This is a genomic window from Puniceibacterium antarcticum (assembly GCF_002760615.1).
In the GTDB taxonomy this organism is placed as follows: domain Bacteria; phylum Pseudomonadota; class Alphaproteobacteria; order Rhodobacterales; family Rhodobacteraceae; genus Puniceibacterium; species Puniceibacterium antarcticum.
On record NZ_AWWI01000060.1, the window covers coordinates 110,111 to 224,191 of the forward strand.

Here is a 114,081-nt window from a genome sequence, read left to right on the forward strand (position 1 = left end):
GGTGCCGCCCGCGCAGGTGCGCCAGTTCGAGCGGCTGGCCCAGAACATGTTCATCTGCGCGCCCCACGCGGCGCAGGTGGCGGCGCTGGCGGCGATGGATGCGGGGGAGGAACTGACCGGCAATATGGTCGTCTATGCCGAGAACCGCCGTCTGATGCTGGAAGGTCTGCCAAAGGCCGGGTTTGACCGGATCGCACCACCCGATGGCGCGTTTTACGTCTATGCGGATGTGAGCCATATCTCCGATGACAGCCGCGCCTTTGCCGCCGAAATTCTGGACAAGGCCGGGGTCGCGGTGACGCCGGGGCTGGATTTCGATCCGGTGCGTGGGGGTGGGACCTTGCGATTTTCCTATGCGCGCAGCACTGCGGATATTGTCGAGGGATTGGAGCGTCTTGCGGCCTTCATGGTGGCGCGGGGCTGATCGCTCAAGAAAGGGTTATTGGCAGCAAGGTCGGAATTTTGCTTATTCGGAAAGAGAGGCAGCATGTGGACGGCAGATCACGCACGACCGCCTGAAGGGGTGCCGATCAGATTTCTGGCTGTCCGGTGTTTGCTTGGCATGGTTGCTCTCTGGATCGGGCTTTGCGCTGGCAGCTTGCAAGCGCAGGATCAGGCGGGGGCGACAAAATTTCTGGGCGGTTCGGTGCGCGATACCTGGGGCGGCGCCGAGCTGCGGCTGGAGTTGAGCCACGGCGTGCCTTGGCGGGTTTTTACCCTGACCGCGCCGGACCGGATTGTGGTGGATTTCGGCGCGGTGGATTGGCAGGGTGCCGATCCAGAGAGCCTGCGCCGGGGTGACAGGATCAGCGCCCTGCGGTTTGGTGGCTTTCGCCTGGGCATGTCGCGACTGGTGGCCGTGCTGGACAGGCCGATGGCGGTAGAGAAGGCCGGGCTGAGCGTGAACACGGACAACGTGAACGGGGGCGGCGCGGCTGAGCTTGTCCTGAGTCTGGGCAACGTGGATCGCGCCGCCTTTGATGCAAGTGCCGGTGCACCGCAGGATCCGCGCTGGGATTTGCCCCCTGCCGCCGCAGTACGCGCCGCCCCGAAGGGGCCGGGGCCGGTCGTGGTGATGATCGATCCGGGCCATGGCGGGATTGATCCGGGCGCCGAGGCGGATGGTGTCAACGAAGCCGGACTTGTTCTGGCCTTTGCGCAAGAGTTGCGCGAGGTGCTGCTGCGCGCCGGTGGCTTTGAGGTGGTGATGACGCGTGATGCCGATACCTTCGTCTCACTCGAAGGGCGGGTGGCGCTGGCGCATGCGGCGGGTGCGGATGTCTTTATCTCGCTGCATGCGGATTCCATTGACGAAGGGATTGCGCGGGGAGCGGCGATTTACACGCTGGCGGAAAAGGCATCGGATGCGGCTTCTGCCGCTTTGGCCGAACGGCATGACCGCGATGATTTGCTCGCTGGGATCGATCTGAATGGGTCGGATGACCGGGTTGCGCGGGTGCTGATGGATCTTGCCCGTCTGGACAATGCGCCGCGCAGTCGGGCCCTGGCAGCGGATCTGCTGGCCGGGATTCGCAGTAATCTGGGCGAGGTGCATAAGCGCCCGCTGCGGCAGGCCGGGTTTTCCGTGCTCAAGGCGGCGGATATCCCGTCTGTGCTGATTGAACTGGGATTTTTGTCGACCGCGGGCGAATTGCGAAACCTTCAGGATTCGGCCTGGAGGGAGAGAATGTCGGCGGGGATCCGGGATGGTTTGCAGAGCTGGGTGCAGGAAGATGCGGCACTGGCGGGGTTGCGCAGACAATAGGACCGCCTGACAGAGAGTAGTGTGTGCGACACGCAGGGTCTGTAACGGGCAGATTCACACCAGCGCTCTGCCGCGCACACGCGAGGATGTGTTTTGACGGCGCCCCCCATGCGGTATAGTGGAACGCGCAAAGCCTAGGGGGGCCGCGTCATGACCCGATTCATCCTGTCGTTCTTTGGAACGATTTTCAGCCTGATCACCTTGGGCGCCCTGATGATTGCGCTGACCATCGGCGCGGTCTTCTGGATGTATGGCCGCGACCTTCCCAGCCATGAAAGTCTGGCGCAGTATACCCCGCCCACGATCAGCCGGATCTACTCGACTGAAGGCAAGATCATCGACGAATTTGCCAAGGAACGCCGCCTTTTTACCCCGGCTAATGAGATTCCGGATCTGGTCAAGCAAGCTTTTATAAGTGCTGAGGACAAGAACTTCTATCAGCATTCGGGTTATGACGTGCGTGGCATCGCCGCTGCAGCCTTTGAAGCCGTGCGCACACGGGGCCGCGATGTGCGCGGTGCATCGACGATCACTCAGCAGGTGATGAAGAACTTCCTGTTGGGCGGTGACCGGCGGGCCGAACGCAAGATCAAGGAAATCATCCTTGCCTCGCGGATCGAAGAAACGATGAGCAAGGAAAAGATCCTTGAACTTTATCTGAACGAGATCTTTCTGGGCCAGAATTCCTATGGTGTTTCGGCTGCCGCTCAGACGTACTTCAACAAATCGCTGATGGAACTTGCCCCGCACGAGGCGGCCTTTCTCGCCTCTCTTCCCAAGGCGCCGTCGGATTATCATCCCGTGCGCCGCAAGGAACGTCTGCTGGAACGCCGCAACTTTGTTCTGCGCGAGATGCATGAAAATGGCTATCTGACAGATGACGTGTTTGAGAGTGAGGTCGCCCAGCCGTTGCGGTCGGTGCAGAACGGCGATTTTGCGCCGTTCCAGGAAAGCCTGCCGCCGCGCGACTACTTTACCGATGAAATCCGCCGCGAGTTGAGCCGTGAGCGCGGCGAGGAAGATTTCTTTACCGGCGGATATTCCGTGCGCGCCACGCTCGACCCCGAGATGCAGGTCGAGGCTGCAAAGGCGCTGCGCGCTGCGCTTGAGGAATATGACCGCTCGCAAGGCGTCTGGCGCGGGTCGGGCAAGACCATTCCGCAGGATCAGCTGGGATCAGAGGCCTCCTGGCGCGAGGCGCTGGCCAATGTCCGGATTTCCCGCGATGTTGACCTGCAGGGCACCTGGTATCCCGCCGTTGTGCTTGAGGTCGGAGCCAGCGAGGCCCGTATCGGCATCGAGGGTGTGGACGAGGATGAAGACGGTCATTGGATTGCGGCCAAGGATGTCCAATGGGCCCGCAAACGGCTGAAGGACGGAAAGCTCGCGGCGCGCGCCAAGGTGGCGGGTGATCTGGTTGCCGTCGGCGATGTGGTGCTGGTGCGGCGCATGACATCGGATGCGGATGGATCCTTTATCCGCTGGACGCTGCGCCAGATCCCCGAAGTCGAAGGCGGCTTCATGGCTATGGATGTGAACACCGGGCGGGTGATCGCGATGCAGGGTGGTTTCAGCTATCAGCATTCGGTGTTCAACCGCACCACCCAGGCCAATCGTCAGCCGGGCTCAAGCTTTAAGCCGTTTGTCTATGCTGCTGCACTGGACAGTGGCTATACGCCCGCGACGGTCGTCATCGACGCACCGATTGAGGTCGATACGCCGCAGGGTGTCTGGCGGCCCAAAAACTCGTCGAACACCTATTACGGCCCGACGCCGATGCGCACCGGGATTGAACAGTCGCGCAACCTGATGACCGTGCGTCTGGCGCAGGAGGTCGGGATGGACACGGTTGCGCGCTATGCGGAAAAATTCGGCGTCTACGATCACATGGGCAGAGTGCTGGCCAATTCGCTGGGGTCCGAGGAAACCACGATCTACAAGATGGTTGCAGCCTATGCGATGTTTGCCAATGGCGGAGAGCGGGTCGAGCCGACGCTGATCGACCGGGTGCAAGACCGCTATGGCAATACTGTCTACCGCCACGACAAGCGCGATTGCGTCAATTGTGATGATCCCAATATCGCGCCCAACAGCAGCCCGCGCATTGTGTCCAACCGCGAACGCGTGATGGACCCTGTGACCGCCTATCAGCTGACCTCGATGCTGCAGGGCGTTGTGCAGCGTGGCACGGCGTCCAGCGTGATAAACCTGCCGGTGCCGATCGCGGGCAAGACCGGAACCACCAACGATGCCAAGGACGTCTGGTTCGTGGGCTTTTCCAGCAACATCGTGGCCGGGTGCTATATCGGCTTTGACCAGCCACGAACGCTGGGCGCGCATGCCTATGGTGGCACGATGTGCGGTCCGGTGTTTCAGCAGTTCATGGAAAAAGCGATCGCCAAATACGGCGGGGGCAAGTTCACCGTGCCCGAGCAATGCCAGTTCATCAACATCGACCGCTTTACTGGCGCGCGGCTTCCTGATGGGGCCAGCGGTGACAATGTCGTGGCCGAATGTTTCCGCCGGGGCGAACTGCCGATCTTTGGCATCCAGTTTGATGGCGGTTTCGCCATGGGCGGCAATTTCGACATCATTCAGCCGGACGGCAGGACGTCACGCAATGTGACCACCTCGTCTGGGGGAACCGGGATTGTCGGACCAAAAGCCAGCTTTGGATCGATGAGTTCAGGCGGTCTGTACTAAGGGCACAATTCAAGGCAGGCGCGCATCCTTTGCATGTCGCGCCTGTCCGCGGCTGAGGACAGAGTGCCGCGCCAGACAATCGACAATGCGGTTTTGATGGCCGTCCAGAAGGCAAGGTCTGTCGGCGGAATGTCCAAGGTGGTTGCAAAAAACGCCAGCCGCTCTGCCAGGGCAGTCCCGCAAACGGGTGCGGTGGCAGAGGGATGGCGCAGTGCATTCGCCAGTTCGTAGGGTTTTGGGCCAATCACACCCTTTGCGTCGATCGCCTTTGGTCCTGCGGTGGTGATGACGATATTGCCATGATGCAGATCGCCGTGAAGTGGTTGCTGGTCGAGGGCGTGAGCCAGGGCTCTTTGGCCGCGGCCCACGACTTCGACAAGGCAACTGCGGTTGTCTGAGGGCGCGAGCCGGGCCAGCCTGTCCAGTGCGTCTGCGAGCCAGTCGGACAGAGGTGGCAAAATGACTTTGGGCCTGGGAGCGGCAAGGAGATCCAGCGCAAGCCATGCCAGCCTTTGATCTGCAGATCTTAACGACATTCCAGAGAGATCCGAAAGCGGCGGGCCGTCCAGCCATTGCGTCAGAAGTGCATCAGTTTCGACGGCCAGGACCTTGCTTACCCCGCGGGTTGCCAGAGCGCGCAAGTAGGGTGCTGCGCCGATTTCGTTTCCGGCATGTCCGCGAGGATAGATCTTCAGCGCGGCGATGTTCCCTGTGGGCTGTGCGACCTTGTAAACCGAAGCGGTCGCGCCACTGCTCGCCTCTGCCAGCAGGCGCAGAGACCAGTCTTTCAGCCGGTTCTCAAGCATCTCATGCATTCCTGCCGCTTTCTGTGATGGGGCATCCCTTGTTATGCGTTCACAGCCTTGATATCAGGCAGATCACGGAAAGTCAGGCAGGATACATAGATGCGCGCGGATCTCCAGAACTCAGTCGACAAGATCGAGAAATCGCTCGACCTGCTGCGTCAGCGGCTGGACTGGGAGACCGCGCCACACCGGCTTGAAGAATTCAACGCCATGGTCGAGAATCCCAACCTTTGGAATGATCCCGAGGCGGCGCAGAATCTGATGCGCGACAGGCAGATGCTGGTCGATGCGATCGAAACCTATACCTCGATCAAGCAGGACCTCGCGGACAACCTCGAACTCATCGAACTGGGCGAGATGGAAGACGACGCCGAGGTTGTGGCCGAGGCTGAAGGCGCACTGAAAAAGCTGGAAGAAAAGGCGCGGGTCAAGGAGCTTGAGGCGCTGCTGGATGGCGAGGCGGATTTCAACGACACCTTCCTCGAGATCAACGCGGGTGCCGGCGGCACCGAGAGCTGTGATTGGGCCAACATGCTGGCGCGGATGTATGTCCGCTGGGCCGAGAAAAAGGGCTACAAGGTCGAATTGCAGTCGGAAAGTGCGGGCGAAGAGGTGGGCATCAAATCCGCTGCCTACAAGATTTCCGGCCCCAATGCCTATGGCTGGCTGAAGTCCGAATCCGGCGTGCACCGGCTGGTGCGCATTTCGCCCTATGACTCGGCGGCTAAGCGGCACACCTCATTCAGTTCGATCTGGGTTTATCCTGTGGTGGATGACAATATCGAGATCGAGGTGAATGCGAATGATATCCGTATCGACACCTACCGGTCGTCGGGCGCGGGCGGTCAGCACGTGAACACCACCGACTCGGCTGTGCGCATCACCCACCATCCCACGGGCATCGTTGTGACCAGTTCGGAAAAATCCCAGCACCAGAACCGCGACATCGCCATGAAGGCGCTGAAATCGCGTCTGTATCAGATGGAACTGGACCGCCGGAACGCCGATATCAACGCGGCACACGAGGCCAAGGGGGACGCGGGCTGGGGCAACCAGATCCGGTCTTACGTGTTGCAGCCCTATCAGATGGTCAAGGATCTGCGCACGCAGCACGAAACTTCGGATACCAAGGGTGTGCTGGACGGGGATCTTGACCCGTTCATGGCGGCGACGCTGGCGTTGAACGTATCTGGCAAGTCACGCGCGGATGCACAGCGCGATTGATGGCTACGGACCCCGGCAGATGCTGGGGTCCATACCGCCGTTGCCCTGAAAGGGGTCAGCTGAAAGGTTCGCCAACCCGAAGTTGGGTGCGGTGGAACGGAATGAGCTGGTTTTCAGTACAGAAACCTGCACTGCGGGCAGCGGACATCACCGCCTTGCGGTCCGACCCGAGATATTCATAGACCAGCCGGGTGGCGCGGCGGCCCGTCATGCTTTCAAGTACGGTGCGCGCTGTATAGCCAACCCAGAAATTGTTCTGGAACGATGATACCCGCGCGAGATAGTTGAACGAGGTGGTCAGCGAATTGCGACGGCTGACCAAGGCGGCAATGCCGCCTTCCTGTGGCAACAGAAAACCGCGAAATTCGCGGGTGCGTGGGTCTGTGGTCAGGCCCTGAGCGCGCATCGCCTCCTTTGCCTCGAACCCGCGAATGAAGGTAAACTCATCTTTGCGGAACACGTAGACAAGCCCCTGCACAAACCGTTCTTCGTCCGTGAAGCTGCGACGGGTGAACCGGTAGAACCCTGATGGAAAGAGTTCCTTTTCGAGAGTGATCGTTCCGGCGCCGATGAAGTCTGCCAGAACCGGATGGTGCAGGAGATCCCTGCGCACAGAATCAATCTGATCAACCGGTTCCAGCAGAATACGGGCATCGACATCAAAAAAACTGCAGATGCGGTGCAGCACATCTGGACGGGGAAAGCTTTCGCCCGCCAGGTAGCGATTGAACTGGGTTCGGTTGATTCCTAGCTCGCGGCAGAGTGCGGATATCGAAACGGCGTTTCGCGTAAGAGAGCGCAGATTGGCACCAAACATATTGCGCAGATCAGAGGGGCTGGGAGATTGGCCGCGGGTCGGGTGGTCGGATGTCATTACGCGTTTCTTCTTTTAGTTGTATTTTGGGTCCGTAGAGTCAGTCCAAAGAATGGGTTGCTACAAAAAATTTTACAATATGACGCCAAGTAGCGTCTATCTGATGCGTACTAGCTTCGATCTTTATTGCAAAAGATACAAATTACAAGCCGGAGACGCTGCAATAAGCGTGTCCGTACGTGTCGAATTGCCCGAATGTGAAAGAAATGCAAAGAAAGGGTTTCAGATATGTCCGGTACGCACATGTATGGGGTCGTTCTTTGGATCAATCCGATCGGAAAGAAAGCGGTGATATGGTGTGAGGATCACGGCAAGCTTGCGTTCTATTCCAGCGAGGATCAGAGCGCGATGGACGGCATGTATCTGGACGCGGGCGATCTGATCCAATTTGACATGAAGGAGGAAAGTGACATGCGTCTCGCACACAATCCTCAGCTTGTCAGGCAGTCGCAATTTGTTGGGATCGCACAGAGTTTGTCTCATCGGGGCGGACCTGTCGTGGAAAAAGAGCGGTGCGATCCGCGATCAAATGTCATTCCGCTCAAGCGTGATCTGAAGGCGCACAAGCTGGCGGTGTGATCTTGGTCTTGGGACGCTGCGAGGTGCCATAAGATTCGGGGTGGCCGCTCGGAGCGGTATCGCTACAACCTAAAATAGCTGTTTCGATAAGGTCTTCTGAACTGGAACGCCCTCACGGGTTACTCCCTGGGCTTATGGGTTGCTGCCATCTATAAGCCCAAGGGTCATTGTCTCTTTTTCACATTCCATGGCACTCAAAGCCAATGTCCTGCGTGAGGGAACGGAGATGTTTCAGAGTCCTCTGGCCAGAGCGGCCACGCCGGTGCGGGCAATCTCACTCAACCCAAGCGGACGCATGAGATCGGCAAAGGCATCGACCTTTTCCGGCGTGCCGGTGATCTGGAAGACAAAGCTTTCAAGCGTGCTGTCCACCACCTGGGCTCGGAAGATATCCGCAAGGCGCAGTGCTTCGACCCGCTTGTCATTGGTCCCGGAGACCTTGAGAAGCGCCAGTTCACGCTCGACCGAGCCACCTTCTGCGGTGAGGTCATGGACTTCGTGTACCGGGACGATGCGGCCCAGCTGTGCCTTGATCTGTTCAATCACCTGAGGGGTGCCGGTGGTGACGATGGTGATGCGGCTCAGGCGGCCCTGATGGTCGACTTCGGCCACAGTCAGGCTGTCGATGTTGTAACCGCGCCCCGAGAACAGGCCGATGACACGGGCAAGGACGCCGGGTTCGTTTTCGACGAGAACGGCAATGGTGTGGGTTTCTTCAACATCGGAAAAGGTGGAGCGCAGATTGTAGGCCGAATGCTTGGTCGAGCCTTTTTTGATTTGTAGAGCGGACATGACGTGTTCCTTTGGCTGGATCGGTCTTTGGAGCGGGGTGCCAAGACTTTTCAAAAAGTCTTGGCAAAAGTTTTGACGAAAACTTTTGGGTGATGGTTACACCATCACCGCACCTTTCGATCCGATGGCATCCTTGGTTTTGGCCTCACCGAGCAGCATCTTGTTGTGCGGCTCGCCCGACGGGATCATGGGGAAGCAGTTTTCGTGCTTTTCCACGAGGCAATCAAAGATGACCGGGCCGTCATGATTGAGCATTTCCATGATCGCATCGTCCAGATCCGCCGGATCGCTGCACAGGATGCCTTTGGCACCGAAGGCCTCGGCCAGTTTCACGAAGTCGGGCAGGCTTTGTGACCAGCTTTGCGAATAGCGCTGCCCGTGCAGCAATTCCTGCCACTGGCGCACCATGCCAAGGCGTTCGTTGTTCAGGATAAACTGCTTGACCGGCAGGTTGAACTGCATCGCAGTGCCCATCTCTTGCATGTTCATCAGCCAGGACGCTTCGCCAGCCACGTTGATCACCAGCGCGTCGGGGTGGGCGACCTGTGCGCCGATGGAGGCGGGAAAGCCATAGCCCATTGTCCCAAGACCACCAGAGGTCATCCAGCGGTTGGGATCCTCGAATCCGAGGTATTGCGCCGCCCACATCTGGTGCTGGCCCACCTCGGTGGTGATGTAGCGGTCGCGATCCTTGGTCAGGGCTTCAAGCCGGGACAGGGCATATTGGGGGCGAATCGCGCCATCGTTCGGTTTGAACTTCAGGCAGTCGACCTTTTGCCATTCGGTGATGCGCGCCCACCATTTCTGCAGGCCCTCACGGTTGACCTTGCTGCCACGTGCCTTCCAGACTTTGAGCACATCTTCGAGCACATGGGCGATGTCGCCGATGATCGGGATGTCGACACGGATCACCTTGTTGATCGACGACGGATCGATGTCGATATGTGCCTTGCGCGACTTGGGGCTGAACGCGTCAAGACGGCCGGTGATGCGGTCATCAAACCGCGCCCCGATGTTGATCATGAGGTCACAGCCGTGCATGGCGAGGTTGGCCTCGTACAGCCCGTGCATGCCCAGCATCCCAAGCCAGTGCTTGCCTGAGGCGGGATAGGCACCAAGGCCCATCAGCGTGGAGGTGATCGGAAAGCCTGTCGCCTCGACCAGTTCGCGCAGCAGCTTTGATGCGCCGGGACCCGAGTTGATCACGCCGCCACCGGTATAGAGCACCGGGCGTTCTGCGTTTTCGATCGCCTCGACCAGCGTGGTAATCATCTCCATGTCACCCTTGACCTGCGGCTGATAGTGGCCTGTGGGCGCTTTCTGCTTGGGCTGATACTCGGCTGAGGCAAACTGGACATCCTTGGGGATGTCGACCAGCACCGGGCCGGGACGCCCGGCCATGGCGACATGAAAGGCCTGATGGATGGTCGCAGACAGCTTGGCCGTGTCCTTGACCAGCCAGTTGTGTTTCGTGCAGGGGCGGGTGATGCCGACGGTGTCCGCCTCCTGAAACGCATCAGAGCCAATCATAAAGGTCGGGACCTGTCCGGTGAGGACCACGAGCGGGATCGAATCCATCAGCGCATCCGTGAGGCCAGTGACGGCATTTGTCGCACCGGGACCAGAAGTCACAAGCACGACGCCGGGTTTGCCGGTCGAGCGGGCATAGCCCTCGGCTGCATGAACGGCGGCCTGTTCGTGGCGGACAAGGATGTGCTGGATGTCGTTTTGCTGAAAGAGCTCATCGTAAATGGGTAGCACAGCGCCACCGGGGTATCCGAATACCGTGTCCACACCCTGATCCCTCAGGGCCTGTATCACCATTCTCGCTCCGGTCATCTGACGTGTCATCGCTTTGCTCCGTTTACGACGTCTATCTGGGTCATTGCCTGGGGATGTCGCGGATCCTGTAGGCAAGTTGTGCGCACAAAAAAGCCCCCGTGGGGTTCGGGGGCGCATGGGGTACCTTTTGGGTGTCCGTTACCGGCCCATGCGCTTGGTTCCTACAATTACGACTAGCATGATCACCGGTCGGGACTCCCTTGGTTGCGAGCGGACATTATGGCGGGGGCGCGGGGGCGTCAACCGTCATGTCCTGAAAAAGATTGCCTTTGGGTGCTTTTTTCTTTGCGTTTGTTGTTCTGGATCGGGTTTTTAAGATATTTTCGGTAATTTGATCTCTGAATTCCCGTTTTGGTTGTGTAAATTCTGTGTTGTGACGTGAAAAAGGGCCGCCCGTTAGGGGCGGCCCTGTGCATATTCGGATCAGTCTTCGGCGGGGTCTGCGTCTGCTTCGGACTTGGTGTCATGTTCTGTGCCCGGCGCGTGTTCGGGCGGGCCGTAGGTGGTATAGAGCTTGAGCGGACCCGAACCGGTGTTCTTGAAATTGTGGAACTTGCCTGAGGGGACAATGCTCAGGTCGCCTTCCTTGATGTCATATTCGGTCTCTCCGATCTTGGCCTTGCCGCTGCCTGTCACGAACCACAGCAACTGGTCGTGACCTTTGTGCACTTCGCCGCCAATCTCGCCGCCTTCGGGGATGGACATCAGGACAAGCTGCGTTTTGTCGCCGGTCCAGATGGTGTCGCGGAACTTTTCATTGTCCCGGGCCATCTGGGCCACGGGCAGGGTGAGTGTCTGTGTCTCGGACATGATTTCCTCCGTTCATGGTGTTGTGAGGATAACGCTGGGCCGAGGCTGCCGGTTCCTGTTCTGTGCAATATGGAACGGTCCAATTGTCGAACCGAAGCGTTGATTTTTCGAAAATGCTGCGGACCGGATTGACGGGGCCCGCGGCAGGGGCACAGTACGCGCCATGAGGAAGGGTTGCGCATGACAGAGATCTTCACCGGCAGTTTCACCCAGCAGGAGCCTATCCCAGAAGAGGGGATTGCGGCAGCACTTGAGGTTTTGCGCCATGGGCGGCTGCACCGCTACAACACCGCGCCGGGTGAGGTCAGTCACACGGCACTGCTGGAAGAGGAATTCGCCGACCTGACCGGGGCGCGGTTCTGCCTTGCCGTGGCGTCGGGCGGCTATGCCATGTCCACCGCCTTGCGGGCTGTTGGGGTCGGGTCGGGGGACAAGGTTTTGTCGAACGCCTTTACGCTCGCGCCGGTGCCGGGGGCGATCGCGTCGGTTGGGGCGGTACCAGTGTTTGTCGGTGTCACCGAGGATTTGACCATTGATCTTAAGGATTTAGAGGCGAAGCTCGGGCAGGCCAAGGTGCTGCTGCTGAGCCATATGCGCGGGCATATCTGCGACATGGACCGGCTGATGACGATCTGTGATGCGGCGGGTCTGACAGTCATTGAGGATTGCGCGCATACGATGGGCGCGGCCTGGAACGGTCTACCCTCGGGGCGGCATGGCGTTGTGGGCTGTTATTCCTGCCAGACCTACAAGCATGTGAATTCCGGCGAGGGTGGATTTCTGGTCACGGATGACGAGAATGTTGCCGCAAGGTCGGTGATCTTGTCGGGATCCTATATGCTGTATGAACGGCATCGTGCGGCGCCGGGGCCAGAGGTGTTTGAGAGGGTGAAGTATGTCACGCCCAATATCTCGGGCAGGATGGACAATCTGAGGGCGAGCATCCTGCGGCCTCAGCTGCGCCTGCTGGCGGAGCAGGTGGGGCGGTGGAACGCGCGGTATCTTGTGGTCGAACAGGGGCTGCAAGGCACCCCCGGTCTGCGTCTGACCACACGGCCAGAGGCCGAGCGTTATGTGGGAAGTTCCCTGCAATTTCTGCTACTTGACTGGCCTCTGGCCAAGGTCAAAGAGGTGCTGAGGCGCTGCGCGGGACGAGGGGTCGAGCTGAAATGGTTCGGTGCAGCTGAACCGGTCGCTTTTACCTCTCGATACGATTCGTGGCGCTATGCGCCAAGTGAGGCGATGCCCGCAACAGACCGTATCCTGGCCGGGCTGGTCGACATGCGGCTGCCGCTGACCTTTAGTCCGGATGACTGTGCGCAAATTGCGCGGATCATCCGGGCCGAGGTCAGCGCCGTCCATCAGTCAGACGCGCCGGAGTTGTAAAGCGGGACCGTGGACATCGACATCTTGGCCGAGCCGTCGGTCAGTTCGGCCGCATGGGCAAGGTAGATCAGCGTCTGGTTCTTTTTATCAAAGATCCGCTTTATCCTCAATGACTTGAAGATGATGGAGCGGGAGGTTCTGAACACGTCCTCACCATCCTCGCTGCGGTCGATATCCCCGATGGAAATCGGTCCGGTCTGCCTGCAGGAAATGGAGGCGTTGGAAGGGTCTTCGAACCAGTTCCCCTTTGACAGACGGTCGATCACCGAGCGGTCGAAATAGGCAATGTGACAGGTCACACCTTCGACCTCTGGATCGGCAATCGCCTCTATCAGGATGTCGTTGCCGACCCAGTCGACGCCGATCTTTCCGACCTCATCGGCGTGGACGGTGACGGGCAGGCACATGGCCAAGGTGAGTGCGGCGAGACTGGGCAGGCGCATGGCGATCTCCGGAAAAAATGGGGCTGGAAGCCGTATGGATTGCGTATGGAAACCGTATGGCTGCGATATTGCGTGCGCAAGACAAGAGCACAGCAAGACCGCAGGCGGAGCTGCGGCAAATCTGCCTGTCCCTGCCTGCGGTCTATGGATCGTGGCGCTGCCATCAGAGACAGCAGGGTTTCAGGTCAGACCCGAAACGCGTTAGTTGATAAAGCTGACGGTGCCATGTTCACCCGCATCGGGCGTGCCGTCGGTCATCCGGGCCTTGGCGATTTCGTAAAGGAAGCCCGCGGCACCGCTGGTGGCCCAAACCTCGGCCTTGGTCGGGGTCAGGCGGATCAGGCGGATGTCATCATCTTCGCGCCCGTCTTCGAACCACGCAGCGGCGACCGCGTTCCAGAGCTCGTCCAGTTTGTCGCTGTCGTCCACCTGCGTCACCTGACCATCGACCGTGGCGTACAGGTTCGATTTGGAATCAGCGACAGCGAAAGAAGCTTCGGCACTTGATTCTGCGGCCTTTGCCAAATCGGTATCCTTGGCCGTTATGAACCAGATCGCATTGGCATCGGGATCGGCGTAGGGCGACATCGGCACAGCGCGTGCGCTGCCTGCGCTGAGCAGACCCGCCTGCACATCGTCGAGACGGTTCCAGAAAGCGGTTTTTAGATCGTCGGACATCGTGTCTATCCTTTTGATATTCGTTTTCATTTATGTAACGCTCTGGTTCAGGGAGAGGTTCCGTGGGCACTCGTTATGTTCACCTGTCACGGCTGCGATGACGGGACCGGAGATCAGTTTGGGGGATGACAGTGTTCAACGCGGCAATGAGATTCGATCTGGGTGAGGATGTGAACGCGCTGCGCGACATGGTGCACCGCTGGGCACAGGAGCGGGTGCGCCCGATGGCGGGCGAGATTGATGCGAGCAACGCCTTTCCCCCCGCGCTGTGGCCCGAAATGGGGGCGCTGGGGCTGCTGGGCATCACCGTGCCCGAAGAATACGGCGGCGCCGGGATGGGGTATCTGGCACATGTGATCGCGGTTGAGGAGATCGCGCGGGCATCCGCCTCGGTGTCGCTGTCCTATGGCGCGCATTCCAACCTGTGCGTGAATCAGATCGCGCTGAACGGGACGGAGGAACAGCGGCAGAAATATCTGCCCGGGCTGGTGTCGGGGCAACATGTGGGCGCGCTGGCCATGTCGGAATCCGGCGCCGGATCAGATGTGGTGTCGATGAGCCTGCGCGCGGAAAAGCGCAACGATCGCTATGTGCTGAATGGCAGCAAATACTGGATCACCAACGGGCCGGATGCCGATACGCTGGTGGTCTATGCCAAGACTGATCCAGAAGCCGGATCCAAGGGCATCACCGCCTTTCTGATTGAAAAGACGATGACCGGATTTTCCACCAGCCCGCATTTCGACAAGCTGGGGATGCGGGGCAGCAATACCGCCGAGCTGATCTTTGACGGGGTCGAAGTGCCGTTCGAAAATGTTCTGGGTGAAGATGGGCGCGGGGTGCGCGTGCTGATGTCCGGGCTTGATTACGAACGTGTGGTGCTGGCTGGGATCGGCACCGGGATCATGGCGGCTTGTCTGGATGAGGTCATGCCCTATATGGCCGAGCGCAAACAGTTCGGGCAGCCGATTGGATCGTTCCAGCTGATGCAGGGCAAGATTGCGGACATGTATACGGCGATGAATTCGGCGCGCGCCTATGTCTATGAGGTGGCAAAGGCCTGTGACCGGGGGGATGTGACGCGCCAGGATGCGGCGGCCTGCTGTCTTTATGCCTCTGAGCAGGCGATGGTGCAGGCGCATCAGGCGGTGCAGGCGATGGGCGGCGCGGGGTTTCTGGCGGATGCGCCGGTGGCGCGGCTGTTCCGCGATGCCAAGCTGATGGAGATCGGCGCAGGGACGTCAGAGATCCGGCGCATGCTGGTGGGCCGTGAGCTGATGGCGGCGATGGGCTGAGCGATGCCGCAATGGTTCTGGTTCGTTCCAATCGGTCTGGTGATTGCGCTGGCGGCGGTGACAGGCTGGCGGCACGGCTGGATTGTCGCGAATGTCAGCGAAACGCAGGTGATTGAAGCCTATGCCACACGGTATCTGCAGGACCGGGCGCGGGATGGCACGGGCGCGACGGCTGCGCGCAGCGAGTGCAGCGCGCAGCCGTCGGATCGGGCCTGGATTGTGGTGATCTGCGGGCCGGACGATCCGGCGTTGCGCTACACCTATTACGTGGCCCGCGACGGTCGGCTGAAGCTGCTTGTGGGGCCGCGGGGCCGGGGATGAGGGGCGGTCGTGCCGCCCTTGGGTCGGCGGCCGTGTCAGAGGGGGGATGGATATGAAGCTGAAATCGCAGGCGCTTGTGGGATCAGAGGCCTACAAGGCCAATGTTCAGGGCCATCTGGAGGCGCTGCATCTGGTCGAGGCGGCGGCAGCGCTGGCAATGGCGGGGGGTGGAGAGACAGCCCGGGCGCGGCATCTGGGGCGGGGCAAGATGCTGCCGCGCGAGAGGGTGGCGAATTTGCTGGATCCGGGCGCGCCCTTCCTTGAGGTGGGGGTGACGGCGGCGCATGGGCTCTATGGCGGGGCGGCGCCCTGTGCGGGGGTGATCGCCGGGGTGGGCCGGGTGATGGGTCAGGATGTCATGGTGGTCTGCAACGATGCCACGGTGAAGGGCGGCACCTATTATCCGATGACGGTGAAAAAGCATCTGCGGGCGCAGGAGATCGCCGAGGAGAACCATCTGCCCTGTGTTTACCTTGTGGACAGTGGCGGGGCGAACCTGCCCAATCAGGATGAGGTGTTTCCGGATCGCGACCACTTTGGCCGGATCTTTTACAATCAGGCGCGGATGTCGGCCAAAGGGATTGCTCAGATCGCCGTGGTCATGGGGTCCTGCACGGCGGGGGGCGCCTATGTGCCCGCGATGTCGGATGTGACGATCATCGTGCGCGAACAGGGAACGATCTTTCTGGCGGGACCGCCGCTGGTCAGGGCCGCCACCGGAGAAGTGGTGAGCGCCGAGGATCTGGGCGGCGGTGATGTACACACCCGCCTGTCCGGTGTGGCGGATTATCTGGCCGAGGATGACGCCCATGCGCTGGCGCTGGCGCGGCGGGCGGTGGGATCCCTGAACCGGGTGACGCCGGTTGTGGCGCGGGACACGCCGGAACTGCCCGCCTATGACCCGGAGGAGATCCTTGGCGTTGTGCCAGCGGATCTGCGCACGCCTTATGACATCCGCGAGGTCATTGCGCGGGTGGTGGACGGCTCGCGCTTTGATGAATTCAAGCCGCGGTTCGGTGAGACCCTGGTGAGCGGGTTTGCGAAGATCGACGGATATCCCGTTGGGATCATTGCCAATAACGGTGTCTTGTTTTCCGAGGCGGCGCAAAAGGGCGCACATTTTGTCGAACTCTGCTCTGCGCGGCGTATCCCGTTGGTTTTCTTGCAAAACATCACCGGTTTCATGGTCGGGCGACGGTATGAGAACGAGGGGATCGCGCGGCATGGGGCCAAGATGGTGACGGCGGTGGCGACGACAAGCGTGCCCAAGATCACCATGGTCGTCGGGGGATCGTTCGGCGCTGGAAATTATGGCATGTCCGGAAGGGCTTATGGCCCGAGGTTCATGTGGTCCTGGCCGAATTCGCGCATCAGCGTCATGGGCGGCGCGCAGGCCGCGGGAGTGCTGGCGACGGTGAAGCGCGACGCGCTGGAGCGGTCTGGCGAGAGCTGGTCGGCTGAGGAAGAGGCTGCGTTCAAGGAACCGACGGTGCGGATGTTCGAGGAGCAGTCGCATCCGCTCTATGCCTCAGCCCGGTTGTGGGATGATGGAATTGTGGACCCGAGGATGGCGCGACAGGTGCTGAGCCTGAGCCTGTCCGCCGCGCTGAATGCGCCAATCGAAGAGACACGCTTTGGCGTGTTCCGGATGTGAGCCGGTCCGGGGAGGGACGCCAAGATGTTTGACAGGATCCTGATTGCGAACCGGGGCGAGATTGCCTGCCGGGTGATCGAAACGGCGCAGCGGCTGGGGGTGTCCACTGTGGCCGTCTATTCCGATGCGGATGCGGGCGCGAAACATGTGGCGATGGCGGATCAGGCGGTGCATATCGGCGCGGCGCCACCGTCCGAAAGTTATCTGCGCGGTGAGCGGATCATCGCGGCGGCGCTACAGACCGGCGCGCAGGCGATCCATCCCGGCTATGGGTTCCTTTCGGAAAACCCCGGGTTTGTGGAGGCGGTTGTGGCGGCGGGGCTGGTGTTCATCGGCCCGTCCGCTGATGCGATCCGCAAGATGGGGCTGAAGGATGCGGCCAAGGATCTGATGGCGGCGGCGGGTGTGCCGGTGGTGCCGGGCTATCAAGGCGCGGATCAGGATGCCGGAGTGCTTGCGCAGGCCGCGGAAAAGATCGGCTATCCGGTGCTGATCAAGGCCGTGGCGGGCGGTGGCGGCAAGGGCATGCGGCGGGTGGATCGCGCAGAGGATTTTGCCGGGTCGCTGGCGTCCTGCCGGGCCGAGGCGAAGGGCGCCTTTGGCAATGATGCCGTGCTGATCGAGACGTATATCGAGGCACCGCGCCATATCGAGGTGCAGATTTTTGGCGATGGCCGCCGCGCCGTGCATCTGTTCGAGCGGGATTGTTCGCTGCAACGGCGACACCAGAAGGTGATCGAGGAAGCGCCGGCCCCCGGCATGACCGACGTGATGCGGCAGGCGATGGGGGATGCTGCGGTGCGTGCGGCAGAAACCATAGGATACAGTGGCGCTGGAACGGTCGAATTCATCGTCGATGCCCGCGACGGGCTGCGCGCGGACCGGTTCTGGTTCATGGAGATGAACACGCGGCTGCAGGTCGAACATCCGGTGACGGAATGTATCACCGGGGTCGATCTGGTCGCATGGCAGCTGCGGGTGGCGTCGGGCGAGGATCTGCCCGCACGGCAGGAGGATCTGCAGCTGAGCGGTCATGCGTTCGAGGCGCGGCTTTATGCCGAGGATGTGGCGGCGGGGTTTCTGCCCGCGACCGGACGGCTGGCGCATCTGGCCTTTCCCATGGGGGTGCGGGCTGACAGCGGCGTGCGGTCCGGTGATGTGATCAGCCCACATTATGACCCGATGATTGCCAAGCTGATCGTGCATGGGCCGACGCGGGCGATTGCCCTGCGGCAGTTGTCGCGCGCGCTGGCGCAGTGTCAGGTGGCAGGGACAGTGACGAACCTGGCCTTTTTGGGCGCTTTGGCGGGACATGAGGGGTTTGCGCGCGCAGAGGTCGATACCGGGCTGATCGCGCGGGATCTGGAGGCGCTGACCGAACTGGCAGAAGTTTCGGCCCAGGTGGTGGCGCAGGCGGCACTGGTCGCGGCAGGGTTGGAGCGGATGACCGGCGCCGGAGTGGGCTTTGCCCTGTGGGCGCCGCTGCGGCGGACGATCTTGCTGGGATTTGGCGGGGCAGAGCTGTCGGTTGTGCTGATGTCGCGGGGGCCGGATCTGTGTGAGGTCGAACTGGTGGATGGGCTGGTGCGGGCAGAGCGGATCGACGGGCGCTGGCGCTTTGACGGGATGGCGGGGCATGCGGCGTTTCAGGAAGGCGATATGGTCACGGTGTTTGCCGATTATGGCCGCGCCTTCCGGATCATCGACCCGCTGGAGCGCGCAGCGGGTGGCGCGCCAGAGGCCGGGACTCTGATTGCAGCGCCGATGCCGGGGCTGGTGCGCGATGTCTTTGCCACTGTCGGGCAAGAGGTGAAGAGTGGTGATCGGCTGGCGGTGCTGGAGGCGATGAAGATGGAACATGCGCTGGTTGCGGTGCGCGACGGGGTGGTGGCCGAGGTTCTGGTGGCGGCGGGTGATCAGGTTGATGCCGGGGCGGTGCTGATCCGTCTGGAAGAGCCGGAGGATGCGGCATGATCCGTCTGCACCATGTGGCGTTTTCGCGCTCCTTCCGGGTGCTCTGGCTGCTGGAGGAGCTGGGGCTGGAGTATGAGGTCATACATTATGACATCCGCGACGGATCGCTGCGCGGGGCATTTCAGGAACTGTCGCCTGCGGGGCGGGTGCCCGCGCTGGAGACCGGCGATCAGGTGCTGTTCGAAAGCGGCGCGATACACGAGTATCTGACGGAGACCTATCCGAGGGCCGGTCTGGGCCGTGCGGCTGGAACGATCCAGCGGGCGCGGTTTCTGGAGATGCTGCATTTTGCCGAGACGATGGCGGGCTGTATCGAGCAGCTGAACATGCAGCATGTGTTTCTGCGCGACCCGGCGCAGGCCTCTGCCATGGTGATCAAGCTGGTGACGGCGCGGCTGGCCGGAACCCTGAAGGCGCTGGAGCGGCTGCTGGAGGGGCAGGCGTTTCTGCTGGCCGACGGTTTCAGCGCGGCGGATACGATGATGGGATTCAATCTGTTCGCGGCGCCGTATTTTGTACCGCTTGACGGATTGGCGGGATTGCTGGCCTATCGCGCGCGGCTGGAGGCGCGTCCTGCCTATGGGCGGGCGCGGGCGCGGGATGGCGCGCAGAAATTCTATGACCGCGCCTTTTATCCAGTGCCGGAGCTGGGCGCATGAGCGATTCTGTTGAGATCTTCGAGGTCGGGCCACGGGACGGGCTGCAGAACGAAGCGCGGCTGATCCCGGTGGCGGAAAAGATCGCGCTGGTGGATCTGCTGGGGCAGGCGGGGTTCAAGCGGATCGAGGTTGCGTCTTTTGTGAGCCCGAAATGGGTGCCGCAGATGGCGCAATCCGGCGCAGTGCTGGCAGGGATCCGGCGGGTGCCAGGGGTGTCCTATGCGGCGCTGACGCCCAACCTGAAGGGATTTCAGGCGGCGGTTGCGGCAGGGGCGGATGAGGTGGCGATCTTCGGCTCTGCCTCTGAAGGGTTTTCGCGGGCGAATATCAATGCCTCGGTTGCAGAGAGCCTGGAACGGTTCGGGCTGGTGACCGAGGCGGCGCGGCAGGCGGGGTTAGTGGTGCGGGGCTATGTGTCCTGCGCGATGGACTGCCCCTATGACGGGCCGGTCGCGCCAGAGGCCGTGGTGCGCGTGGTGGCGGCCCTGCTGGAGATGGGTTGTTACGAGGTCTCTGTTGCGGACACGCTTGGGCGGGCAAGCCCGGAGGCGGTGGACGCCATGCTGCACGCGGTGACCGAGGCGTTTGGCGCCGCGCGGCTGGCGGCGCATTTCCATGATACGGGTGGGGGGGCGCTCGAAAATATATCGGTTGCGCTGGCGCGCGGGATCCGGGTGTTCGATGCGGCGGTGGGGGGGCTGGGCGGCTGTCCCTATGCGCCGGGCGCCAAGGGCAATGTGGCAACCGAGGCGGTGGCCGCGCATCTGGCGGCGCTGGGATATGAGACCGGACTGGACAGAGCGGTTCTGGCAGAGGCAGCGCAGCTTGCACGGGCGATGCGGCTGGGGGATGCAAAACTATTGTGAATAGTTTTGCCAAAAGTCTTTGAAGACTTTTGGGGTGCAGGCACGAGAGGGAAAGACGTCATGGCGGAACTGGTACAGGTGGTGCGGGACGCGCGGGGGGTGGCCTGGCTGCGCCTGGAACGGCCAGAGAAGCACAATGCCCTGTCGGCAGAGATGCTGGAACAGCTTGAGGTCGCGGCGCGGGGGCTGGGGGCGGATCCGTCGGTGCGGGTCGTCGTGCTGGCCGCGTCGGGGGCAACGTTCTGCGCGGGGGGCGATCTTGCCTGGATGCGCGCGCAGTTCGACATGGATGACGACACGCGGCGACGCGAAAGCCGGCGCATCGCGACGGCATTGGGGGCGCTGTCCGATCTGACGCAGCCGCTGATCGGGCGTATTCAGGGCAATGCCTTTGGTGGGGGTGTCGGTCTGGCGTCGGTCTGTGACGTGGCGATCGGGGTTGTGGGGGGGAAGATGGGGCTGACCGAAACCCGGTTGGGGCTGATCCCGGCCAATATCGGACCCTATGTTATTGCCCGCATGGGCGCGGCGCGCGCGCGCGAGGTGTTCATGTCCTCGCGCGTCTTTGGCGCAGAAGAGGCTGTGCGTCTGGGGCTGCTGAGCCGGGTCGTTGCGGCAGAGGCCCTGGATGATGCGGTCGAGGCCGAGGTTGTGCCTTATCTGTCCTGCGCGCCCGGAGCGGTGGGCGAAGCCAAGGCCCTGCTGCGCGCGCTGTCAGGGCAGGTCAGTGACGCGCAGATAGATCTGGCCATCGACGCGCTGGCAAAGCGCTGGGAAAGTGATGAGGCACGAGAAGGGCTTGCGGCGTTTTTCGACAAGCGCGCACCGGGCTGGAGCCTCTAAGCACCAGAGATGAGTCTGTAAACACAGAGGTGAGTCTGTGCCCCCGGGGACAACTGCGCGGCCTGCCAACCGCAGGCGCGACCCATCCGCGCGCACGCAAAACAGGCAGATATCGAAAATTTTAGGCCCATCCTTTTGTAAGTGTTAAACAATTTCGGCTTACTTGCTTGAATCAGAAGTGTTTTTCATCAAGCTTGAATGCTGTTGCCTTGGTTGACCCGGGCCGCGGGCGGCGATAAGTCAGTGCTCAAGTCAACCTAGCCACTTGACGGATGCGCCCCGAAGCGGCGCCGTTGGAAAGGAGCCACCTCGTGGAAGAGATGCTGAGGGAATACCTCCCCATCCTTGTTTTTCTGGCCATTGCCATCGGATTGGGCCTTGTGCTGATCCTGGCCGCCTTGGTCATCGCCGTGCGCAACCCCGACCCCGAAAAGGTGAGCGCCTATGAGTGCGGCTTTAACGCGTTTGATGATGCGCGGATGAAATTCGACGTGCGGTTCTACCTCGTGTCGATTCTCTTTATCATCTTCGATCTTGAAATCGCGTTTCTGTTTCCTTGGGCCGTTGCATTCCAGGATGTGAGCATGGCGGGATTCTGGTCGATGATGGTGTTCCTGGGCGTGCTGACCATCGGCTTTGCCTATGAGTGGAAGAAAGGGGCGCTGGAATGGCAGTGACCGACGAAAAGATCGTGACAGACGTGCAGGGCGACGGTCTGCAGTCGCCGCGCGTCAAATCCGCGCCCTCCGTCAAGTCGCCTTATGGGCTGAACACGGCCGGTGGTGACAACGAAGTCGCGACTCAATCCCTGAACGCCGAGTTGGCGGACAAGGGGTTTTTGCTGACCTCGACCGAGGATATCATCAACTGGGCGCGCACCGGTTCGCTGCACTGGATGACATTCGGTCTGGCCTGCTGCGCGGTCGAGATGATGCACACCTCGATGCCGCGCTATGACCTTGAACGCTTTGGCACGGCGCCGCGCGCAAGCCCGCGTCAGTCGGATCTGATGATCGTTGCGGGGACGCTGACCAACAAGATGGCACCGGCCCTGCGCAAGGTCTATGATCAGATGCCAGAGCCGCGATATGTCATTTCGATGGGATCCTGCGCCAATGGCGGCGGATACTATCACTACAGCTATTCCGTGGTGCGCGGTTGTGACCGTATCGTGCCGGTCGACATCTATGTTCCCGGCTGCCCGCCGACCGCAGAGGCGTTGCTGTACGGGATCTTTGCGCTGCAGAAAAAGATCAGACGGACCGGGACCATCGTGCGCTGAGGCGTGCGCACCCCCCGATGAAGGAGACGACAGGATGACGGCAGCACTGCAGGAACTGGGCGGGCATATCGAGCTCAAGCGCCCGGATTGCGTTCTTGGCTGGGACGTGACCCACGGAGAGCTGAACATCGACGTGGCGCCGTCCAACGTGCGCGGTCTGGTGGATTTTCTGAAGGCCGATAACAGTTGCCGGTTCACCTCGCTGGTGGATATCACGGCGGTGGATTACCCCGAGCGGGCCAAGCGGTTCGACGTGGTCTATCACTTTCTGTCGATGTATCAGAACCATCGCATCCGCCTGCGCGTCAGCATCCGCGAAGAGGATATGGTACCGTCGATCACATCCGTGCATCCCAGTGCCAACTGGTTCGAGCGCGAGATTTTCGACATGTTCGGCGTGCTGTTTTCGGGCCATCCGGATCTGCGCCGCATCCTGACGGACTATGGCTTTCGCGGGCACCCGCTGCGCAAGGATTTCCCGACCACGGGTTATACCGAAGTGCGCTATGACGAACAGCAAAAGCGCGTAGTCTATGAGCCAGTGAACCTGGTGCAGGAGTATCGGCAGTTCGATTTCATGAGCCCGTGGGAAGGTGCGCAATACGTGCTGCCCGGCGACGAAAAGAAAGAGGCGGCCAAGTAATGGGCGGTTTGTGGTGGCTGATCCTTTCGGCGCTGACAGCGATCCCGATGATCAAGCTGCTGCCGTTCTTTGGGATCAACAAATGGTGGGCGATGGTCTGTCTTGTCCCGCTGGGCACCATTGCCCTGCTGTGGTGGATGGGCCTGAAGCTGAAAGAGTTGGAGAAGCTGTGATGATCCCATTTTTGAGCGAATTTCTTGGGCTTGCAGCCGCCGCGCTGGCGCTGGGTGGCAGTATGGCTTTGGTACAAAATCGCAGGGTCTGCGCGACGCAGAACTCTGATGTGACGCGGGATAAGGGGAGACGATGATGGATGGCTCCAAAGGTTTTGATGACGCCCTGACGGGCGAGCAGAAGATCCGCAATTTCAACATCAACTTCGGCCCGCAACACCCTGCGGCACATGGCGTTCTGCGTCTGGTGCTTGAGCTGGACGGCGAGATCGTGGAACGGTGTGATCCGCATATCGGCCTGCTGCACCGCGGCACCGAAAAGCTGATGGAGTCGCGCACCTATCTGCAGAACCTGCCGTATTTTGACCGGCTGGACTATGTGGCGCCGATGAATCAGGAACATGCCTGGTGTCTGGCCATCGAAAAGCTGACCGGGGTCGAAGTGCCGCGGCGTGCCTCGCTGATCCGGGTGCTCTATTCCGAAATCGGGCGCATTCTGAACCACCTGCTGAACGTGACGACTCAGGCCATGGACGTGGGCGCGCTGACGCCGCCGCTCTGGGGTTTTGAGGAACGCGAAAAGCTGATGATCTTTTACGAGCGGGCGTCTGGCGCGCGTCTGCATGCGGCCTATTTCCGGCCCGGCGGCGTGCATCAGGATCTGCCCGCCGATCTGATCGACGATATCGACACCTGGGCGGATGAATTCCCGGCCAAGCTGCAGGATATCGACGATCTGCTGACGGAAAACCGGATCTTCAAGCAGCGCAATGCCGATATCGGTGTGATCACCGAGCAGGACATTCAGGACTGGGGGTTCTCTGGTGTGATGGTGCGCGGATCCGGCCTTGCCTGGGATCTGCGGCGCGCGCAGCCCTATGAATGTTATGACGAATTCGAATTCCAGATCCCGGTTGGCAAGAACGGTGACTGCTATGACCGTTACCTTGTCCGCATGGAAGAGATGCGTCAGTCGCTGTCGATCATCAAGCAGGCCATCGTCAAGCTGAAGGCCCCCGAGGGGCAGGGCGAAGTTATGTCGCGCGGCAAGATTTCTCCGCCGTCGCGCAGCGATATGAAAACCTCGATGGAGGCGCTGATCCATCACTTCAAGCTTTATACCGAAGGCTTCCACGTGCCTGCGGGCGAGGTCTATGCCTCTGTCGAGGCGCCCAAGGGCGAATTCGGCGTGTATCTTGTGGCCGATGGCAGCAACAAACCCTACCGCGCCAAGCTGCGCGCGCCGGGCTTCCTGCACTTGCAGGCGATGGATTATGTGGCGACCGGTCACCAGCTGGCTGATGTGGCGGCGATCATCGGGACTATGGATATTGTGTTTGGGGAGGTCGACAGATGAACAGATTTCTGGGCGCTTCTGCCATTTTTGCCCTGCTGTCCGCCTGCGCCATGCCGCCCGAAGGTGTGGATGATGCAAGCCTTGCGATGTTTGACGCGGCTGTCGCGTCAATCGGCTGCGATATGTCGAGCGAAGAGGATTACATCCCCGTCGAGCTGCAAACCGGTCTGAACCGTCAGCAGGTGCTTGATATCGCCGCGTACAAGATCGAGACCAAAGACGGCGTGGCCCTGTCGAACGGCGGCTTCCGCCTGAAGACCGGCGCTTGCGCCGACACTGGTCTGGTCTGATATGGGGTTGCGGTTCTTTCCTGTGGCGGTGGCGCTGCTGCTGGCGGGACAGGCCGTGGCCAAGGATATCGGTGTGTCGGATTTTGCCTACGCCTCTGAGCTGTCGGAGGAGGGATATGAACCCTTTGCCACCAGCGGCGCCGGGAATGCTCTTTTTGGCATGAAACGGGACACGGATCTGTATCTGTGCTTTATCGCCGACGAACCGGCCGCCTCTGCCCAACGCCAAGGGGTTCTGGTCGCCGAAGTCAATGGAACGAACCCCGACCGGGAGGTGCCCAACATCCCCGTCGTCTGCGTGCTGACGCAATAGGAAATGATATGCTGAGACGCCTTCACAAAGAACAACCTGCGGCTTTTGCCTTCACTCCGGACAACCTGGCCTGGGCCGAGGCGCAGATTACCAAGTATCCCGAGGGCCGTCAGGCCAGCGCGATCATTCCGCTGCTGTGGCGCGCGCAGGAGCAGGAGGGCTGGCTGACCCGTCCGGCGATCGAAAAGGTCGCCGACATGCTGGGCATGGCCTATATGCGGGCACTGGAAGTGGCGTCGTTCTACTTTATGTTTCAGCTGCAACCTGTTGGTTCCATTGCAAACATTCAGATTTGCGGCACGACCTCCTGCATGATCTGCGGGGCAGAGGACCTGATGGTTGTCTGCAAGGACAAGATCGCCGCCAAGCCCCATACCCTGTCCGCCGATGGCAAGTTCACCTGGGAAGAGGTAGAATGCCTTGGCGCTTGCGCAAACGCGCCCATGGCCCAGATCGGCAAGGATTATTACGAGGATCTGACGACAGAGCGTTTTGCGGAGATTCTGGATGAACTGGCCGCCGGCCGTGTGCCGCTGCCGGGTCCGCAGAATGGCCGGTATGCCGCCGAGCCCAAATCAGGGCTGACCAGCCTGACCGAATTTGCCAAGGACCGCGCTCAATATAACGCAAGCGTCCAGTTTGCAGTGGATATCGGCGACACGGTCAAGCGGATCGACGGCACCGAGGTGCCCCTGGTTGCGCCCTGGCAGGATCGGTCGGACAAAAATGGTTCAGCTGAGCCCGATACCTCTGGTCCGGTTCTGTCCGAGGATACGCCCGTTGATGAAACCGGCGTCGACAAACGCGCGGCCCCGGTTGAAGGCACGGGACATCCCCGAGCGAATGAGCCCGCCCAAGAGGCGGTAATCGCGTCAGAGGGCGAGGGCACGCAGCCTGCGAGCCTGAGCGCGCCGCGCGACGGTGGGGCGGATGACCTCAAGGCGATCAAGGGCGTTGGTCCGAAAGTCGAAAAGATGCTGAACGATATGGGTGTTTACCATATCGACCAGATTGCGGGCTGGTCGGCCGAGGAGGTCAGTTGGATCGATCAGAACCTGGAAGGGTTCAAGGGACGGGCGACGCGGGACGACTGGGTTGCGCAGGCGCAGGCCGTGATATCTGAAAACGAGACGGAGTCTTCTTCCCGTGTTAAAAAGGGTGACGTGGACAACACGTAAAACCCAAAACACGGATAGGGAGAAAGAGAATGAGTCATCAGAACAAAGGGTTGAGTTGCGCAACGGGGTGCTGGGCCATGGCGGGTGCCATCGGTTTCGCGTCACTGGTTCTGCTTCTGGTGGTCGGGAATACGTCCTGGATCGGATCGATCTTCCTGAGTGTGGTGGCAACCGGCGTGCTGGGGCTGATGTTCTCTTATCTTTTCTGTCGGCCCTTGCCGGGGCCGGTTGTGACCACCGCGACTGCGCCGAGGGCAACGTCGGCGACCCCGGCGCAGTCGGTGTCGGACGCAAAGCCCGAGGTTGCCACAGTGTCGGCAATTGCGGACAGCGAGGCGGGCGCGCAGGTCAAGCCGTCCAAAATGCTTGCCGGGCAGGATGAGTTGGCGACCCGCAAGGGAAGCTGGAAATACGACGCACCTGCTGCGGAAGAGGTGGATACGCCTGGGAACGACAGTGGTGACAAACCCGCTGCGCTGACGGCGCCACGGGGTGGGGTTGCGGATGATCTGAAAAAGATCAAAGGGATCGGGCCGAAACTGGAAGAGACCTGCAACAGCATGGGCTTTTATCATTTTGACCAGATCGCGGCCTGGAGCCCGGCGCAGGTGGCTTGGGTGGATGAGAACCTTGAAGGCTTCAAGGGACGCGTAACCCGGGACGATTGGGTGGCGCAGGCAAAGGCCCTGGCGGCAGAGGCGGGGACAGCGGTCCGCGAAGATGTCAGCGCAGGTAACGGAACGTAAAGGGGCGATAGGGCATGAGCCAGGATGAGGATTTTCAACGGCAGGGGCGCATCGTGGCGCTTGTTGTTGCCGGTGTGGGTCTTGCCTGGGTCATCGTGACTGGCCTCGGGGCGGCGCTGGACTGGAGCCAGCGCACGCGCGCCTTTTTCGATCTGGCAGCACTTGCCGGGTTCGGAACGGGCATATGGATGATTTATGGACTCTGGCGCATGCGCCAGAAGAACAAGGACTAGGCGATGCTGCAGGATCAGGACCGGATTTTCACAAATATCTACGGTATGCATGACCGCACGCTGAAAGGCGCGCAGGCGCGGGGCCATTGGGATGGCACCAAGGGGATCCTCGACAACGGGCGCGACTGGATTGTCGACCAGATGAAGAAGTCCGGTCTGCGCGGACGCGGCGGTGCAGGTTTTCCGACCGGCCTGAAATGGTCGTTCATGCCCAAGGAAAGCGACGGTCGCCCGTCCTATCTGGTGGTGAATGCGGATGAATCCGAGCCCGGCACCTGCAAGGACCGCGAGATCATGCGCCACGACCCGCATACGCTGGTCGAGGGCTGTCTGATCGCGAGTTTCGCGATGCAGGCCAACGCCTGCTACATCTACATCCGTGGCGAATATATCCGCGAAAAAGAGGCGCTGCAGCGCGCGATTGATGAGGCCTATGATGCCGGTCTGATCGGCAAGAATGCCTGCGGGTCGGGCTATGATTTTGACCTATACCTGCATCACGGGGCGGGCGCCTATATCTGTGGCGAGGAAACCGCGCTGCTGGAAAGCCTTGAGGGCAAAAAGGGTATGCCGCGCATGAAGCCGCCGTTCCCGGCGGGGTCGGGTCTGTATGGCTGCCCGACCACGGTGAACAACGTGGAATCCATCGCCGTCGTGCCGACGATCCTGCGGCGCGGACCGGAGTGGTTTTCGTCCTTTGGCCGCCCGAACAATGCCGGCACCAAGCTGTTCGCGATCTCGGGCCATGTGAACAATCCCTGCGTCGTCGAAGAGGCGATGTCGATCACATTTGAAGAGCTGATCGACAAGCATTGCGGCGGCATTCGCGGCGGCTGGGACAATCTGAAAGCGGTCATTCCGGGCGGATCGTCGGTGCCCTGTATCCGTGGCGAGTTCATGAAAGACGCGATCATGGATTTCGATTATCTGCGCGAGCAGCGGTCGGGTTTGGGGACGGCGGCGGTGATCGTGATGGATCAGTCGACGGACATCATCAAGGCAATCTGGCGTCTGTCCAAGTTCTACAAACACGAAAGCTGCGGGCAGTGTACGCCCTGCCGTGAAGGCACCGGCTGGATGATGCGTGTGATGGACCGTCTGGTGACCGGTGAGGCGGATGTCGAAGAGATCGACATGCTGTTGGACGTGACCAAGCAGGTCGAGGGGCACACGATCTGCGCGCTTGGCGATGCGGCGGCTTGGCCCATTCAGGGCCTGATACGCAATTTCCGGGACGAGATCGAGGACCGCATCAAGCACAAGCGCGGTCCGCGTCAGACCACCATAGCGGCGGAATAAGACATGGAATGTAGTGGGTGTTTTTTTTGGGATACGGGCAGCTTTACCGGAGCGGGATATTGCCGTCGCAATCCGCCGTCGGTCGAGCTTAACCAGACCGGGACAGTGACAGATTCGGCCGTCTGGCCGGTGACCAAGTCCTATGACTGGTGCGGCGAATACGTCGAGAGAGACAAGTGATGACAGTCAACCCCGGTTACCATCTTGCAGAGTTGAACATCGGGCGCCTGCTGGCCCCGACAGAAGATCCGCGCGTCGCCGAATTCATGAACGCGCTGGACCGGGTCAACGGCATGGGCAAGCGGATGCCGGGGTTCGTGTGGATGATGGAAGGGTCGGGTGAGCCCGGCACAGGGAACACCGAGGCAAAGATTGGGGGCGATGCGCAGGTCGTGAGCAACCTCACGGTCTGGGAATCGGTGGAAACCCTCGAGAAATTTGTCTGGGACACGGTGCATCGGCAGTTTTATGAACGCCGGGCAGAGTGGTTCGAGGTTCTGGGCAAGATGCATTTCGTCATGTGGTGGGTGCCCGAGGGGCACAGACCGACATTGGACGAAGCCCTTGATAAACTTGCGCTGCGCGAGACGCAGGGTGATACGGACGCAGCCTTTGGCTGGGCCTGGCTGAAAGAGGCGCAGCGGTGGAAGACCCATCAGTGCGCCGTTGCGGCGGAGTAGAGAATATGCGGACGATCCTATTGCTGGGTGTGGTGGCCATGGCGCTGAGCACTGCGGCTTGTTCCCGGAACAAGGGAACCGCCTTTGATGGTGTGATTTACAAGACCAAGAGCCAGTCCGCGCGCAGCAATCGCAAGGATTTCACGGCGACCGTGCAGCCGGTGACGGCGCAGAGCCTGACCGGTGCGCTAGCCGCCGGACGCCATGAAGGCATCAAGCACTGCCTCAATTACTACGGCACGAGCGATATCGCCTGGACCGTCGGGCCTGACACTCCGCCTGAACAGCTGCGGTTGAATGGCACTACGCTGACCGTTGCGGGGTCCTGCGTGGAATGAGTGAAACACATCGCATAACAAAGGCTTGTGCGCGGTGCTATTGCATAGCAAAGCGTCACGGTACCATCCTTGCAAGGAGATTGGGGTGCGTTGCATGCCCGCTACCCTTGCAAGGAGATATGAGATGCGTATGACACTGACCCTGACACTCGTCGGTGGCCTGCTGGCCAGCGCAGCCCTTGCCAAGCCGCCTCTGCGCGAGGTGGCTGTGGTGGATGACGGACTGCTGGCTGTGGGCGTCGCGGATGAGATCCGCAACCAGTGCGGCAAGATTGACGCGCGGATGATCACCGCGCTGATGCGGCTGAACGGTTTGAAGTCCGAGGCCCGTTCGCAGGGCTACAGCGAAGAAGAGATCGAAGATTATGTCACCTCCAAAGCCGAAAAGGCCCGCATGCGCGCCCGAGGCGAGGCCTATCTGAAGGCCAACGGGGTGACGCCACAAGACAAGTCCAGCTATTGCAGGCTGGGCAAACAGGAAATCGCAAAGGGCTCGGCCATAGGGACCCTTCTGAAAGCAAGGTGAGACGATGTCAGACCTCCGCAAGATCAACATTGACGGCAAGGATGTGGAAGTAGACGGCGCGATGACGCTGATTCAGGCCTGTGAAGTGGCCGGGATCGAAATCCCGCGATTCTGCTATCATGAACGGCTGAGCATCGCCGGGAACTGTCGCATGTGTCTGGTTGAGGTTGTGGGCGGGCCGCCCAAGCCTGCGGCGTCCTGCGCCATGCAGGTGCGTGATCTGCGCCCCGGCAAGGACGGCGAGCCGCCGATGGTCAAGACGAACAGCCCCATGGTCAAGAAGGCCCGCGAGGGGGTTATGGAGTTCCTGCTGATCAACCACCCGCTGGATTGCCCGATCTGCGATCAGGGTGGCGAATGTGACCTGCAGGATCAGGCCATGGCTTATGGCGTGGATTTCAGCCGCTACCGCGAACCCAAGCGCGCCGCGACCGATCTGGATCTGGGGCCGCTGGTCGAAACCCATATGACACGCTGCATTTCCTGCACCCGCTGCGTGCGTTTCACGACAGAGGTCGCGGGGATCAGCCAGATGGGCCAAACGGGCCGTGGCGAGGATTCCGAGATCACCTCTTATCTCGGGGAGACGCTGGATTCGAACCTGCAGGGCAACATCATCGACCTCTGCCCGGTTGGGGCGCTGGTCAGCAAACCCTATGCCTTTACCGCCCGTCCCTGGGAGCTGAGCAAGACCGAGAGCATCGATGTGATGGACGCGCTTGGGTCCAACATCCGCGTCGATACCAAGGGACGCGAAGTCATGCGGTTCCTGCCGCGCAACCATGACGGCGTGAACGAAGAGTGGATTTCGGACAAGACGCGCTTTGTCTGGGACGGGTTGCGCCGTCAGCGTCTGGACAAGCCCTATGTGCGTGAAAACGGCAAGCTGCGTCCGTCCACATGGCCCGAGGCCCTGAGCAAGGTTGCCGAGGCGATGCAGGGCAAGAAGGTCGCCGGTCTGGTCGGGGATCTGGTGTCCACCGAGGCGGCATTTGCGCTGAAAATGCTGGTTGAATCGCTGGGTGGATCGGTGGAATGCCGCACCGATGGCGCCAAGCTGCCTGCGGGCAACCGGTCGGGTTATGTCGGCACGGCGGCCATCGAGGATATTGATTTCGCCACGAAGATCACCCTGATCGGCACCAATCCGGCGGTTGAGGCGCCAGTGCTGAACGCGCGGATCCGCAAGGCCTGGTCACATGGCGCGGATGTGAGCGTTATCGGTGAAGCCGTCGATCTGACGTATGATTATGCCCATCTGGGCAAGGGTGCCGATGCGATCAGCACGCTTATGGGCAAGGACCATGGCGATGTGGCCGATGCGCAGTCGATCGTGATCATCGGGCAGGGCGCGCTGTCGCGTGCGGATGGCGCGGCGGTTCTGGCCGCGGCGATGCAGTTGGCCGAGGCGACAGGTGCGAAATTCCTGGTGCTGCACACGGCAGCGGGCCGGGTTGGCGCGATGGATGTGGGCGCCGTGACCGAAGGCGGGCTGAGTGCAGCGCTCGACGGGGCCGAAGTGATTTATAACCTGGGCGTCGACGAGGGTGAAATTCCCGCAGGGCCGTTCGTGATCTATCAGGGCAGCCATGGCGACCGGGGCGCGCACCGTGCTGATGTGATTCTGCCCGGCGCAGCCTATACGGAAGAGCAGGGTCTGTTTGTGAACACCGAAGGACGTCCACAGCTGGCCCAGCGGGCGGGCTTTGCGCCCGGAGAGGCGAAAGAGAACTGGGCTGTTCTGCGCGCACTGAGTGCCGAGGTCGGTCAGCAGCTGCCGTTTGATTCGCTGGCGCAGCTGCGCAAGGTGTTGATCGCGGATGTGCCGCATCTGGCCGAGATTGATTCGGTTCCCGAGAATGTCTGGCAGCTGCCGCAAGCCGGGGATCTGGGTGAGTCGGCGCTGCGCAATGCGATCACGGATTTCTACCTGACCAACCCGATTGCCCGCGCCAGCCAGCTGATGGCCGAGCTGAGTGCCAATGCAAAGGCCCGCAAGGAAGCCCCGCTCGCGGCAGAGTGAGGGCGGGACGCGGGTCCCTGGCCATGACGGAGAGTGCGGCGACGGGTGAGTCGCCGCGATATTCGGCCAGAGGGTCCGGAACGGAGTACGACAGATCTGAAAAACCGAGCCCAGACGTTGTTTTGGCAGGCTTTTTGGGGGAAATGAGCAGTGTGCCTGGGCTGGATAAGCCTGTAGCCTGTGCGCAATATGCTGCAACGCAGTATGCTTTGAGACGAGGATACGGTTTCGCGTGGCATTTGAGCAGAAATATTGACGAAGAGGGTGGTCTCTGGCGCTCAGATGCGGTTTACACCATCTCGCCAGCGCTGCCTCGTGAGTTGAATACGATAGACGCCAAAGTCGTCTCGTTCGACTGCGCGGAAAACGGAATACCGATGGTGTGAGGACCTGATGGCTGATTTCTTTACCACTCCCGGCGGGATCGCCCTGATCATCTTAGCGCAGTGCCTAGCGGTTCTGGGCTTTGTGATGATTTCACTGCTTTTCCTGGTCTATGGCGACCGCAAGATCTGGGCCGCTGTGCAGATGCGCCGCGGGCCGAACGTGGTCGGCACCTTCGGTCTGCTGCAGACCGTGGCCGATGCGCTGAAATATGTCGTGAAAGAGGTGGTGGTGCCTGCAGGGGCCGACAAGCCGGTGTTCATGCTGGCGCCGCTGACATCCTTCGTTCTGGCCATGCTCGCCTGGGCGGTGATTCCCTTCAACGACAGCTGGGTGCTGTCGGATATCAACGTCGCGGTGCTCTTCGTGCTCGCCATATCCTCGCTCGAGGTTTACGGCGTGATCATGGGCGGCTGGGCGTCGAACTCGAAATATCCTTTCCTCGGCAGTCTGCGCTCTGCCGCGCAGATGATTTCCTACGAAGTGTCGCTCGGACTGATCATCATCGGCATCATCATCTCGACCGGGTCGCTGAACTTTGGCGATATCGTGCGGGCGCAGGATGGCAGCTTTGGCTTCTTCAACTGGTACTGGCTGCCGCACTTCCCGATGGTCTTTCTGTTCTTCATATCGTGCCTGGCGGAAACCAACCGCCCGCCCTTTGACCTTCCCGAAGCGGAATCGGAACTGGTGGCCGGGTATCAGGTGGAATACTCATCTACCCCGTTCCTGCTGTTCATGGCCGGGGAATACATCGCGATCTTCCTGATGTGCGCGCTGACCTCGCTGCTGTTCTTTGGCGGCTGGCTGTCGCCGATCCCGGGCCTGCCCGACGGGGCGCTTTGGCTGGTGGCGAAGATGGCGTTCTTTTTCTTCCTTTTCGCGATGGTCAAGGCAATCACGCCGCGCTACCGCTATGACCAGCTGATGCGGCTGGGCTGGAAAGTCTTCCTGCCCTTCAGCCTCGTCTGGGTGGTCTTCGTAAGCTTCGCGGCAAAATTCGGATGGTTCTGGGGTTTCTACGCCCGCTGGACCACAGGAGGCTGACATGGCTCAGATGGATTATACGCGCGCCGCCAAATATTTCCTGCTGCAGGATTTCTGGGTCGGCATGAAACTGGGGCTGAAATACTTTTTTGGTCCCAAGGCAACGCTGAACTATCCGCATGAAAAGGGGCCGCTGTCGCCGCGGTTCCGGGGCGAGCATGCCCTGCGCCGTTACGCCAATGGCGAGGAACGCTGCATTGCCTGCAAGCTGTGCGAGGCGATCTGCCCTGCACAGGCGATCACCATCGATGCGGAACCCCGTGATGACGGCAGTCGGCGCACCACGCGCTACGATATCGACATGACCAAATGCATCTACTGCGGTTTCTGTCAGGAGGCCTGCCCGGTGGATGCGATCGTCGAGGGGCCGAATTTCGAATTCGCCACGGAAACGCGCGAAGAGCTGTTCTACGACAAGGACAAGCTGCTGGCCAACGGCGACCGCTGGGAATCCGAAATCGCCCGCAACCTTGAAATGGACGCGCCCTACAGATGACAGCTGCACCCAAAAGTTTTCAGAAAACTTTTGCCAAGACTTTCCCCGAAAGTCTTGGGGGGCGCTGCGCATGAGTGGCAAGACCCCCTTCGAGTTGATGATGGAGCAGGCGCAGGAGCTGGCCAAGGCCTTCAATCCGGCGCTGACCTCGTTTGACCCCAAGGGCTTTGAAAAGCTCTGGCCGACCATGCCCAAGGAGTTCATGGAAATGAGCTTTGGCAAGGGCATCAGCAAGGAAGGTCTGGACGCCAAGACCCGTCTGCTGCTGACACTGGCGGGGCTGACGATGCAGGGCGCGCAGGCCGACACGCAGGTGCGTATGACCGTGCGCCATGCGCTGGAAGCGGGCGCCACAAAAGACGAAATCGCCGAGACCATCGCACAGATGTCGATGTTCGCAGGTATTCCGGCCATGACACGCGCCATGGAGTTGGCGCGCGCGGTCATGGAAGACAAAAAGGATGATGAGACATGAGCGTCTTTGCCTTCTATCTCTTTGCGATCAGCACGATTGCCGGGGGTCTGTTCACCGTGATCAGCCGGAACCCCGTGCATTCGGTGCTCTGGCTCATCCTCGCCTTCCTTAGCTCTGCGGGGCTGTTTGTGCTTCTGGGCGCCGAATTCGTCGCCATGTTGCTGGTGATCGTCTATGTGGGCGCGGTCGCGGTGTTGTTCCTTTTTGTCGTGATGATGCTGGACGTCGATTTTGCCGAGCTCAAGGCGGAGATGGCGAAATACATGCCGCTGGCCATGCTGTTTGCGGTGATCATCCTGATGCAGTTCGCCATCGCTTTTGGCGCCTGGCAAAGTTCCGGTGCGGCCGAGGGGCTGCGCGCGCAGGAGATCATGGCCGGGACAGAGAACACCAAGGCGCTTGGGCTGGTGCTTTATGATCAGTATTTCCTGCTGTTCCAGCTGTCGGCCCTGATCCTGCTGGTGGCTATGATCGGTGCCATCGTTCTGACGCTGCGCCATCGCGTGGATGTCAAACGTCAGGTTGTGGTTGCCCAGATGATGCGCGACCCGGCCAAGGCGATGGAGTTGCGGGACGTGAAACCGGGGCAGGGCCTCTGATCCGGGTGTAAAGACAGGCCGCGGGGCGACCTGCGGCGCGTGAATACAAAAGACGGGCACAGCCCGGAGGGACATGATGATCGGACTTGAACATTATCTGACGGTCGCGGGGACGCTGTTCGTCATAGGCATCTTCGGGCTTTTCCTGAACCGGAAGAACGTGATCATCCTGCTTATGAGCATCGAACTCATGTTGCTGGCGGTGAACATCAACTTCGTCGCCTTTTCGTCTTTCCTGGGCGATCTGGTCGGGCAGGTCTTCACGTTGTTCGTGCTGACTGTTGCGGCGGCCGAGGCGGCGATTGGTCTGGCCATCCTGGTCTGCTTTTTCCGTAACCGCGGCAGTATCGCCGTGGAAGATATCAACGTGATGAAAGGCTGACGCAATGGAATCGCTCATCCTATTTGCGCCCCTCTTCGGGGCGCTGGTCGCTGGTTTCGGCTGGCGCGTGATTGGCGAACGCGGGGCCATGTGGATCACCACCGGCCTGCTGTTCATGGCTTGCGCGTTTTCCTGGATCATTTTCCTGACATTTGACGGCACGCTCTACAAGGTCGAGATTTTCCGCTGGATCGAATCCGGCACGCTGAGCACGTCCTGGGCGATCCGCATGGACCGGCTGACCGCGATCATGTTGATCGTGATCACCACGGTGTCCGCACTGGTCCACCTCTACAGCTTTGGCTACATGGCGCATGATCCGCAGTGGAAAGAGGGCGAAAGCTACAAGCCGCGCTTCTTTGCATATCTGTCGTTCTTTACCTTCGCGATGCTGATGCTGGTTACGGCAGACAACCTCGTGCAGATGTTCTTTGGCTGGGAAGGTGTGGGCGTTGCGTCCTACCTTCTGATCGGGTTCTACTACCGTAAGCCGTCGGCCAATGCCGCCGCGATGAAGGCCTTTGTGGTCAACCGGGTGGGAGACTTCGGTTTTTCGCTGGGGATGTTTGCGCTGTTTTATCTGGTCGACAGCATCAACTTTGACGATGTCTTTGCCGCCTCGCCGGAACTGGCGCAGACGCAGCTGTCCTTTCTCTGGACCGAGTGGAATGCCGCAAATCTGATCGCTGTTTTGCTGTTCATCGGTGCGATGGGCAAATCGGCTCAACTGTTCCTGCACACCTGGCTGCCGGACGCTATGGAAGGTCCGACACCTGTGTCGGCACTGATCCACGCCGCGACCATGGTCACCGCCGGTGTGTTTCTTGTCTGCCGCATGTCGCCGCTGATGGAATATGCGCCCGAAGCGACTGCCTTCATCACCTTCCTTGGGGCGACCACGGCATTCTTTGCCGCGACCGTGGGTCTGGTGCAGAACGACATCAAGCGCGTCATCGCCTATTCGACCTGTTCGCAGCTGGGCTACATGTTTGTGGCTGCGGGTGTGGGCGCTTATGGTGTGGCGATGTTCCACCTGCTGACGCATGCCTTTTTCAAGGCGATGCTGTTCCTTGGCGCGGGGTCGGTCATTCATGCGATGCACCATGAACAGGACATGCGCAACTATGGCAGCCTGCGCAAAAAGATCCCCTTTACCTTCTGGGCGATGATGGTCGGCACCCTTGCGATCACCGGTTTCGGGATTCCGCTGACGCATATCGGTTTCGCCGGTTTCCTGTCCAAGGATGCGATCATCGAATCCGCCTGGGCCGGGACACAGGGCGGCTATGCCTTCTGGATGCTGGTCATCGCGGCGCTGTTCACGTCCTTCTACAGCTGGCGTCTGATGTTCATGACGTTCTTTGGCGAAGCGCGCGGTGACAAGCATACGCATGAACATGCGCATGAAAGCCCGCTGGTCATGCTGATCCCGCTGGGTGTTCTTGGGCTTGGTGCCGTCTTCTCTGGCATGGTCTGGTACAACAGCTTCTTTGGCGATCATACGGCGATGAACCGCTTCTTTGGGATCCCGACGCATCATGCCGAGGCGTCTGAAGCGGGACATGAGACAACCGTTGAGGCCGCACCTGCGGCGGGCGATAGCGGCGAGGGCGCTGTCGAGGCGACCGAGGGCGCGAGCCATGCTACGGGGGATGCGGCGCTTGCCGATACGAGCGAGCTTGCGAGCGAGAGTGACGGCGAAGCCGGTGCAGAGGCGCATGCGGCAATGGCTGGAACGGCCCCGGTCGGCGCAATATTCATGGCGGCGGACAACACCGTGATCGAAGAGGCGCATGCGGCGCCGGCCTGGGTCAAGGTCAGCCCGTTCATTGCCATGGCGATCGGTTTTGTCATCGCGTACCTGTTCTACATCGTGAACCCGGCGCTGCCGCGCCGTCTGGCAGAAAGCCAGAGACCGCTGTACCTGTTCCTGCTGAACAAATGGTATTTTGACGAGATCTACGATTTCCTCTTCATCCGCTCTGCCAAGGCCATTGGCCGGTTCTTCTGGAAGCGTGGCGATGTCGAGGTGATCGACGGGTCGATCAACGGGATCGCGCTTGGGATCGTGCCGTATCTGACCCGGCTCGCGGGCAGGGCGCAGAACGGATATGTCTTTACCTATGCCTTTGCCATGGTGATCGGGATCGCGGTCCTCATCACATGGATGACCTTCGTGGGAGCCGAATAATGGACAACCTTCTTTCCATTGTCACCTTCCTGCCGGCACTGGCCGCGCTGATCCTCGCGCTGTTCCTGCGCGGGGGGGACAAGGCGGCGGACCGCAACGCCAAATGGCTGGCCCTGATCGCCACTTCGGCCACCTTCCTGATATCGCTTTTCATTCTGGCGCAGTTTGATCGCAACGACATCGGGTTCCAGATGGTCGAAAGCGCCGATTGGCTGCTGGGCCTGCAGTACAAGATGGGCGTCGACGGGATTTCTGTCCTGTTCGTGATGCTCACGACCTTCATCATGCCGCTGGTCATCGCGGCGAGCTGGAACGTGTCCACCCGGGTCAAGGAATACATGATCGCCTTCCTGCTGCTGGAAACGCTTATGCTGGGCGTGTTTATGGCGCTGGACCTTGTGCTGTTCTACCTGTTCTTTGAGGCGGGCCTGATCCCGATGTTCCTGATCATCGGCATCTGGGGCGGCAAAGAGCGGATCTACGCGAGCTTCAAGTTCTTCCTTTACACCTTCCTTGGGTCGGTGCTGATGCTGGTGGCGATGGTCGCCATGGCGTCGAATGCCGGTACGACCGACATTCCGACTCTGATGTTGCACGAGTTTTCGTCCGCGACGTTCTCGATCCTCGGTATTCCGGTGGTTGGTGGTCTGCAGACCATGCTGTTCCTTGCGTTCTTTGCCAGCTTTGCGGTGAAGATGCCGATGTGGCCTGTCCACACCTGGCTGCCGGATGCGCATGTGCAGGCCCCGACCGCTGGTTCGGTGGTGCTGGCGTCGATCCTGCTGAAAATGGGGGGCTATGGCTTCCTGCGGTTCAGCTTGCCGATGTTCCCGGTCGGGTCCGAGGTGCTGACACCGCTGGTGCTGTGGATGTCGGCGATTGCGATTGTCTACACCAGCCTTGTCGCGCTGGTGCAGGAAGACATGAAAAAGCTGATCGCCTATTCGTCCGTTGCCCACATGGGCTATGTCACGATGGGGATCTTTGCGGGCAACCAGCAGGGCATCGACGGCGCGATTTTCCAGATGCTGAGCCACGGCTTTGTGTCGGGCGCGCTGTTCCTGTGTGTGGGCGTGATTTATGACCGGATGCACACCCGCGACATCGACGCCTATGGTGGTCTGGTGAACCGGATGCCGGCCTACGCGATGATCTTCATGTTCTTCACCATGGCCAACGTCGGCCTGCCGGGCACCTCTGGCTTTGTCGGGGAGTTCCTGACGCTGGTGGGGATCTTTCAGACCAACACCTGGGTCGCTGCTGTGGCAACGTCGGGCGTGATCCTGTCGGCGGCCTATGCGCTGTGGCTATACCGCCGCGTGGTGATGGGTGATCTGATCAAGGAAAGCCTGCGCACCATCAAGGACATGACACGCCGCGAAAAGCTGATCTTTGCACCGCTGATCGCGATGACGATCTGGCTGGGTATCTATCCGGCGCCGATCCTTGACCGCATCGGACCCAGCGTCGAGGCGCTGGTGAGCAATTACGACACGGCCCTCGCGGCGGCGGACAGCGCCACGCAGGTGGCTGATAATGCCGCCCCTGCGGCAGAACACTAAGGAACGCTGATCATGATCCAGGCAGATCTGAACGTCATTCTCCCCGAGATCCTGGTGGCAGTCTTTGCCATGCTGGCGCTCGTGGGGGCGGTTTACACCGAAAAGGACAAGGTGGCGCCGCTGTTGGTCTGGGCCACGTCCGGGCTGTTCATCGCCCTCGCAATCTGGATCGGTGCGAGTGGGCAGGGGGAAACGCGGGTCGTTTTCAACGGTCTGTTTGTTGACGATGCCTTTTCCCGCTTTGCGAAGGTTGTGATCCTGTTGTCTTCGGCGGCAGTGCTGCTGATGAGCCAGGATTACATGTCGCGCCGAGGGTTGCTGCGGTTCGAATATCCTGTGCTTGTCGCGCTCAGCGCCGTGGGCATGATGGTGATGGTTTCCGCCGGGGATCTCATGACGCTCTACATGGGGCTGGAACTGCAATCGCTGGCGCTTTATGTGGTCGCCGCTCTGCGGAGGGACTCTGTGCGTTCGACCGAAGCGGGTCTGAAGTATTTTGTGTTGGGTGCGCTCAGCTCGGGTCTGCTGCTCTACGGTGCGTCGCTGACCTATGGGTATGCCGGGACCACGCTGTTTTCGGGCATCGTCCAGACCGTGAAGGCAGGCGAGCTGTCTGTTGGCCTGCTATTCGGGCTGGTGTTCCTGATTTCTGGTTTGGCATTCAAGGTCTCTGCCGTACCGTTCCACATGTGGACGCCGGACGTATATGAAGGTGCGCCGACACCGGTCACTGCCTTTTTTGCAACTGCACCGAAAGTTGCGGCCATGGGGCTGATGGCGCGGCTTCTGCACGATGCCTTTGGCGGTGCCGTGGGTGAGTGGAGCCAGGTGATTGCGCTGATTTCGGTGTTGTCGATGTTCCTTGGCGGTTTTGCGGCCATTGGGCAGACCAATATCAAGCGGCTGATGGCCTATTCGTCGATTGCGCATATGGGATTTGCCCTGATGGGGCTGGCGGCAGGCACGGCGCTGGGTGTGCAGGCAATGCTGATCTACATGACGATCTACGTCACGATGAACGTCGGCACGTTTGCCTTTATCCTGTCGATGGAGCGGGACGGCCAGCCGGTTACTGACATCAAGGCGCTGAACATGTATTCCAAGAAGGAACCGGGACGTGCGCTGGCGATGCTGGTGCTGATGTTCTCGCTGGCCGGGGTTCCGCCGTTGGTGGGATTCTTTGGGAAACTTTATGTGCTGCGCGCGGCCTATGACGCTGGACTGGCCTGGCTTGCGGTTGCAGGGGTTGTCGCGTCGGTCATCGGGGCGTTCTATTACCTGCGTGTGGTGTTTTACATGTACTTTGGCAGCGAGAGCGATGAAGGTCTGGATGCCGGCGGTTCGCCCGTGCTTTTGGCCTTCCTCATGGTGTCGGCCTTTGTGATGGTCGCCGGTGTGGTGAACCTGTTCGGCATCGAAGGGGCTGCGGCATCAGCGGCTGCAACGCTTGTCAACTAAGTGGCATCAGGGGCTTTTCGGAAAATGTGACGCGCCCAAGGGCGCGTCGCTTTTTGTTTTGGACCCCTTCGGGGTTGCCTCCGGCGGGGATATTTTTAGGCAGATGAAACGGCGGGTTTTTCTTGGGCTGGCCTGACGGGTATCAGCGCCGCGTGCTGGTCGAGGTCGACAGCACCAATGCAGAGGCTGCGCGTCTTGCGCCGGGGCTAAGTGGGCCTATGTGGATACTTGCATTGAACCAAACGGCGGCGCGGGGGCGGCGTGGACGGCCCTGGGCGATGCCCAAGGGCAATTTTGCCGCAACCCTTGTATTGCGCCCGACTGAGTCGCCGGATGTGGTCGCGCTGCGGTCTTTTGTAGCGGCATTGGCGCTGCATGAGGCTTTTGTGCAAGCGACGGGGCGGACGGCAGGGCTGTCGCTCAAATGGCCGAACGACGTGTTGCTGAACGGTGGGAAGGTGGCGGGAATCCTGCTGGAATCCCTTGGCATGCGGCAGGGGGTGCAGCATCTGGCCATCGGGATCGGCGTCAATTTGGAAAGCGCGCCGACCGTGCTGGAGGTCGAGGCAGGCGCCGTGGCGCCGGTGTCGCTGATGTCTGCAACAGGAGTGGCGATCGGACCGGAGGCGTTTCTGGATATTCTTGCGGAGTGTTATGCCAAGGTAGAGCATATGTTCGTGACCTATGGCTTTGCCCCGGTGCGAGAGGCCTGGCTGCTGCGCGCAGCCCGGCTGGGCGAGACGATTACCGCCCGGACGGGCACAACCGAGACGGTTGGACGGTTTGAAACTGTGGACGCGACGGGTCACCTTGTGCTGACCAGCGCCAAAGGCCGCGAGCGGATTGCTGCGGCTGATGTGTTTTTCTGAAAGGCGTGAGCATGCTTCTTGCCATTGATTGCGGCAATACCAATACGGTCTTTTCTATCTGGGACGGCACCCGGTTTCTGGCGACCTGGCGCACGGCGACCGATCATCAGCGTACGGCGGACCAGTATTATGTCTGGCTGAGCACGCTTATATCGTTCCAGAAGATTGAGGCGGTGATCACCGATGTCATCATCTCTTCCACCGTGCCGCGCGTGGTTTACAACCTGCGGGTGCTGTCGGATCGCTATTTCAACACGCGCCCCATTGTCGTGGGCAAGCCGGAATGTGCGCTGCCCGTGGCCGTGCGGGTGGATGCGGGCACGCAGGTGGGGCCGGACCGGCTGGTGAACACGGTGGCCGGTTTTGACCTTTATGGTGGCGATCTGATTGTCGTGGATTTTGGCACGGCGACGACATTCGACGTGGTGGCCAGTGACGGCGCCTATGAGGGCGGCGTGATTGCCCCCGGCGTGAACCTGTCGCTGCAGGCACTGCATCAGGCTGCGGCGGCGCTGCCGCATGTGGATATCACCAAACCGCAAAGCGTGATCGGCACCAACACGGTCGCCTGCATGCAATCGGGGATATTCTGGGGCTATGTGGGCCTTGTCAAAGAGATCTGTGCGCGGATCAAGGCGGAACGTGGCGTGCCCATGCAGATTATTTCGACCGGAGGCCTTGCGCCTTTGTTCCAACAGACCGAAGAGCTGTTCAACGACTTCAAAGATGACCTGACGATGCACGGGCTGACCGTGATATACACCTACAACAAGAATAAAGGATAATTTATGAGCAGTGAGCGTATCATCTACCTCCCACTCGGCGGAGCCGGGGAGATCGGCATGAACGCCTATGTCTACGGTTATGGAAAACCGGGTCAGGAACGCCTGATACTGGTCGACCTTGGCGTGACATTTCCGGATATGGACGGGACCCCGGGTGTCGACCTGATCCTGCCAGATATCCGCTGGCTGAAAGAGCGGCGGGACCGGCTGGAGGCGATATTCATCACCCATGCGCACGAAGACCATGTCGGCGCCATCGGGCATTTCTGGGAACAGCTGGGCGCGCCGATCTACTGCCGCGCCTTTACCGCGAACATCGCGCGCCATAAGATGGCCGAGCATGGCCATTCAGACCAGACCGTCAAGGTCGTGTCGCCCTGGCCCGCCACAACTACGGCCGGGCCGTTCACGGTGGGGTTCCTGCCGATTTCGCATTCGATCCCGGAATCCTCGGCGCTGGTCATCGACACGCCGCAGGGGCGTCTGGTGCATACAGGCGACTTCAAGCTGGATCAGACGCCGATCGTGGGCGAAGCCTATGATCCGGTCCTGTGGGCCGATGTGGCCAAGGATGGCGTCAAGGCGCTGATCTGCGATTCCACCAACATCTTTTCGCCCCATGCCGGCCGGTCCGAAGTGACTGTCGGCCCGGAGATCGAAAAGCTGGTGGCAGGGGCCAAGGGTATGGTTGTTGCGACCACCTTTGCGTCGAACGTGGCCCGGGTGAAAACTCTGGCCGAAGCCGGAGATCGGGCGGGGCGCTCGATTGTCCTTCTGGGCCGTGCCATGCGCCGCATGATCGAGGCCGCGACGGAAACGGGTGTTCTGAAGGGATTTCCCAAGGTGATGTCGCCCGAGGATGCCGCGTCGGTGCCGCGGGATCAGGTGATGCTGCTGGTCACCGGATCGCAGGGCGAACGCCGTGCGGCGTCCGCCCAGCTGGCGCGGGGCAAGTATCAGGGGATCACCATGAAAGAGGGCGATCTGTTCCTCTTCAGTTCCAAGACGATCCCGGGCAATGAAAAGGGCGTGATCCGCATCATGAACCAGTTTTCCGAACTGGGTGTGGATGTGGTGGATGATTCCAACGGTCATTACCATGTGTCCGGCCATGCCAACCGTCCCGATCTTGAGGCAATGCATGATGTGGTCAAGCCGCAGATGGTCATCCCGATGCACGGCGAACACCGTCACCTGCGTGAGCATGTGAAGATGGCGCAGAGCAAGGGCCGCAAGGGTGTGCTGGCGGTCAACGGCATGATGATCGATCTGTCGGGGAACGAACCCAGTGTGGTCGAATACATCGAAACCGGACGTACATATATCGACGGTTCGGTGCAGATCGGCGCGATGGATGGTGTTGTGCGCGACCGGATCCGGATGGCGCTGAACGGTCATGTGATTGTGACGGTTATCATCGACGAACAGGACAAGCCGCTGGGTGATCCGTGGTGCGATATCATGGGCCTGCCCGAACAGGGCAAGAGCCATGTGCCGCTTGTGGATGTCCTTGAAGAGGACCTGGGCCAGTTCCTGGGCCGCACCGGTGTCAAGACCATGCGCGACGATGACAAGCTTGAAGAAGGTCTGAAGCGCGTGGCGCGGCAGTCGGCCATGTCGGAAATTGGCAAGAAGCCCGAAGTGACGATAGTGGTCAGCCGTTTGAGCTGAGCACTGATCCGGTCCGGGGGCTGTTGGGTTCTCATAAATTCAGCAGCTCCCTGACCCGGGCGCATTTGCGATGGAAAGATGCGAATTGGTTCGCCTTTTGATCGCGATACACTGATCAAATGAAAAACGCCGCGTCCCTTTCGGGCGCGGCGTTTTTGTCTGTGTCTTGCGGCAAAGCGCGCGGAGATCAGCCTGCGCGGCGTTCTTCAAAGCTGAGCGCGATGAAGCTGGGCATGTGATCGCCCATGCCGACAACCTTGCTGTTGTTGTCGGAGCCGCGACCGCGCTGATAGCCGCCAGAGTTGCGCTCATTCCGGTCATTGCGATCCCGGGGAGTGTGATCACGCGGGGTTTCCTTGGGCATGTCTTTCGGCGCCTCGCTCTGGACTTGGGGCGCAACGGGCGCCGACTGTTCGGCATTGACGGGTTCGGGCTTGACCGGTTCGGGCGCGGCCGCTGCTATCGTTTCCTTGACGGCTTCGGGCACCGCTTCGGGTTTGTTGCGGGTCCGGGTCCGGGCGCGGCGGGGTTTCGGCACTGCGTCGGTTTCCATCGCGGCGTCAACCTCGTCCCCGGCGGGTGGGGCCTTCAAGGGCGACTCAAGGCGCGGGATCGGTTTTTGCAGCAGCTTTTCGATGGCGTCGAGGTTTTTTTCGTCTTTGGCAACGCAGATCATCATCGCCTTGCCATCGCGCCCGGCGCGGCCAGTGCGGCCAATGCGGTGCACGTAATCCTCTGCATGGCTGGGCACGTCGAAGTTGAAGACATGGCTGACGCTCGGCACATCCAAGCCGCGCGCCGCGACATCGGACGCAACAAGGAAGCGCAGATCGCCGTTGCGGAACCCGTCAAGGGTGCGTGTGCGCTGGGACTGGTCCAGATCGCCGTGGATCGGGGCGGCGTCATAGCCGTACTGCTTGAGCGACTTTGCGACCATGTCGACATCCATCTTGCGGTTGCAAAAGATGATGGCATTGGTGCATTTTTCGCCTTCGGCCTCGATCATGGCGCGCAGGACCTGACGCTTTTCGCTGGTTTCGCGGTCTTTGCGCGAGGCCTTGAAAACAACCACACCCTGTTCGATGGTTTCTGACGCGCTTGACTGGCGCGCCACTTCGACACGGACGGGGTTGGACAGGAAGGTGTTGGTGATGCGCTCGATCTCGGGCGCCATGGTGGCCGAGAAAAACAGTGTCTGGCGCGTAAAGGGCGTGAGGCCAAAGATCTTTTCGATATCGGGGATAAAGCCCATATCCAGCATGCGGTCGGCTTCGTCGACAACCATGACCTTGACGTCGGACAGGATCAGCTTGCCACGTTCGAAATGATCGAGCAGACGACCGGGTGTCGCGATCAGGACATCAACACCCTTGTCGATCAGCGTGTCCTGTTCCTTAAAGCTGACGCCACCGATCAGCAGCGCCTTGGTCAGTTTGACGTGTTTGGCATAGGTATCAAAGTTTTCGGCCACCTGCGCGGCCAGTTCCCGTGTCGGGCAGAGCACAAGGCTGCGCGGCATACGTGCACGTGCACGGCCACGGGCCAGCATTGTGATCAGCGGCAGGGTAAAGGACGCTGTCTTCCCTGTTCCTGTCTGGGCAATCCCCAGAACGTCGCGCCCTTCGAGCGCGGGAGGAATCGCGCCGGATTGGATGGGAGTGGGGGTCTCGTAGCCAGCCTCTTCGACGGCTCTCAACACCTTGGGGTTCAGGTTCAGATCAGAGAATTTTGTCATATGTATCCGGTTTTTACGGACGCAATATGGCCCGTACATCTGATATGTGTGTCAGGCCCGTATGGCCTTGTGGTTATCCACATCTGTGACCCACGCGCGCCTTATACGGAAAAGACTGCCTATGGTCAATATCAGCTGCATTTACAATCGGTAAAGATTGCGGAAGTTGCTGCGATTGACACAAACAAAACGCCTTTCGCAGCCCTCTGCCGGTGCTACAGCGTTTCGGGTTGAACATGGATTGGATATTCGCGGTCTCTCCCTTTGGTCGAACGCGAAACCAGATGCCCGTTGTCTCAGGCCAAACCCAAAACGCTTTAAACCATCATTTCTTTGGTCGCGGTCAGGATGACATCGGGATAGTCGCGTGCCACGCGGTCTATGTCCCATTGCAGGCGGGTCAGGTAGACCACGTCGCCGTCATTGTCGTGCCCGATGTGTTGCTTGTTCGCGACGATGAAGGCTTCGACCTTGTCGCGGGGGCCATCGACCCAGCGGGCCGAAGTGAACTGTGAATTCTCGAACCGTACGGGCAGGCCATATTCCAGCTCGATCCGGCTGCCCAGCACCTCGAATTGCAGGGCACCGACAACGCCGACGATAAAGCCCGAGCCGAAGGCGGGTTTGAACACCTTGGCGGCACCCTCTTCGGCGAATTGCATCAGCGCCTTTTCAAGGTGCTTTGCCTTCATCGGATCGCCCGCGCGCACGGTCTGCAGCAGTTCTGGCGCAAAGGAGGGGATGCCCGCGACGCGCAGCATCTCGCCTTCGGTCAGGGTGTCGCCGATGCGCAGCTGGCCGTGGTTGGGAATACCGATGATGTCGCCGGCCCAGGCCTCTTCAGCCAGTTCGCGGTCAGCGGCCAAGAAAAGCACCGGGTTGGTGATCGCCATCGGTTTCTTTGTGCGCACATGGGTGAGTTTCATGCCGCGCTCGAAGTGGCCCGAAGCGAGGCGGACAAAGGCCACGCGGTCGCGGTGTTTCGGGTCCATGTTCGCCTGAACCTTGAAGACAAAGCCCGAGACCTTGGTTTCTTCGGGGGCGATGGCGCGCGGTGTGGCCTTTTGAATCTGCGGTTCTGGGCCGTAGGTCGCAATGCCGTCCATCAGTTCCTTGACCCCGAACGAGTTGATCGCGGAGCCGAACCAGATTGGCGTCATATGCCCTTCGAGTACCGATTGCGGGTCGAGGGCGGGGAGCAGTTCGCGCGCCATCTCGACCTCTTCGCGCAGGCGGGCGAGCTGTTCGGCAGGCACGTGAATGTCCAGAAGCGGGTCGTCGAGACCGTTCATTTCAATGGTGGCGGCGACCTTGTTACGGTCGGCGCGGTCCATCAGCTCCAGCCGGTCGCGCAGCATATCGTAGCAGCCGATGAAATCACGCCCCATGCCAATGGGCCAGGAGGCCGGCGTTACGTCGATGGCAAGGTGTTCCTGAATCTCGTCGATGATGTCGAAGGTGTCGCGCGCCTCACGGTCCATCTTGTTGCAGAAGGTCAGGATCGGCAGGTCGCGCAGGCGGCACACCTCGAACAGTTTCTGCGTCTGGGATTCCACGCCCTTGGCCCCGTCGATCACCATCACGGCGGCATCGACAGCCGTCAGGGTACGATAGGTGTCTTCGGAAAAGTCCGAGTGGCCGGGGGTGTCCACGAGATTGAAGCGGAACTTTTTGTAATCAAACGACATGGCAGAGGCGGAGACGGAAATACCGCGATCCTTTTCCATCTGCATAAAGTCGGAACGGGTGCGGCGTGCCTCCCCCTTGGCGCGGACCTGACCAGCCATCTGGATTGCCCCGCCAAACAGCAGGAACTTTTCCGTCAGCGTCGTCTTGCCCGCATCCGGGTGCGAGATGATCGCAAATGTCCGGCGACGGGCGATTTCCGTCGGCAGGTCGGGGCGGCTTGTGGGCGTGACTACATGTGTATCGGGCATGAGCGCGCGTATAGGGCCGGTCGCAGGCATTGGCAAGATCGCCGCAGCCTGCGCTTTGATCGCGTCAGTCTTTGGCGGCTTCGCTCACCGCATCAAGAAAGGCCATCTGCGCCGTGGTGAACTGGCTGACCGACAGATCGGGATGCGCAATGGCCAGTTCGCGACAGTAGAGGCCGCTCATTGCGGTCAGGCGCTCGCCCTCGGACAGCTCGGGGCGTGCGTTGGCATAGTCGGCGGCCAGCGTGGCAAGGCCGTCGGTTTCAACCCGCGTTGTCTGAGCGCGTTCGCTGAGAGCCTGTTTCAGTTCAGTCGTCACGGTTTCATCGGCCACAGAGCGGCAGTTGACCGCCAGTTTCACCGAAGGGTCTGGCGGGCCGTTGAGGTCGCGCAGATAGGCCACGAGGTCTGCATTGGCGGTCAGCGCCCCCGCGTTGCCCCAGCTGCGGCGGACATGGTTCGCGGCAGCGGCGATTTCTTCGTTCGACAGGACGTCGGCAAAGCTGGGCATGACGCCATAATCGTCATTGGGTGCGATGCCTTGCAGCAAGACGTTCACCACATTGTCCGGCGCATTGGCCACAACACCGCCGTTGCCCACGAGGTTGGCTGCGACACCGGGTGCACCGGCGCCGTCCTTGCCGTGACACGAGACGCAGTTGGCTTCAAACACGCTGTCGCTAAGGGCGAGTTCTTCTTCTGAGAGGGGCTTTGGCTCGATCTTTTCGGCATCCTCGGGCTTTGGCTGGCCCCGGAGCATGTATGCGGCGATGGCGGCGACGTCCTCTGTCGAGACTTTTGAGAGGCTGTCGGTGACCTGACCCATCGGGCCAAAAGCGGGGATGTTGTTGGCGTGGTTGCCGTTCAGGAAATTGATGAGGCCCTCTTCGTCCCATTTGGTCAGGACGGAATTCGGCCCCCGGGTGATATTGGGCGCATACCATTGCTCGGTCTGGGCACCCTGAAACCGTTCGCTGTCTATCTGCGCACCCAGCGCGTTGCGCGGCGTGTGGCAGGAACTGCAATGGGCCAGCGCCTCTACGATGTATTTGCCGCGGTTCATCTGATCGTCGAGGTCAGGATTGGGTTCGAACCGGCCCGGATCAAAGAACATCGCCTGCCAGACGCCGACGGCGGTGCGGATGTTATAGGGAAAGGGCAGCTGGATCACGTCGACCTTGTTTTCAACGGGATCAAGGGTCGAGATATAGGACCAGATCGACGCGACATCGTCATCGCTGAGCTTGGTGTACGCCGTGAAGGGCATCGCGGGATAAAGCGGGGCGCCATCGTGGTTTTTACCCTCGCGCAGGGCACGCTTGAAATCCTCCAGCGTCCAGCCTTTGATGCCGGTTTCATCCGGGGTGATGTTGGGGCTGACCAGTTCACCAAAGGGGGTGTTCAGCGTGAGGCCCCCGGCAAATGCAGCGCCGCCCGGTCCAGTGTGGCAATGCACACAGCCTGCAAGATCGGTCAGGTAGGCACCCCTGTTGGTCTGGTCCTCCTGCGCCTGCACGGTGGTTGCGGTCAGAAGGGCGAGAACGGCAGTCAAGGGGCGCAGCATGGCAAATCCTCAATAAACAGCTATCAATTGGCAACGACACGAGGTCGCATTTGGTTCCTACCGGGTAAAAAGTGGAACATATGCGCGGCATTTCCAGTTTCTTTTTGACCTGAACAGAGGTTTAGGCCCCCAACGACAGGAGACATGCCATGCCTAACCCATCGATCAAAGATGAAGACACCTACCAAGCGCTGCGCGACAAGGGTGCGAGCAAGGAAAAGGCTGCCCGCATCGCGAATGCACAGGCCAACACCGACATGCACCCGTCTGAAAAGGGCGGCCAAGCGGCGCCCTATGAGGACTGGACCGTGGAGGATCTGCGCGAGCGCGCCAAGGAGATCGGGATCGAGGGGAGGTGGGCCATGAAGAAGGACGAGCTGATCGAGGCGTTGCGGGTGCATTAAACAGCTCAGCCTCTGTTTCTGCGGTCTTTTACGGGGGTATCGGACCCGATGGTACCATTGTATGCACTGTCAGTATATTGACGGCTCCCGGCTTTGACATGCAGCTGAGCAGAGGGCCAAATCAGGCAAAGGATGTGCAGATGGATCTGGGAATCGCAGGGAAGCGGGCGCTTGTCACCGCGTCGAGCAAAGGTCTGGGGCGCGGCTGTGCCGAGGCATTGGCCAAGGCAGGCGTTGATCTGGTGTTGAACGCGCGCGGGGCTGAGGCGCTTGAGGCGACAGCAGCGGAGCTGCGCGCCTATGGCGTGTCGGTGACAGCGGTGGCGGGCGACATCGTGTCCGAAGAGGCGCGCGCGCGGGTGTTGGAAGCGGCGGGGGATGTGGACATTCTGGTGACCAATGCCGGTGGTCCGCCCCCGGGACTGTGGTCAGACTGGGAGCGCGAAGATTTCATCAAGGCGCTGAATGGCAACATGCTGACCCCGATCGCGCTGATGAAGGCGCTTTTGCCGGGGATGATGACGCGCGGCTGGGGCCGGGTGGTCAACATCACCTCACAATCGGTGAAATCGCCCATCGGCATGCTGGGGCTGTCGAATTCCGCGCGCGCGGGTCTGACCGGCTATGTGGCGGGCACGTCGCGGCAGGTAGCGCCCAGCGGTGTGACGATCAACAATCTGCTGCCGGGTATTCATGCCACCGACCGCGCGATCTCGCTGGACACTGGCGTTGCAGAGCGGGAGGGCCTGACGCTGGAACAGGCGCGCGAAAGCCGGTCTGCCACGATCCCGGCGCGCCGTTATGGCACGGCAGAAGAGTTCGGGGCGACCTGTGCGTTCCTGTGTTCGCAGCATGCCGGGTTCATCGTGGGGCAGAACATCTCGCTTGACGGTGGCGCATTCAACGCGACGATCTGAGCCATGGCGCGCGGACCAGATGGCAAGGGCGGTGGGCCCGGGTTTTCGCTGGCGGATCAGCTGTTCAATGCGCGCAGCGTCGGGCAGCTGGGGCGTGAATACAGCGCTTTGCCCGGCTTTGACGGCGATGCCTTTGCCGCGCAGGCGGTTGCGGGGTTGTCCGGGCGTGGCTTGCTGGAGCGGTTGGACTGGCTTGCAGATTGCGTCGCGGCGCAACTGCCGCAGGAGTTCGACGCCATGGCCGACGCCCTTGAGGCGGCGATGAGGCCGCCGCTGGACCCAACGCTGCGGGATGACGACTTTGGTCAGTTCATCCATGCGGTGCCGGGGATTCTGGCGGTGCGCCATGGACTTGAGGATCATCCCGACTGCGCGCTGGATCTGATCCATCAGGCGACCCAACGGTTTTCGATGGAGTTCTATATCCGGCCCTTTCTGAACCGCTGGCCTGACAAGACACTGGAACGGTTGCGGCATTGGGTCGAGGATGACAATTACCATGTGCGCCGTCTGGTCAGCGAAGGCACGCGGCCCCGGCTGCCCTGGGCGCGCAACATCACGCTGGACCCGCTGGTGCCGTTGGAGTTCCTCGACCGGTTGCACGCGGATCCGACGCGGTATGTGACCCGCTCGGTCGCCAATCACCTGAACGATATTTCCAAGGTTGCGCCGAATGCGGTGACGGGGCGGTTGCAGGACTGGTCAGTGCAGGGGCGGCAGGATGCGGCAGAGCTGGGCTGGATGACGCGCCACGCCCTGCGCACTGCGGTGAAACGCGGGGAGCCGGGGGCGCTGGCCTTGCTGGGCTATGGCGACGCGTCTGATCTGGATGTGACCTTGACGATGGCCACAGCGCAGGTCGCGGTGGGCGAGAGGCTGGAGTTTGACGTGACTGTTGCCGCCAAGGCGCAGACGCAGACGCAGGTGCTGGTGGATTACCGCATCCAGTTTGCCCGGCCCGGCGGCAGGACGGGCAGCAAGGTGTTCAAGCTGGGCAAGGCGGGGATCAAGGCTGGGTCCGAATGGGTCGGGCGCAAATCCCACCTGCTGAAGGCGGATGCCACGACCTTTCGCTGGCATCCCGGGATGCACCGGATTGTGGTGCAGGTGAACGGGCAGGACCGTGGCGAGGCAGAGTTTGAGGTGCTGGGTTAGCGCGTCGGCGTCCAGCGTGCCTCCAACACTTCAAGCGCGGCAATGCGTTCAGCGGTCTTGGGGTGGCTCAACAGCCAGGCGGGGGCGGCGCCGGAGTGCGATTTGGTCAGTGCGTCGAGCTTGTGAAACAGCGACTTTTGCGGTTCCACCCCAATCCCGGCCTTGGTGAGCAGGGCAGCGGCATAGGCGTCTGCCTCGTATTCATCCGAGCGGGAAAGCTTTGAGGCCAAAAGCGAGGTCACCGCATTTGCCACGAGCACACCGACACCGGGGAGGAACCGGTTCAGCACCATGATCATCGCCGTGCGCAGGGCGTTCTGGCCAGAAAAGTCGATCATGCGACGTTTCGAATGCCCCAGCGCCACATGCCCCATCTCATGCGCGATGACCGACGCGATCTCTTCCGCCGAAACCTCGTTATTTTGGTATTTGCGGTAAAACCCCCGGGTGATGAAGATCCGCCCGTCGGGCGCTGCGAGGCCGTTCACCGGGTCGATTTCATAGATGTTCACGCGAATACGGTCGATTTCCAGCGACGCAGCCATCCGGTCAGTCAGCTTTTTCAGCTTTGGGTCGGCCAGTTCGGTCGATTTCGAATCCAGTTCCTTGCCCGTGCGCCATGCCGAGAAACGGTACATGGCCAGAGCGTAGAGGATGGCGAGGAGGATCGGGGAAAACTTGAGCATGGATCAGATATGGGGCAGTTCATAGGCTTCGCCAAGGGGAAGATCGGGTTTGTCTGTCTGCGCAGTCATTGACGCAGGGCTGGCCAGCACCGATATGCAGGACAAGGTGCGCGGGTTTGCGGCGACATTCATGACACTGAGGCGGAACGCGAAAGCCGCAGGCTTCGTTTGTCGATGAATGTGCAGTCATCCTGCGGCAACAGGACCATGTGAGCAGATCGCCAGAAGCGGCATCTGTAATGTTCCTGTTGCGTTCTCAATTTTGGGTTGGTCAAAGTGCCGACGTCAACTATGTCTTAACCGTTGCAGATCGGGGGGCTCATGGCCGAGCAAAAGTATATCGAGGTGCGCGGTGCACGCGAACACAACCTCAAGAACATTGACGTGGATATCCCGCGCGACCAACTGGTTGTGATCACTGGGCTTTCCGGGTCGGGTAAGTCGTCCCTGGCGTTTGATACGATCTATGCCGAGGGACAGCGCCGCTATGTCGAATCGCTGTCCGCCTATGCGCGGCAGTTCCTTGACATGATGGAAAAGCCGGATGTGGATCACATCAGCGGTCTCAGCCCCGCAATTTCCATCGAGCAAAAGACGACATCCAAGAACCCCCGGTCTACCGTTGGCACAGTGACCGAGATCTACGACTACATGCGTCTGTTGTTTGCTCGTGCGGGCACACCCTACAGCCCTGCCACCGGCCTGCCGATCGAGGCGCAGCAGGTGCAGGACATGGTGGACCGCGTGATGGCGATGGAGGAGGGCACGCGCGCCTATCTGCTTGCCCCCGTCCTGCGCGACCGCAAAGGCGAGTATCGCAAGGAGTTTCTGGAGCTGCGCAAGCAAGGGTTCCAGCGGGTTAAGGTGGATGGGCAGTTCTATGAGCTGGACGAGCCGCCAACACTGGACAAGAAGTTCCGCCACGACATCGACGTGGTTGTTGACCGGCTTGTGGTGAAAGAGGGGCTTGAGACGCGACTGGCGGATTCGTTTCGCACGGCGCTGGACCTCGCCTCGGGCATCGCGGTGCTTGAGACGGCGCCCAGCGAGGGAGAGCCGGAGCGGATCACTTTTTCCGAGAATTTCGCCTGTCCTGTCAGTGGTTTCACCATCCCCGAGATTGAACCGCGGCTGTTTTCGTTCAACGCGCCCTATGGGGCCTGCCCGGATTGTGACGGTCTGGGGATGGAGCTGTTCTTTGACGAGCGGCTTGTCGTGCCGGATGCCGATCTGAAAATCGGCGATGGCGCGCTCGCGCCCTGGCGCAAGGGCAAATCGCCGTATTTTACCCAGACCATTCAGTCCATTGCCAAGCATTATGGGTTCAGCCCGAGTGCCAAGTGGAAAGACCTGCCTGAAAACGTGCAGGAGGTGTTTCTGCGCGGTTCGGGTGACGAGGAAATTTCGTTTCGCTATGACGAAGGCGGTCGGGTCTATCAGGTCAGCCGGGTGTTCGAAGGCGTCATTCCAAACATGGCGCGCCGCTACCGCGAGACGGACAGCAACTGGGTACGCGAAGAGTTCGAGCGGTATCAGAACAATCGTCCATGCGGGAGTTGCCACGGCTACCGGCTCAAGCCGGAGGCGCTGGCGGTCAAGATCGGCGCGCAACACATCGGTCAGGTTGTGCAGATGTCGATTAAGGAGGCTTTTGACTGGTGCGGCACTGTGCCGGACGCGCTGTCCAAGCAGAAGAACGAGATCGCAAAGGCCATCCTCAAGGAAATCCGCGAACGTGTTGGATTCCTGAACAATGTCGGGCTTGAGTATCTGACCCTCTCGCGCAATTCCGGCACGCTGTCTGGTGGGGAAAGCCAGCGTATCCGGCTGGCGTCGCAGATCGGATCGGGCTTGACCGGCGTTCTCTACGTTTTGGATGAGCCGTCCATTGGTCTGCACCAGCGCGACAATGACCGTTTGTTGGGAACGCTCAAGAACCTGCGCGATCAGGGCAATACGGTGATTGTGGTCGAGCATGATGAAGAGGCGATCCGCGAGGCGGATTATGTCTTTGACATCGGTCCGGGAGCCGGTGTGCATGGTGGTCAGGTGGTGAGCCACGGCACGCCGCAGCAGATTGCCGACGATCCCAACAGCATTACCGGTCAGTATCTTACGGGCGCACGTGAAATTGCCGTGCCAACTGTGCGGCGCAAGGGCAATGGCAAGAAGCTCAAGATCGTCAAAGCGACGGGGAACAACCTGCGCAATGTCACTGCCGAGTTTCCGCTGGGCAAGTTCGTCTGTGTGACAGGCGTATCTGGCGGCGGGAAATCCACCCTGACGATTGAGACGCTGTACAAGAATGCCGCGTCCAAGCTGAACGGTGCGCGTGAAACACCAGCGCCCTGTGAGACGATCAAGGGGTTCGAACATCTGGACAAGGTGATCGACATTGATCAGCGCGCCATTGGACGGACTCCACGTTCGAATCCAGCGACTTACACCGGGGCCTTCACGCCGATCCGCGACTGGTTCGCGGGACTGCCAGAGGCCAAGGCGCGCGGCTACAAGCCGGGGCGGTTCAGTTTCAACGTCAAGGGCGGGCGTTGTGAGGCCTGTCAGGGCGATGGTGTCATCAAGATCGAGATGCATTTTCTGCCCGATGTCTATGTGACCTGCGAGACCTGTAAAGGCGCACGCTATAACCGTGAGACTTTGGAAATCAAGTTCAAAGGCAAGAGCATAGCCGACGTTCTTGATATGACGGTTGAAGATGCGCAGACGTTTTTCCAGGCCGTACCTAGCATCCGGGAAAAAATGGATGCGCTGATGCATGTGGGCCTTGGCTATATCAAGGTCGGACAGCAGGCGACGACCCTGTCCGGGGGCGAGGCGCAGCGGGTGAAGCTGTCGAAAGAGCTGGCGCGGCGGTCTACGGGGCGCACGCTCTATATCCTCGACGAGCCGACCACCGGTCTGCATTTCGAAGATGTGCGCAAGCTGCTCGAAGTGCTGCACGAGCTGGTGGATCAGGGCAATTCTGTGGTGGTGATCGAGCACAATCTGGATGTGATCAAGACGGCGGACTGGCTGATCGACATCGGCCCCGAGGGCGGTGATGGCGGCGGCGAGATCGTGGCCGTTGGCACACCCGAACAGGTTGCCGAAGAACCGCGCAGCCACACCGGGCGGTATCTCAAACCGATGCTCAAGGCGCGTAAAGTCGCGGCGGAGTGATTTCAGGGCGGGGTCAGCGATTGACCCCGCCCTTTGGCTTTTCGGTCTCTCTTACCTCAGGATCGCGGCGGCGAGCCCGATGATCTCAAGCACCTTGCGGCTGTCTTTGTCGACACGGAACACTTCGTCACCCGAGCGGTAGTAGGTGTGGTTCGGGTTCAGCCCATAGCGGCGCGGATCACGAATGACGGTGTAATCTCGATCGATCCGCTCACCCTTGTGATAGCGGTATTCGCGGCGGTCATTGTCTTGATGATCGCTCCGACGGCGATCCATGTCATGCCGGTCGTCGCGGCGGTCATCATGCCGGTCAACCTGACGCTTTTCGACCTTTTTGCCCTGACCCGGCGGCTGGCAATGATCGCTTTTCTTGGCAAGGCCCGGGGGGCAGCCGTTGGGTGCGGCCATAGCAGGGGCGGATGTCAGGGCAAACGCCGCCAGGGCGAGAGCGGAGAAGGTATAAAAGGCGTTGCGGGTCATGGTCTGGTCCTTTGCGACGTCCGTGCCGGGGCACAGATGGGTGTTCCGGTGGCATCGTTTGATGCAGCACTGACCCTTATACGCGCCGCTTGTCGTTTTCCGTTGCACGTCTGTCGAAATGTTGGCGAAAGAGCGCCTAACCGCGCCCGCGTCCCTCGAACCGGGGGAGCATGGCGGAAAAGTCGCGGCCTTTGCCATCCTCCTCCTCGACAAAGCGGCGGTACAGGTCGGTTGCGGCCTGACCCAGCGGCGTGTCGGCATCTGCCGCCTCGGCGGCCTGCTGCGACAGGCGCAGATCCTTGAGCATGAGGTCGGCCGCAAAGCCCGGGGTATAGCCGTTGTCGGCGGGGGATTTGGGGCCTATTCCGGGCGCGGGGCAGTAGGCGTTCATCGACCAGCTGTAGCCTGAAGATGTCGAGACCACATCGAACATCGCTTGCCGGTCTAGGCCAAGCTTGTCAGCAAGGGCAAAGGCCTCGCAGGTGGCGATCATGGTGACGCCGAGGATCATGTTGTTGCAGATCTTGGCGGCCTGACCGTTGCCCGAGGGGCCGCAATGCACGGCCTTTTGTCCCATGATGTCGAACAGCGGTGCGGCCTTTGCCATGGCGGCGTCCGATCCGCCGACCATGAAGGTCAGGGTGCCCGCTGTCGCCCCGCCGATGCCGCCGGACACCGGAGCGTCGAGCGGCAGAAGGCCAGCGGCCTCGGCCTGCGTGGCGACGGCGCGGGCGCTGTCCACATCCACGGTCGAACAGTCGAGGAAGACCGCGCCGGGGGACATCGACGCGATAATCTCATTCGCGACCGCGCGCAGAATGGTTCCGTTCGGCAGCATGGTGATGACCACATCGGCGCCTTGGGCTGCGTCGGTGGCCGAGGCGGCATTGCTGACGCCTTCGACCGTGACCATGGCCGTGTCAAAGCCGGTGACATTGTGCCCGGCGCGCGACAGGTTGCTGGCCATGGGGCCGCCCATGTTGCCGAGGCCGATAAAGGCTATGTTCATGCTGTCGTCTCCTCATGAAAGTCGATCTGTGCGTCCTGCAGTGGGGCGAGCATCTGTACGATGTCTGCATCTGGTACGGCGTCGAAGGGGTGTTTCCAGACCGGCTTGCGATCCTTGTCGATGATGGCGGCGCGGATGCCTTCGAGGAAATCGCCCTTTTGCATAGCGCGGTAGGTGAAGCGGTATTCGAGGTCCAGCGCCGTGTGAATGGTCGGGGTGCCCCGTTTCAGCCGGTCGAGCATGTCGAGCGCACAGGCCATGGAGAGCGGCGCATTGCGCGCGAGTTTTTTTAGGGTGTCCGTTGCAAAGTCCGTGTTCGAGGATTCGAGGCTGCGCCCCACCTCGGTAAGTTTCACGGCCGCGAAATGGGTGTTGATCTGGGGCAGGAGGCTTTGCATCTCGCCCTGCGGAGGATCTTCGGCGGCGCTGTGCAGCACCGAGAGGTCGGGATGATGTTCCAGCGCGGTGAGGAGGTCAGGCCAGCGGTCCTGGGGAATGTAGAGATTGGCAAAGCCCGCGAAAATGGCATCGGCTGGCCCCATGCGCGCGGCGGTGAGGCCAAGGTAGGCACCGAGCTGTCCGGGCGCGCGGGCCAGCAGAAGCGAGCCGCCCACATCAGGCACAAGGCCGATGCCGCATTCTGGCATGGCGATCTGGCTGGTTTCGCACACAATGCGGTGCGCGGCGTGGCAGCCGATGCCGACTCCGCCGCCCATGGTGAACCCCTGCATCAGGCTGATCACGGGTTTGGGGTAGTCGGCGATCAGGGCGTTCAGGCGGTATTCGTCGCGCCAGAAGGTCTGGCCATAGGTGAAATCGCCCTTGGTTCCGGTGGCATACATCTCGGCAATGTCGCCCCCGGCGCAAAAGGCGCGATCCCCCTCAGCGTCGATGATCACTAGAGCGACAGCAGGGTCGCGGCGCCAGTCCAGCAGTGCTGCCTCGATCTTCAGGCACATGTCGTAGCTGAGCGCATTCAGCGCCTTGGCACGGGTCAGGGTGATCCGTCCCGCGCGGCCTGTGGTGCGGATGGATATGTCGGACAATGCGGTCTCCCTTGTCTGGTGCGTCACGCCCGGAGCATGTCGCGCGCCACGATCAGACGCATGATTTCGTTTGTGCCTTCAAGGATCTGGTGAACCCGCAAATCGCGCACCAGCTTTTCGATGCCGTAGTCGCCCAGATAGCCATAGCCGCCATGCAGTTGCAGGCACTGGTCGACGATGCGCGATCCGGCCTCGGTCACGAATTTCTTGGCCATGGCGCAGAACTTGGTGGCATCCGGAGCACCTGTATCGAGTTTCCACGCTGCCTGGCGTAGGAATATGCGGGCGGCCTGAAGTTCGATTTCCATATCGGCAAGGCGGAATTGCAGGGCCTGAAACTGGTCGATGGATTTGCCGAAGGCGCGGCGTTCGGACATATAGGCCAGCGTCAGGTTCAGACCGTGCTGCGCCGCGCCCAGCGAACAGGCGGCAATGTTGAGCCGTCCGCCATCCAGCCCGGCCATGGCGTATTTAAAGCCGTGCCCTTCGTCACCGATCAGGTTCGCGGCGGGCACCGGGCAGTCGTCGAACTGCACCTGCCGGGTGGGTTGCGACCGCCAGCCCATCTTGTCCTCAAGCCCGCCAAAGCTCAGCCCCGGCGTGCCGTCCTCGACCAGCAGGGTGGAAATGCCGCGCGCGCCATCCTCGCCTGTTCGCGCCATCACGAGATAGGCGTCGGAATAACCGCCGCCCGAGATAAACGCCTTGGTCCCGTTCAGGGTGTAGCCATCATTGGTGCGTGTGGCGCGGCTGCGCAGGGCGGCTGCGTCCGATCCAGAGCCGGGTTCGGTCAGGCAGTAGCTCAGCACCATTTCCATGCTCAGCGCGCCGGGCAGGACACGTGCCTTGAGCTCGTCCGAGCCGTAGCTGTCGATCATCCGGGCGCACATGTTGTGGATCGACAGAAACGCCGCAACAGAGGGGCAGGCCATCGACAGCGCCTCGAACACCAGCGTCGCATCCAGACGGGTCAGGCCGGAACCGCCGCTGTCTTCGGATACGTAAAGCCCGCCAAAGCCGAGATCGGCCAGCTTTGGCCAGAGATCCTTGGGAATGGTGCCGTCGGCCTCCCAAGTGCGGGCGTGCGGGGCGACATGTTCCTGTCCAAAGGCATGGGCCATATCAAATATCGCGGACTGCTCTTCGCTCAGCGCAAAATCCATCAGGTCTCCCCCCTTGCCGTCTTTTCGCTGTTTGTGATGAGGCAACAGTTGTGCTGGATGCGCAAGGGGCAAGCGGCGCAAGAATTTGCATACCGTATCAGAGCAATGTGGGAAACGCTTTGGCCTGATGTGCCAAACAGCGCGGCCGGGGTGGTTTCAGTCGGGGAAGCGGTCTGTGGAGCGGCCGAGCGAGAGGTCTATCCTTTGGTATAGTGCGATATCCCTGCGCGCCAAAACGTACCCGTTTGTTTGGTGGTTTGGTGCCGTGGTGTCCGCTAAACACCTCAAGCAATGAATGAGTTTCCAAGTTTTCGCGACTGCCAAAAGACGTTTGCGCGGTTGGATTTTAGCGCCGACACACCGCATCAGAAGGATGTATTTAATGATTATGCTTGGTTTTATAAGAGCTGTGCCCTTGGCCGTGGCGCTGATCCTTGGTGCACAAGGCGCGCTGGCGAAAACAGAGCTTCCGCGCGAATTGAGTTGTGCTGTTGCCAGCGTCACCGGTGCCGAAAGCTGCGCAGGTATTTATTCCGGCAACAACTCCAACAGCGATCTGAACGGGCTGTTCGGGGTCGCCGATTGGGGCAAGGAATACAAGATCGACAGCGATCACGGATCGCTGTCTTTCGGTGGCACGGCCTTGACCGTATCCAACCGTTCCAAAAGTTGGAGCCTTGAGGGCGCTGGGACCTATGCCAACCTTATGTTCGTGCTGAAGGGTGGCAACAGCTATTCTGCGTTCCTCATGGACACCAGCGTCCTGTCCGGCAGCTGGGACACGCAGTCCATGCTGAAAGGCAATGGGAAGCGCGGGCCGGATCTATCGCATTGGTCGGTCTATACGCAGGGGACCACTACTGTCGGGAAACCGGGTGTGCCGTCGGCTGTACCACTTCCTGCCGGGGTTGGCCTTTTGATGGCCGCTCTGGGTGGTCTGGGCCTGATGCGTCGTCGCAAGGCCGCCTGAACCGCAAGAGTACCTTACAGAAAAGCGCGACGCATTTTGCGCCGCCCTTTTTCGTATCCGTAGGACTGTCTGGCAGAACGCGTGTTGCGTTCTGCCGGGGTCCAGTCACTCCATCGGTTTGAAGTTGAATTCGCCGCCGTCCTTGATGCCCGAGAACCAGCGCGCCGTGACGGTCTTGGTCTTGGTGTAGAACTTGAAGGCGTCAGGGCCGTACTGGTTGAGATCGCCGAATGCCGATTTCTTCCAGCCGCCAAAGCTGTGGTAGCTGAGCGGCACCGGGATGGGGAAGTTGATGCCGACCATGCCGACATTCACGCGGTGCGCAAAGTCACGCGCCGTATCGCCATCTGCAGTGTAGATCGCAACACCGTTGCCATAGGGATTGTCGATGACGAGGTTCAGCGCCTCTTCATAGGTCTCTGCACGGACGGTGGAGAGGACAGGGCCAAAGATCTCTTCCTTGTAGATGTCCATGTCGGTCGTCACGTTGTCAAAGAGTGACGGGCCGACGAAATAGCCATCCTCGTAGCCCTGCAGGCTGAAACCGCGACCATCAACCACCAGATCGGCACCCTGATCGACACCAGAGTTCACCAGACCTTCGATCCGCTGCTTGGCGGCTGCGGTGATGACGGGGCCGTAATCCACATCTTCGCCCGAGGTGTAAGGCCCGACCTTGAGCTTTTCGACGCGGGGCACCAGCTTTGCGATCAGCTTGTCCGCGGTTTCCTTGCCCACCGGGACAGCCACCGAAATCGCCATGCAGCGTTCGCCCGCAGCACCGTAGCCAGCCCCCACCAGAGCATCAGCCGCCTTGTCGAGATCGGCATCGGGCATGATGATCATGTGGTTCTTGGCACCGCCAAAGCACTGCGCACGTTTGCCGTTGGTCGCCGCGCGGCCATAGATGTACTGCGCGATCGGGGTCGAGCCGACAAAGCCAACCGCCTGCACGGTTTCATTGTCGAGGATCGCATCCACAACTTCCTTGTCGCCGTTGACCACCTGCAGCACGCCATCGGGCAAGCCGGCTTCGCTCAGCAGTTCGGCCAGACGCAGCGCGGTCGAGGGGCAGCGCTCGGACGGTTTCAGGATCATCGCGTTGCCGCAGGAAATCGCCGGGGCCATTTTCCACAGCGGGATCATCGCCGGAAAGTTGAAGGGCGTGATGCCCGCGACGACACCCAGCGCCTGACGCATGGAATAAAGGTCGATTCCGGGACCGCCGTCATCGGTGAATTCGCCCTTGAGCATCGCAGGCGCGCCCATGCATACCTCAACCACTTCAAGGCCACGCTGCACATCGCCGCGCGCGTCGGGCAGGGTCTTGCCATGTTCGCGGCTGACCAGCTCGGCCAGCTCGTCCATGTGTTCGTTGATCAGCGCGCCGAATTTCATCATCACGCGGGCACGGCGCTGCGGGTTGGTGGCGCCCCATGTCTTTTGCGCCTCCGCAGCCTTGGCCACGGCATCGTTCAGCTCTTGCACTGTTGCCAGCGGCACCTTGGCCTGCACTTCGCCGGTGGCGGGGTTGAAGATTTCGGTGAAACGTCCCGAGGTGCCTTTGACATGGGCACCGTTGATGTAGTGGGTCAGTTCTTTCATGGGGGATCCTCCTAGGTTGGCGTCACTCTAGCCTTGCAAAAATAAGGGCAACAGGGGAAATATGCCAAATAGGCTTTGCATAAATGCAAGATGGGGGCGGGCGTGGCGGAAATCTGGGACGACGTGCGCATCTTTCTGGCCGTCGCGCGCAGCGAAAGCCTTTCCGCCGCCGGGCGCCTGCTGCGCATGGACCCTGCCACCGTTGGCAGGCGCATCGCGCGGCTGGAACAGTCCCTTAATGCGCCGCTTTTTGCGAAATCACCACAGGGCTATGCGATGACCGAGCCCGGCGCGCGGCTCTTGCGCCATGCCGAAGCGGCCGAACAGGCGATGCAGGCGGCGGCAGAGGCGGTGGCGGGCGTAACGGAGGGGCTGTCGGGGCAGATCCGCATCGGAGCGCCGGATGGGTGCGCGAATTTCCTGCTGCCCCAGGTCTGCGCCGCCATTGCCGATGACAATCCGGAACTTGAGGTGCAGATCGTCGCGCTGCCGCGTGTGGTGAACCTGTCCAAGCGCGAGGCGGACATGGCGATCGCCGTATCGCCCCCGACAGCCGGACGGCTGAGTGTGCAGAAGGTGACGGATTATCACCTACATCTCGCGGCCAGCGAAAGCTATCTTGCACAGCATCCGCCGATCCGCACCCGGGGGGACCTGAACGGGCACCGGCTGGTTGGCTATATCTCGGACATGATCTTTGACAAGGAACTGGATTATCTGTCCGATCTTGGCGTGACGCGGCACGCGCTGGCATCGAATTCGGTTGCGGTGCAGTTCCACTGGTTGCGCCAGGGTGCGGGGATTGGCATCGTGCATGACTTCGCTCTGCCTGCCGCACCGGACATGGTCAAGGTTCTGGGCGATGACATCAGCCTGACCCGCAGCTTTTACCTTGTCCGCCATGCCGATGACAGGCGTCTTGAACGGATGAACCGCTTTGCTGCCCTGTTGGCAGACGGGCTGCGCCGCGAAACCGCGCGCCTCGAAGGTCTGACTTGACAGAGCGGCCCTTCGCAGAGGACGCTGGAAAAAAGCAGATATATCAGTGGAGGAGGATGGATATGCAGGTACACCACATTCTGAAGAGCAAGGCGAATGACGTGGTTTTCACGGTCACACCCGGGTCGCTTGTTGCAGAGGCTGCAAAGATTCTGGCGGACAAGCGCATCGGCACCGTGGTGGTTTCACCTGATGGGATCACCGCGACCGGTGTTCTGTCCGAACGTGACATCGTGCGCCAGCTTGCCAAACATGGCGCGGCCTGCCTGTCGGCGGCGGTCAGCGATTACATGACCTCTAGAATCCAGACCTGTACCCGCGATGAAGAGGCGGATGCCATTCTGACCCGCATGACCGAAGGCCGGTTCCGTCACATGCCAGTTGTCGAAGAGGGCAAGCTGATCGGCCTGATCACCATAGGGGACGTGGTCAAGGCGCGTCTCAGCGAATTGTCGATGGAAAAATCCGCTCTCGAAGGCATGATCATGGGCTATTGATGGGCCGGGTTCGTCCGCGACATCGCTCCTGGTTCGCATTTGGGGTTGCAAAGGTTAACGCAATATTGTTGCGTGCGCCGAACCAATAACAGGGGGCACCCCATGCAAATCGGCCTGTATCCCGGAACCTTCGATCCCATCACGCTGGGGCATATCGACATCATCCGCCGCGCCACCGTCTTGGTGGACAGGCTGGTGATCGGCGTTGCCATCAATCGCGACAAGGGGCCGCTTTTCAGCCTCGAAGAACGGGTGAGCATGATCCAGGAGGAGTGTGCCAGCCTGATCGAGCAGACGGGCACAGAGATTGTGGTTCATCCGTTTGAAAACCTGCTGATCAACTGCGCCCGCGATGTGGGCGCACAGGTCATCATCCGCGGTTTGCGGGCGGTCGCGGATTTTGAATATGAATTTCAGATGGTCGGCATGAACCGGGCCCTGGATGACAAGATCGAGACCGTGTTTCTGATGTCCGAAGCCCGTCATCAGGCCATCGCGTCAAAACTGGTCAAGGAAATTGCGCGGCTCGGCGGTGATGTCGGGAAATTCGTCACGCCCCAAGTCAGGGATGCCCTGCGTGCCCGGTACGAGGCGTCTCAGAGACCGTAGACGGCGTGGCGCGCGACAAGGTGTTCGTTGCCGACAATATCAAGATCGATACGGCTGCGCAGCGACAGGGATCGCAGCGCGGCCAGAGTCTTGCGATAGGCGATGTGCTGACGGATGCGGGTGCTGAGAGTTGTGAAAGTCTGTGTCATTTTAGGTCCTTTGGTGTGACTGCACGGTTCAGGTCCAGTGCGGGGCGTGTTCTGTAAGAGACTGTTTCAGGTGCCGTTAAAGGCGCGTCTTGCGATTTTTTCGGCGTCCGCTGGATGAATGTCGATGTCGAGCGCCACATACAGGGGCATCTGGCGAAGTTCACTGAGGGTGCGGCGCCCTTCTGCGCGCTTTGCAATGCGCTTCTGAAAGGTGGAGAGCAGCGTCATTCGGTGCCTCCTTTCAGGGAGCTTTGTTTGTGGCCTGTATCTGTTTTCGATAGCGCTAACATATGCGTGCTGCGGTGCAGCACAACTGACGTGACTCCAATGCCGCCATGCAGAAAATGCAGGGCTAGATTCAGCGTTTCTTAAAATCTGACAGGTAGAACAGGCGGCACCAGACACAGGAGAATCCTGATGGACAGCTTGAAAATCGGTGACGTTGTCGCAAGGGCAGGGAAAAATCCGGCCCAAACGCAACAGGTGGCTCAAACGGCCGCTTTTGACGATGCAATTAACGCTGCAAGGTCCTCGTTGGGACTTACGGGGCGCATGCCCTCTGCATTTGAAATGCAGCTTGCGACCTCTTCAGTCGCACCACTTTCCTCACCTCCGCCAGTATCCGTAGCACCTCTGCCTTTGGCAGCGGTGGGTTATACTTCGGCGCGGGCGGCGATTGGCGGGGATACGGACTAGCAACTCTGCCGACTGAAACGCCTTTGCACATCAGGATCAAAGATCCCAAGGCGAAAGACGATCTGCAAAGGTTTCAGGGAAAGGTCGGATTGCCGCGGCGCAAGAGCGCCTAACAGGATCGGCGGATGCGTGAAAATCGCGTTTCCGCCGGTTTTGATAAGTATGAGTTTCAAGGGAGTTCTATGGACCCAATTGCCCTGATATGCGCGCCGCCAAAGGCGTCGTGTGCGAACACTGCAGGATGGACCGGCAGGCGCCTGTCTGTGGCAAATCCCCCCAGAGCGTGCAGATCCTGCCTTCGATGCGTGTCTGCGACAGCAAGGACGCCTTGTCCCCGCTGCCGCAGTTTTCATCAGATCAGTTTGCCCATCGCAACGGCTGTGTCGGCCATGCGGTTGGAAAAACCCCATTCGTTGTCATACCAGCTGAGGATGCGGCACATGGTGCCGTCCATGACCTTGGTCTGATCCATATGGAAGATCGAAGAATGCGGATCATGGTTGAAATCCATGCTGACCAGCTGACGGTCGGTATAGCCCAGGATGCCCTTGAGGGGGCCATCAGCGGCGGCGCGGATCGCATCGTTGATTTCGGCAATCGTGGTGTCGCGCGAAGATTCGAATGTCAGATCAACAACCGACACGTTCGGGGTGGGAACGCGAATGGCAACGCCGTCCAGCTTGCCCGCTAGTTCCGGAAGCACCAGACCCACGGCCTTGGCCGCTCCGGTCGAGGTGGGGATCATGTTCAGCGCAGCCGCGCGGCCGCGATAAAGATCCTTGTGCATCGTGTCGAGCGTCGGCTGATCACCGGTGTAGGAGTGGATCGTGGTCATAAAGCCGCGCTTGATGCCGATCAGATCGTTCAGCACCTTGGCGACGGGGGACAGGCAGTTCGTGGTGCAGGACGCGTTTGAGACGATGATATCATCCTTTGTCAGCGTGTCATGGTTCACACCGTAAACAATCGTCTTGTCCGCATCGGTGCCGGGGGCCGAGATCAGCACGCGCGACGCGCCGTTCTGCAGGTGTGCCTGGCACTTTTCCTTGGACGTGAAGATGCCGGTGCATTCCATCACCACATCGACGTCACCCCAGGGCAGCTCTGCCGGGTTGCGCAGCGCGGTCACCTTCATCGGGCCACGGCCCACGTCGATTGTGTCCTCCGTGGTCTTCACCTGGGCCGGGAAACGGCCATGCACGCTGTCGTATTGCAGCAGATGTGCGTTTGTCTCGACAGGGCCGAGATCGTTGATCGCGACGACTTCGATATCGGTGCGGCCTGATTCAATGATGGCGCGCAGCACGTTGCGCCCGATACGTCCAAATCCGTTGATGGCAACCTTGGTGGTCATGGGAAAAATCCCTCCTTCTTTCGTTTCAGCGGCCGGACCGATCAGTCCGAAACTCTGTTACCGCTCGCAATCAAATGGTCCGCGCGGCTCACGCGGCGGCCCTGAGTCCTGATGCCCGCAAGGCGGCGAAACGCCAAGCGGTTCTGCAGGACAATGACCTTGTTGCGAAGAAACAGCAGATGGTCCAGCGCGTAAAGCGGATAACCCGCGATGACCTGCGCAAACATGACGTTCGCCTGCAGCAGTCGGCCGAAATATGTCCTGCGGCAGGGGATTGCATCCCGCTCCGGGCCTGCAGTCACAGCGTATCGGCGCCAGAACGCTCCAGCAGGGGCACGCCCAGCAGATCCTCGATCAGCAGGCTCAGCAATCCGCCGCGCCCCGTGACGCCGGCCTTGCGGTAGATGGCGTTGAGGTGCGATTTCACTGTCCCCTCGGCGGATCCGCGCAGCACGGCGATTTCACTGATGCTCATGCCCTTGATCGTGAACTGCGCCACATCCTGCTCGGACGGGGTCAGTGCCCAGAGGTGAAAATGTTCTTCGATGACGTCATGAAAGGCGCCCGTGGCAGCGGTGACCTGTCGTTCCAGGTGCGCCTCGCGTCTCAGCAGATCCATCAGGAGCCGCGTTTCGATGACGACGGCAGCCATAAGGGCCAGCGAAGCGATGGCCTCAAACACCATCTCGCCATGGATCAGGTTTGCCCAGCCACCATCCACCCCGTCAAACACGGCATCCGCCACATAAAACGCCGCGCAAATGCTTTGCACGGCGATCACGATGACAAGAGAGGCGGGCGCGCGTTTGTTCGGAACCGTCATGGAACGATGTTAGCATCTCCGGGAATGTCTTTGACACCCGTAATCATGGCCCGGGGCAGATTGACGCCGGTGCGCAGGCTTTCCCAGATTACGGCACCCACATGCACACCCACCGACACTCCGGCCCAAACCACCAGTGTTTCGTGCAGGTTTTCGACCCAGCCCATGCCCCAATAGGCATCGGTCGTCAGCATGTAGCCGGTGACAGCAACGGCCGAAATGCTGATCAGCAGGTTCAGGATCATCAGCGCACCAAGCGGAGAATGCCCCAGATGCACCTTTTTGCGCCGGGTGGCGATGTCGGACAGATGGCCCATTACTGCAGAAGGGGATGGCACGAAGGACGAGAATTTGGCCGAACGCGGCCCGAAGACACCCCAGATCAGCCGCAGCGCGATCAGTGCGCCAATCACATAGCCCAAAGCATGGTGCAGGGTGCTTTCGGGATTGGTGAACAGGGCATTTGCGACAAACCCGATCACAAGCGCCCAGTGAAAGACCCGAAGGAAGGGGTCCCAGATACGATGATGCAGCATGGCGGATATTCCTCTGATGGGGGCGGGCGCGGACCCGGGGTGCCGGATCCGTGCCTTTGAGTCAGTCGGCTGTCTTGGTGCGCACAACGTTCATCGCGGCATCCAGATAGAGTTCGACCTTCTTTCCGTCTCTCAGGGCGTAGACCTCGAACATGCCGTCCTCGACGTCGACGCGGCGGACCTCATAGCCCTGCGCGGTCAGGGAAGAGGTGATTTCCTGTGTCTTGGCGGTGTCCAGAACAACCGATTCAGACGCCTGAACGGCGCCGGCAGTGAGCAGGAGCACAAGGGCGAGTGTGCGTGTCATGAGGGGGTCCTTTCCCAGACGGGGGCTGCTTTGTGCAGCTTCCGTTGGTTGACATCTGCGTCGGGGCGTCAGGCTGCGAAATAGGCCTGGGGTGGCAGAACACCCTGAAATGGACGTTCTATAACTTGGGTTCAGGCCGCTCTCGCCGGGGCTTTTGCACCAGATAGCGGCTTTTCATGACGAACAGGCTACAGATCCGGCATGCGCATCGCGGCAACCTGTCGGCAGTTGCGTATCGCATCCGCCGTGAGGTTGCGCTAACTAGGGGGGTGATTGAAAGGGGGGGGGCGGATGTCAGAAATTGCAGTGCTTGCGGGCCGTTTGCTGATCGCCATGCTTTTTGCAGCGGGTGCGGTGCAGAAAGCGATTGATCCGGATGCGGCGGGGGCGCTTCTGAGCGGTCTGGGATTGCCCTATCTGCTGGTCTGGCCCGCCTTGATCTACGATGCCGTTGCCGCGATTGCGCTGATCCTCGGGATTGCGGTTCGCCCGGTTGCGGCATCCCTTGCGGCCTATTGCATGTTCACCAGCATATTTCACTTTATTCCCGACGATCCCTGGCAGATGAGCATCTTTGTCAAGAACTGGGCCATCGCGGGGGGATGCCTCGTGCTGGCCGCCCATGGGCCGGGGCGCTATGTGTTTTTCGGAACCTCGGCCAATGCCGTGGGGTTGTCCCGCAACGGGACAGGAAAGGATCAGGTATGAGCGGTTTGCTTGCGCTACTCGATGACGTGGCTGGCATTGCCAAGATTGCGGCGGCCTCGGTCGACGACGTGATGGGGCAGGCGGTGAAGGCCGGGTCAAAGGCGGCCGGTGCTCTTATCGATGATGCTGCCGTGACGCCCAAATATGTTCATGGCTTTGAACCTGCGCGCGAACTGCCCATCATCTGGAAGATCGCCCGCGGATCACTGATCAACAAGCTGGTCTATCTGCTGCCCGTCGGTCTGCTGCTGGCAAATTTTGCCCCTTGGCTGATCGCGCCGCTTCTGATGGTCGGGGGTGCCTATCTATGTTTTGAAGGCGCGGAAAAGATCTTTCACGCGCTCTTCCCCGGCGATGGCCATGACGCGGGAACTGAGAAGGTGATCACCGACCCCACGCACCTTGAGGAGCAAAAGGTGCAGGGCGCGATCAAGACCGATTTAATCCTGTCTGCCGAGATCATGACCATTGCCCTGTCGGCCATTCCCGAAAGTTCCTTCTGGATGGAGGCGGCAACACTGGCGGTCGTTGGCGTGATGATCACCGTCGCGGTCTATGGCAGTGTCGCGCTGATCGTGAAGATGGACGATATCGGGCTCTGGCTGGCACAGGTCGGACGGTTCGGGATCACCCGCACGATTGGGCGCGGGATCGTCAAGGCAATGCCTGTGCTGATGAAGACGCTGACCATCGTCGGCACGGCGGCCATGCTCTGGGTGGGCGGGTCGATTGTCGTGCATGGTCTGGGCGAAATCGGCTGGCATATGCCCGAAGAGGTGATCCATCACGCCGCCGTCACTGTGGCTGGAATGGTGCCGGAAAACCTGCGCGGGGCTGCGCAGTGGACGGCGACCGCAGCTATGGATGGTGCTCTGGGTGTGCTGTTGGGGATCGTGCTGATTCCCATCGGCACGAAAGTGGTGGCACCACTGTGGGGGGCGGTCTTTGGCGGCAAGAAGGACGGCTCTACCGCCGCACATTGAACCCACTCAGCTCTGTGACAGAAAGCTCGCCGCCGCGCGTTGCGCGGAGTGCCTGACGCGGGCGGTTGGGGCGGTGTTCAGCGCCAGAACAAGCGCACTCTTTTCCGACGGGTTGATCAGAACAAGGTTGAACCAGAAGCGGTGCGATCCGGTGTGTCGCAAGAGCGAACCATTGCGCATGTCCCAGCCCATGGCATGGCCTTGACCCGCAGCGTCCCGGTGCAGTTTTTGCCAGCTTTCTGAGTTCAGAAAAGCCTCTGGTTTGCGCAGATGCGCGCTGAGGTAGCGCAACTGGTCCGCCAGGCTTAGATGTATCCCGCTCGCAGGGCCCATGACGGCGATTTCATCCGCATCGGGCACCGATGCCCGGCGCGACCAGGGAAAGGGGCCGCCATGACCCCGCGGCTGACAAAGCGTTTTTGCAGGGCCCGAGGGCCCAAAGCCTGCTGTCTCCAGCGCCAGCGGCTCGAAAACCCAGTCGGTGATCAGCTCTTCCCAGCTTTGGTCGGTCGCCGCTTCCAGCATGGCGGCGACGACGACATGGCCCGCGTCTGAATGCCTCAAGGCGGTACCGCGTCGGATTAGCAACTTCTGGCATCGTCGCTCTGCGCCTTCAGCGCCGCGTACGGCGCTGAAGGCGCGCGTCAGGCGCGGACCTGCAGGGCGCGAAAGTCCGCAGCGATCGGAAAGCAGCATTTCAAAGGTTGCATCAACCAGATCTTGATGCAGCGCCAGATCCCCCATCAGCTGTCCAACCGTATCCTCCCACCGGATCACATCCGCTTCAACCAGCCGCGCCACGAGCATGGCCGTCATGGATATGGCGTTTGATCCGATCTGCCACAGGTCCTGCCGGGTGACATCGATTCCGGTGCCGCGCACCCTTTCACCCATCGCCGCCAGTCCACGTCGCCCGCCTTGCAACAGGGCGACCGAAACCGCCGGTGCACCGCTGCCTGCCAGCAACTGACGCGCCAGTGCGGCTGCGCGCAGATTGGCCTGCACGGCATCGGCCGTCACGCAAAGGGTCGGTGTCAGGATCATAAGCGCCGCCGCCAGACAGGGTTTCGCGCAAGGTCATGCGGCAGGACTACCCCCTGGCCGCATTGCGTGGAAAGCCCCTGCCGCTGCAGGGGCCAAATCCCGCGCAGGTGGGGGCAATCGTCGGCGGTGATTGGCCGTTGACCCGGGATGTGGCAAACTGCATCGCGGCGGCCAACCGCTTGGGTTCAGACAGAATGCCTCATCCTCAGCTGGAAACGCCAGAGAGCGGCATCTGATCTAGGCGCTGTTCGATTTGGGCCAGCACCTTGCGCACGGCGGGGCTTTGCTCGGTCTCTCTGCGGCAGATCAGGGAATAGGCGGCCACCTGAATATCCTCGGGCAAATCCAGCGTGCGGATCGTGCTGCCCAGTCGCGAGGCGCTGGTGTAAAGTTCGGCCACAGAGGTGGCGATTGGCGCGATGGCATTGGTGTCGCTGATCAGTCCCAGCGTCAGTAGCAGCGACGAGGTGCTGAGAACGCGGGCAGGCGGGCGCAGGCCGCGCTCCAGCAGATAGGTTTCCGCCGTCAGGCGCATCAATCCGCCCGGCGCCTGCATCACCCAGTCATAGGCCAGACAGTCGGCAAGGCTGAGGCTGTCATGCCGCAGCAGCGGATGCCCCTGCCGGACCGCCAGCGAAATCGGTTCGGTTCCGATCCGGCGCAACGTCACGGCGCGCGGATCCAGAGAGGCGGGCAGGCGGCCCAGATAAAAATCCAGATCATGGCCCAGCAATGCCTCGGCCAGCTTGTCCGAAGTGTCAACCAGAACGTTGAATTCGATCTCTGGGTAAATGACGCGGATTTCGCGGATGATCGGCAAAACGATTTCAAGCCCCGGACCTGTCACCGTCCCGATTCTGACCAGCCCGCGCGCGCCCGAGTTGAGCAGCGCAATATCCTCAAACGCACTGTCCAGATCGTGCAGCGTTGCCCGGGCCCTGCGTGCGAGGATCTGTCCTGCCTCCGTCAGCAGAATGCCGCGCGCATGCCGCTGGTAGAGCTTCACACGTGACGTTTTTTCCAGCTCTGCGAGCAGGCGGGACGCGGCGGGCTGGGTCATCCCCATCTGCGTCGCCGCGCCAGAAATCTGGCCGGTGTCCTCAAGCGCGATCATCAGGCGCAGCTGGGGCAGGCGCAGCCCGCGTTGCATCAGCTTGGCGGTTGCGCCCTTCTTCGACATCGGTTTTTCCATGAGGTCTCCGGAAAAGATATATCAGTATAGCTATATCATTAAGTTAATTTCTGATTTGATTGCAATGTCCTTACTCGTCATCCTCCGCCCAGCAGAGCGCCGGACATGGAATCAAATTTAGGATTCCCCCGGAAGATTCTGCCGAACATGACTGCACGGACCTGACCCGAAGGAGATAGGGACAGGGCTGCGCGAGGGAGGAAGACATGAACGGATTCAAGACTTTACTGGCAACCACAGCTTTGGTTGCCCTCGGTTCAGCCGCGTTCGCGCAGGACAAGGGCTATGTCGGCATCGCGATGCCCACAAAATCCTCTGCCCGCTGGATTGCCGATGGCGAAAACATGGTGAAGCAGTTCGAAGAGGCGGGATATACCACCGACCTGCAGTATGCGGATGACGACATTCCCAACCAGCTGGCACAGATCGAGAATATGATCACCAAAGGTGTGAATGTTCTGGTGATCGCCGCCATCGACGGCACCACGCTGTCGAACGCTCTGGCCAATGCCGCAGCGTCGGACATTGACGTTGTCGCCTACGACCGCCTGATCCGTGACAGTGGTGATGTCAGCTATTATGCCACGTTCGACAATTTCAAAGTAGGCGTGCAGCAGGCAACCACGCTGGTCGATGGGCTGAACGAACGCTTTGCGGATGAAAAACCGTGGAATGTCGAACTGTTCGGCGGCAGTCCGGACGACAACAACGCCTATTTCTTTTACAATGGTGCGATGTCCGTCCTGCAGCCTATGATTGATGCAGGCGATGTGGTCATCCCCTCTGGTCAGATGGGCATGGACAAGGTTGGCACCCTGCGCTGGGACGGCTCTGTGGCGCAAGCGCGGATGGATAACCTGCTCTCGGCCAATTACACCGACAAGAAGGTGAACGCCGTGCTGTCACCCTATGATGGCCTGTCCATCGGTATCCTGTCCTCGCTCAAGGGTGTGGGCTATGGCTCGGGCGATATGCCGATGCCGATCGTTTCTGGTCAGGATGCCGAAATCCAGTCGGTCAAGTCTATCATCGCGGGCGAGCAGTATTCCACGATCTTCAAGGATACCCGCGAACTGGCCCGTGTCACAGTTGGCATGGTCAACGCATTGCTGAGTGATGCAGAACCCGAGATCAATGACACCACCACCTATGACAATGGCGTCAAGGTCGTGCCGTCCTATCTGCTTGAACCGCTTCCGGTTACCAAGGAAAACTGGGAAGCGACTCTGCTGGACAGCGGTTACTATACCCGCGACCAGATCGAGTAATCGCCTCTCTGTCGGTGGTGCGGTGCAATAATCCCGCGCCACGGTCAACCTGGTTCTTGCCCTGCTCATGCGGGCGGGCAGGAACCCTTTTTTAAAGACGCTCAAAGAGGGACAAGCCTTTGTCTGTCATTCTGGAAATGCGCGCGATCACCAAAGAATTCCCCGGAGTCAAAGCGCTGGATCAGGTCAGCCTGTCGGTGGAAGAGGGTGAAATCCACGCGCTGGTCGGCGAAAACGGTGCCGGTAAATCGACCCTGATGAAGGTGCTTTCGGGGGTTTATCCCCATGGAAGCTATACCGGCGACATCGTGTATGACGGTCAGATCAAGGCTTTTCGTGGTATTTCTGACAGCGAAGCGGACGGGATCATCATCATCCATCAGGAACTGGCCCTGGTGCCGTTGCTGTCGGTGGCCGAAAATATCTTTCTGGGCAATGAACGCGCGTCAAAGGGCATCATCGACTGGCGTGAAACCAACCGGCGCGCCGCCGAATTGCTGGCCCGTGTCGGGCTGAAGGAACACCCCGAGACTCTTGTCGACACATTGGGGCTGGGCAAGCAGCAGCTGATCGAAATCGCCAAGGCGCTGTCCAAGAACGTGCGCTTGCTGATCCTGGACGAGCCGACCTCGTCCCTGAACGAAACCGACAGTCAAAAGCTGCTGGATCTGCTGCTAGAGTTCAAAGCCCGGGGCATCACCTCAATCCTGATTTCGCATAAGCTCAACGAGATTTCGCGTGTCGCCGACACGATCACAGTGATCCGCGACGGATCGGCCGTATCGAGGCTGGATTGCCGCGAGGGGATCAGCGAAGACCGCATCATCCGCGATATGGTGGGCCGGTCACTGGATGATCGCTATCCGGCGCGCGATCCGAAAATTCAGGCCGAGACGGCGATGGAAGTGCGCAATTGGTGCGTGACCCATCCGCTGCACAATGACCGGCAGGTGGTCAAGAACGTCTCTTTTCATGTGAAAAAGGGCGAGGTTCTGGGCATCGCCGGGCTGATGGGGGCAGGGCGTACGGAACTGGCGATGTCGCTGTTTGGCCGCTCTTATGGTCAGAACATCTCCGGTACGGCACTGATCAACGGGGAAGAGGTGAATTTGTCCACCGTCCGGCGCGCCATCAACGCAGGGCTTGCCTATGCGACCGAGGATCGCAAGACCTATGGGCTGGTTCTGGACGAAACGATCCGGCGCAACGTGCCGCTGGCCGATCTTGAAGGTGTGGCAAACGGCGTGATCGTGGACCGCACGAAAGAGGCTGATGTCGCCAACCTGTACCGCAAGCGGCTGAACATAAAATCCAGTTCCATCGAACAGGAAACCGTGAACCTGTCAGGTGGCAATCAGCAAAAGGTCGTGTTGTCAAAATGGCTGTTTGCCGATCCCGATGTGCTGATCCTTGATGAGCCGACCCGTGGAATCGATGTCGGCGCCAAGTTTGAAATTTACACGGTGATCCGCGATCTGGCCGCATCCGGCAAGGCGATCATCGTCATCTCGTCCGAATTGCCCGAACTTCTGGGCATCACGGATCGTCTTTATGTCATGAACGAAGGCCGCTTCGTGGGGGAAATGCCCACCGCTGAGGCGAGCCAGGAAAAGATCATGGCGACCATCATCAGATCGGGGGATCGCACATGACCCAGACAACCACAAATACCCAGCCAACGCCGGTCGCGGTCAAATCGCCCATTGCCTTTTTGCGCAGCCATATGCGCGAATACGGCATTCTCTTTGCGCTGATCGCCATTATGGCGTTCTTTCAGGTAGCGACAGGGGGTATCCTGCTCAAACCCGTGAACCTGACCAACCTGATCCTGCAGAACTCGTACATCATCATCATGGCGATCGGCATGCTGCTGGTCATCGTCGCGGGGCATATCGATCTGTCCGTCGGCTCGGTCATGGGCTTTGTCGGCGCGTTGGCGGCGGTGATGATCGTGAACTGGGGCGTGCCCTATTTCATCGCCGGTTTGCTGTGCCTTGTGGCAGGCGCGATCATCGGCATGGCGCAGGGGTTCTGGGTGGCCTATTTCCGCATCCCGTCCTTCATTGTGACCCTTGCAGGCATGCTGGTGTTCAAGGGTCTGACCCTGTGGCTGCTGGCCGGTCAGTCCGTCGGCCCCTTCCCCAAACAGTTCCAGCTGATTGCCTCGGGTTTCATCCCGGATTTGCTGGGGGGCGCTGACCTTAACCTCTTCTCGCTGCTGATTGGCGTGCTGGTCGCGACGTTGATCCTGGTTCTGGCAATCCGCAACCGCACCGAGGCCGCAAAATCCGGCAGCATTGAGGAACCGTTTTCATTCTTCGCCGCCAAGAACGGGCTGATCTTCATCGCGCTGGTTTATATGAGCTACCTTATGGCCGATTTCCGCGGCCTGCCGAATGTGTTCATCGTGATGGCGCTGCTGATTGCGGTCTATTCCTTTGTCACGTCGCGCACCACCATCGGGCGCCGCATCTATGCCATCGGTGGCAATGAAAAGGCGGCGATGCTGTCGGGGATCAACAGCCAGAAACTGACCTTTCTGACCTTCGCCAATATGGGTGTGCTCGCGGCACTTGCTGGCCTCGTTTTCGCGGCGCGCCTCAACACAGCGACGCCAAAGGCGGGCGCAGGGTTCGAACTGGACGTGATCGCGGCAGTGTTCATCGGTGGTGCGTCCATGTCCGGCGGCGTTGGAACCGTGGTGGGCGCCGTGATCGGTGCCTTCATCATGGGGGTGATGAACAACGGCATGTCCATCCTCGGGATCGGTATCGACTGGCAGCAATGCATCAAGGGTCTTGTCCTGCTTGCCGCCGTTATCTTTGACGTCATGAACAAGAAGAAGGGCTGAAACCATGCTCCTGTCCCAATATCGCAAGCCTGATGGCCAGATCCAGATCGTCGCCCGTGACGGAACCGAGGCGTTTGAGGTCAAAACCGACCTCTCGCTTTATGAGCTTGCTATGGACTGCGCCGCAAAAGGCGACACCCTGCGCGACCGTATCGCCGCACTTGGCCTGAATGGCGCGGTCGATCTTGAGGCGCTTTATGCGGCGGGCGATCTGCTGCCACCGCTGCTGCACCCCGATCCCGCGCATCTGCATCTGACCGGCACCGGTCTGACGCATCTCGGCTCTGCCTCGACACGCGCGGCGATGCATTCCAAGGCACCGCAGGACGAGACGGATTCGATGAAGATGTTCCGCATGGGGGTCGAAGGTGGCAAACCCGCCAGCGGCATCGGCGTGCAGCCCGAATGGTTCTACAAGGGCACCGGTCATGCGCTGATCGCCCCCGGCCATGCGCTGACCTCGCCCGATTGTGCCGAGGATGGCGGAGAAGAGCCGGAACTGGCCGGCCTCTATATCATCGGCGCGGACGGCACGCCGTTCCGGCTGGGCTTTGCCCTTGCCAATGAATTTTCGGATCATGTGATGGAGCGGCAGAACTACCTTTACCTCGCCCATTCCAAGCTGCGCCCCTGTTCTGTCGGCCCCGAGCTGTTCATCGGCGATCTGCCCGACAGTATCGAAGGCACAAGCAAGATCACCCGCGACGGCACCACGATCTTTGAAAAGCCGTTCCTGTCGGGTGAGGGCAACATGTCCCATACCATCGCCAATCTGGAACATCACCACTTCAAATATGGCGTGTTCTGCCAGCCGGGTGATGTGCATATCCACATGTTCGGCACTGCGACACTGTCGTTTGGCGACGGGATCCGCACCCAGAACGGCGATCTGTTTGAAATCAGCGCGCCCGCCTTTGGTCTGCCGCTGCGCAATCCGCTGGCCACCACCGCCCTTGCGACGACACCCGTCGCCGTGCGTACATTGTAGGAGCCGAGATGTCCTTTACCCCCGCCACATGGCCCCGTCGTCTGCGCTCTCAGGAATGGTACGGAGGCACCTCGCGCGACAATATCTATCATCGCGGCTGGTTGAAGAACCAAGGCTATCCGCATGATCTGTTTGACGGGCGGCCGGTGATTGGCATCCTGAACACCTGGTCCGATATGACGCCCTGCAACGGCCATCTGCGTGAGCTGGCCGAAAAGGTGAAGGCTGGCGTGTGGGAAGCCGGTGGCTTTCCGCTTGAGGTTCCCGTGTTCTCGGCCTCGGAAAACACCTACCGCCCCACGGCGATGATGTATCGCAACCTGGCCGCCATGGCGGTCGAGGAAACGATGCGCGCCCAACCGATTGACGGCGCCGTGCTGCTGGTGGGCTGTGACAAGACCACGCCGTCGCTGATGATGGGCGCGGCTTCGACCGACATCCCGTCGATTGTCGTGACCGGCGGTCCGATGCTGAACGGTTGGTTCCGGGGCGAACGGGTCGGGTCGGGCACGGCGTTGTGGCAGATGTCCGAGGATATCAAGGCGGGCAAGATGACTCAGGAAGATTTCCTTGAGGCAGAGCAGGCTATGAGCCGGTCATCGGGCACCTGCAACACCATGGGCACGGCCTCGACAATGGCGAGCATGGCCGAGGCGTTGGGGATGGCGCTGTCGGGCAATGCGGCTATTCCGGGCGTAGATTCCCGCCGCCGCGTTATGGCACAACTGACCGGACGGCGCATCGTGCAGATGGTGAAGGACGACCTGAAACCTTCTGATATCCTGACGAAAAAGGCGTTCGAGAATGCTATTCGTTGCAATGGCGCGATCGGCGGGTCCACCAATGCAGTGATCCACCTGCTCGCGCTTGCCGGCCGGGTCGAGGTGGATCTGACGCTGGATGACTGGGACCGGTTGGGCCGCGACGTGCCGACCATCGTGAACCTCATGCCGTCGGGTAAGTATCTGATGGAAGAATTCTTTTATGCCGGTGGCTTGCCAGTCGTTCTTAAACGTCTGGGTGAAGCGGGCATGCTGCACAAGGATGCGCTGACCGTGTCGGGCGAAGCCATCTGGGACGAGGTCAGCGAGGCAAAGAACTGGAACGAGGATGTGATCCTGCCGGTCGAAAAGTCGCTGGCCGCCTCGGGTGGTATAGCGGTCCTCAAGGGCAACCTTGCCCCCAAGGGCGCGGTGCTGAAACCCTCTGCCGCCAGCCCGCATCTGATGCAGCACAAGGGCCGTGCCGTGGTGTTCGAGGATATCGATGACTACAAGGCGCGCATTAATGACGACGCGCTGGATATCGATGAAAACTGCGTCATGGTGCTCAAGATGTGCGGGCCCAAAGGCTATCCCGGCATGTCCGAGGTCGGCAACATGGGTCTGCCGCCCAAGGTCCTGAAAAAGGGCATCACCGATATGGTCCGCATTTCCGATGCGCGCATGTCAGGGACCGCCTATGGCACGGTGATCCTGCACACAGCACCCGAAGCTGCGGCTGGCGGCCCGTTGGCCGTGGTGCAGACCGGCGACATGATCGAGATTGACGTGCCAGCACGGCGCATCCATCTGGATATCCCGGACGAGGAACTTGCCGCGCGTCTGGCTGCCTGGGTCCCGCCGGTGCCGCAATTCAAGAGCGGCTATTCCAAGATGTTCGTCGACAATGTCGAAGGGGCCGACACGGGCGCGGATTTCGAAGTCCTGAAAGGCCAGCGCGGAAACGAGGTACCTCGTGACTCTCACTAAACTTGCCATCATCGGCGTGGGCAAGATTGCCCGCGACCAGCACATCCCGGCCATTGCGGGCAGTGATGCTTTTGAGTTGGCCGCAACGGTCAGCCGTTCTGGCGGCGCCGACGGCGTGGAAAACCACGAAGACATCGACGCGCTGCTGAACGCACGGCCGGACATCACCGCGCTGTCGCTGTGCATGCCCCCGCTGCCCCGGTTTGAGATTGCCAAAAAGGCAATCCTCTCTGGCAAGCACACCATGCTGGAAAAACCCCCCGGTGCCACGGTGTCCGAGGCACTGGCCCTGACGGATCTTGCCGCCGCACAGGGTGTCACGCTGTTTGCAACCTGGCATTCGCGTTATGCTGCCGGGGTTGCGCAGGCCAAGGCCTGGCTGGCAGAGCGGAAGCTGAATAAGGTCGAGATCATCTGGAAGGAAGATGTGCGCCGCTGGCACCCCGGTCAGGACTGGATCTGGGAAGCGGGCGGCATGGGCGTGTTTGACCCCGGCATCAACGCCCTGTCGATCATGACTGAAATCCTGCCGGACCCGGTGCACCTGATCTCGGCAACTTTGGCTTTCCCGGAAAATCGTGATACACCTATCGCTGCTGACCTCACGTTCTCCGGACCTGATGATCTGCGTGTGACCGCCGATTTCGATTGGCGGCAAGAGGGCCCGCAGACTTGGGATATCACCGTCCAGACCGAGGATGGCACGCTGCGCCTGTCGGATGGCGGCGCGACGCTTCACATCGACGATACGAAACAGGCGCTTGAGGACACCGGCGAATATCCCGGACTTTATGCCCGTTTTGCCGATCTCATCGCAGCAGGCGACTCCGATATGGACCTGCGCCCGCTGCAACACGTGGCCGATGCCTTCATGCTTGGCCGTCGCGACACGGTCGCGGCTTTTCACGACTGAACAAGGACTTACTTATGACTGATCTCACCGGACGCCATTTGATTGCAGGAACCTGGGTCGAAGGTGGCGAAACCTTCCAATCCGATCCCGCCACTGGAACACCGCTGAGTGTCCTGTCCGCAGGGGCAGAACAGGTGGATGCTGCAATGCAGGCCGCCGAAAACGCGTTTGAGACCTATGGCTATACCACGCGCGAGGTCCGTGCGACTTTTCTGGAAGCGATTGCTGATGAAATTGAGGCGCGCGGCGCGGATCTGACGGCGATGGGCTCAGCCGAAACCGGCCTGCCCGAGGCGCGTCTGAATGGCGAGCGCGGTCGCACCTGTGGCCAGCTGCGCATGTTTGCCGACCACATCCGCAAAGGTGACTATCTGGATCGCCGCCACGATGTGGCGCTGCCCGACCGCGCGCCGTTGCCGCGCCCGGATCTGCGGATGATCCAGCGTCCCATCGGCCCGGTTGGTGTCTTTGGCGCCTCGAACTTCCCACTCGCGTTTTCGACCGCTGGTGGCGACACGGCATCGGCGCTCGCCGCTGGGTGTCCTGTTGTCTACAAGGGCCATCCGGGGCACCCCGGCACGGGCGAGATTGTGGCGCAGGCCATCGCCGCTGCCATTGAAAAGACCGGCATACCCAAGGGCACCTTTGGCTTTGTGCAGTCGAATTCCAACGCTGCAGGCGAAGCGCTGGTCAAACATCCGCTGACCCGCGCGGTCGGTTTCACAGGAAGCTATCGCGGCGGCAAGGCGCTGTTCGACATCGCCATGGGCCGGGACGAGCCGATCCCGTTCTTTGGTGAACTTGGGGCGATCAACCCGGTTTTCGTGATGGATGCGGCGCTGAAGGCGCGCGGCGCAGAGATTGCCAAGGGCTGGGCCGGGTCACTGACCATGGGCGCGGGGCAGTTCTGCACCAATCCGGGCATTGTGATCCTGACAGCTGGAGCCGAGGCAGATGCCTTTGCCGAGACTGCCACCGCAGCACTTGCCGACACCGGCGCGCAGGTCATGCTGACCGCAGGCACGGCGAGCGCCTTTCACTCGGGCGTCGACACCCTGACCAAAAGTGTCGCGACACAGCTGACCGCCAGCACTGAGGCTAAACCGCGTTGTGCCAATCCGGCGATCTTCCGCGTCTCTGGGGCTGACTGGCTGGCGCATCCGGAGCTTGCGCATGAGGTGTTCGGCCCCGCAGGTATCCTGATCTTTGCCAAGGATGACGCAGAACGGATGCAGATCGTGCGCAAGCTCGACGGTCAGCTGACCGTCACACTGCAGATGGACGCGGGCGACACAGATGCCCTGCGCCCGCTGATGCCGGTGCTTGAGCGCAAGGCAGGCCGCCTGCTGGTCAACGGCTTTCCGACCGGGGTCGAAGTGGCTGATTCCATGGTGCATGGCGGGCCGTTCCCGGCCTCGACAAATTTTGGCGCAACCAGCGTCGGCACTCTGGCGATCCGCCGCTTTCTGCGGCCGGTCTGTTACCAGAACATGCCCGAGGCGCTGCTGCCGGGGGATCTGACGGAGGAGTAAAGGAGCGCAGACAACCGACACGAGAGAGGAGGCGGTCCGCAGATGCGGGCCGCAAGAGAGGACTATCTGGGGCAGCACAACGCTGCCGAAATCTGGGAGGATTACCATGACTTTCAAGACACTTATGATGACCACCGTTGCCACGCTGGGCCTTGCCGCCGCAGCACAGGCACAGACTGTCGGCTTTTCGCAGATCGGGTCTGAATCCGGCTGGCGCGCTGCGGAAACCACTCTGACAAAACAGCAGGCCGAGGAACGTGGCATTGACCTTAAATTCTCGGATGCGCAGCAGAAGCAGGAAAACCAGATCGCGGCGATGCGCAACTTTATCGCGCAGGGTGTCGATGCGATCCTGATCGCTCCGGTTGTCGCCACCGGCTGGGACAGCATCCTGGCAGAAGCCAAAGAGGCCGAAATCCCCGTTGTCCTTCTGGACCGCAAGGTCGACAGCTCGGATGACATGTACCTGACTGCCGTGGGTTCGGACCTGGTACACGAGGGCGAAGTGGCCGGCAAATGGCTGGTCGATACCGTCGGTGACAAGGACTGCCGTGTGGTTGAACTCCAAGGCACCACAGGCTCTTCGCCCGCAATCGACCGCAAGACCGGGTTCGAGAAAGGCATCGCAGGCCATGACAACATCGAAATCGTGCGCAGCCAGACCGGCGACTTTACCCGTTCGGTTGGCAAGGAAGTGATGGAGAGCTTCCTGCAGGCGGAGAATGGCGGCGAGAACATCTGCGCGCTTTACGCCCACAACGACGACATGGCCGTAGGTGCCATTCAGGCCATCAAAGAAGCGGGCCTGCTTCCGGGCAAGGATATCCTTGTCGTTTCAATCGACGGCGTGCCGGATATCTTCAAGGCGATGTCCGAAGGCGAGGCCAATGCCACCGTCGAGCTGACGCCGAATATGGCCGGTCCCGCCTTTGACGCGCTGGCCGCTTACTGGAAAGACGGCACCATGCCGCCGAAATTCATCCAGACCGACTCGGCGCTTTATACCATGCAGGATGATCCGGCAGGTCAGTATGAGGCCCGCAAGGATCTCGGCTACTGATACGTTGACAGCCGTCAATCTTCCGGGGTGCAAATTCTGCACCCCGGGTCTTCTTTGCGTTCCAGCATGAGCCTGACCCTGCGGGGTGCAGGCAGACAGGCCATGACATGCTTCTGACAATTCAATCCCTGACCAAGACATTTCCCGGCACCAAGGCGCTGGATGGCGTCAACTTTGACCTTTCTGCAGGCGAGGTGCACGCCCTGTTGGGTGAAAACGGCGCGGGAAAATCCACGCTGATCAAATGCCTGACCGGTGCCTATCGCCGCGACGAAGGCGAGATGCACCTTGATGGGCGTCTCATTTCGCCGACCTCAACTTCCGAGGCGCAAGAACTGGGTATTGGAACGGTCTATCAAGAGGTGAACCTGCTGCCCAATCTGACCGTGGCGCAGAACCTGACCTTTGGGCGCGAGCCGCGCCGTTTTGGGCTGATCAACAGCCGTGCGCAAAAGCTGGCAGCGCTTGAGATGTTGCAGGGCTACGGCCTCGACATCGACGTGGGCCGCGATCTGTCGAGCTATTCCGTCGCGATCCAGCAGATCATCGCCATCGCCCGCGCCGTGGCCGTGTCGGGCAAGGTGCTGATCCTGGATGAGCCCACAGCCAGCCTTGATGCCGCCGAAGTGCGGATGCTGTTCGACGTGGTCCGCAACCTGCGCGACCGGGGTCTGGGCATCGTGTTCGTGTCGCATTTCCTCGATCAGGTGTTCGAGTTGACCGACCGTCTGACCGTGCTGCGCAATGGCCAGCATGTGGTGACGGAACAGACGGCGGGCCTCGACCGGCTGCAGCTTATCCATCATATGCTGGGCCGCGATCTAGAGGCGGTCGAAGAGCAGGGGCACACGGGCCACGCACCCATTGTAGAGCGTCCTGCGATGCTGCATTTCACCGGGATCGGTCGGGCCGGGGTTATAGAACCCTTTGATCTGACCGTGCACGAGGGCGAGGTGATCGGCTTTGCCGGCTTGCTGGGGTCAGGACGCACCGAAAGCGCTGAGTTGCTGTTTGGCCTGCGCCGCGCCCAGACGGGCGAGGCTCGCGATCAGAGCGGTCCGATATCCATTGAAACGCCGCAATCTGCCATCGCCGCAGGCTTTGGGTTTGCCCCGGAGGATCGCAAGACCGACGGCATTGTCGCGGAGCTCTCGATTCGAGAGAACATCATTCTGGCGCTGCAGGCGCAGCGCGGCTGGGCACGCCCGCTGCCTCGGGCCGAACAGGACAGGCTGGCGGCAGACTATATCAAACGTCTGGATATCCGAACCTCGGACGCGGAAAAAGCCATCGGCGATCTGTCGGGCGGTAACCAGCAAAAGGTTGTTCTGGCCCGCTGGCTTGCGATGAATCCGCGTTTCCTGATCCTCGACGAACCCACACGTGGCATTGACGTCGGTGCACATGCCGAAATTCTGAAACTGATCGACCGGCTGACCGAAGACGGCATGGCGGTCCTGATCATCTCATCCGAGCTGGACGAGCTGGTGGTCGCGGCGGACCGCATCATCGTGGTGCGCGACCGCCGCCATGTGAGCGAGCTGACCGGCAGCGCCGTGACCTCGGACACCATCATGCAGGCCATTGCCGCCGAAGATCATGCACCAGCACAAGAGGTCGCCCGATGATCCGTTCCCTGCGCCGTGTGGCGCCGCAGCTGATGACACTTGTTGTGCTCGCGGCCCTTGTCAGCTGGTTCTTCCCCAGTTTTCTGCAAATCGACATGTCCGACGGGCGGCTTGTCGGCCCGGTGATCGACATACTCAAACGCGGCGCGCCTGTGGCCATTCTGGCAGTCGGAATGACGCTGGTTGTGGCCACCGGCGGAATTGACCTGTCGGTCGGCACCGTCATGGCGATCACGGGCGCGGTTGCGGCCTCGGCGCTTGTCAGCGGCTGGGGCGTGCCCGTCGCGCTGATCCTGGCTGTTGGGGCTGGGATGATCGCGGGGCTGTGGAATGGCTGCCTTGTGGCGGTGTTAGGCATTCAGCCGATTGTCGCCACGCTGATCCTGATGACCGCCGGGCGCGGTATCGCGCAGCTGATTACCGAAGGGCGGATCCTCACCTATAGTGACACCGGCTTTGGCTTTCTGGGATCCGGCAGCATCTTGGGCATTCCGGTGCCCGCGCTCCTTTGGGTGCTGACGGGGGTTCTGGTGGCCCTGCTGATGCGCCGCACCGCCCTTGGTCTGCTGGTCGAAGCGGTCGGGGTCAACAAACGCGCCTCTGCTTTGGCCGGGGTCAATGCGCGCGGGCTGATCATTGTGGTCTACATGGCCTCGGGCCTTTGTGCGGCGCTGGCGGGGATCATTGCGACGGCGGATATTCGCGGGGCGGATGCCAACAATGCGGGTCTGTGGCTGGAGCTTGACGCCATCCTCGCCGTGGTGATCGGGGGCAATTCTCTGCTGGGCGGGCGGTTTTCCATCGCAGCCTCTGTGTTGGGGGCGATGATCATTCAGACCATCGACACCGGCATCCTGCTGGCGGGGTTCCCATCGGAATACAATCTGGTGATCAAGGCCGTTCTGGTGCTGGCGATCCTGATGATCCAGTCGCCGCATCTGGCCAGCGAATGGGCGCTGATCCGCATGCAGATCGCCCGCCGCCGCGCCGCGCGCGAGCAGGAGGTTTGAGCGATGACACCTACGGATATCAGCCCGATGACTTGCAAACATTCTGCAACGTTCCAAAACGATACCCTACTGGGGGAGCATAGATGAACCCGCGCACCTTTCCGCTGCTGGCGACGATTGCCATCTTCCTTGTGGCCTATGCCATCTGTTCGGCGCAGTATCCGACAATCTTTTCGAGCCGGGTCGCGGGCAACCTGTTGACCGACAACGCCTACCTCGGCATCACCGCCGTCGGCATGACGTTGGTCATTCTGTCGGGTGGCATCGACCTGTCGGTCGGATCGGTCATCGCCTTTTCCGGCGTCTTCATCGCCGTGATGCTGCGCGACACCGGACTGCATCCACTTGTGATCTTCGCGCTCTTGCTCGTCGTGACCACGCTGTTTGGCGCCGCGATGGGCGGGCTGATCGACATCCTCGCCATGCCGCCTTTTATCGTGACGCTGGCGGGCATGTTTCTGGCGCGCGGTGTTGCCTACATGCTGACCATCGATTCCGTTCCGATCAACCACGACTTCTACAGCTTCCTTCAAAAGTCCTATTACCTGATGCCGGGCAAGGGGCGCCTGACCTTTATCGGTGTGCTGATGCTGCTGACCGTGCTTGCGGGCATGATCGTTGCACACCGCACCCGCTTCGGGGCTTCGGTCTTTGCGCTTGGGGGCGGAACAGCCACAGCGCGGCTGATGGGGGTCAAGGTGCGGCGCACCACAGTGCAGATCTATGCCTTTTCCGGCTTCATGTCCGGCCTCGCCGGGATCGTGTTTTCGATCTATACGGGATCGGGGTATCCGCTGGCGGCTGTCGGGACGGAACTGACGGCCATTGCCGCCGTCGTGATCGGTGGCACGCTGCTGGCAGGCGGGGCGGGCTACATGTTTGGCACCCTGATCGGCGTTTTGACTATGGGGCTGATCCAGACCTACATTGTCTTTGACGGCACGCTGTCCAGCTGGTGGACCAAGATCGTCATTGGCGTGCTTCTGCTGTCCTTTATCCTGTTGCAAAAGGGGCTGGTGCATCTATCAACCCGCCAAAGAGGGGCACGCATATGAACGCATCAGCAGATATCACTGGATTCGGATACTTGCCGGACGGGCGCGAGGTGACGCGTATCGTGCTGCGCGGCGGCGGGTTGCAAATGGCCCTACTGACACATGGCGCACGGGTCCAGGATCTGCGGCTGGACGCGGTCGCCCATCCGCTGGTCATTGGCGCTGATACGCTGGACCCCTATCTGGGCGAGATGAGCTACTACGGCGCGATTGTCGGCCGCTTTGCCAACCGCATCGCCGACGCGGCGTTCGCTTTGGATGGCAAAAGCTACAAGACTGACGCGAATGAGAGGGATCAGCAGACACTGCATGGCGGCACAGAGGGGGCATCATCCCAACTCTGGGAGCTGCAGTCGGTGAGCGACACCTCTGCCACGCTGACGCTGGATCTGGCAGACGGGCATATGGGGTTTCCGGGCAATCTGCTTGTCACCGCAACATATTCTTTGCCGGGGGAAGGAACACTTGCGCTGGATATCACCGCAGTGACCGACAAACCCACGGTCTGCAGCTTTGCGCAGCACAGCTATTTCGCGCTTGAGGACGGCGGGTCGGTGGCAGATCAGACGCTCTGGATCGATGCAGATCGCTATCTGCCGGTGAATGATCTGATGATCCCAACGCTGGATGCGCCTGCGACGGTGACAGGGTCACGCTTCGATTTTCGCACCGCCCGACCCATCGGCACTGCTGGGCTGGACCACAATTTCTGTCTGAACGGGGCAGAGGGTGACCTGCGTCGTGTGGCCCGGCTGGAGGCGCCAAACCACTTGTCGCTGGAGGTCGTCACCAACCAGCCAGGGCTGCAGATCTATGACAGCGCCCGCCAGCCGCACATGACGGGGCTGGGGGGGCGTCAGCACGGTGCCTTTGCCGGTATCGCGCTGGAAACACAGGCCTGGCCGGATGCTGTCAATAGACCGGCTTTCCCATCTGCGGTGCTGCGCCCAGGCGAGGTTTACCGCCATGCCGTGCGCTATGTCTTTGCCACTCCGGGCTGAGCGAGCTTGACAGCGCAACCAAACGGGCCGCCACACCTGCCCAACTGCGTTTCAGTGCGTGGCGGGTTTCTGGCGCAGATGCTCACCCGCCTGAAATGTTGTGGGCCAGCATGTGGGCCAGCACAAGCCGACCAAAACAAAACCGTCATTTAACTTCGAGCGCGTCCAGATAGGATCGGATCGGCGTGAGGCCACAGATCGCCTGCTCCGGATCGCTGCAGCATGACTGAACCTGGCTCATGGATTGCGCATAGATCACGTTCCAGGCCGCTTCGCTGCCCCCAAAGGCGGGCGGCATGGCATGGCTGCCGGGATAGGTTGCGGCGCGACTGTCAGCACCCTCGGGGATCTGCCGACCGGTCATGAAGTCCGCCAATTGACCGCACGAGCCGGGCTTTTCCCCGCCCCATGGGCCGTCCAAGCCTCCCACCTGACCCGATCCGATCCGATGGCATCCCGTGCAGGTGTTGTCGCGCATGTCCATCACCGTGGTCGGCCAGGCCGCAAATCCCATGCCGGGTTCGACATGGGCATAGGGGCCAAAGGGGTTGACCGGCACATTGGACCAGACCTGCCCGACAAAGGGCGAATACATGAAGGGATCGTTGTCGTGGCAGGTGCCACAGCCATCACTTGCCACACGCTCCGGCGTTTCCCAGAACTGGTCATCTGTCGCTGCTGTGGGAGATGGCACGTGCACGCCACTGATCGCAGCGCCGGCATCCGCCTTGGCCTGAAACCAGCAGGTCGCGCCGGTCGCGGGGTTGTGGGCAATTACGTCAATCTCGTCATAGGCGGTGCTGCTCGCGTCGCGATAGACCTTCTGGCGGCACATGACTGACACCTGCGCGGTTTGCGTCGACAGGTTCAGGATGCGGGAATGCGGCACACATTGGCCATCAGACTGGGCACCATTGCTCAGCAGGGCCGGATGGTCGCAGCGTTCAGGGGCGTGGTCGGTTACGACAATGCCATCGACGGTGACGGGCACAGCCACACCCGCAGCACAGTCAAAGACCGGGATCGCGCCAATCTCCTCGGTGCAGGCCGCACCATACACCTCGGACGAAGTCTGCGCGCCAGCGGGCGCGGCCAGCAGAAAGAGCGCAAAGGCGCAACGCAGCGGAAAGCTCACGGTCATTTCCAGTCTCCGGCATTGGCTGCAATGGCCAGCGGCTTCAACGCTTCGAAATAGCGCACATAGCCGGTGCAGCGGCAGATATGGCTGCCAATCGCCTCCATCATCGCGCTGTCGATCTGATCCTGCGGGATCGGCTGTGCGCGCAAGCCGTCCAGAAACATCCGCGCCGCCATGACAAACCCGGGCGTACAATAGCCGCACTGGAACGAGAAATTGTCCAGAAAGGCCTTTTGCACTGCATCGGGCACGCCATCGTTCGCCACGGATTCGATGGTCGAGATGTCGCTGCCATCCAGCGTGCCCAGTGTGGTTGAACAGCTGATCACTGGTGAGGGTGTCGGATTTGGTGGCTTGGACACCTGTACGGTGCAGGCCCGGCAGACGCCGATCCCGCAGCAGAACTTTGTCCCCGTCAGGTTCAGATCCTCGTGCAGGAAATCGATCAGCCGTTCATCCGACCGGCTGTCGTCCAGCTGAAACGCCGCACCGTTGACCGTGAAAGACAGCGTCATTGGCCAAGGCCCTCCAGGATTTTCGCAGGCGTGATCGGCAAAGAGGTAAAGCGTTTGCCGGTGGCGTCGCGCAGTGCGTTCGAAATCGCAGGGGGAATCGAACACATCACCGCCTCTGCAATGCCGCGCCCGACCGGTGCGCTGCCCTGTGACGGCTCAAGGGTGAAAAGCTGCTGACCGCGCTGGCCGGGTTCATAGCCATCCAGCACGGGCACATCCTGAGCGCGGGCGACGTGATAGCGGTTGAGGTTCCACATACCGTCCGCCGGGCCTGCCATGCCGGTGGGCATGTCCTCAAGCAAGGTGTAGCTGATCGCCATGGCGACGCCGCCCTGACTCTGCCCGGAGACAAGCTGTGGCACGTGGATATGGCCCGCGTTCAGAACGCTCAGAACATTCTCGATCTGCACGGCGCCGGTACTGGTGTTGACCGTCAGGCCAACCACATTGATGCAGGGTGCCCAGACATAGCGCGCGTAACGGCTGCTGGCTTTGTCCGGCCCGACCGTGCCCTGTCGCGGGACCTGCACCGGATTGCCGCCAGAGGGCTGATAAAACGACAGACCGTCCAGTTGCAGCGGCAACAGGCCGCCGGGGGTTGGAAAATCTGCCGCGGCCCAGCTGTTCTGAAAATAGGCATGCCCCAGGGCCCCATTGGGCAGGCCGCTGGCATAGATCTCATCGGCCAGTGTCTGCAGGCTCAGTTCTCCTCCGCCGACGGATCTCCGTCCCAGCGTGCCGTCGCGCCAGACCACGTCAGAGGGGGGCAGGGATGCAACGCCCCAGATCTGCGCTGCAGCTGCCAGAATCGAACCCTGAAACAGTGCATTGGCGGTCTGTTGTACGGTATGCACCTGATGCAGCCCTGTCAGACAGGCCGAAGAGGATCCGACGGATTTCGCCGTCCAGTTGGGATTGGCCCAGCGCACCCCATCCGGGTCCTGTGTGGTCAGCCCGGTCTGATCGAACAGCGTGTAACAGCCCATGTCCACCCGCGCCGCATTGGCGCCAAGGATCGGGCCGATTGTCACCCCCAGCGTGGTGGCCGATCCGTTGCCCATGTCGACCGCATCCGATTGCACGGTCAGGCTGCCGTCGCGTTCCAGCAGAACAGATGCGACCATCCCATCCCCCGAGGTGCCATAGGCCTGCAGCGATATGGCGATCCCGGTGCCGTAGATCAGGCCGCGGGCGGCATAGTCCTGCCTGATCGCATCCCGGTCATTCCAAAGCGGCTGTCTCTGGGCAAATTTCAGCATCTCGCCAAGGCGCAGGGATTGTTCGACCGGACCGCCGACCACGGTGGTGCCGCCTTCTTCTAACAGATTGGCGGCCCGCAGCTCCGCCGGATCCCAGCCCCGTGCCGCCGCCAGATCATCCAGCGCGGTTTCAAATGCAAAAAACGCCTGCGGCCCGCCAAACCCCCGCTGAGAGCCGCCGGTCACGTTCTCGGTGTGCAGAGCCTCTGCATAGATATCGGCCATCGGGATCGCATAAGATCCCCCCGCACAGAGCGCCCCCAGAGAGGCGACATAGGGGCTGAGGTTGCGTTCGCCGCCGCCGTCAAAGGTCAGGGTCATCTGTACTGCCTGCAGCTTCATGTTGCTGTCCGCCGCCAATTCCCCCGACAGCTTGGCGCCGTGGCGTTTCAGCCCGACACGGAACTGTTCGAATCGATCATAGGCCAGCCGCACCGGACTGCCGTTGGAATAGGTGCCCGCCAGCGCGAGCATGAGCGAGAAGGGCGAACCATCACGCCCCCCGAATCCGCCACCGGGGTAACAGCTTGTCAGGTTGACCGCCTTCAGATGGATCGGCGCGTCGGCACTGTCATACATCGACAGGATGTTGCTGATGTCGCCATCGGGCGATTGTGTGCCCAGCACGATATTCATCGTGCCCGTGTCCGTCTCGATCCAGACCAGCCCAGCCTCTGGTTCCATGAACATCGGATCCATGGCCTGCATATCGGTCTGAAACGGCTGCCGGATCAGAGCGGGGTCGCTGGCCAGCGTCGTGCGGATCTTGTCCTGATAGGCCGGGACTTGATCCATATAGGTGTCCGGATCGGCCTTGGCATAGCTGAAATCATCGCCGTATTTCACATAGGTGGTCTGGGGTGAAAACGCACTGCCCAGCGGCGGGCCGTCCTCCTTGCCTGAGCCGTAAACCTGGTAGGCCGCGTCGTTGAACTCGATCGCCAACTTTGCCGCACGAAAACCGGCAAGGTTGTCAAACAGCAGCAACGCCACTGCCTGACCCAGATAGTTCGGCACATTTCCGGGCAGCACTATCAGATCAAATGTCATGTCCGAAGGCAGATCAAAGCTGCCGACGCTGCCCTCGCTCTTTGCGCGTGGTGCCCTTGCACGTTCCTGCGCGATGCGTTCTTGCAGCATGAGGTCGCGGTTGAACAAGAGTTTTGGCGCACGCAGCGTCCCGCTCAGCTCATTGCCCAGCACAACACGCGTGGGCCTTGCCTGCGGCGCAAGGGTGCCGAGGTCAAGGCCCTCAAAGGCCTGCTCGGTGGTCAGGGCGCGCAGATACATCGCGTGCCATTGCTGCTGCGGCCAGCCCGGCATGTCGCGGGCGTTGAAATCCCGGGCATAGACCTTCTCTCCCATCACCTTTGCCATCCCGTCGATGCGCTGACTGGCAACCCCGGGAACAGACGAGGCATTGGTGCCGATATCTGCCGCCCCGGGGCGCGCTGCCCTTCCAAGGCCCGGTATGCTCATCACGGTACAGGCCACCGCGCCACCTGTCGCCTTGAGGAACTTGCGGCGCGTGAATCTTGCGCCACCCACTGGTGATTGAGATGTCATCGCTCCCCCGGGAAGAAATCATTTAAAAGGCTTAATTTCGAACGTTTGGTAATACTTGAACCAGTTGGCCACATCGGGTGACCATGCGTCAAGATGTTCCGCAACACGCTGCGAAACACAGCGGGGGCTTTCGGCAGGAACGGCGGCACCCACATTCGCCCCACGGACCCTTCGATCGCGATAGATCTGCATTTTCTTCGTTTAATCTTGATGGATTGCAGCTATATCCCAAGCTCTTTGTGGAGGAGAGAGCGGCAATGATCGACAAGTTGGAGATGTTCATCGCGGTCGCAACCGAGGGGCATTTTGGTCGTGCCGCAGAAACGCTTGGTATCAGCCAGCCTACCCTGTCCTCGGGGATCAAACAGCTTGAGGGACAGCTTGGCGTGCGGCTGATCAGTCGCGGATCGCGCTATGGTGGCCTGACCGCCGAGGGCAAGCTGGCGCTGGAACGGGCGCGCAAGATTGTCGGCGAAACCCGTACCTTGCGTGAAGAGATGCGCTTTACCCGTGACGGGCTGACCGGACAGCTGCGCATTGCGGTCATTCCCACAGCCCTGATCTGTGCCGCCAATCTGGTCACCCGCTTCACCGACCGGCATCCGCAGGTGAACGCCATCGTGCTGTCGCGCACATCGTCGGAAATTCTGCGCATGCTCGACAATCTCGAAGTGGATGCCGGGCTGTCCTATCTCGACAATGAACCGCTTGGGCAGGCAACGACGCAGGATCTCTATCGCGAAAGCTATGTTCTGGTCTGCGCACAGGATTCTCCGCTTGCGGGAAGAAAGGTTGTGGCATGGTCCGACCTCGGGGCGCAGAAGCTCGCGCTTCTGACCGGGGATATGCAAAACCGCCGCATCATGAATCGCAATTTCCGCGAGGCAGGCGTGGTGCCCGATTGCGCGGTTGAATCGAATTCTCTGGTGGTGCTTGCCTCGAAGGCGGCGCAAAGCGGCTGCGCCACCATCCTGCCCAAAGATGTTGCCGGCTTCCTCACGGCGGGTAATGGCCTTGTCACCGTGCCGTTGAAAGGCGGGCAGCCGGGGCATGCCGTGGGCATCGTCGCCCCCAAGGCCGAACCGCATTCCCCGATCATCCGCGCCCTGTTGCTAGAAGCGCGACGCATGGCTGAGAACACTGCCCGCGTCGCCTGACGCGGCAGGACCGGGGGCAATTACAGCTGCTGCGCTGCAAACCCCTTGCCGATGATCGGGCCGGTGGGGCGACCGGTGGGCGATCCGCCGGCAGGTTCCAGCGTGACCTCATAGAGCTGCTGCGCCATCGGCCCGGGCAGATCGTCAAAGCTCAGCCGGGTCGGGGCCGTTCTCTCAAGCACCCCAAGCGATGTCGCCCCCATTTCGGCCGTGGGCAGGGTCCAGACCTGCAGCGACCGGTCCGAGGGCACGTCGATATCCGCGACGAAACGCACGGTTGCGGTGTCATTGCCATAATCCTCGATCACGGCCTGCGGCACACCCTCTGCGTCCAGCAGCACGGCAACAACCATCGGTTCGGGCAGCGGTCGCATCCAGCCCGCGCCAAAGCCGACGGCAATGCCAACAAGCGACGCCGCAATCAGTCCAATCCAGGATCGTGATGGCGCACGGGACAGATTGGCGGCGCGCGGCATGGCATCGCTCAGCGGCGCGGCGCGCATCGGTTCCGCCGCAATCTGCGCCTGCACCCGCACCAGAAACTCTTCTGGCAAGGCGCTGTGCGGCGCGGACAGATCCAGCGGCAGCAACTGGTCCCGCAAGCCGCCCACATACCGGGCAAGATCGCCGTCACGTTCGATGACCTCCTCGAAAATCCGCGCTTCGCCCTCTGGCATCAGGCCAAGCACGTAGTCAGATGCAAGGTCGCGCATCTCTGTCGAAAGATCGGTCATGACAGACACTCCTTCAGGGCACTCAGCCCTCTGCGGATCAGCGACTTTGCGGTCCCCAAAGGCACATCCTGCCGCGCCGCGATTTCGCCATGGCTGAACCCGGCCACATAGGCCAACAGGATGAACTGACGGCTTTGTCCGTCGAGCCCGCTCAGACAGTGGCGCAGCTTGCCCGGCCCGGAAAGGATTTCCCAGTTTTCCGCCGGCACGATCTGCTGGCGGGCCTCCTGCACCAGCGCCAGATCGGCGGGGGCCAGAATGCTCAGCCTGCGGCCATCGCGCAGGATGTTCAGGCAGCGGTTGCGCAGGATGGCATAGATCCAGCCGCGCGCCGATCCGTCACTCTGGCGGTGGTTTGCCGCCTTGCGCCAGACCTGCACCATCGCATCCTGCAGCGCCTCTTCGGCCAGATCCGCCCGGCCAAGAATACGCTGTGCCACCCCCAACAGCTGACCGCCCTCAATATCAAGGATCACGGCAAGGCCATCTTCCTGTCCCGCCGCACAATCCGCCAGCGCCTGTCGCAGCCGCGCGGCGCGGTCTTGTCCCGTGTCGTCATCGCTCATGCCCGGCACCTCCCTGCGTGGACGTGCCCCTGTCTCGGGCCACCACGGCGCCCCGAGGCCAGAGGGCATGCCGCTGCCCGTCGTTTGGATCCTCTGATGCATCATTTGCGCTCCATTCAAAAGCGAAGACACGAGGCGAGGACAAGCGGATGCAATTTTTTTTCGAAAACCTGCATCCGTTTGCGCATCCCCCGTGTCTTCGGGACATGGACGGCGAAAGGTGCCGTGCCCAACTGGACCCAAACAAAGGATATTCTCATGCTTCGTACTGCTGTTTATGCCACCACCGCCCTTGGTCTGTCCCTGTCTGCGGCTGTTGCCGCCCCGGCTGTCGGCCTGGTCGGTGACAAGACGCTGGTGATGTTTGACACCGAAACGCTCGAAGTCTCGGGCATGATGGAGGTGTCCGGCGTCGACAGCCTGCTGGGCATCGACTTGCGTCCCTCCAACGGCACGCTTGTGGGCGTGACTGCCGAGATGGGCATCGTCAGCATCGACACCGCAACCGGTGCCGCGACCGAGATGTCGATGATGGACACGGCGCTTGAGGTCAATGACATGCCGGTGATCGTCGATTTCAACCCGGCAGCGGACAAGCTGCGCTTCATGACCGGCACCACCAACCACCGGGTGGACGTTGACACCGGTGCTGTGACCGTGGACGGCAGCCTCGACTGGCAAGAAGGTGACATGCATGTGGGCGAGGCGCCCGCAATTGTCGCCGCCGCCTATATCAACAGCTACGGCAAGCCCGAAACGACCAAGATGTTCGACATCGATTCGACCATCGTCGCCGTGATCCAGCAGGTTTCGCCCAATGACGGCACCCTTGGTGCGATCGGCAAGCTGGGCATCGACAGTCCGGCGGACACCTATGCCTTTGACGTGCAGACGACGGCCGAGATGGAAAACATGGCCTGGCTGGTGAACGGCAACATGCTCTATTCTGTCGATCTGGACAGTGGCGCCGCCACGGGTGTCGGCATGATCGAAGGCATTGATGGCCAGATCCGCGACATCACAGTCCTGCCCGCGATGTGATCTGAGGTAAGATCCGCAGACCGGCGCGCCAGCTTTGGCCGCGCCGGTCTATCCCGTCAGAGGTCAAGAACCGGCAAGATTTCGCTGTCAGGCGAAGGTGCTGACACGGCAGTTTGTGCGATGACTGAAGCATCCTATCTTTACGGGAAACTGGATCCTTCCAGTTATGCCTCTTGGTCGAATTTGCACTGAAAATTACGAAACTGGGCCTGCCAAAACGCTAATCTGTATACCGTCCCAGTCACTCAGCTATCGCATCCCGATCGCGGCCCCGGGTCGATCGCAAGAACGCCCACAGCTCTCTCTGCCGTTGTGCCGCACCCTTCTGGTTCTGGTCTCCGCTGATATATTCGCATACGGGGGTGCAGGCTTTGGGGGGAAGGGCGGGACATGCAGAAAATCACGCTGCCGGAACGGGCGGACTGGCGGGCGCTGGCCCAAGAGGTTGGTTTCAGCTTTGCCGACATGCATGGCGAACCCTATTGGGACGAAACATCCGCCTATCAGTTCACCCTGCGCCAGATCGAAAAAGATATCGAAGATCCGGCAACAGAGCTGCATGGCCTCTGCCGCGAAGCCACGGCCAAAATTGTGCAGAGCGAGCAATTGCTGACCAAGCTCGGCATTCCAAGGGACTTTCACGATCTGGTCGCCGATAGCTGGCTGCAGAACCAGCCGGAAATCTATGGCCGTTTCGATCTGGCCTATGACGGCACCGGCCCGGCCAAGCTCCTGGAATACAACGCCGATACGCCGACCTCTCTTTATGAAACCGCCTCGTTTCAATGGATCTGGCTTGAAGGGCAGATTGCTGCCGGTGTGCTGCGCCCCGGCGATGACCAGTTCAACGGCGTGCACGAGGCGCTGGTAGACCGGTTCAGATCGCTCTTTGCGCCCGACACGGATCTGCATTTCGCCGCCCATACCAACAGTGCCGAGGATTACGCTACGGTCGAGGCGATGGGCTGGGCCGCCCGCGAGGCCGGTCTGGGGGCTCATTTCACCGAACTGTCCAAGATCGCGATCAGCAAGGATGGCCAGTTTCTGGATGAACAGGACCGTGTGATCGCCATCCTGTTCAAGCTCTATCCGTGGGAGGATCTGCTGCGCGACGACTATGCCCGGTATATCGCCGGTTCCAACTGCCTTCTGCTGGAACCCGCTTGGAAGGCGGTGCTGTCCAACAAGGGACTGCTGCCCGTCCTGTGGCAGATGTTCGAAGGCCATCCCAACCTGCTGCCGGCCTTTTTCGAAGCAGATGTGACTGACGCCTTGGCCGGGCGTGGCCCTGCCGCCCCCGATGTGGCCGCGGCGTTCGGGCGGGCCCGCGCGCAACTGATCAAAGGCCATGTGACCAAGCCATTGTTTTCGCGCGAAGGTGCGTCAATCCGCATCGTCGAAAACGGGAAGGTCACGCTTTCCTCTGACGACGACAGCTATGGCAACCATCCGCGTGTGGTGCAGGCCTATGCACCGCTGCCGGACTTTGACGGGTTTCGCCCGATCATCGGCGCCTGGGTCGTGGGGCAAAGCTGCGCTGGCATCGGCATCCGAGAAGACCGCTCGCGCATCACCCAGGACCTGTCGCGCTTCAAACCCCATTTCATCCGAGACTGACCCGATCAGGAGAATCCCCGTGAGCCATCCCACCAGAAAACGGTCCAGATCCGTCGCGCTCTGCATCCTTGGCGCCACCGCCTTTGCGCTTGCGGGCTGCCGCGAGGAACAGGTCGATGCGCAGGCCTTTCCCGATCTTGCCAGTTGCAAGGCAGCCTCGGCCAAAGGCGGCCTCTTTTCAGTCGATGAATGCGATCAGGCCTTTGCCGAGGCCGAGATGCTGCATGTGGAATCCGCGCCGCGCTATGACAGCCTGCAGGTTTGCGAAGAACAGCACGGCGAAGGCGCTTGTGGTACAGAAGAACAGCAGGTGTCCAACGGCGGCTCCGGTAGCATCTTTATGCCGCTGCTGGCAGGCTATCTGATCGGCAACATGCTGGGCGGACGCGGGGGCCTTGCGGCTGCACAACCGCTCTATCGCAATGGTACGGGTGGCTATACCGATGCGGCGCGCAGCAACTCCTATTCCAGCAATGCGGGCAAGGCCAAGCTTGGAACATCGATGTTCAACAAGCCGACGCCGACGGTCGGCAAACCCCCGATGAGCCGCGCCACCGCTATGTCGCGCGGCGGTTTCGGAAGCGCGGGCGGCTCGCGCGGCGGTTTCGGCGGCTGAACGGGCTTTTCTTGCGCGGCGCGGGATGGCAAACATAACGCATGTCCAAGAAAACCCTGAATGCCGCCAATCTGACCGCCCTCGGGGCTGACCGTCTGGCCGATCTGCTGATCGAGGTCAGTCAGGGCAGCGCCGAGATCAAGCGCCGCCTGCGGCTTGAGCTGAGCCATCACCTTGGCCCGCAGGAACTCGCCCGCGACGTGCGCAAGCGTCTGGCCAGTTTGCGCAAATCCACCAGCCACGTCAGCTGGCGCAAACGGCCCGCGCTGGTGCGCGATCTGGCCACACAGGCCGAGATGATCACCGACCGCATCGCGCCCGCAGATGCCGCGCTGGGGTTTGATCTGTTGTGGGATTTCACCGCCCTCGCGCCCATGCTCTATGAACGGGTCGATGACAGCCGGGGCGAGGTGGGCGATGTGTTTCGCGCCGCCCGCGACCATTTCGCAGCGATTGCGCCGCGTGCGGGTCTCGACCCTGTGGCGCTGGCCGAACGGGTCTGGGATGCGGTGCGGGGCAACGGGTACGGTGAATTCGACGGGATCATCAGCCTGCTGGCACCCGCGCTTGGCGATGCCGGGCTGGCGCAGCTGGGCCTGCATGTCGATGCCTACGAGGCTGCACCGCTTGAGGGCGATGCCGAAACCCATGCCGCGCTGCAATTCCTGCGCGATCTGCGCAGCAGCGGGCGCGGCAACTATCTGGCGGATCAGAAATCTGGCCTGATCCGCGCCACCCGGCAAGAGATTGCCGAGGCGCAGGGCGACACCGATGCCTATATCGCGCAATATTCCGATCAGGATCTGACCCATCCGCGCATCGCCGCCGACGCCGCCGCGCGGCTGCTGGCCGAGGGGCGCGCGGCAGAGGCGCTGGACCTGCTGGGGCCGGTGGACGGGCAGCCGGGGCCGGAATGGGATGCGGTCTATATCGAGTGCCTGATTGCCGTGGGGCAGGTCGGGGCGGCGCAGGACCATCGCTGGGCCCGGTTCTGTGCCACGCTTGATCCTGAGTTTCTCAAGGACTACCTCAAGCTCCTGCCGGATTTTGAGGATATCGAGGCCGAGGACCGCGCCAAGGCGCATGTGCTGCAACACCCGAATGTGCATGCGGCGCTGGTGTTTTTCCTCAACTGGAACGATCTAATTTCTGCGGCGCGGCTGGTCGTGGCACGGGGGCACGCGCTGAACGGGGATTTCTACGAAATCCTCACCCCGGCGGCTGATGCCCTGCGCGAACGGCATCCGCTGGCGGCGGTGATCTGCCTGCGGGCGATGATCGACTTTGCGCTGAGCAAGGGGCGGGCGAGCCGCTATGGCCATGCGGCGGATCATCTGATGGACTGCGCAGCGCTGGATGGGGAGATCGCAGATTATGGTCTGTTCCAAAGCCATCTGCGCTATGTGGAAACCCTGCGCAGTCAGCACGAGCGCAAGGCGTCATTCTGGGGTCGCTTGGGCTAAAGCCCTGTCGCAGAAACGAAAAAGCCCGGCGCGTTGACGCCGGGCTGTGCATGTATCCGTCCGGCAGTGCGCCGGGCGTGAAGTTTAAGAAGACGTCGCCAGCAGGCTCGCATTGCCGCCCGCCGCCGTGGTGTCGATGCACAGGTGGCGTTCGATCACATAGCGCTCTGGCGCGACCAGTTCGGTCACCAGCGGCAGGATCGGGCCGTCGCGGCGTGACAGGGCGATGCGCAGCGACCGGGTCCAGTCCGACGCCCCCGCTGCGGCCACCACTGCAAAGCCTTGCAATGTCTCAAGCGTTTCGGGATCCACCGTGCCGTCAAGCGCCGTCACCGGCGCACCCGCCGCCGACAGGGCCACCGACATCGACGACGATGCCCCCGGCACCACGATCACCACACCACAGCCCGCGCCCGTCGCCTGAATGGCCTGGGCGACCGCGATTTCCTCGGTCGGGCCAAGGCAAAGCACCATGCCCTTGGGGAACATGCGCAGGCGGTTGCTTTCGCCTGTCGGCCCGGGAAGGGTCTGGGGCGACATGTCAAACGCTGCCGTCTCCGCCAATGCCCGGCGCACAAGCCCGCTGCGCCCGCTGAGCGCGGCGCGCAGGACCGACACCTTGTCCGTCCGTGCCGCCCAGTTGCGCGCGTCGATCTTGCTGAACGCCAGCTCGATCGCCTCGCGGCCCGGATTGGGGCCGACGGGGGCGGCGGGATGTTCCACCTTGCCGGTGCGGCGGAACCGGGTGAGGTAGAGCGGGCCACCGGCCTTGGGACCCGTGCCGGACAGACCTTCGCCACCAAATGGCTGGCTGCCGACGATGGCGCCGATCTGGTTGCGGTTCACATAGGTGTTGCCCACATGGATACGCTCGACAATCTGCTGCACGCGGTCGTCGATGCGGGTGTGCAGGCCAAAGGTCAGCCCGTATTCGCGGTCGTTGATCGCATCCACCACCTTGTCGATATCGCGCGCCTTGAAGGTGGCCACATGCAGCACGGGGCCAAAGATTTCGCGCTCCATATCCGCGATGCCCTTCACCTTGACCACCGCCGGGGTGACATAGGTGCCGCCGTCTGGGGCGGGCAGGGTTTTCATCAGCGTACCGGCCTTTTTGTGCGCCGCGACGTAGTCCATGATGCCCTGCTGCGCCTCGGCGTCGATCACTGGCGAGACGTCCACATCGGTCTCCCACGGATCACCGATCACCAGCGCCTCCATCGCGCCGTAGAGCATTTCGATCAGACGGTCATGCGCCTCTTCCTGCACATAGAGCATGCGCAGGGCCGAACAGCGCTGACCCGCCGACTGGAAGGACGAGATCAGGATATCGCGCACCGCCTGTTCGGTGAGCGCGGTGGAATCGACGATCATCGCGTTCAACCCGCCGGTTTCCGCGATCAGCGTCGCATCCGGCCCGGCATTGTTCGCCACGGCCTTGTGGATGATCTGCGCCACCTCGGTCGAGCCGGTGAAACACACACCCGCGATGCGCGGATCGCTGGTCAGCGGGCCGCCCACCGTGGGGCCGTCACCGGGCAGCAGTTGCAGCGCGGCCTCGGGCAGGCCTGCCTCGCGCATCATCTGCACGGCGCGGGCGGCGATCATCGGCGTCTGTTCCGCCGGTTTGGCGAGCACGGCATTGCCCACCGCCAGCGCGGCGGCAACCTGACCGGTAAAGATCGCAAGCGGGAAGTTCCACGGGCTGATGCAGACAAAGACGCCGCGCGGCCTGCCGGGGTCTTCATCCTCCAGCCGCTCAGCCTCATTCGCATAGTAGCGCAGGAAATCGACCGCCTCGCGCACTTCGGCAATGCCGTCTGGAACGGTCTTACCGGCCTCGCGCGTGGTGATGGCGGTCAGTTCGGCGGTGTTCGCCTCGTAAAGATCGGCCACCTTGCGCAGGATATTCGCGCGGTCTGCCACGGAAACGGCAGACCATTCCTCAAATCCGCCCTGCGCAGCATCCAGCGCCGCCGAAACCTCTTCGGGGGTGGCATCCTGCACCGTGCCGACAACACGCTTGCTGTCCGCAGGCGAGTAGACATCGCGCTTGGGCCCTTGCGGCGCCGGGTTGCCGACAATCATCGGCCCACCGGTCCAGATCGTGTCGGCAAAGCTTTCGCGTGCGGCCAGCAGCGGCAGGATCGACGCGGGTTCGTTGATGCGGAAGCCTTTGGAGTTCGGGCGTTCGGGCATGAACAGATCGCCGGGCAGGGAGATCGTCGGGTTGGCGATGGCACCGTTCAGGGCCTGCACCTCATTCATCGGATCGGTCGAGATCTGATCAGACGGGATGGAATCATCCACGATCTGGTTCACGAAAGACGAATTCGCGCCGTTTTCCAGCAGACGCCGCACGAGATAGGCCAGCAGATCGCGGTGCGCGCCGACGGGGGCATAGATGCGGCAGCGCGTGCCTTCCGCTTCCTTGACGATACCATGCAGGGATTCGCCCATGCCGTGCAGGCGCTGGAATTCAAAGCTACCCTTGTCATTGCCGGCCATGGCGATCACGGCGGCGCAGGTGTGGGCGTTGTGCGTCGCGAACTGCGGATAGATCCGGTCGCGCCGGTCCATCAGCATCTGCGCACAGGCCATATAGGAGGTGTCGGTGTTGACCTTGCGGGTGTAGACCGGAAAGCGTTCGACACCCATTTCCTGCGCCAGCTTGATCTCGGTGTCCCAATAGGCGCCCTTGACCAGACGGACCATAATCTTGCGATCATAACGTTCTGCCATGTCATAGAGCGTTTCGATCACGGGGGCGGCGCGACGGCCATAAGCCTGCACCACAACGCCGAAACCGTCCCAGCCTTTGAGCGCCTCATCCGACAGCATCGCCTCGATCACATCGAGCGACAGGTCCAGACGGTCCTGTTCTTCGGCGTCGATGTTAAAGCCGATGCCCGCCTTGGCGGCCTGCTTGACCAGATCCAGCGCGCGGGGCAGCAGTTCCTTCATCACCGTGTCTTTGTGGGTGTATTCATAGCGCGGGTGCAGCGCCGACAGCTTCACCGAAATCCCCGGCGAGGATCGCACATCGCCCTTGGCTTGCTTGGCAATCGCGGCAATCGCCTTGGCATAGGCGGCGTGATAACGCACGGCGTCGTCGTCGGTGCGGGCCGCTTCGCCCAGCATGTCGTAGGAATAGGTATATCCCTTTTTCTCAAGCTCGCGGGCGTTCTTCATGCCTTCGTCAATGGTCTGACCCAGCACGAACTGACGGCCCAGAATCTTCATCGACTGGCCTACGGCTTTGCGCACCACCGGCTCGCCCATGCGTTTCACCAGACCGCGCAGCACGCGGGCGGGGGCGCGGGGGTCATCGTCCAGCACACGACCGGTCAGCATCAGCGCCCAGGTCGAGGCATTGACCAGCGAGGACGAGGAATTGCCCAGATGCGCGCCCCAGTTGGACGGCGCAATCTTGTCCTCGATCAGATCGTCGATGGTTTCGGCGTCCGGCACGCGCAGCAGCGCCTCGGCCAGACACATGAGGCCGACGCCTTCTTCGGTCGACAGGCCGTATTCGGCCAGAAACGCCTCCATCATCGATGGCGAGGTTTCCTTGCGCACCCGGTCCACATATTGCGCGCCCGAGGCGGCAACCTTGGCGCGGTCCTGTTCGGACAGCGTGATGCGGGTCATCAGATCCTGGATCATCGTCGCCTCGTCCGCGGTATAATTCGCGCGCACTTTCGCGCGGAACGTGTTTTCCGTGGCGATCTTGCCGGTTGCGGCTGCGGTCATCAGAGGTCTCCTTGATCTGGGAAAGGCAGGCCCGCGCCCGGCGGACGGCCCTTTTCCAAGAACGGTAAAGAGATGTGGAACAGTTGCAAGTCAGGCCGCGCGCCTGTGATGAATTGCGGGAAAACCGAAAAGCGTGACGGCGGGTTTTTGGCCCTTTGTCCTGCAAAAGTGCCAGTTTTCAGGCCGTGCTCTGCCCCGTTTCTGCCGTCACTGTTCCGGATTCGGGCCTCAGGCTGTCGGCAAGCCCCGCTGCCAGCGCGGTCAGCTGTTCAGCCAGCGGCGAGGATTTCCGCCAGATCAGCCCCACGGTCCGGCTCGGCTGCGGTTCTGAAAACCGCCCGATCACCACGGGGGCCGAACGCGTTTCCACCGCCACCGCCATTTCCGGCAGCAGCGTCACACCGATGCCCGCACCGACCATCTGCACCAGCGTTGACAGGGACGACGCGTCCAGCCCGTATTTGGCCCGGCCCGCCGCCAGATCGCAGAACGACAGCGCCTGATCGCGGAAACAATGGCCTTCCTCCAGCAGCAGCAGACGCATTTCGCGCAGACGCTCGCGGTCGGGCATCGGGCGGTTGGCCTCGTCCCGGTGGCGCACCAGAACAAAGCTTTCGGTGAACAGCGCGACCTCGGTCAATGTCGGTTCCGAAATCGGCAGCGCCACGATGGCGCAGTCCAGCCGACCTTCTTCCAGCTCGTCGATCAGCAGGGCGGTGGTGGTTTCGCGGATATGGATGTCGAGCGCGGGCCAGGTCTGCGTCAGGCTGCGGATGATCACAGGCACGAGGTAGGGCGCGATGGTCGGGATGACCCCGATGCGCAGCCGTCCTGTCAGCCCGCCCTGCGACAGCCGCGCAAGATCACCCAGCTCGTCCACCTTGCGCAGGATATCCCGCGCGCGGGCAGCGAATTCGGTGCCGAACGGGGTCAGGCGCACCTGACGCGGCCCGCGTTCGAACAGTGTCACGCCCAAAGACGTCTCAAGATCGCGGATCTGCACCGACAGCGCCGGTTGCGAGATGTTCGAAGCTGCAGCCGCATGGCCAAAGTGTCCGTGGCGGGCAAGCGCCTCGAAATATCGCAGCTGTCGCAAAGTCAGATTGTTCATAGGTTAAAGTTATCGCGGAAATACATAAATGCAACTTAAATCAATCACATTGATCTGCTAGGAGTTTGGAATGATTCCAATCAGGGGCGCAGTCTGTGCCTCTGATAACCGACGACGATACAGGGAGATCCTCATGGACGGAAATGACGCAGCCGCAGGCAAGTGCCCGGTCCTTCACGGTGCCTCGACTTTGCACACCACCAACCGCACACGGTCGAACCGCGACTGGTGGCCGAACCAGCTGAACCTCAAGATCCTGCACCAGAATCTGCCGCAGACCGACCCGAACGGCGCAGATTTCGACTATGCCGCCGAATTCGCCAAGCTCGATCTGGCCGCGGTCAAGGCCGACCTCACCGCGCTGATGACCGACAGTCAGGACTGGTGGCCTGCGGATTACGGCCATTACGGCCCGTTCTTCGTGCGCATGGCCTGGCATTCGGCCGGCACCTACCGCACAGCCGATGGCCGGGGTGGGTCGACCTCGGGTTCGCAGCGGTTCGCGCCACTGAACTCCTGGCCCGACAACGGCAACCTCGACAAGGCACGTCGTCTGCTGTGGCCGATCAAGCAGAAATACGGCAACAGCCTCAGCTGGGCAGACCTGTTCATCCTGACCGGCAACGTCGCGATGGAATCGATGGGCTTCAAGACCTTCGGTTTCGGTGGCGGTCGCGAAGACATCTATGAGCCCGAGGAAGACATCTACTGGGGTGCCGAGGACGAATGGCTTGGCAACAAGGACGAACGCTATGACGCGGGCGAGGATGGCATGGGGCGCCTCCTGGAAAACCCGCTGGCCGCCGTGCAGATGGGTCTGATCTACGTCAATCCCGAAGGTCCGAACGGCAATCCCGACCCGTTGAAATCGGCATTCGACATCCGCGACACCTTTGAGCGTATGGCGATGAACGACGCAGAAACCGTTGCGCTGACCGCCGGTGGTCACACCTTTGGCAAATGCCACGGGGCTGGCGATGCGAGCCTTGTGGGCGCAGAGCCCGAGGCCGGTTTGATGGAGGACATGGGGTTCGGCTGGAAGAACACCTTTGAATCCGGTCGTGGCGCGCACACCACCACCAGCGGCATCGAAGGGGCCTGGACAGCGACGCCCACAACTTGGGACATGAGCTATCTGGAAACCCTGCTGGGCAACGAGTGGGAGCTGACAAAATCCCCCGCCGGTGCACATCAGTGGCGCCCCAAAGCTGGTGCGATGTCGGATGCCGTGCCGGATGCGCATGACGCCACGCGCAAGCACGCGCCGATGATGACCACCGCCGACATGGCGATGAAGATGGACCCGGAGTACGCGAAGATCTCGCGGCACTACCTTGAAAACCCGGACGTTTTCGCCGATGCCTATGCCCGCGCCTGGTTCAAGCTGACCCACCGCGACATGGGCCCCAAGGTGCGGTACCTTGGCTCCGAAGTGCCCGCCGAAGACCTGATCTGGCAGGACCCGATCCCCGCCGCCGATTACGATCAGATCGACGCGTCGGACATTGCCGCGCTGAAAACCCAGCTGTTGAACAGCGGTCTGCCGGCGTCTGAACTGATCCAGACGGCCTGGGCCTCGGCCTCGACCTTCCGTGGGTCGGACAAGCGTGGCGGTGCCAATGGTGCCCGCATCCGTCTTGCCCGGCAAAAGGATTGGGAGGCGAACCGCCCCGCACAGCTTGCCCGCGTGCTTGAGGTGCTGGAAGGCATCAAAGCCAGCTATGACGCGGCCAATGGCGCGAAAAAGGTCAGCATCGCCGACCTGATCGTTCTGGGTGGCGTTGCGGCGGTCGAGGCGGCGGCCAAGGCCGGTGGTCACGCGATTGACGTGCCCTTTACCCCGGGGCGCACCGATGCAAGTGCCGAGCAGACCGATGCCGAAAGCTTTGAGCCGCTTGAGCCGCGCGCTGATGGTTTCCGCAACTTTCAGGCGGCGGATTTCACTGCTTCGCCCGAGGAACTGCTGGTCGACCGTGCCCAGCTGCTGACTCTGACCGCGCCGGAAATGACCGTTCTGGTCGGTGGTCTGCGCGCGCTCGATGCAAATGCGGGCGGCGCCAAACATGGTGTGTTTACCGACCGTCCCGGCACGCTCAGCAACGACTTCTTCCTCAACCTCCTCGACATGGGGACAGAATGGAAGCCGGTCAGCGAAGGCGCCAAGGTCTATGAGGGCCGGGATCGCAAATCGGGTGAGGTCAAATGGACCGGCACACGCTGCGATCTGGTGTTCGGCTCTAACTCTCAGCTACGTGCAATTGCCGAGGTCTACGCCCAGAACGGCGCTGACGCGAAATTCGTCAAGGACTTTGTTGCGGCCTGGACCAAGGTGATGGAGCTGGATCGTTTCGATCTGAAATAGGAACGATCTTTTGGGTGCAGGGCGCCTCCTGCACCCATATTACCTGCGGAAAGCGGCCGTTGACGCGGCCGCCTTTTCTTTGGCACGTTCCAAATGGAAATAGCACGTTGCAAACGCAGCCTGTCACGTTCCAGGTGCCAATTTGCAGATTCAAACCCATTTGACCTATAAACGCAGCTTGTCACGTTCTAAAAATACTCTGTCACGTTCCAGAAATATATTGGCACGTTCCAAAACCAAGCGTTCCAAACAAAACGCCCCGGATCAATGTCCGGGGCGTTGTCTGTTTCAACGAAGCGCAGCTTCAGACGCTGGCGTCATCCTGCCATTTGCCGGCAAGCAGATCGCGCACTTTCTGCGCGGCCTTTTCGGCAGTGATGCCGAAATGTTCGTACAGCTCTTCCGCCGGGGCGGAGGCCCCGAAACCGTGCATGCCGATAAAACCCGACTTTTCGCGCTTGCCGCGCTCACCGCTCAGCCATTTGTCCCAACCGAACTGCACACCGGCCTCGATGGCAACACGCACAGGACCTGCGGGCAGAACGCGGCGACGGGCGGCTTCGTCCTGCGCTTCGAACAGCTCCCAGCAGGGCATGGACACGACCCGCGTGCCGATGCCCTCGGCCTGCAGGATGTCCCGCGCCGCCATGGCGATGGAAACCTCAGAACCCGTTGCCATCAGGATTGCCTGACGCTTGCCATCCGCATCTGCCAGAACATAGGCACCCTGTTCGACCATGTTCTTGTTCTTGTGCTCGGTGCGCACGGTGGGCAGGTTCTGACGCGACAGGGCCAGCACCGACGGCGTTGTCTTGCTGGTCAGCGCGATTTCCCAGGCTTCAGCCGTTTCCACCGTATCGGCGGGGCGGAAGACATAGGTGTTGGGTGTCGCACGCGAGATGGCGAGGTGTTCGACGGGCTGGTGCGTCGGGCCGTCTTCGCCCAGACCGATGGAATCGTGGGTCATCACAAACACCGTCGGGATCTTCATCAGTGCCGCCAGACGCATGGCGGGACGCGCATAATCGGTAAAGCACATGAAGGTGCCGCCATAGGGGCGCACGCCGCCATGCAGCGCCATGCCGTTCATCGCCGACGACATGCCATGTTCGCGGATGCCGTAATAGACGTAACGCCCGCCACGGTTGTCCACGTCAAAAACACCCAGATCCTTGGTCAGCGTGTTGTTCGACCCGGTGAGGTCAGCAGACCCGCCCACGGTTTCCGGCATCAGCGGATTGATCACCTCAAGCACCATCTCGGACGATTTGCGCGTCGCGACCGACGGTGCCGTCTCGGACATCTGCTTTTTCAGCGCCTTGATTGTCGCGCTCAGCTTTTTCGGCGCATCGCCTGCCAGCTGGCGGTTGAACTCGGCGCGTTTGGTGTCGGACTGGGCGTCGAAACGCTCTTCCCAGGCGCGACGCACATCTGCACCGCGCGAACCGATGGCTTCCCAGCGGGTCTTGATGTCATCGGGCACTTCGAACGGGCCGGTGGTCCAGCCATAGACCTCTTTGGCGGCCGCCATCTGGGCCGCATCGGTCAGCGCGCCGTGGCCTTTGGAGGTGTCCTGCGCCGCGTGGCCCAGGGCGATATGCGTCTTGCAGGCGATCAGCGACGGGGTGTCGGTCTTTTTTGCAGCCGCAATCGCCTTGTCGATCGCCTCGGCGTCATGGCCGTCGATTTCCTGCACATCCCAGCCGGCAGCGGTAAAGCGCCCGACCTGATCGGTGCGGTCCGACAGCGACACCTTGCCGTCGATGGTGATGTCGTTGTTGTCCCAGAACACGATCAGCTTGGACAGCTTGTGGCGCCCGGCGATGCCGATGGCCTCGTGGCTCACACCTTCCATCAGGCAGCCGTCCCCGGCCATGACATAGGTGTAGTGATCGACGATCTTGGCGCCAAAGCGGGCGCGCTGAATTTCCTCGGCCATGGCAAAGCCGACCGAGTTGGAAATGCCCTGACCCAGCGGACCGGTTGTGGTTTCAATCGCGGTGGCATGGGTGTTTTCTGGATGGCCTGCCGTGCGCGCGCCCATCTGGCGGAAATTCTTGATTTCTTCCAATGTGATCTCGGAATCGCCCATGAGATACAGCAGCGAATAGACCAGCATCGATCCGTGCCCGGCAGACAGGATGAACCGGTCGCGATCCGGCCATGTCGGATTGGCGGCATCAAATTTCATGTGTTTGCCGAACAGCACCGTTGCCACATCGGCCATGCCCATCGGCATGCCGGAATGGCCGGATTTCGCAGCGGCAACAGCATCCAGCGTCAGCGCACGAATGGCGGTGGCAAGCGTCCAGTGATCGGGGTTCTTGGCTTTGAGCGCGTCTATATCCACGGGCAGCAGTCCTTTCAAAGGGTATCCCATGCTCAATACCAGCGTCACGGCGAAGATCAAGCACGCCCCCTAAGGCCTTGACACATATGGGGGCGCAATTTCCCATCTGGCTTGTTAAACTTGCCGTCAACAGAGTCTGAATGATTCGCCGGATAAACGGTGAAACAGGCTCGATAGGCAGTGCAGAGGGCAGGATATGACCCAGATAGAAGAACTGGAGCGTCGGATCACAGCAGCGCTGGACCGGATCGCTCAGGGCGTGGAAGCGTTTGATCAGGCCCCGGTGCCGGAACCGGCGGTGCCAGAGGCGGATCCCGCCGAACTTGCAGCACTACGCGAGGCGCTGAGCGAAGAGCAGTTGGCGAATGCGCAGCTTGAAGAACGGCTTCGGGTGCTGCGACAAAAGCCGGACAGCCCCGCGCCAGACCTCAAGGCGCAGTTGGCCGCGCAAAGCGAATCGATGACCACGCTGGATCTGGACCTGCAGCACCTGCGCCGGGCCAATGACATGCTGGTCAGCACCATTCAGGAATTGCGTGCCGCCCTGGAAGAGAATGTCGGAGAGCCGAACCTGATCAACAAGGCGATGCTGGCCGAGCTTGAGGCCCTGCGCGCCGCCCGGGCGGTGGATGCGGCGGAAACCCGCGCCGTGCTCGACACGCTGGAACCGCTGCTGGCCGAGGCAAGCAAACACACGGCAGAGGAGAGCGTATAATGCCCGAGGTTCCCATTGAGATCGGCGGCCGCACCTTCGAAGTCGCTTGTGAGCCGGGCGAGGAGCAGTACCTGCAATCCGCTGCACGCATGCTCGACATCGAAGCTTCGGTTCTGGTGGATCAAATCGGTCGCGTGCCGGAATCGCGGATGCTGCTCATGGCGGGCCTTATGCTGGCGGACAAGACTGCAGGGCTTGAGGATCGTCTGCGCGAAAGCGAGGATCGCATCGCCGGGCTTGAGGATGATTTGCGCGCCCTGCGCGAAACGCCGCCACCGGCCCCCGAACGGATCGAGGTTCCGGTGATCCCGTCAGAAGTGACCGAGTCACTGGCCGAAATCGCCGCTCGCGCCGAGGCGCTGGCAAATGACATCGAAGAAAAATCTGCCGCCAGGGGATAGGGCTCTCGCGGGCCGTCACGAAGCATCCTGAATACGCTTCTCATGCCGACTCAGTATCCTGCGGCAATCACCTGACAGAACACAAAAACGCCGCCCGGGCAGGGGCGGCGTTCCCGTCTTGAAATCCGAAAGATCTCAGCCGTTGGCTTCGCGGATCTTTGCAGCAGCATCCTTGTCAAACGTCACACCATTTGTCTCGAACAGCTGGTCCAGCTCGCCCGACAGGGTCATTTCCGTGATGATGTCGCAGCCGCCGACGAATTCGCCTGCGACGTAGAGCTGCGGGATCGTCGGCCAGTCGGAATAATCCTTGATGCCCTGACGGATGTCGGCATCTTCCAGCACGTTCACATCGGCGAATTCCACGCCCATGTAGTTCAGCACACCGGCCACGCGGCTGGAGAATCCGCATTGCGGCATGGCTTTTGTGCCCTTCATGAACAGAACGACTGGATTGGCCGTGACAGTGTCCTTGATGCGGGTCTTGGCGTCGGTTGTTTCAGTCATCTTTGGTCTCCGTAGTGTCGCGGCGCTGTTTCGCGGCTTTGATCGCCGGACGCAGGGCACCGTATGTGATAACGCCGACCAGGGCTAAGGCGCCCCAGATCGGCCATGTGTCAGCAAGCAAGGCCACGGATCAGGCCGGGACCTTGGTCGTCAGGGCCAGCGCGTGCAGGGCACCGCTGGGTCCGTCCATCTTTTCCTTCAGCGCCGCATAAACCGCGCGCTGCTGTTGCACCCGGTTTTTACCGCGAAAGGATTCGTCGATCACTTCGGCGGCGTAATGATTGCCGTCGCCTGCAAGGTCGGTAATGGTGATCTGAGCCGCCGGAAATTCCGCGCGGATCAGGTCTTCGATTTCCTGTGCCTCAATGGCCATGTGTCCGGGCTCCGCTGTCCTGTTTCCCCACAAGATGTAAGCGCGCCGCCGCTTGGGTGCAAGCGGTCGCATCTGTCAGGGTGGGGCGTTTACCCCTCAGGCGGCCAGGGTAACCCAGATCGGCACGTGATCCGATGGTTTTTCGCGCGCCCGGACCTCCTTGTCGATCTCGCAATGGGTCATCAGATCTGCGCAGGCTGGGCTGAGCAGGAAGTGATCAATGCGGATGCCGTTGTTCTTGTTCCACGCACCGGCCTGATAATCCCAGAACGAATAATGCCCGGGGCCCTGCGTGCGGGCACGAAATGCTTCGGTAAAGCCAAGGTTCAGAATGCGGCGAAACGCGGCACGGGTCTGGGGCAGGTACAGCGCATCCTCTTCCCAGGCCTTGGGGTTGGCGGCATCCTCGGCCTGCGGGATCACGTTGTAATCGCCCGCCATCAGCGCGGGCATCTCATCCGCCAGCAATGCGCGTGCCCGCGCCTCAAGTCGTTCCATCCAGGCAAGTTTGTAGTCATATTTCGGCCCCGGCGCCGGGTTTCCGTTGGGCAGATACAGACCGCACAGCCGCACGGCATGGCTGTCGCCCACCACCGTCGCCTCGATCCAGCGCGCCTGTTCGTCGCTGTCATCGCCGGGCAGGCCACGGCGCACATCCTCCAGCGGCAGCTTGGACAGGATCGCCACGCCGTTGAACCCTTTCTGACCATGGGTTTCGACATTGTACCCCCGGTCCTCGAACAGCTCGCGTGGGAAACCCTCGTCCACGGATTTGATCTCTTGCAGCAGGGCCACATCGGGCTGCGCCTCGTCCAGCCACTCGGTCAGGGCGCCGATCCGGGCCTTGACGCCGTTGATGTTGAAGCTGGCGATTTTCATGTCTGGCCTCCTGATGCTGCCGTGCCTCTATCTCTGATCGGCTGCGCTCTGACAAGCCGCAGTTCCGAATCGCCGGTCCCGCGCCGCCGCGAGACCCTCTCATCCAGCCCTGATTCGGGCTCATGCGTGTTCCGGAAAAAGATGGTTCAAGGGGGCTGGCGAAGCTTTTCGTACCATAGGTTAAAATTTATTTAACGCTGTGGATAACTTTGTGAAAGCCTACAGGAACTTAACGCTAAGTGACTGAATTCATGTGGATATATACGGGGAAAAACACGCTGACGCAGAAAAGTCGTTTTGAGAAACAATTCCGCCGTGCAAGCGTTTGAGGGCAAATCAGCACCATTCAAACCTTCTGGAGACTATCATGTCCGCTCAACTCAAACTCACCAACATCCAGTCCCGCGTGACGGTCTATGATCGCACAAAAACCACCAGCCTGCACGCTGGCGATGCCTGCGATCTGTTCACCTCCGGCTCGGCGCCGTCGGCTGCATGTGACGGCTTGCTTGGCGATGCAACGGGTCTCTTCACCTCCGGCTCCGCCCCACAGTTCAGCCGCGCCCTGACCGGCGACGCGGTTGAGATGTTCACTTCCGGCTCCGCCCCTGCAGGCACCAAAGCCGCAACAGGCGACGCGGTCGAGATGTTCACCTCCGGCTCCGCCCCTGCAGGCACCAAAGCCGCAACGGGCGACGCGGTTGAGATGTTTACTTCCGGCTCCGCCCCCGTTGGCACCAAAGCCGCAACAGGCGACGCGGTCGAGATGTTCACCTCCGGCTCCGCACCCGTGGGCATCAAGACCGCAGCAGGCGAAGGCACCGCGCTGTTCACCTCCGGTTCCTGAGCCAAAACCAAAAGCGCCCTCACAGCGCGACAGAAAGATCGGGGCGGGCCACAGGCCTTGCCACACGCAAGACAGGAAGACTGATCATGACCAATGTCATCCAACTCAACCTAACGCCCCGACTGACTTCGCAGGAGGCGCGCCTTGGCGCGCTTCTTGCCAGCTTTGCGCAAGACCGGCGCACCGGCGACGATGTCTTCTGGCTCAAGGAAAACGCCGAAGTCCTGAACATCCTCGAATCCACCGGCACCCAGGTGTCCCCAAACGCGCTGTCCGCCCATCAGGGGTTCTATAACGCTGTGGAACGACGCCTAAGTTTTTTCCCGCAATATTACCGCTTTCTGCTGTCGATCACGCTCGACCTCGAAGACCTCGGAATGCCTGGTGACAAGGGCGCGCAGCTGGTCGACTGGGCCGTGGCCCAAGGGCTTGCGCAGGCCGAACTTTCTGATCTGCAGCGGATGGAGGCGCGCCGCCTGATGGCCCGCCGCAACCGCGATCCGCTGCCCGATGACAGCGGATTGAACGACCGTGTCCGCGCCTTCATCAACCGCAGCGAAACCTTCACTCTTCCCAACAAGAAGGCCGCGTATGAGCTGACACATGCAGTGTTTTATCTCAGCGCCTATGGCCGCTGCGATCCGCTGCTGGACGCGGGCGCGCGCACCAGCCTGCATTACGCCGGCCTCTTGGCCTATCTGGATCAGAACGCCGATCTGCTGGCCGAAATCTGCATCGCGCTCGACTTTGCCGGAGAACCCGCACCGGCGCTCTGGACCAACTGGCTGGCGCGCGAGACGCATCTTTATGTCGTCACCCGCGATGATCATGCCTCGCTCAACGACGACTATCACGAATTTCTGGTCTGCCACTGGCATCAAGCCCTGCGCGGCGGACCGATCTTCAACGCCGCAATCGCGCCGGGCCGGATGCGGTTCGACCGCTCTGAACTGCGCGCCGCACCTCTGCGGGAAATGTCGGAATGTCTTTTCGCGATGCAAGAGGCGCGGTCCGGCGACTGGTCGCGGATGCGCGGCGTGATGCAGGACCAACTGACGCCCGAGGCTATGCGCATCGTCGCCAGCGCTGCAGAGGATGCGCAGTTCGAGGCGTTCTTTCACGGCTTTGCCCGCGTCGACCTCGCGCCGGCCAGCGCTGCCGGGATCAGACTCGGGGCCTTGGCATGAGGCGCCCCGTCGCGCTGCTCGGCGCGGCGCTGGTCGCACTTTATACGCTGATGATCTCGGCTGCCGACGGCATAACCAAACTGATCTCGCAGGATTACGCCGCGCCGCAGCTTTTTGCGCTCTCCGCGGCGATGGTTTTGGCGCTCAGCTGGGCCGCCAGCCATTCGAAACGCGATACAGGGGCAGGGGGTCTTTACACCCGTGCCCCCAGGGCCATGGCTCTGCGCGCAGGGCTGACGGTGCTGGCCGCTATCGGTTTCTTCCAGGCATTTCACCTGTTGCCCTTTGCGGATGTCTTCCTGTTCATCGGGCTCATGCCAGTGATCGCTGCCCTCCTCAGCGGGCCGTTTCTGGGGGAACCCCTGCGCAAAGAGGCGATTGCGGCGTTGGCTCTGGGCACACTTGGCCTGTATTGCCTGATGCCTGGCGGGCTGTCTGCCGCGCAGCCGGGCCACGCCTGGGCTTTGATGGCAGCGCTCAGCGGCACCTGCTCCATGCTCTGCGCACGCTACATTGGCCGTTTCGAAACAAACGCCCTGGCGCAGGTGTTTTATCCCAACCTTGCCATTCTTGGGGTGATGGGCGCCGCGCTGCCATTTGTCTGGCGC

The 114,081-nt window shown here is 61.1% G+C and carries 109 protein-coding genes (2 of these 109 only partly in view); 73 read left to right on the plus strand and 36 right to left on the minus strand.

Going from position 1 to position 114,081, the window contains the following annotated elements; genetic code table 11:
* The 3 genes from P775_RS08230 to P775_RS08240 form a co-directional block, all read left to right on the plus strand.
* A protein-coding gene (locus tag P775_RS08230) for a pyridoxal phosphate-dependent aminotransferase (RefSeq protein ID WP_099910531.1) crosses the window boundary here: on the plus strand, positions 1–424 show its 3' portion. Its footprint begins 722 nt before the window's first position; 424 of the gene's 1,146 nt are visible here — the last part of the coding sequence; its start codon lies beyond the left edge, outside the window; its stop codon occupies positions 422–424.
* 138 nt (positions 425–562) lie between these two features.
* On the plus strand, positions 563–1,765 hold the full coding sequence (locus P775_RS08235; protein WP_099910660.1) for an N-acetylmuramoyl-L-alanine amidase: 1,203 nt from the start codon (positions 563–565) through the stop codon (positions 1,763–1,765).
* A 150-nt stretch (positions 1,766–1,915) separates the two neighbouring features.
* Positions 1,916–4,468, plus strand: a complete 2,553-nt coding sequence (locus P775_RS08240; protein WP_099910532.1) for a penicillin-binding protein 1A — start codon at positions 1,916–1,918, stop codon at positions 4,466–4,468.
* On the opposite strand, the gene P775_RS08245 is transcribed toward P775_RS08240, so the two are convergent.
* Positions 4,465–5,274, minus strand: a complete 810-nt coding sequence (locus tag P775_RS08245; protein WP_180287374.1) for an aminoglycoside phosphotransferase family protein — start codon at positions 5,272–5,274, stop codon at positions 4,465–4,467. The genes P775_RS08240 and P775_RS08245 overlap by 4 nt on opposite strands.
* Before the next feature lie 99 nt (positions 5,275–5,373).
* On the opposite strand from P775_RS08245, the gene prfB reads away from it, so the two are divergent.
* Positions 5,374–6,498 carry a peptide chain release factor 2 gene (gene prfB, locus P775_RS08250; RefSeq protein WP_099910534.1) on the plus strand — a complete coding sequence of 375 codons (1,125 nt, stop codon included), beginning with the start codon at positions 5,374–5,376 and terminating at the stop codon, positions 6,496–6,498.
* 55 nt (positions 6,499–6,553) lie between these two features.
* Here the strand turns inward: prfB and P775_RS08255 are convergent, their stop codons facing one another.
* A complete protein-coding gene (locus P775_RS08255) occupies positions 6,554–7,372 on the minus strand; it encodes a helix-turn-helix domain-containing protein (RefSeq protein WP_245875609.1) in 819 nt (272 codons plus the stop codon).
* Positions 7,373–7,600: 228 nt separating this feature from the next.
* Between P775_RS08255 and P775_RS08260 the strand changes: the two genes are divergently transcribed.
* The gene (locus tag P775_RS08260; RefSeq protein ID WP_099910535.1) at positions 7,601–7,951 is read left to right on the plus strand and encodes a hypothetical protein; all 351 of its coding nucleotides are present in this window, start codon (positions 7,601–7,603) and stop codon (positions 7,949–7,951) included.
* Between the two features lie 231 nt (positions 7,952–8,182).
* Here P775_RS08260 and ilvN read toward each other — a convergent pair whose 3' ends face one another.
* The 3 genes from ilvN to P775_RS08275 form a co-directional block, all read right to left on the minus strand.
* Positions 8,183–8,743: an acetolactate synthase small subunit gene (gene ilvN / locus P775_RS08265; RefSeq protein ID WP_099910536.1), complete on the minus strand. Its 561-nt coding sequence runs from the start codon at positions 8,741–8,743 to the stop codon at positions 8,183–8,185.
* A gap of 96 nt (positions 8,744–8,839) precedes the next feature.
* Positions 8,840–10,594, minus strand: a complete 1,755-nt coding sequence (locus P775_RS08270) for an acetolactate synthase 3 large subunit (RefSeq protein WP_099910537.1) — start codon at positions 10,592–10,594, stop codon at positions 8,840–8,842.
* A 414-nt stretch (positions 10,595–11,008) separates the two neighbouring features.
* On the minus strand, positions 11,009–11,395 hold the full coding sequence (locus P775_RS08275) for a cupin domain-containing protein (protein WP_099910538.1): 387 nt from the start codon (positions 11,393–11,395) through the stop codon (positions 11,009–11,011).
* Between the two features lie 180 nt (positions 11,396–11,575).
* On the opposite strand from P775_RS08275, the gene P775_RS08280 reads away from it, so the two are divergent.
* A complete protein-coding gene (locus tag P775_RS08280; protein WP_099910539.1) occupies positions 11,576–12,781 on the plus strand; it encodes a DegT/DnrJ/EryC1/StrS family aminotransferase in 1,206 nt (401 codons plus the stop codon).
* Here the strand turns inward: P775_RS08280 and P775_RS08285 are convergent.
* Together P775_RS08285 and P775_RS08290 are read right to left on the minus strand one after the other, a co-directional pair.
* Entirely contained in the window at positions 12,757–13,224 is a 468-nt protein-coding gene (locus P775_RS08285) for a CreA family protein (protein WP_180287375.1), read from the minus strand. The genes P775_RS08280 and P775_RS08285 overlap by 25 nt on opposite strands.
* A 201-nt stretch (positions 13,225–13,425) precedes the next feature.
* Complete coding sequence (locus tag P775_RS08290; RefSeq protein WP_099910540.1) at positions 13,426–13,902, minus strand: pyridoxamine 5'-phosphate oxidase family protein; 477 nt, start codon at positions 13,900–13,902, stop codon at positions 13,426–13,428.
* A 131-nt stretch (positions 13,903–14,033) separates the two neighbouring features.
* Between P775_RS08290 and P775_RS08295 the strand changes: the two genes are divergently transcribed.
* The 34 genes from P775_RS08295 to P775_RS08455 all read left to right on the plus strand — a co-directional run bounded on the left by P775_RS08295 (position 14,034) and on the right by P775_RS08455 (position 44,514).
* A complete protein-coding gene (locus tag P775_RS08295; RefSeq protein ID WP_099910663.1) occupies positions 14,034–15,197 on the plus strand; it encodes an isovaleryl-CoA dehydrogenase in 1,164 nt (387 codons plus the stop codon).
* 3 nt (positions 15,198–15,200) lie between these two features.
* Positions 15,201–15,518, plus strand: a complete 318-nt coding sequence (locus tag P775_RS08300) for a hypothetical protein (RefSeq protein WP_099910541.1) — start codon at positions 15,201–15,203, stop codon at positions 15,516–15,518.
* A 52-nt stretch (positions 15,519–15,570) separates the two neighbouring features.
* A complete protein-coding gene (locus P775_RS08305) occupies positions 15,571–17,172 on the plus strand; it encodes a carboxyl transferase domain-containing protein (protein ID WP_099910542.1) in 1,602 nt (533 codons plus the stop codon).
* Positions 17,173–17,196: 24 nt separating this feature from the next.
* Positions 17,197–19,146, plus strand: a complete 1,950-nt coding sequence (locus P775_RS08310; RefSeq protein ID WP_099910543.1) for an acetyl/propionyl/methylcrotonyl-CoA carboxylase subunit alpha — start codon at positions 17,197–17,199, stop codon at positions 19,144–19,146.
* Positions 19,143–19,805, plus strand: coding sequence for a glutathione S-transferase family protein (locus P775_RS08315; protein ID WP_099910544.1), 663 nt, complete (start codon positions 19,143–19,145; stop codon positions 19,803–19,805). Before P775_RS08310 ends, P775_RS08315 begins: the two co-directional genes overlap by 4 nt.
* On the plus strand, positions 19,802–20,671 hold the full coding sequence (locus P775_RS08320; RefSeq protein ID WP_099910545.1) for a hydroxymethylglutaryl-CoA lyase: 870 nt from the start codon (positions 19,802–19,804) through the stop codon (positions 20,669–20,671). The genes P775_RS08315 and P775_RS08320 overlap by 4 nt, the downstream gene beginning before the upstream one ends.
* 60 nt (positions 20,672–20,731) lie before the next feature.
* Complete coding sequence (locus P775_RS08325; RefSeq protein ID WP_099910546.1) at positions 20,732–21,514, plus strand: crotonase/enoyl-CoA hydratase family protein; 783 nt, start codon at positions 20,732–20,734, stop codon at positions 21,512–21,514.
* 311 nt (positions 21,515–21,825) lie between these two features.
* On the plus strand, positions 21,826–22,191 hold the full coding sequence (locus P775_RS08330; RefSeq protein WP_099910547.1) for an NADH-quinone oxidoreductase subunit A: 366 nt from the start codon (positions 21,826–21,828) through the stop codon (positions 22,189–22,191).
* Positions 22,182–22,796, plus strand: coding sequence for a NuoB/complex I 20 kDa subunit family protein (locus P775_RS08335; protein WP_245875610.1), 615 nt, complete (start codon positions 22,182–22,184; stop codon positions 22,794–22,796). The genes P775_RS08330 and P775_RS08335 overlap by 10 nt, the downstream gene beginning before the upstream one ends.
* 34 nt (positions 22,797–22,830) lie before the next feature.
* A complete protein-coding gene (locus P775_RS08340) occupies positions 22,831–23,439 on the plus strand; it encodes an NADH-quinone oxidoreductase subunit C (protein WP_099910548.1) in 609 nt (202 codons plus the stop codon).
* Entirely contained in the window at positions 23,439–23,612 is a 174-nt protein-coding gene (locus P775_RS27995; protein ID WP_180287376.1) for a hypothetical protein, read from the plus strand. The genes P775_RS08340 and P775_RS27995 overlap by 1 nt, the downstream gene beginning before the upstream one ends.
* 136 nt (positions 23,613–23,748) lie before the next feature.
* A complete protein-coding gene (locus tag P775_RS08345) occupies positions 23,749–24,969 on the plus strand; it encodes an NADH-quinone oxidoreductase subunit D (RefSeq protein ID WP_099910549.1) in 1,221 nt (406 codons plus the stop codon).
* Positions 24,966–25,259 (plus strand): hypothetical protein, encoded by a 294-nt coding sequence (locus P775_RS08350; RefSeq protein ID WP_099910550.1) that lies wholly within the window; start codon positions 24,966–24,968, stop codon positions 25,257–25,259. Before P775_RS08345 ends, P775_RS08350 begins: the two co-directional genes overlap by 4 nt.
* 7 nt (positions 25,260–25,266) lie before the next feature.
* Entirely contained in the window at positions 25,267–25,572 is a 306-nt protein-coding gene (locus tag P775_RS08355) for a hypothetical protein (RefSeq protein ID WP_143520847.1), read from the plus strand.
* 8 nt (positions 25,573–25,580) lie between these two features.
* Positions 25,581–26,750: an NADH-quinone oxidoreductase subunit E gene (locus P775_RS08360; protein WP_099910552.1), complete on the plus strand. Its 1,170-nt coding sequence runs from the start codon at positions 25,581–25,583 to the stop codon at positions 26,748–26,750.
* Positions 26,751–26,779: 29 nt separating this feature from the next.
* The gene (locus P775_RS28860; RefSeq protein ID WP_245875611.1) at positions 26,780–27,496 is read left to right on the plus strand and encodes an NADH-quinone oxidoreductase subunit E; all 717 of its coding nucleotides are present in this window, start codon (positions 26,780–26,782) and stop codon (positions 27,494–27,496) included.
* A gap of 14 nt (positions 27,497–27,510) precedes the next feature.
* Entirely contained in the window at positions 27,511–27,729 is a 219-nt protein-coding gene (locus P775_RS08370; RefSeq protein WP_099910553.1) for a DUF5337 domain-containing protein, read from the plus strand.
* A gap of 3 nt (positions 27,730–27,732) precedes the next feature.
* On the plus strand, positions 27,733–29,028 hold the full coding sequence (nuoF, locus tag P775_RS08375) for an NADH-quinone oxidoreductase subunit NuoF (RefSeq protein WP_099910554.1): 1,296 nt from the start codon (positions 27,733–27,735) through the stop codon (positions 29,026–29,028).
* Between the two features lie 3 nt (positions 29,029–29,031).
* Positions 29,032–29,208, plus strand: a complete 177-nt coding sequence (locus P775_RS28000) for a hypothetical protein (protein WP_180287377.1) — start codon at positions 29,032–29,034, stop codon at positions 29,206–29,208.
* Complete coding sequence (locus P775_RS08380) at positions 29,208–29,708, plus strand: DUF3291 domain-containing protein (RefSeq protein WP_099910555.1); 501 nt, start codon at positions 29,208–29,210, stop codon at positions 29,706–29,708. The genes P775_RS28000 and P775_RS08380 overlap by 1 nt, the downstream gene beginning before the upstream one ends.
* A gap of 5 nt (positions 29,709–29,713) precedes the next feature.
* Positions 29,714–30,046 carry a hypothetical protein gene (locus tag P775_RS08385; protein WP_099910556.1) on the plus strand — a complete coding sequence of 111 codons (333 nt, stop codon included), beginning with the start codon at positions 29,714–29,716 and terminating at the stop codon, positions 30,044–30,046.
* Positions 30,047–30,170: 124 nt separating this feature from the next.
* The gene (locus P775_RS08390; RefSeq protein ID WP_099910557.1) at positions 30,171–30,572 is read left to right on the plus strand and encodes a DUF5333 domain-containing protein; all 402 of its coding nucleotides are present in this window, start codon (positions 30,171–30,173) and stop codon (positions 30,570–30,572) included.
* A 4-nt stretch (positions 30,573–30,576) separates the two neighbouring features.
* Positions 30,577–32,595 (plus strand): NADH-quinone oxidoreductase subunit NuoG, encoded by a 2,019-nt coding sequence (nuoG, locus tag P775_RS08395; RefSeq protein ID WP_099910558.1) that lies wholly within the window; start codon positions 30,577–30,579, stop codon positions 32,593–32,595.
* Positions 32,596–32,988: 393 nt separating this feature from the next.
* Complete coding sequence (nuoH, locus tag P775_RS08405; RefSeq protein WP_099910559.1) at positions 32,989–34,026, plus strand: NADH-quinone oxidoreductase subunit NuoH; 1,038 nt, start codon at positions 32,989–32,991, stop codon at positions 34,024–34,026.
* Position 34,027: 1 nt separating this feature from the next.
* Complete coding sequence (nuoI, locus tag P775_RS08410; protein ID WP_099910560.1) at positions 34,028–34,522, plus strand: NADH-quinone oxidoreductase subunit NuoI; 495 nt, start codon at positions 34,028–34,030, stop codon at positions 34,520–34,522.
* A gap of 70 nt (positions 34,523–34,592) precedes the next feature.
* The gene (locus P775_RS08415) at positions 34,593–34,997 is read left to right on the plus strand and encodes a carboxymuconolactone decarboxylase family protein (RefSeq protein WP_099910561.1); all 405 of its coding nucleotides are present in this window, start codon (positions 34,593–34,595) and stop codon (positions 34,995–34,997) included.
* The gene (locus tag P775_RS08420) at positions 34,994–35,596 is read left to right on the plus strand and encodes an NADH-quinone oxidoreductase subunit J (protein ID WP_099910562.1); all 603 of its coding nucleotides are present in this window, start codon (positions 34,994–34,996) and stop codon (positions 35,594–35,596) included. The genes P775_RS08415 and P775_RS08420 overlap by 4 nt, the downstream gene beginning before the upstream one ends.
* A gap of 76 nt (positions 35,597–35,672) precedes the next feature.
* Positions 35,673–35,978, plus strand: coding sequence for an NADH-quinone oxidoreductase subunit NuoK (nuoK, locus tag P775_RS08425; RefSeq protein ID WP_099910665.1), 306 nt, complete (start codon positions 35,673–35,675; stop codon positions 35,976–35,978).
* Between the two features lie 4 nt (positions 35,979–35,982).
* The gene (gene nuoL / locus P775_RS08430) at positions 35,983–38,169 is read left to right on the plus strand and encodes an NADH-quinone oxidoreductase subunit L (protein ID WP_099910563.1); all 2,187 of its coding nucleotides are present in this window, start codon (positions 35,983–35,985) and stop codon (positions 38,167–38,169) included.
* On the plus strand, positions 38,169–39,731 hold the full coding sequence (locus P775_RS08435; protein WP_099910564.1) for an NADH-quinone oxidoreductase subunit M: 1,563 nt from the start codon (positions 38,169–38,171) through the stop codon (positions 39,729–39,731). The genes nuoL and P775_RS08435 overlap by 1 nt, the downstream gene beginning before the upstream one ends.
* Before the next feature lie 12 nt (positions 39,732–39,743).
* Positions 39,744–41,189 (plus strand): NADH-quinone oxidoreductase subunit NuoN, encoded by a 1,446-nt coding sequence (gene nuoN / locus P775_RS08440; RefSeq protein ID WP_099910565.1) that lies wholly within the window; start codon positions 39,744–39,746, stop codon positions 41,187–41,189.
* Between the two features lie 122 nt (positions 41,190–41,311).
* Positions 41,312–42,058 carry a biotin--[acetyl-CoA-carboxylase] ligase gene (locus P775_RS08445; RefSeq protein WP_099910566.1) on the plus strand — a complete coding sequence of 249 codons (747 nt, stop codon included), beginning with the start codon at positions 41,312–41,314 and terminating at the stop codon, positions 42,056–42,058.
* Between the two features lie 11 nt (positions 42,059–42,069).
* On the plus strand, positions 42,070–42,843 hold the full coding sequence (locus P775_RS08450) for a type III pantothenate kinase (RefSeq protein WP_099910567.1): 774 nt from the start codon (positions 42,070–42,072) through the stop codon (positions 42,841–42,843).
* 3 nt (positions 42,844–42,846) lie between these two features.
* The gene (locus P775_RS08455; protein ID WP_099910568.1) at positions 42,847–44,514 is read left to right on the plus strand and encodes a ribonuclease J; all 1,668 of its coding nucleotides are present in this window, start codon (positions 42,847–42,849) and stop codon (positions 44,512–44,514) included.
* 187 nt (positions 44,515–44,701) lie between these two features.
* Here the strand turns inward: P775_RS08455 and P775_RS08460 are convergent, their stop codons facing one another.
* The 3 genes from P775_RS08460 to P775_RS08470 form a co-directional block, all read right to left on the minus strand.
* A complete protein-coding gene (locus P775_RS08460) occupies positions 44,702–46,249 on the minus strand; it encodes a DEAD/DEAH box helicase (RefSeq protein ID WP_099910569.1) in 1,548 nt (515 codons plus the stop codon).
* A 317-nt stretch (positions 46,250–46,566) separates the two neighbouring features.
* Positions 46,567–48,186, minus strand: a complete 1,620-nt coding sequence (locus P775_RS08465; RefSeq protein WP_099910666.1) for a peptide chain release factor 3 — start codon at positions 48,184–48,186, stop codon at positions 46,567–46,569.
* A 64-nt stretch (positions 48,187–48,250) separates the two neighbouring features.
* Positions 48,251–49,747, minus strand: coding sequence for a c-type cytochrome (locus P775_RS08470; RefSeq protein WP_099910570.1), 1,497 nt, complete (start codon positions 49,745–49,747; stop codon positions 48,251–48,253).
* 149 nt (positions 49,748–49,896) lie between these two features.
* On the opposite strand from P775_RS08470, the gene P775_RS08475 reads away from it, so the two are divergent.
* From P775_RS08475 to P775_RS08485, 3 genes are all read left to right on the plus strand, one after another.
* Positions 49,897–50,151, plus strand: coding sequence for a DUF7218 family protein (locus tag P775_RS08475; RefSeq protein WP_099910571.1), 255 nt, complete (start codon positions 49,897–49,899; stop codon positions 50,149–50,151).
* 140 nt (positions 50,152–50,291) lie between these two features.
* The gene (locus P775_RS08480; protein WP_099910572.1) at positions 50,292–51,068 is read left to right on the plus strand and encodes an SDR family oxidoreductase; all 777 of its coding nucleotides are present in this window, start codon (positions 50,292–50,294) and stop codon (positions 51,066–51,068) included.
* Between the two features lie 3 nt (positions 51,069–51,071).
* Complete coding sequence (locus P775_RS08485) at positions 51,072–52,223, plus strand: hypothetical protein (protein ID WP_099910573.1); 1,152 nt, start codon at positions 51,072–51,074, stop codon at positions 52,221–52,223.
* Here P775_RS08485 and P775_RS08490 read toward each other — a convergent pair.
* On the minus strand, positions 52,220–52,909 hold the full coding sequence (locus P775_RS08490) for a M48 family metalloprotease (RefSeq protein WP_099910574.1): 690 nt from the start codon (positions 52,907–52,909) through the stop codon (positions 52,220–52,222). The genes P775_RS08485 and P775_RS08490 overlap by 4 nt on opposite strands.
* A gap of 321 nt (positions 52,910–53,230) precedes the next feature.
* Here P775_RS08490 and uvrA point away from each other — a divergent pair, with 321 nt between their 5' ends.
* On the plus strand, positions 53,231–56,089 hold the full coding sequence (uvrA, locus tag P775_RS08495) for an excinuclease ABC subunit UvrA (RefSeq protein WP_099910575.1): 2,859 nt from the start codon (positions 53,231–53,233) through the stop codon (positions 56,087–56,089).
* A gap of 51 nt (positions 56,090–56,140) precedes the next feature.
* Here uvrA and P775_RS08500 read toward each other — a convergent pair whose 3' ends face one another.
* The 4 genes from P775_RS08500 to P775_RS08515 all read right to left on the minus strand — a co-directional run bounded on the left by P775_RS08500 (position 56,141) and on the right by P775_RS08515 (position 59,787).
* The gene (locus tag P775_RS08500) at positions 56,141–56,569 is read right to left on the minus strand and encodes an excinuclease ABC subunit A (RefSeq protein WP_099910576.1); all 429 of its coding nucleotides are present in this window, start codon (positions 56,567–56,569) and stop codon (positions 56,141–56,143) included.
* A gap of 136 nt (positions 56,570–56,705) precedes the next feature.
* Positions 56,706–57,578, minus strand: coding sequence for a 3-hydroxyisobutyrate dehydrogenase (mmsB, locus tag P775_RS08505; protein ID WP_099910577.1), 873 nt, complete (start codon positions 57,576–57,578; stop codon positions 56,706–56,708).
* On the minus strand, positions 57,575–58,624 hold the full coding sequence (locus P775_RS08510) for an enoyl-CoA hydratase/isomerase family protein (RefSeq protein ID WP_099910578.1): 1,050 nt from the start codon (positions 58,622–58,624) through the stop codon (positions 57,575–57,577). The genes mmsB (P775_RS08505) and P775_RS08510 overlap by 4 nt, the downstream gene beginning before the upstream one ends.
* A gap of 23 nt (positions 58,625–58,647) precedes the next feature.
* Positions 58,648–59,787 (minus strand): acyl-CoA dehydrogenase family protein, encoded by a 1,140-nt coding sequence (locus P775_RS08515; RefSeq protein ID WP_099910579.1) that lies wholly within the window; start codon positions 59,785–59,787, stop codon positions 58,648–58,650.
* A gap of 382 nt (positions 59,788–60,169) precedes the next feature.
* Here P775_RS08515 and P775_RS08520 point away from each other — a divergent pair, with 382 nt between their 5' ends.
* Positions 60,170–60,757, plus strand: a complete 588-nt coding sequence (locus P775_RS08520) for a VPLPA-CTERM sorting domain-containing protein (protein ID WP_180287378.1) — start codon at positions 60,170–60,172, stop codon at positions 60,755–60,757.
* Positions 60,758–60,862: 105 nt separating this feature from the next.
* On the opposite strand, the gene P775_RS08525 is transcribed toward P775_RS08520, so the two are convergent.
* The gene (locus P775_RS08525) at positions 60,863–62,362 is read right to left on the minus strand and encodes a CoA-acylating methylmalonate-semialdehyde dehydrogenase (RefSeq protein ID WP_099910581.1); all 1,500 of its coding nucleotides are present in this window, start codon (positions 62,360–62,362) and stop codon (positions 60,863–60,865) included.
* A gap of 102 nt (positions 62,363–62,464) precedes the next feature.
* On the opposite strand from P775_RS08525, the gene P775_RS08530 reads away from it, so the two are divergent.
* The 3 genes from P775_RS08530 to coaD all read left to right on the plus strand — a co-directional run bounded on the left by P775_RS08530 (position 62,465) and on the right by coaD (position 64,467).
* On the plus strand, positions 62,465–63,361 hold the full coding sequence (locus P775_RS08530) for a LysR family transcriptional regulator (protein WP_099910667.1): 897 nt from the start codon (positions 62,465–62,467) through the stop codon (positions 63,359–63,361).
* A gap of 62 nt (positions 63,362–63,423) precedes the next feature.
* Positions 63,424–63,858: a CBS domain-containing protein gene (locus P775_RS08535; RefSeq protein WP_099910582.1), complete on the plus strand. Its 435-nt coding sequence runs from the start codon at positions 63,424–63,426 to the stop codon at positions 63,856–63,858.
* Positions 63,859–63,960: 102 nt separating this feature from the next.
* Positions 63,961–64,467, plus strand: a complete 507-nt coding sequence (gene coaD / locus P775_RS08540) for a pantetheine-phosphate adenylyltransferase (RefSeq protein ID WP_099910583.1) — start codon at positions 63,961–63,963, stop codon at positions 64,465–64,467.
* Here coaD and P775_RS08545 read toward each other — a convergent pair.
* From P775_RS08545 to P775_RS08570, 7 genes are all read right to left on the minus strand, one after another.
* Positions 64,455–64,616 carry a glyceraldehyde-3-phosphate dehydrogenase gene (locus P775_RS08545; RefSeq protein ID WP_099910584.1) on the minus strand — a complete coding sequence of 54 codons (162 nt, stop codon included), beginning with the start codon at positions 64,614–64,616 and terminating at the stop codon, positions 64,455–64,457. The two genes, coaD and P775_RS08545, sit on opposite strands and share 13 nt — an antisense overlap.
* A gap of 66 nt (positions 64,617–64,682) precedes the next feature.
* Positions 64,683–64,844 (minus strand): hypothetical protein, encoded by a 162-nt coding sequence (locus tag P775_RS28005; protein ID WP_180287379.1) that lies wholly within the window; start codon positions 64,842–64,844, stop codon positions 64,683–64,685.
* Between the two features lie 820 nt (positions 64,845–65,664).
* Positions 65,665–66,666, minus strand: a complete 1,002-nt coding sequence (gap, locus tag P775_RS08550) for a type I glyceraldehyde-3-phosphate dehydrogenase (RefSeq protein ID WP_099910585.1) — start codon at positions 66,664–66,666, stop codon at positions 65,665–65,667.
* Between the two features lie 41 nt (positions 66,667–66,707).
* Entirely contained in the window at positions 66,708–66,893 is a 186-nt protein-coding gene (locus P775_RS08555) for a hypothetical protein (protein ID WP_099910586.1), read from the minus strand.
* Positions 66,894–66,964: 71 nt separating this feature from the next.
* Positions 66,965–67,489, minus strand: coding sequence for a helix-turn-helix transcriptional regulator (locus tag P775_RS08560; RefSeq protein ID WP_099910587.1), 525 nt, complete (start codon positions 67,487–67,489; stop codon positions 66,965–66,967).
* Complete coding sequence (locus P775_RS08565) at positions 67,486–68,025, minus strand: cytochrome b/b6 domain-containing protein (RefSeq protein ID WP_099910588.1); 540 nt, start codon at positions 68,023–68,025, stop codon at positions 67,486–67,488. Before P775_RS08565 ends, P775_RS08560 begins: the two co-directional genes overlap by 4 nt.
* A 61-nt stretch (positions 68,026–68,086) precedes the next feature.
* A complete protein-coding gene (locus tag P775_RS08570) occupies positions 68,087–68,332 on the minus strand; it encodes a PepSY domain-containing protein (RefSeq protein WP_099910589.1) in 246 nt (81 codons plus the stop codon).
* 291 nt (positions 68,333–68,623) lie between these two features.
* On the opposite strand from P775_RS08570, the gene P775_RS08575 reads away from it, so the two are divergent.
* Positions 68,624–69,040, plus strand: coding sequence for a DoxX family protein (locus tag P775_RS08575; protein WP_099910590.1), 417 nt, complete (start codon positions 68,624–68,626; stop codon positions 69,038–69,040).
* Complete coding sequence (locus tag P775_RS08580) at positions 69,037–70,023, plus strand: DUF808 domain-containing protein (RefSeq protein ID WP_099910591.1); 987 nt, start codon at positions 69,037–69,039, stop codon at positions 70,021–70,023. Before P775_RS08575 ends, P775_RS08580 begins: the two co-directional genes overlap by 4 nt.
* A gap of 6 nt (positions 70,024–70,029) precedes the next feature.
* On the opposite strand, the gene P775_RS08585 is transcribed toward P775_RS08580, so the two are convergent.
* Positions 70,030–71,067, minus strand: a complete 1,038-nt coding sequence (locus P775_RS08585) for a serine hydrolase domain-containing protein (protein ID WP_099910592.1) — start codon at positions 71,065–71,067, stop codon at positions 70,030–70,032.
* Positions 71,068–71,272: 205 nt separating this feature from the next.
* Positions 71,273–72,247, minus strand: a complete 975-nt coding sequence (locus tag P775_RS08595) for a LysR family transcriptional regulator (RefSeq protein WP_218967651.1) — start codon at positions 72,245–72,247, stop codon at positions 71,273–71,275.
* A 218-nt stretch (positions 72,248–72,465) separates the two neighbouring features.
* Between P775_RS08595 and chvE the strand changes: the two genes are divergently transcribed.
* The 12 genes from chvE to P775_RS08655 all read left to right on the plus strand — a co-directional run bounded on the left by chvE (position 72,466) and on the right by P775_RS08655 (position 87,316).
* Positions 72,466–73,527, plus strand: a complete 1,062-nt coding sequence (chvE, locus tag P775_RS08600) for a multiple monosaccharide ABC transporter substrate-binding protein (RefSeq protein ID WP_099910595.1) — start codon at positions 72,466–72,468, stop codon at positions 73,525–73,527.
* Positions 73,528–73,646: 119 nt separating this feature from the next.
* The gene (gene mmsA / locus P775_RS08605; RefSeq protein WP_099910596.1) at positions 73,647–75,179 is read left to right on the plus strand and encodes a multiple monosaccharide ABC transporter ATP-binding protein; all 1,533 of its coding nucleotides are present in this window, start codon (positions 73,647–73,649) and stop codon (positions 75,177–75,179) included.
* Positions 75,176–76,378, plus strand: a complete 1,203-nt coding sequence (gene mmsB / locus P775_RS08610) for a multiple monosaccharide ABC transporter permease (protein ID WP_099910597.1) — start codon at positions 75,176–75,178, stop codon at positions 76,376–76,378. Before mmsA ends, mmsB (P775_RS08610) begins: the two co-directional genes overlap by 4 nt.
* Positions 76,379–76,382: 4 nt before the next feature.
* Positions 76,383–77,366 carry an AraD1 family protein gene (gene araD1, locus P775_RS08615; RefSeq protein ID WP_099910598.1) on the plus strand — a complete coding sequence of 328 codons (984 nt, stop codon included), beginning with the start codon at positions 76,383–76,385 and terminating at the stop codon, positions 77,364–77,366.
* 8 nt (positions 77,367–77,374) lie between these two features.
* Complete coding sequence (gene araD / locus P775_RS08620) at positions 77,375–79,117, plus strand: L-arabinonate dehydratase (protein ID WP_099910599.1); 1,743 nt, start codon at positions 77,375–77,377, stop codon at positions 79,115–79,117.
* A complete protein-coding gene (locus P775_RS08625) occupies positions 79,104–80,030 on the plus strand; it encodes a Gfo/Idh/MocA family protein (protein ID WP_099910600.1) in 927 nt (308 codons plus the stop codon). The genes araD and P775_RS08625 overlap by 14 nt, the downstream gene beginning before the upstream one ends.
* Positions 80,031–80,044: 14 nt before the next feature.
* Positions 80,045–81,562, plus strand: a complete 1,518-nt coding sequence (locus tag P775_RS08630) for an aldehyde dehydrogenase (NADP(+)) (protein ID WP_099910601.1) — start codon at positions 80,045–80,047, stop codon at positions 81,560–81,562.
* A gap of 106 nt (positions 81,563–81,668) precedes the next feature.
* On the plus strand, positions 81,669–82,622 hold the full coding sequence (ytfQ, locus tag P775_RS08635) for a galactofuranose ABC transporter, galactofuranose-binding protein YtfQ (protein ID WP_099910602.1): 954 nt from the start codon (positions 81,669–81,671) through the stop codon (positions 82,620–82,622).
* A gap of 107 nt (positions 82,623–82,729) precedes the next feature.
* Positions 82,730–84,250, plus strand: coding sequence for a sugar ABC transporter ATP-binding protein (locus P775_RS08640; RefSeq protein ID WP_099910603.1), 1,521 nt, complete (start codon positions 82,730–82,732; stop codon positions 84,248–84,250).
* A complete protein-coding gene (locus P775_RS08645) occupies positions 84,247–85,260 on the plus strand; it encodes an ABC transporter permease (protein WP_099910604.1) in 1,014 nt (337 codons plus the stop codon). The genes P775_RS08640 and P775_RS08645 overlap by 4 nt, the downstream gene beginning before the upstream one ends.
* Positions 85,261–85,343: 83 nt before the next feature.
* Positions 85,344–86,315 carry a galactofuranose ABC transporter, permease protein YjfF gene (yjfF, locus tag P775_RS08650; RefSeq protein ID WP_099910605.1) on the plus strand — a complete coding sequence of 324 codons (972 nt, stop codon included), beginning with the start codon at positions 85,344–85,346 and terminating at the stop codon, positions 86,313–86,315.
* On the plus strand, positions 86,312–87,316 hold the full coding sequence (locus P775_RS08655) for an aldose epimerase family protein (RefSeq protein WP_099910606.1): 1,005 nt from the start codon (positions 86,312–86,314) through the stop codon (positions 87,314–87,316). The genes yjfF and P775_RS08655 overlap by 4 nt, the downstream gene beginning before the upstream one ends.
* A 145-nt stretch (positions 87,317–87,461) precedes the next feature.
* Here the strand turns inward: P775_RS08655 and P775_RS08660 are convergent, their stop codons facing one another.
* From P775_RS08660 to P775_RS08670, 3 genes are read right to left on the minus strand one after another with little or no spacing between them, the layout of a single operon-like run.
* Positions 87,462–88,457, minus strand: a complete 996-nt coding sequence (locus P775_RS08660) for a hypothetical protein (RefSeq protein ID WP_099910607.1) — start codon at positions 88,455–88,457, stop codon at positions 87,462–87,464.
* Positions 88,454–88,969, minus strand: a complete 516-nt coding sequence (locus P775_RS08665; protein WP_099910608.1) for a (2Fe-2S)-binding protein — start codon at positions 88,967–88,969, stop codon at positions 88,454–88,456. Before P775_RS08665 ends, P775_RS08660 begins: the two co-directional genes overlap by 4 nt.
* Positions 88,966–91,794 (minus strand): xanthine dehydrogenase family protein molybdopterin-binding subunit, encoded by a 2,829-nt coding sequence (locus tag P775_RS08670; protein WP_099910609.1) that lies wholly within the window; start codon positions 91,792–91,794, stop codon positions 88,966–88,968. Before P775_RS08670 ends, P775_RS08665 begins: the two co-directional genes overlap by 4 nt.
* A 257-nt stretch (positions 91,795–92,051) precedes the next feature.
* Here P775_RS08670 and P775_RS08675 point away from each other — a divergent pair, with 257 nt between their 5' ends.
* On the plus strand, positions 92,052–92,951 hold the full coding sequence (locus P775_RS08675; protein ID WP_099910610.1) for a LysR family transcriptional regulator: 900 nt from the start codon (positions 92,052–92,054) through the stop codon (positions 92,949–92,951).
* 20 nt (positions 92,952–92,971) lie between these two features.
* On the opposite strand, the gene P775_RS08680 is transcribed toward P775_RS08675, so the two are convergent.
* Entirely contained in the window at positions 92,972–93,685 is a 714-nt protein-coding gene (locus tag P775_RS08680; protein WP_099910611.1) for an anti-sigma factor, read from the minus strand.
* A complete protein-coding gene (locus tag P775_RS08685; RefSeq protein ID WP_180287380.1) occupies positions 93,682–94,251 on the minus strand; it encodes a sigma-70 family RNA polymerase sigma factor in 570 nt (189 codons plus the stop codon). Before P775_RS08685 ends, P775_RS08680 begins: the two co-directional genes overlap by 4 nt.
* Positions 94,252–94,509: 258 nt before the next feature.
* Between P775_RS08685 and P775_RS08690 the strand changes: the two genes are divergently transcribed.
* The 4 genes from P775_RS08690 (at position 94,510) to P775_RS08705 (ending at position 98,988) form a co-directional block, all read left to right on the plus strand.
* Positions 94,510–95,292, plus strand: coding sequence for a DUF4394 domain-containing protein (locus P775_RS08690; RefSeq protein WP_099910612.1), 783 nt, complete (start codon positions 94,510–94,512; stop codon positions 95,290–95,292).
* Between the two features lie 390 nt (positions 95,293–95,682).
* Complete coding sequence (locus P775_RS08695) at positions 95,683–96,909, plus strand: glutathionylspermidine synthase family protein (protein ID WP_099910613.1); 1,227 nt, start codon at positions 95,683–95,685, stop codon at positions 96,907–96,909.
* Between the two features lie 19 nt (positions 96,910–96,928).
* Complete coding sequence (locus tag P775_RS08700; protein ID WP_099910614.1) at positions 96,929–97,525, plus strand: DUF1190 domain-containing protein; 597 nt, start codon at positions 96,929–96,931, stop codon at positions 97,523–97,525.
* Positions 97,526–97,566: 41 nt separating this feature from the next.
* Complete coding sequence (locus P775_RS08705) at positions 97,567–98,988, plus strand: DUF6880 family protein (RefSeq protein WP_099910615.1); 1,422 nt, start codon at positions 97,567–97,569, stop codon at positions 98,986–98,988.
* Between the two features lie 84 nt (positions 98,989–99,072).
* Here P775_RS08705 and putA read toward each other — a convergent pair whose 3' ends face one another.
* On the minus strand, positions 99,073–102,741 hold the full coding sequence (putA, locus tag P775_RS08710; protein WP_099910616.1) for a bifunctional proline dehydrogenase/L-glutamate gamma-semialdehyde dehydrogenase PutA: 3,669 nt from the start codon (positions 102,739–102,741) through the stop codon (positions 99,073–99,075).
* A gap of 178 nt (positions 102,742–102,919) precedes the next feature.
* Positions 102,920–103,852: a LysR substrate-binding domain-containing protein gene (locus tag P775_RS08715; RefSeq protein ID WP_099910617.1), complete on the minus strand. Its 933-nt coding sequence runs from the start codon at positions 103,850–103,852 to the stop codon at positions 102,920–102,922.
* A gap of 133 nt (positions 103,853–103,985) precedes the next feature.
* Here P775_RS08715 and katG point away from each other — a divergent pair, with 133 nt between their 5' ends.
* A complete protein-coding gene (gene katG, locus P775_RS08720) occupies positions 103,986–106,214 on the plus strand; it encodes a catalase/peroxidase HPI (RefSeq protein ID WP_099910618.1) in 2,229 nt (742 codons plus the stop codon).
* Positions 106,215–106,518: 304 nt separating this feature from the next.
* Here the strand turns inward: katG and tkt are convergent, their stop codons facing one another.
* Positions 106,519–108,564, minus strand: a complete 2,046-nt coding sequence (tkt, locus tag P775_RS08725) for a transketolase (protein ID WP_099910619.1) — start codon at positions 108,562–108,564, stop codon at positions 106,519–106,521.
* Between the two features lie 196 nt (positions 108,565–108,760).
* On the opposite strand from tkt, the gene P775_RS08730 reads away from it, so the two are divergent.
* The gene (locus P775_RS08730; protein ID WP_099910620.1) at positions 108,761–109,279 is read left to right on the plus strand and encodes a hypothetical protein; all 519 of its coding nucleotides are present in this window, start codon (positions 108,761–108,763) and stop codon (positions 109,277–109,279) included.
* The gene (locus P775_RS08735) at positions 109,279–109,680 is read left to right on the plus strand and encodes a cell division protein ZapA (RefSeq protein WP_099910621.1); all 402 of its coding nucleotides are present in this window, start codon (positions 109,279–109,281) and stop codon (positions 109,678–109,680) included. Before P775_RS08730 ends, P775_RS08735 begins: the two co-directional genes overlap by 1 nt.
* A 135-nt stretch (positions 109,681–109,815) precedes the next feature.
* Here P775_RS08735 and grxD read toward each other — a convergent pair whose 3' ends face one another.
* From grxD to xth, 3 genes are all read right to left on the minus strand, one after another.
* Positions 109,816–110,187 (minus strand): Grx4 family monothiol glutaredoxin, encoded by a 372-nt coding sequence (gene grxD, locus P775_RS08740; protein WP_099910622.1) that lies wholly within the window; start codon positions 110,185–110,187, stop codon positions 109,816–109,818.
* 130 nt (positions 110,188–110,317) lie between these two features.
* Positions 110,318–110,560, minus strand: a complete 243-nt coding sequence (locus P775_RS08745; protein ID WP_099910623.1) for a BolA/IbaG family iron-sulfur metabolism protein — start codon at positions 110,558–110,560, stop codon at positions 110,318–110,320.
* A gap of 96 nt (positions 110,561–110,656) precedes the next feature.
* On the minus strand, positions 110,657–111,439 hold the full coding sequence (xth, locus tag P775_RS08750; protein ID WP_180287381.1) for an exodeoxyribonuclease III: 783 nt from the start codon (positions 111,437–111,439) through the stop codon (positions 110,657–110,659).
* 367 nt (positions 111,440–111,806) lie between these two features.
* Between xth and P775_RS08755 the strand changes: the two genes are divergently transcribed.
* From P775_RS08755 to P775_RS08765, 3 genes are all read left to right on the plus strand, one after another.
* Positions 111,807–112,286, plus strand: coding sequence for a DUF6749 family protein (locus tag P775_RS08755; RefSeq protein WP_099910625.1), 480 nt, complete (start codon positions 111,807–111,809; stop codon positions 112,284–112,286).
* Between the two features lie 86 nt (positions 112,287–112,372).
* Positions 112,373–113,473: a DUF6902 family protein gene (locus P775_RS08760; protein ID WP_099910626.1), complete on the plus strand. Its 1,101-nt coding sequence runs from the start codon at positions 112,373–112,375 to the stop codon at positions 113,471–113,473.
* On the plus strand, positions 113,470–114,081 hold the 5' portion of the coding sequence (locus tag P775_RS08765) for a DMT family transporter (RefSeq protein WP_099910627.1). 282 nt of this gene lie beyond the right edge of the window; 612 of the gene's 894 nt are visible here — the first part of the coding sequence; the start codon lies at positions 113,470–113,472; the stop codon falls past the right edge of the window. Before P775_RS08760 ends, P775_RS08765 begins: the two co-directional genes overlap by 4 nt.

Bases quoted from the DNA above. Each gene is read 5' to 3' on its own strand.
- P775_RS27995 (WP_180287376.1), top strand. From the start codon at position 23,439: ATGGGCGGTTTGTGGTGGCTGATCCTTTCGGCGCTGACAGCGATCCCG.
- P775_RS08570 (WP_099910589.1), bottom strand. From the start codon at position 68,332: ATGACACGCACACTCGCCCTTGTGCTCCTGCTCACTGCCGGCGCCGTT.
- P775_RS08520 (WP_180287378.1), top strand. From the start codon at position 60,170: ATGATTATGCTTGGTTTTATAAGAGCTGTGCCCTTGGCCGTGGCGCTG.
- P775_RS08235 (WP_099910660.1), top strand. From the start codon at position 563: ATGGTTGCTCTCTGGATCGGGCTTTGCGCTGGCAGCTTGCAAGCGCAG.
- P775_RS08690 (WP_099910612.1), top strand. From the start codon at position 94,510: ATGCTTCGTACTGCTGTTTATGCCACCACCGCCCTTGGTCTGTCCCTG.
- mmsB (WP_099910577.1), bottom strand. From the start codon at position 57,578: ATGAACATAGCCTTTATCGGCCTCGGCAACATGGGCGGCCCCATGGCC.
- P775_RS08660 (WP_099910607.1), bottom strand. From the start codon at position 88,457: ATGACCGTGAGCTTTCCGCTGCGTTGCGCCTTTGCGCTCTTTCTGCTG.
- P775_RS08245 (WP_180287374.1), bottom strand. From the start codon at position 5,274: ATGCTTGAGAACCGGCTGAAAGACTGGTCTCTGCGCCTGCTGGCAGAG.
- P775_RS08595 (WP_218967651.1), bottom strand. From the start codon at position 72,247: ATGTCGAAGAAGGGCGCAACCGCCAAGCTGATGCAACGCGGGCTGCGC.
- nuoH (WP_099910559.1), top strand. From the start codon at position 32,989: ATGGCTGATTTCTTTACCACTCCCGGCGGGATCGCCCTGATCATCTTA.
- P775_RS08240 (WP_099910532.1), top strand. From the start codon at position 1,916: ATGACCCGATTCATCCTGTCGTTCTTTGGAACGATTTTCAGCCTGATC.
- P775_RS08305 (WP_099910542.1), top strand. From the start codon at position 15,571: ATGAAGCTGAAATCGCAGGCGCTTGTGGGATCAGAGGCCTACAAGGCC.
- P775_RS08310 (WP_099910543.1), top strand. From the start codon at position 17,197: ATGTTTGACAGGATCCTGATTGCGAACCGGGGCGAGATTGCCTGCCGG.
- P775_RS08385 (WP_099910556.1), top strand. From the start codon at position 29,714: ATGCGGACGATCCTATTGCTGGGTGTGGTGGCCATGGCGCTGAGCACT.
- P775_RS08640 (WP_099910603.1), top strand. From the start codon at position 82,730: ATGCTTCTGACAATTCAATCCCTGACCAAGACATTTCCCGGCACCAAG.
- P775_RS08360 (WP_099910552.1), top strand. From the start codon at position 25,581: ATGCTGAGACGCCTTCACAAAGAACAACCTGCGGCTTTTGCCTTCACT.
- P775_RS08575 (WP_099910590.1), top strand. From the start codon at position 68,624: ATGTCAGAAATTGCAGTGCTTGCGGGCCGTTTGCTGATCGCCATGCTT.
- P775_RS08420 (WP_099910562.1), top strand. From the start codon at position 34,994: ATGAGCGTCTTTGCCTTCTATCTCTTTGCGATCAGCACGATTGCCGGG.
- P775_RS08350 (WP_099910550.1), top strand. From the start codon at position 24,966: ATGAACAGATTTCTGGGCGCTTCTGCCATTTTTGCCCTGCTGTCCGCC.
- P775_RS08275 (WP_099910538.1), bottom strand. From the start codon at position 11,395: ATGTCCGAGACACAGACACTCACCCTGCCCGTGGCCCAGATGGCCCGG.
- P775_RS08315 (WP_099910544.1), top strand. From the start codon at position 19,143: ATGATCCGTCTGCACCATGTGGCGTTTTCGCGCTCCTTCCGGGTGCTC.
- P775_RS08665 (WP_099910608.1), bottom strand. From the start codon at position 88,969: ATGACGCTGTCTTTCACGGTCAACGGTGCGGCGTTTCAGCTGGACGAC.
- P775_RS08300 (WP_099910541.1), top strand. From the start codon at position 15,201: ATGCCGCAATGGTTCTGGTTCGTTCCAATCGGTCTGGTGATTGCGCTG.
- P775_RS08680 (WP_099910611.1), bottom strand. From the start codon at position 93,685: ATGACCGATCTTTCGACAGAGATGCGCGACCTTGCATCTGACTACGTG.
- P775_RS08585 (WP_099910592.1), bottom strand. From the start codon at position 71,067: ATGATCCTGACACCGACCCTTTGCGTGACGGCCGATGCCGTGCAGGCC.
- P775_RS08565 (WP_099910588.1), bottom strand. From the start codon at position 68,025: ATGCTGCATCATCGTATCTGGGACCCCTTCCTTCGGGTCTTTCACTGG.
- P775_RS08755 (WP_099910625.1), top strand. From the start codon at position 111,807: ATGTCCGCTCAACTCAAACTCACCAACATCCAGTCCCGCGTGACGGTC.
- P775_RS08340 (WP_099910548.1), top strand. From the start codon at position 22,831: ATGACGGCAGCACTGCAGGAACTGGGCGGGCATATCGAGCTCAAGCGC.
- P775_RS08255 (WP_245875609.1), bottom strand. From the start codon at position 7,372: ATGACATCCGACCACCCGACCCGCGGCCAATCTCCCAGCCCCTCTGAT.
- katG (WP_099910618.1), top strand. From the start codon at position 103,986: ATGGACGGAAATGACGCAGCCGCAGGCAAGTGCCCGGTCCTTCACGGT.
- P775_RS08345 (WP_099910549.1), top strand. From the start codon at position 23,749: ATGGATGGCTCCAAAGGTTTTGATGACGCCCTGACGGGCGAGCAGAAG.
- P775_RS08735 (WP_099910621.1), top strand. From the start codon at position 109,279: ATGCCCGAGGTTCCCATTGAGATCGGCGGCCGCACCTTCGAAGTCGCT.
- P775_RS08390 (WP_099910557.1), top strand. From the start codon at position 30,171: ATGCGTATGACACTGACCCTGACACTCGTCGGTGGCCTGCTGGCCAGC.
- P775_RS08285 (WP_180287375.1), bottom strand. From the start codon at position 13,224: ATGCGCCTGCCCAGTCTCGCCGCACTCACCTTGGCCATGTGCCTGCCC.
- gap (WP_099910585.1), bottom strand. From the start codon at position 66,666: ATGACCACCAAGGTTGCCATCAACGGATTTGGACGTATCGGGCGCAAC.
- P775_RS08715 (WP_099910617.1), bottom strand. From the start codon at position 103,852: ATGAACAATCTGACTTTGCGACAGCTGCGATATTTCGAGGCGCTTGCC.
- P775_RS08545 (WP_099910584.1), bottom strand. From the start codon at position 64,616: ATGACACAGACTTTCACAACTCTCAGCACCCGCATCCGTCAGCACATC.
- coaD (WP_099910583.1), top strand. From the start codon at position 63,961: ATGCAAATCGGCCTGTATCCCGGAACCTTCGATCCCATCACGCTGGGG.
- chvE (WP_099910595.1), top strand. From the start codon at position 72,466: ATGAACGGATTCAAGACTTTACTGGCAACCACAGCTTTGGTTGCCCTC.
- P775_RS08280 (WP_099910539.1), top strand. From the start codon at position 11,576: ATGACAGAGATCTTCACCGGCAGTTTCACCCAGCAGGAGCCTATCCCA.
- nuoN (WP_099910565.1), top strand. From the start codon at position 39,744: ATGATCCAGGCAGATCTGAACGTCATTCTCCCCGAGATCCTGGTGGCA.
- P775_RS08555 (WP_099910586.1), bottom strand. From the start codon at position 66,893: ATGTTTGCGCAGGTCATCGCGGGTTATCCGCTTTACGCGCTGGACCAT.
- P775_RS08670 (WP_099910609.1), bottom strand. From the start codon at position 91,794: ATGACATCTCAATCACCAGTGGGTGGCGCAAGATTCACGCGCCGCAAG.
- P775_RS08460 (WP_099910569.1), bottom strand. From the start codon at position 46,249: ATGACAAAATTCTCTGATCTGAACCTGAACCCCAAGGTGTTGAGAGCC.
- P775_RS08335 (WP_245875610.1), top strand. From the start codon at position 22,182: ATGGCAGTGACCGACGAAAAGATCGTGACAGACGTGCAGGGCGACGGT.
- araD (WP_099910599.1), top strand. From the start codon at position 77,375: ATGTCCTTTACCCCCGCCACATGGCCCCGTCGTCTGCGCTCTCAGGAA.
- P775_RS08525 (WP_099910581.1), bottom strand. From the start codon at position 62,362: ATGAAAGAACTGACCCACTACATCAACGGTGCCCATGTCAAAGGCACC.
- ilvN (WP_099910536.1), bottom strand. From the start codon at position 8,743: ATGTCCGCTCTACAAATCAAAAAAGGCTCGACCAAGCATTCGGCCTAC.
- P775_RS08455 (WP_099910568.1), top strand. From the start codon at position 42,847: ATGAGCAGTGAGCGTATCATCTACCTCCCACTCGGCGGAGCCGGGGAG.
- P775_RS08685 (WP_180287380.1), bottom strand. From the start codon at position 94,251: ATGAGCGATGACGACACGGGACAAGACCGCGCCGCGCGGCTGCGACAG.
- P775_RS28860 (WP_245875611.1), top strand. From the start codon at position 26,780: ATGAGTCATCAGAACAAAGGGTTGAGTTGCGCAACGGGGTGCTGGGCC.
- P775_RS08475 (WP_099910571.1), top strand. From the start codon at position 49,897: ATGCCTAACCCATCGATCAAAGATGAAGACACCTACCAAGCGCTGCGC.
- P775_RS28000 (WP_180287377.1), top strand. From the start codon at position 29,032: ATGGAATGTAGTGGGTGTTTTTTTTGGGATACGGGCAGCTTTACCGGA.
- P775_RS08695 (WP_099910613.1), top strand. From the start codon at position 95,683: ATGCAGAAAATCACGCTGCCGGAACGGGCGGACTGGCGGGCGCTGGCC.
- P775_RS08465 (WP_099910666.1), bottom strand. From the start codon at position 48,186: ATGCCCGATACACATGTAGTCACGCCCACAAGCCGCCCCGACCTGCCG.
- nuoF (WP_099910554.1), top strand. From the start codon at position 27,733: ATGCTGCAGGATCAGGACCGGATTTTCACAAATATCTACGGTATGCAT.
- P775_RS08630 (WP_099910601.1), top strand. From the start codon at position 80,045: ATGACTGATCTCACCGGACGCCATTTGATTGCAGGAACCTGGGTCGAA.
- P775_RS08580 (WP_099910591.1), top strand. From the start codon at position 69,037: ATGAGCGGTTTGCTTGCGCTACTCGATGACGTGGCTGGCATTGCCAAG.
- P775_RS08655 (WP_099910606.1), top strand. From the start codon at position 86,312: ATGAACGCATCAGCAGATATCACTGGATTCGGATACTTGCCGGACGGG.
- nuoG (WP_099910558.1), top strand. From the start codon at position 30,577: ATGTCAGACCTCCGCAAGATCAACATTGACGGCAAGGATGTGGAAGTA.
- P775_RS08745 (WP_099910623.1), bottom strand. From the start codon at position 110,560: ATGGCCATTGAGGCACAGGAAATCGAAGACCTGATCCGCGCGGAATTT.
- P775_RS08435 (WP_099910564.1), top strand. From the start codon at position 38,169: ATGGACAACCTTCTTTCCATTGTCACCTTCCTGCCGGCACTGGCCGCG.
- P775_RS08415 (WP_099910561.1), top strand. From the start codon at position 34,593: ATGAGTGGCAAGACCCCCTTCGAGTTGATGATGGAGCAGGCGCAGGAG.
- P775_RS08325 (WP_099910546.1), top strand. From the start codon at position 20,732: ATGGCGGAACTGGTACAGGTGGTGCGGGACGCGCGGGGGGTGGCCTGG.
- P775_RS08370 (WP_099910553.1), top strand. From the start codon at position 27,511: ATGAGCCAGGATGAGGATTTTCAACGGCAGGGGCGCATCGTGGCGCTT.
- uvrA (WP_099910575.1), top strand. From the start codon at position 53,231: ATGGCCGAGCAAAAGTATATCGAGGTGCGCGGTGCACGCGAACACAAC.
- P775_RS08560 (WP_099910587.1), bottom strand. From the start codon at position 67,489: ATGACGGTTCCGAACAAACGCGCGCCCGCCTCTCTTGTCATCGTGATC.
- P775_RS08645 (WP_099910604.1), top strand. From the start codon at position 84,247: ATGATCCGTTCCCTGCGCCGTGTGGCGCCGCAGCTGATGACACTTGTT.
- grxD (WP_099910622.1), bottom strand. From the start codon at position 110,187: ATGACTGAAACAACCGACGCCAAGACCCGCATCAAGGACACTGTCACG.
- putA (WP_099910616.1), bottom strand. From the start codon at position 102,741: ATGACCGCAGCCGCAACCGGCAAGATCGCCACGGAAAACACGTTCCGC.
- P775_RS08490 (WP_099910574.1), bottom strand. From the start codon at position 52,909: ATGCTCAAGTTTTCCCCGATCCTCCTCGCCATCCTCTACGCTCTGGCC.
- P775_RS08290 (WP_099910540.1), bottom strand. From the start codon at position 13,902: ATGTCCGACGATCTAAAAACCGCTTTCTGGAACCGTCTCGACGATGTG.
- P775_RS08705 (WP_099910615.1), top strand. From the start codon at position 97,567: ATGTCCAAGAAAACCCTGAATGCCGCCAATCTGACCGCCCTCGGGGCT.
- P775_RS08480 (WP_099910572.1), top strand. From the start codon at position 50,292: ATGGATCTGGGAATCGCAGGGAAGCGGGCGCTTGTCACCGCGTCGAGC.
- mmsB (WP_099910597.1), top strand. From the start codon at position 75,176: ATGACCCAGACAACCACAAATACCCAGCCAACGCCGGTCGCGGTCAAA.
- P775_RS08320 (WP_099910545.1), top strand. From the start codon at position 19,802: ATGAGCGATTCTGTTGAGATCTTCGAGGTCGGGCCACGGGACGGGCTG.
- P775_RS08535 (WP_099910582.1), top strand. From the start codon at position 63,424: ATGCAGGTACACCACATTCTGAAGAGCAAGGCGAATGACGTGGTTTTC.
- P775_RS08760 (WP_099910626.1), top strand. From the start codon at position 112,373: ATGACCAATGTCATCCAACTCAACCTAACGCCCCGACTGACTTCGCAG.
- P775_RS08500 (WP_099910576.1), bottom strand. From the start codon at position 56,569: ATGACCCGCAACGCCTTTTATACCTTCTCCGCTCTCGCCCTGGCGGCG.
- P775_RS08730 (WP_099910620.1), top strand. From the start codon at position 108,761: ATGACCCAGATAGAAGAACTGGAGCGTCGGATCACAGCAGCGCTGGAC.
- P775_RS08260 (WP_099910535.1), top strand. From the start codon at position 7,601: ATGTCCGGTACGCACATGTATGGGGTCGTTCTTTGGATCAATCCGATC.
- P775_RS08450 (WP_099910567.1), top strand. From the start codon at position 42,070: ATGCTTCTTGCCATTGATTGCGGCAATACCAATACGGTCTTTTCTATC.
- nuoK (WP_099910665.1), top strand. From the start codon at position 35,673: ATGATCGGACTTGAACATTATCTGACGGTCGCGGGGACGCTGTTCGTC.
- P775_RS08470 (WP_099910570.1), bottom strand. From the start codon at position 49,747: ATGCTGCGCCCCTTGACTGCCGTTCTCGCCCTTCTGACCGCAACCACC.
- araD1 (WP_099910598.1), top strand. From the start codon at position 76,383: ATGCTCCTGTCCCAATATCGCAAGCCTGATGGCCAGATCCAGATCGTC.
- P775_RS08485 (WP_099910573.1), top strand. From the start codon at position 51,072: ATGGCGCGCGGACCAGATGGCAAGGGCGGTGGGCCCGGGTTTTCGCTG.
- nuoL (WP_099910563.1), top strand. From the start codon at position 35,983: ATGGAATCGCTCATCCTATTTGCGCCCCTCTTCGGGGCGCTGGTCGCT.
- P775_RS28005 (WP_180287379.1), bottom strand. From the start codon at position 64,844: ATGACGCTGCTCTCCACCTTTCAGAAGCGCATTGCAAAGCGCGCAGAA.
- prfB (WP_099910534.1), top strand. From the start codon at position 5,374: ATGCGCGCGGATCTCCAGAACTCAGTCGACAAGATCGAGAAATCGCTC.
- xth (WP_180287381.1), bottom strand. From the start codon at position 111,439: ATGAAAATCGCCAGCTTCAACATCAACGGCGTCAAGGCCCGGATCGGC.
- yjfF (WP_099910605.1), top strand. From the start codon at position 85,344: ATGAACCCGCGCACCTTTCCGCTGCTGGCGACGATTGCCATCTTCCTT.
- P775_RS08515 (WP_099910579.1), bottom strand. From the start codon at position 59,787: ATGGATTTTGCGCTGAGCGAAGAGCAGTCCGCGATATTTGATATGGCC.
- nuoI (WP_099910560.1), top strand. From the start codon at position 34,028: ATGGCTCAGATGGATTATACGCGCGCCGCCAAATATTTCCTGCTGCAG.
- P775_RS08675 (WP_099910610.1), top strand. From the start codon at position 92,052: ATGATCGACAAGTTGGAGATGTTCATCGCGGTCGCAACCGAGGGGCAT.
- P775_RS08270 (WP_099910537.1), bottom strand. From the start codon at position 10,594: ATGACACGTCAGATGACCGGAGCGAGAATGGTGATACAGGCCCTGAGG.
- ytfQ (WP_099910602.1), top strand. From the start codon at position 81,669: ATGACTTTCAAGACACTTATGATGACCACCGTTGCCACGCTGGGCCTT.
- P775_RS08380 (WP_099910555.1), top strand. From the start codon at position 29,208: ATGACAGTCAACCCCGGTTACCATCTTGCAGAGTTGAACATCGGGCGC.